This window comes from Shewanella sp. S23-S33 (assembly GCF_043359565.1).
Classification (GTDB): Bacteria; Pseudomonadota; Gammaproteobacteria; order Enterobacterales; family Shewanellaceae; genus Shewanella; species Shewanella oncorhynchi.
In genome coordinates, this window is record NZ_JBHFFD010000014.1 from 1 (window position 1) to 115,343 (window position 115,343).

A 115,343-nucleotide genomic window follows, 5' to 3' on the forward strand; every position below is an offset into this window, starting at 1 on the left:
AGAGCCGCCATGGATGGCTTCACGGCGTGTCACGGAAGCAACTGCACTCGATTTACAACAGGCAACGATTCAGATTCAAGCAATCACTCAAAGAAGTCTTAATCCCCACACATCAAAGGCATCACGACTCAGTTGTTCCCTAAAATCTGGGTGAGCGATGGCGATCAGCGCTTGTGCCCGTTCGCGCAGTGAACGGCCGCGTAGATTAGCTGCGCCGTATTCGGTCACAATGTAATGCACATGGGCCCGAGTGGTGACAACCCCTGCGCCAGGTGATAACACGCTTGCAATGCGAGAAAGCGTGCCGCCCGCAGCCGTGCTGGGCAGCGCAATAACAGAACGACCACCTTCAGATAACCCTGCTCCGCGGATGAAATCCATCTGGCCGCCAACACCGGAATAGATTTTAGTGCCAATGGAATCGGCACACACTTGGCCTGAAAGGTCGACCTGCAGCGCCGAGTTAATCGCCATCACATTAGGATTTTTACGGATAATGGCCGTGTCGTTAACTTGCTCTATGTCCATAAAGATGACCGCAGGATTATCATCAACATAGTCGTATAATTTCTGGCTACCCAAGGCGAAACCTGTGACGAGTTTTCCCGGATAAAAACGCTTCTTGCTGTTGTTAATCACACCTTTTTCAACCAGTTGCAATATACCGTCAGAAAATAGCTCTGTGTGGACGCCTAAGTCTTTATGTTCGGTTAAGCAAGACAGCACGGCATCGGGGATCGCACCTATACCCATTTGCAAACAATCGCCATTACGCACCAATTGGGCAACATTTTTACCGATCGCCAAACTCACCGCATCCCCCGTCGCGAAAGAATGAATGGGCAACGCCGCGCTCTGCTCATACACAGCGGCAAAACGGTCGATATGGATAAAGCTGTCGCCATGGGTGCGCGGCATTTGTGGATTAATATGAGCGATGATCTTACCCGCGACTTGGCAAGCTGCGAGCGTTGCTTCAACCGAAATGCCTAAGGAACACATGCCATGCTTATCGGGTAGCGACACTTGGATAATTGCGGTATCAATTTTTTGCTCACCGGAACGAAATAACTTAGGCACTTCAGACAGGAAAATCGGCACATAATCCGCGTCACCACTTTGCAGTAATGCCCGCGTTGGCAGCCCACCGAAAAAACATCGATGGCGTAAATGCCCCTGTAAACTGGGATGGCTTAAGGATTCGGCGCCTTCAGTATGTAACTGTAACAGGGTGAGATTTTCTTTGGTGAGTGCATGCTGCGCCAACGCATCTAATAAAATGCGCGGAGTGGCGCCCATGGAATGAGTCCACAGCGTCTCGCCGCTTTGAATTAAAGCAACCGCATCGAGCGCGCTATGACAAATGATTGGAGGCATAATGAATTCCCTTCGCTAAGCATGATGGCGGCAATCGCCCTAGCGGCAGTGTAAGGGATATCCTAATTAAGCAACATCGATTTCAATGGCTTAGCGCGACTGTTTACTGATAATTTGCGCTATATCAAAACTCGGCACTTTGCCCTTGATGATGAAACTCAGTACAGGGCTAATCCAAGCGCTTCGAAAATCTCATACTGGCAATCAATAACCCAATACAAGTAAAACCTATCATCCACAGGGCATCAAATTGCAGATCCATCACTTGGGCATCGCGCAGCACTATGGCCCGTGACATGCGCATAAAATGGGTTGCGGGTAAGGCTTCGGCAATCCACTGCGCCGCGATAGGCATGGCTTCGTAGGGGAACATAAATCCCGACAATAGAATCGATGGCAGGAGGATAAATACCGTCATCTGCATCGATTGCAACTGGGTTTTCGCTATGGTCGAAATCACTAATCCTAAGGTTAAACTGGCGCAAATGAACAACATAGCGGCAAGGGCGATGGAATCAAGCCCGCCGCGAATGGGCACATCGAACAACAGATGCCCTGCGCTCAGGATAATGGTCACTTGCACAAAGCCAACCATCACATAGGGCACGATTTTACCCAGCATCAACTCCAGTGGCCGCACAGGCGTAGTGATCAAAAACTCCATATTGCCCTGCTCGCGCTCACGCACTATGGCGGCGGAAGTAAACATCACCATGGTCATAGTCAAAATCACTCCCAACAGGCCGGGCACTATGTTGACCACAGAACGTTGTTCTGGGTTGAAATATTGCACCACTTCAAAACTCGGCATCGCCGTTTTTAGTGCTCTTCCTGCGACTTCATCCAGTGGCATTTGCCTTAGGCTACGAATAGTTGAAGCGACAACCGTATCCGAACCATCCACCAGCCATTGGCCAGCGGGTTGTGCGATATAGGACTGCGCTAAATATTGCTGACCCACAAAGCTTGGGTGACGCACTAAGCGCTCATCGAGATCGGCGGGCAAATACAGCACGGCTTTGACTTCGCCGCGAGTGATCGCCGCCTCAGCCTCGGCGGCACTTAAATATCGCTGCTTAAAATCTACGACCTGCGTTGCTTCCACCGCCTTAATCAGTGCGCGACTGTAGGCAGAATCACTCAAATTAACTAACCCAGCAGGCAGATGGCGAGCATCGGTATTGATCGCATAACCAAACAACATCAGTTGCACCAGCGGGATCATGACTATCATGCCAAAGGTCATGCGATCCCGCGACAACTGCCGCAGCTCTTTGACCACAATCGCAAAAATCCTACGCCACATGGTCAGTCTCTCCCTTGGAAACCCCAGCCAAGCGCTCGCCAGTACAAGTGACAAACACATCTTCTAGGCTAGCGCGCACTTCTTCCATCGTCCGACTAGCAACCCTTGGTTTAAGCCAAGCAAGCGGATCTTCAATATCGCTGCGCACTAACACCCGCAAACGACTGCCAATTTGCGCCGCCGACAATACCGCAGACTCGCTGATCAGTGATTGTTTTAAATTACGTAAGTCGTCCCCTGATATCTCAACCACCCGAGCCCCCATAGCCGCCATCAGTTGCTGGGGTGAACCGTCGGCGCGTTTTATCCCCCGCTCTAAAATCGCCAGACCATGGCAACGCTCGGCCTCATCCATATAGTGAGTCGAGACCAGTATCGTGGTGCCTTGGGCACAGAGATCGAATAAGCGCTCCCAAAACTCGCGTCGATTTTCAGGATCGACCGCCGATGTCGGCTCATCGAGAAACAGCAATTCAGGGTGATGTAAGGTCGCCGCCGCTAAGGCTAAACGCTGTTTCTGGCCGCCACTCATGGAGCCCGCCATTTGTTTCTCACGGCCGACTAAATCGTATAGCGTGACTAACTCGGCTATTCGCAGTTTTGATGCTCGGCGGTTAAGGCCATAAATTTGCGCGACAAACTCTAAGTTTTCCCGCACCGAAAGATTGTCGTACAGGGAGAATTTTTGCGTCATGTAGCCAATGCGGCGACGCAGTTTTTCCTCGGCACCGGGTAAGGTTTCACCCAAAACACGAATATTCCCCGATGTGGGACTCAGCAACCCAGTTAACATGCGAATTGAAGTCGATTTTCCGCAGCCATTGGGGCCGAGAAACCCATAAATAGTGCCCTTGGGAATGGCGAGGTCGAGGTTTTCCACTGCATTGACGCCGCCAAAGGCGCGGGTCATACCTTGGGTCTCGATAGCAAAATCGGCGTGGCTCATGGCTGTTTCACTTTTTGTTGCACTTTTGGCTGCACATCGAGTTGCAGCACATCGAGTTCAACTTCTAATACCATGCCAGTAGGTAGGTCCTGATCTGTGGCGGAAATAGTAATATCGGTCAAATACATCAGCCGCGCCCGATCACGTTCATTCAGCGCATAAAATGGCGTGTAAGCAGGTTGACTGCGAATATTGCGCACAGTGCCAGCAATCGGTATCTCGCGGCCATCCACAAGAATATTGACGCTATCGCCCACCTTCACTCTGTCTAACCAAGTCGCGGGCAGGTAAACCCGTACATAGGGATCCTCGCTCGCCAGTAAACCAATCAACTGAGTGCCTGCGGCAATGCGATCGCCGACTCGCCAAGGCAACGTATCGACAACGGCATCACGCGCCGCCACTAAGCTCAAGTCTGCTAAGGCTTTTTGTTCGATGGCTACACTGGCGCGAGCTGCAGCCACCGCCGCTTTGGCCTGCTCTAGCTGCTCACTACGGGTGCCATTTTCTAGCAATCGCAGGCTTTGCTGCGCCTCAGCTTGCTTGGCTAAACTGGTATCCCGCGCCGCACGGGCCGTATCTAAATCCGCTTGGCTCAGCACTTTCGTGGCATACAAACGGTTGGTACGCTCAAAGGCTCGCTGAGCTTCATTCACACTAGCATTCGCCCCGTCGAGCACGGCCTTGGCGCGTTCTATATCCTCTAAACGCGCACCTGTGACCGCCTCAGAAAGTTTAGCTTTAGCCTGTTCAAGCTCGGCTTGGCGCAGGGCGAGGCGCGCATTAGCAGAGGTTGTATCGAGCTGAATTAACACCTCACCCGCCTTAACCTGTTGACCTTCAAACACATTCACTTGAGTAATCAACTCACCTACGGGCGCGGTAAGCGTCAGCCTGTCCCGCTCGACAGTGCCAAGCACTCTGGGCGGCGCTTCGGTGCAGCCGACTAATAGCAAGATCACACAACCCACACTCACGTGCGTCAGAATTTTAAAATTCACACCCATTACGACTTCCTCGGTTCACGCAGTACACCTTGGGTAAAAACCTGCATATTGTGCAGCGCTAAACGCTGTAAACCATCAGCATCGGCACTAAAAAAACCGAACTGACGCATTAACACCGGCGGCGCAATAAGCGGAAAGACCATCAGACTCACGAAACTGAGGCGTACTAAATCGGGATCTAATCCCTCCTTCAATAGCCCCGCATTGACTAATGTGGATTCGAGCCATTGCCGCGAGAGGGATAAAATTTGCTCAAAAACAGACAACATAATGCGATAGGGTTCTGAGCCATCGCCTTCCTGTAACACCCGTATAATCAACCGTGGCAATCCCAGGTTAGGTGCCATAACACGATAATATGTCTGCATAAGTTCACCCAAGTTATTAGGGGCATCCGCAGCGGATATTTCGCGAAAACGCGCTAATACGGGCTCAAGGGTTTCCCGCACCATTTGTTCGAACAAGCCCGCTTTTGAACCAAAATAATAACGAATAAGCGCGGCATCAACCTCGGCTTCGCGGGCAATTTCACGGGTAGAAACGCTGGGATAACTGCGATGACTGAAGAGATTTAGGGCTGCGATAATTAAGCGTTGGCGGGCATCGGAATCCCCTTTCGGACGACCAGGAGTCTGCGGCTGTGATTCAGTTTGGGCGGTAAATGGCACAACCCCCTTTGGGCGACCGGGAATAAGCGACATAGCAAGCTCCAGCAAAATTCATCTATTGATGAATATACTGAAAAGCCGCGTAAAAAGGCAGCAGTTAAATTCCTCATTTTCATTGATATTGAGGAATTTAACCCTAGGACTGCATGGTTAAAATTTAGATACCGTTCAATCGAAAAATTAAGCGGCATTCTATTAAAGATTTATGCAGTAAAAGCTTATGCGCCTTTCACTATCGCACTCAAACGGGTAATGAATTGCTGTACGGCTTCAACCGTGTCAAAACTAAAGGCAAGGCCATAGTGGGTTTCGGTCAAACTCTTATGTAAACGTTTGGGGAAACGTGTCATCTCGGCATTGTGGAAATAGTCGTATTTGGCATGCACGCCTGCAATAGTGGCAAGTTCGCCGGAAAAGACTTCGAATGCGGGACGAATAATCAAGTTTGGTGATTTACCGTCGAGGTGTAAATAGAAAGCCTCTTTGGTTTCTGGGAGCATGTATTCAGTAATGTTTTTTATGGTGAAATTAGTGCGACATTGCAGTCCACTTAAGCAACTCACCATCTTATTATGTTCTATCGCCAAACTTATTCTCCCGTGTTTGTTGTCTATTTAGATTAAACCTGCCCATATCGCGCTACTTTTTCTACTCCCAGTCAATCCATGGCTCAGATGACTGATTCAGATGAGAAGAATATCATCTCGGCAATGTTGGTTCTTATCCCGTTTATCCCACTTTACCTCAGCTCAGCCTAATCGGTTTAGTCTTTAAATGCACTAAAGTGATACCCATATTCCAGAGTAAATGGGCGAGTTTGAATTATTTATCACAAAAAACCTTTATATACAGAACGATAAACCTATTAACTCAAACGCTAAGTGGGTGTCACAGAAAATTCTTTTGTGTAAGCAAATCGATATTTCAAACACGATAAAACACAACTTAGTTTATTAGGTATTGCTTATCATCAGGTTACCAACCTTTAGTTTGACATTAAAACGAACCGTTCAAAATGCGACCCTGCGATTGCATTTTATAATGATTGTTTTACTTGCCAGCTTAAAATGTTGCGTCTAGGTTAATAAGCTTGAGTTAAGTCCTGTTGATAATGGCGAAGTTACGGCAATCACATTTGATGCCAACGTAAACTAGCGCATTCACGTTATCCCGTCGTATTCAGGCCTTAAGTCATGTTTTACCCAAAATGAGTAACCCGCGCTTGAGCGCCTATAAACCGAGCCATGCCAGCCGATTTCAAGCTTATTTACGGCAAATCCTGCATTAACTGACTTGCCCTGAACTGTCACAACGGACTGGCGGCCACAATCAACAAGACCAACAACACGAGATATAGCCATGAAGATCAAAAAAGCCCTCATGCTCTTGGGTCTGTTCGCTGTCAGCCCAGTCACGTTAGCCGCAACCGGAGTCGCCTTTATCCATGGTACGGGTCACCAGACCAATGCCTTAGCCGATTACTGGACGCCCGAATTTGTTAACTCAGTGCGCCAAGGCATCCCAGTGCCAAACAATTACACAGTGATCAACTGCGACTTTGACCAATATATGTGGGAAGAAAGCGCCGCAGGTTGTCTGGCCACGCAGCTCAATAGCTTTATCCAAGCCAAAAATATCGACGACTTAATTCTGCTGACCCACTCCAATGGTGGCAACGTAGTGCGGTGGATTTTATCTAACCCTACGTGGGACAGCCGTTATCCTGCAGTGATCAACGCCACCTCAAAGGTTATCGCCATCGCGCCTTCCAGTGCTGGTACGCCGCTGGCCGATGCGGTGAACCAAGGTAATGTGTTCGAAACCAGCTTAGGCTGGCTCTTAGGCTATGGCAGCAATGCGGTGAAACAACAGCAAGTCGGTTGGATGGCAAACTATAACAACGCTTGGCTTAATGGCACAGCAGGTCGCCCATCGCTGGGTAAACCCTTCGAAGTCGTGGTGGGCTCAGATGTTGATTCCGCCATTTGGGACAGCGACAGTTACTGCGCGGGTTATCAATACCAAGTCGCGCTCGAAACCACCCAAAACTGGCTCGATAGCTGCTCCGACGGCTTCTTAAATTGCAGCTCACAAAAGGCGGCTGGCACTGTCTGGTTTACTGATAAACAAAAGACCCGTGGCCAAGAGCCCTTAAGCCATCAGCAGAGCCGCCGGGCGTGTTTCAATTTAGACACGCTGATCCGCAACCACATTTAAGGAGCACTAAGATGCACACACTCAGCAAACTTGCCAGTGTCTTGGCGCTAAGCGGACTGCTTGCAGCCTGCCAAGATGAAGCCACACCCATAGATCCCAAAACCAATGCCAGCCCAATGTACGCCAAAGGGTTAACCCTAGCTGCGCCGAGCGATACCGATTTAGTCGATAGCAATATTACCAGCCCAACACTCACGCCCATCAACACCAATACGGATTACATTAGCTTTATCACCCCGCTGTACGGTGAGTATCAAGCGAGTATGCTTAAGCTGGAGCAAGCCAGCCAAAGTGACGAGTATTGGGTCAATGTAACTGGCGCACAGCTTAATGCAGGCGTGGGCCTCACCATGAGCCAAGCGTCGAGCTTAGTGCGCATTGCACCTCGGGGCGATACCCGCTCTGGCGCCTTAATGCATGCAGAGGCTATTGCCCCTGAGCGCGTACAAATTCAGCGCGTTACCCCTAATCAGTCACCCCAAGGCAAAGCAGCCAACAGCAGTGGGATAAACACCAATGAGTCACTGGTTAAATCAATGGTCAACGCCGATGCTTTGGCTAGCGCAGGGTTAACCGATGATTCCAGTGCGCTGCAAATGTCGGCGAAGGCCACACCGGGCGAATATCGCCTGCAGGTCAGCCAGCCGTTAACACCGAGCGCCAGCTACTTAGTCAATGTGAAGGAAAAAGGCTCGCCCTATCAACTGAGCGTCAAAGCCCCCACTGCCATCGCGGCGGATGCACAAACCCTTGGACTTGAACTCGCACTCAGCCAAAGTGATAACACCTTTGTGCCACAGGCAAAACTCAAGCAAGCCGATGGCAATATACAACTGCTGGCGATGGTAAAACAAGGGGAGACATGGCAAGCGGTGATCCCCGCGGGCGTCGCACTTTCGAGCAGCAATGCAGGTTTCAGTGAAATTGAAATCACAGTGCAAACCCAAGTCGATGGCCGACCTGTGCAGCGCACGGTCAAATCTGTCTTTAAGTCCTATGTCAATTCGGCGAGCATCAAGCCCGAAGTGCTCACGGTTTGGGATAAAGGCTTGCCTAACCAAATCAACTTTGAGTTAACTGTCGCCGAGGCGGGACGTTTTGGCTTAAGTGGCACGTTAACGGGCACCAGTGCCGAAGGTCAAAAGGTGGCGATTCTACGCACCCAAGCGGCCAATTGGCTGACCCCAGAGTCGCCGAAGTTAAAGCTGATGTTAGATCCTAAGCTTATCCAAGCCTCGGGTTTACAGCCGCCCTTCGAACTCAATGAATTAGAACTGCAAGATCAAGGTCAAATGGCCAGATTAAGCTATCAAGCCAAGGCACTAACCTTAACGCGCTAATTCAAAGGGACCAATGTTAAGGGGCTAACGTTAAGATACTTAGCTTAACGTGCTGATAAGTCAGGCTTGTTAGCCTTAAGTTCATCTCTAATACCAAGTGCCCAATCACGGGCACTTTTTTATTGTTGATCTTTTGCAATCGACACCTAAAAGCCATCACCTTATTTAACATCTAGCGCAAAGCACAAACTGTTGACAGAAAAATGACAAGCTAAAGACTATTTACCACACCTCACCCTGATAAAATTTACATTGATTATCAAGGGTTATTCCTTTTAAATAACAATCATCAACGGCATAATGTCAACGTCTTGACATCAGACCTTTGAATGACAAGCATAGATCTTTATAACAATACGTATAACAATAAGAGTGACTCACGGCGCAAGTTTTTACCGTGCCATGGTCAATACTCAATAAATGGACATCGTTATGAGTGACAGCACATTTTTCTTTGGTGAATGGCAAATCAATCCCAGCGCCAATAGTCTGCTCCTTGGCAAACAAGTCAAACAACTTGAACCCAAGGCGATGGATGTGCTGCTATTTCTCTGTCAACGGGCGGGCGAAGTCGTCAGCAGTGATGAAATAGTCAGCCACTGCTGGCCAGGTGTAGATACCGGCGACAATCCACTACACAAGATTATCAATCAGTTACGTCGAGCATTAGGCGATAGCGCCACAGAACCCACCTATATAGAAACCATACGCAAACGCGGCTATCGCACCTTAGCCGAAGTGCGTTTTCCTATCGGACACCAAGCCACCGCCAGCCCACAGAGTTGGCAAGGCGGCTCGCCCTTTCCGGGACTGCAAGCCTATAGCGCTAATTATGCCGAGGTGTTTTTTGGCCGCAGTGAACAAATCAGCACTTTGCTTAACCGGATAAGCCAACAAATCCTGTTTGGCCGTGCCTTCTGCCTGATCTTAGGTCCAAGTGGCAGCGGTAAATCCTCCCTGATTAATGCGGGTGTTGTGCCCAATTTAATGAAGGGCGACGGCTATAACGGCATTGGTGTCGCGTCATTCAGCAGCTTAGATTTTGCCGATGTGAGTAAAGGGCAACTACTCACCGATCTTGCCAGTGCAATGCTCGACTGGGAAATCAACGACATCCCAGTATTCGAAGGCATGAGCGCTGAGACTCTGGCGATTCAACTCGTCGAAGATATCCAAAGCGTGATCAATCAGTGTACCCAAGCGCTCAAGGCTAAACCCTTTTCCAATCCGTTTTTTGCCTTGTTTATCGACCGATTAGAAGTGTTGCTCTCATCACCGCTATTTAGCGATACCGAACGAACTCAGTTCATAGAATTATTGGAACAACTCGCCACCTCAAAAGCCGTGATTATCATCAGTGCCTGTCGCAACGATTTTTATCCTTTATTGGTCAATTACCCAAGCTTAATGGCGGGTAAAGCCCGCGGTGCCCACTTTGACTTAGCGCCGCCAACACGCACTGAGCTATTACAAATGATCCGCCTGCCCGCGGTGGCTGCCAACTTAAGCTGGGAAGTTGACAGCGACACCGCGATGCCACTCGACGAAATGCTCTGCAGCGATGCCGCCAGTAACCCAGATGCGTTGCCCATGTTGCAATACACTCTGCAGGCCTTGTATTTACAGCGCAGCGCCGACAATAAGTTATTAGTCTCTGTTTATCATGCACTTGGCGGTATTGAAGGGGCGATTGGTAAAAATGCCGAGCAGGCGATTTCCCATTTAAGCGATGCTGAAAAAGCCAGCCTACCACGGATTTTATCCCTGCTAGTGACCCTGCGCGAAGATGAAAAGTCCATCACCAGCCGCACCGCTCGCTGGTCACAACTACAAAGCACGGCCGAAACCGCCCTAGTGCAAGCCATGGTCGATAGTCGCTTATTCGTGTCGCATCTGCAAAATGGTGAACCCTGTTTTAGCATCGCCCACGAAGCACTTTTGCGCCGTTGGCCGCGTGCAACCGCTTGGATTAGCGAGCATAACGACAGCTTAAGCATTAAGAGTCGCCTACAGCATTTATCTAAGCGTTGGCTCAGCGAAGCCAAACACAGCGCTTATCTGCTCGCCGAAGGCAAGCCGTTAAAAGAGGCCCAAAACCTCAGCCAAAATCCGTTATTCGATTTAGACGATCCCGAAACCGCCTTTATCGCAGCCTCCAGCAAACGCGCCAATATGCTGCGCTGGACGAGGCGCCTAACCGTCGCCCTGCTGTGCGTCCTCACCTTAACCTCCGTCATTATGAGCGTGCGTAGCATAGAAGCCGAAAAACTTGCCCTGCAAAAACGCCTCGCCGCCGAAGATTTGCTCGGCTTTATGGTGGGTGACTTCGCCGACAAGATGCGCGGCATCGGCCGTATGGACTTACTCGACGGGATCAGCAATAAAGCACTGGAATATTTCAGTGATTTTTCCAATAAAGAAGATGATACGCACTTAAGTTTTGATGCCCGTTTCCAACACGGCCAAACCTTAGAGGCCATGGGCGAAGTGGCCTATTCGCGCAATAAAATCGATGAAGCTCGCAGCGCATTACTCGCAGCGCAAGAAAAAATGCTGCCACTACTCGAATTGCAGCCGGAAAACTTAGCCCTACTGAAAACCCTAGGTGCCAATGCCTTTTGGTTAGGACAGCTTAAGTATGATGTGAGTGAATGGGTATCTGCACGTCCTTTTTGGGAGCAATATTTACAATACAGTCAAGCCATGTATGCCATTGCGCCAGAGGATAAAGATGCGCTGATGGAGCTTTCCTATGCCCATAACTCGCTGGGTTCTGTATCAATGAACCAGCAAGAGTTTGCTAAAGCAAAGCAAGATTTTGAGGAGTCATTAAGGCTTAAATTGCTGGCTTTGGCAAAAGCGCCTGAGGATAGTCAGTTGATTGCGGATGTGGCGGATACAAGATCTTGGTTAGCGAGCGCAGCGGTATCACAAGGGGATATAAATACCGCTATTCAAATCCATGAAGAAATTCAAGAAGCCTTGCTAACTAAAAATCTTGAAAAACAGCCTTATTTACTCGATAGACTCACTGGAAGTTATCAAAATATCGCCACACTGTTAAGTTATCAAGGTCGCCTAACAGAAGCTTTGAATAAAGCCTCTTTGGGACTTGCGACTATTGAGTCTGCATTTAAACAAGACCCTGAAAACGAACGCTGGAAAAGATTAAAATATTATTCTTATTCACAAATACTTGAGTTCACCACGAGTGAAAGCCAATATTTAGCATTTGAGAAATCAACAAACATAAACTTTGATGATAAATCTTCACCAATAAAACTCTCAACATACAAAGATATCTCTGCAAAACTCCTTTTATCCAAGGCAAAACTCATGCTAAACATTGGAAAATTAAAAGAGAGTTTGCAATACGCAAAATTAGCAACTGAATCATATCGAGAACTTGGAAATGACTTCAATCAAGAAATAACCTACATAGCAAACCTTGCAATAAGCGAATTATTACAAGCTAATATCTATAAAAAACTGGGCGAGTTATCTTACATTGAGTTATGTAACAATGTTAAAAAACAAGTAATGCCTTTTACTGAAAAAAACAAAGACCCAATATTTACGATTTCCTATGCAAAATCGCTCGATTGTTTAGGGGTACTTGATACACATAAAGAGCTTATTCTTTTTTTAGAAAAAACCGAAATTAGAAATATTCGATTCTAACCACAGAAGGAACATAAAGATGACAGCACCACAAGGCTCAGCACAATTTATTAAAGTTAATGTTACCCTTGAAAATGGTGAACCTGTATTTATTTATACGGATGCCAATGGTCAAGTTTGCCAAGGTGATGTCACCATCACTCAGGCAGGTACAATTACTTTTTTACTAAATGATCAAACCACTAAAGGGTTAAAATTTGTCGGGGTAGGCTTTGTAACCCCATTCGATAACATTGTCGATGCTGTTACCATCAGCAGCGATGGTAAGTTAGTGCAATTTGTTGACCTCGATAGAACTCCTGGTACTACTAAGTTCCAGTTTGTATTAAGTAACACCACAAATACCTTACTGGTGTTAAGTCCAGATCCACAAGTTATCAATCATCCTAAAAACTAGGGTCTGTGGATTGGATTTTTCTCATGATTTCTCTCAGGACAGCCATATCTTTTCGAAATAAACGCCTCCTGAAATGAGCTCAAAATGCTCTGCTGCTACGGCAGAGCGAAAAGCGGGGACAGCCATGTCTTTTTGTGCTTTATCCCCTCTTATACTAGCCTTTACATTATCTTGATTGCGTCTGTTTGGAGCGGATGATGACCTCGGCCAGAAGAATGCTTATCGAAAAACAAAAGCGGGGACCAAAAGCGGGGACAGCCATGTCTTTTTGTGCTTTGTTCCCTCTTATACTAGCCTTTACATTATCTTGATTGCGTCTGTTTGGAGCGGATGATGACCTCGGCCAGAAGAATGCTTATCGATGCTAATACAACTCCCTTCTATCATGTGATAAATCGCTGTGTCAGAAGGGCTTTTCTGTGCGGTGAGGATAAACTCACAGGCCGCAGTTATGAGCATAGACGTGGCTGGATTGTCGATAAAATCAAAGCATTATCCACCATCTTTTGTATCGATATCTGCGCCTATGCGGTGATGAGCAATCACTATCATTTAGTGCTTAAGATTGACGTGGAGAAGGCTAAATCGTTAACGCAAAGAGACATTATCAGTCGCTGGTGTCAAATCACCAAAGGCCATGCTATTGCCACTAAATATATGAATGGTGATGCATTAATCGACGGTGAACGCATGTTACTCGATGCCTTAATTGCCGAGTGGCAAGAGCGATTAAGCAGTATCTCTTGGTTTATGCGATGCCTAAATGAAGAGATTGCCCGTAACGCAAATCGAGAAGATGAGTGCAAAGGTGCCTTCTGGGAAGGCCGTTTTAAATCCCAAGCACTGTTAGATGAGCAAGCATTACTGGCGTGTATGATGTACGTTGATTTGAATCCTATTCGAGCTGGCATTGCCGATTCTTTGCAATCCTCTGATTTTACATCAATTCAAAAACGTCTAAATGCACTTTCCCCTAACAGCATCACACCACTGATAACCAAAACCCCAGTAGATAACTCTCAGCCAACACCAGATAAATCCCTCGCAAAATTTGATGGTGCAACGCACCTTCATCGACAAACGGGCATCCCCTTTCATTTTGCCGATTATCTGGAACTTATCGATTGGACGGGTCGCGCGATTCGCCATGATAAAAAAGGATTTATCGATAACCAGCGACCTAAACTGCTTAATGAGTTAGGGATTGCATCCGATGCATGGTTACTTTCAGCCAAAGAGTTTCGCCGACAGTTCAGTGGCATAAGCGGTCGATGGGATGCGATGTGTGCATTTAAACACAAACAAGGTGGCAAATGGTGTCGAGGGAAATCCCATAGCCAAGCACTACATCCGGAGCAAATTAATGGACTTACATTGCGTTAAATTGCCCTAACAACAAATATTCGACTCAGTCGTAATGCTTAAGACTTGTGGCTATTTAGCCCAAATTTTGTGAGATGTAAGCAAGCGCCCAACTAACTATCCTACCTAATCGCTGACAAAACGACTCAGAAGGCAAAATTTAAAACATTTAAAATCAACAAATTACACCAGAAGGTAAGCAGAAGGTATCTTTTCTTTGCGAAGAATAAAGTCATCATCAGAAAAGCGCTTAGCGCAGATGACATTAGGTTCACGGAGAATGATAACAATGACAAGCTCACCTAAACAGACTCGCTCACAACATCCATTATCACTTGTGGGTGAAGGCAATGGCTCACAGTGCACTGCGCAGCAAGGCTTGGTCGAACCCTCGTTGCCGTTAACCTTCTTCGAACATGCCTCGATTGAAACGATTCAACAGTTTATTCAGCATCTGACTGAACCGGTGATTATCGTCAATGCCCAAGGTTACATTTACTTTAGCAATAGCAAAGGTGCTGACTTACTGACATGCCCGCAGGCCAGTTTGAAGGGACAAGATTGGCGCAACTTTTTGACCGAACACCACCAAGCCCGCTACGACAATCTGCTGAGCAATGATATTAAATTAGGCAAAAATTGCGGTATTCCAGTGCAGCACTGCGCCGAAGAAATCACCCTCATTACTGCCTCAGGCAAAGCAAAAGATGTTGAGCTCTCCATTTCCTACATCCCCAGCCATGAACCTCTGTTTGTGATGATGATGCACGATTTGACGCAGCACAAAGCGGAAAATCAAAAACTACGTAAATTGGCCGCCACAGATTCACTGACTGGGCTGGCGAACCGCCGATATTTTGATGAAATGCTGCATCACTATTGGGAAGAATGCACAGGTAAGCTGCGCCCGATCAGCGTGGTGATTATCGATGTGGATTACTTCAAAGTGTTCAACGACCAATTCGGCCATATCCAAGGGGACGAATGTCTACGAAAGATTGCCAAAGTGATTGCTGACATAGTGCCGATAGAAGTTGGCCTGGCAGCGCGTTACGGCGGCGAAGAATTCGCGCTAATTCTACCAAGCCACAATGCCAAAATGGCACTAACGATTGCCCAAAAAGTGCAGCAAGGGATTAATGACCTGCGCTTTACCGAGCAAGGGCTGCGCGATTATGTCTCTGTGAGTGCGAGCCAAGGGATTGCGAGCGAAATCAATGGCCAGTTCCGTACCTCACTCGCCATGCTATGCGCCGCCGATACCGCATTGTATCGCGCCAAAGCCGATGGCCGCGACAGGATCAATACATCACTTTAATACCTATTAATTGGCGACTTGTTTGCCCGCAACTGATTTACCCAAAACTGATTGACCCAAAACATAGTTACCCGCGGCTTAGTTACCCGCAATTGATAAACAACGGGATGAATGACCTCAGTAGCGCTTTACCGCATTGAGGAAAACACGCAAAGCACACGAAAGGACTCATGAATATGGACAAGCTTGAGGCATCAAGAAATATACGGGCAGTGATTGAAAAAAGCTTACCCGTGAGCACGTCACCACTTGCCATATTCACTTACCAGTGTTGGTTGAAAACCAGCGCAGGTGGGCGTGTGTTCCATTATAAAACCGATCGAGAAGATACCTATTTCGCGGTGGATATTAATTCACTTGGGCATATTGAATGCGTGATTAATACTACCTTACTGCGAGTTGAAGCAATATCAACCTTAGGTGGACTCAACGATGGCCAGTGGCACTTATTGTCTATCTGCCATGAATACCATGAAATCAATTGTTATGTGGATGGTGAAATTACCCATACACAACTCAATAATCTGTCACTGGTTGCCGACAATGAATTTTTAGTTGAAAACGTGTCTTTACCGAATCATCGCGATACACATTTCGATGGTGAAATATTTGGCATCACCTTGCTCAATCGATTATTAACCCGAACTGAAATCGTTGACTATTACCGTAATCCAGCGCAACAAAAATCGATTAACGAAAATAACCTCTACATTTATCAGCATCAAGATGCACATAATATTCGTGGTGAAAACTTTATCCCACTTAAAAGACAAAAAGTGCTGCTGGTCATATTTAATGATACTGAACATCAATTCATAAAAACCACTACGGATAGCAACACTTATAATCAACAACTGCCTAAGATTATTCCACCCCACGAACGCCGAGCCTATATTATTGAATGTAACTATAACACTTGGCCTAATTTTAGTTATTTAGTGAATTACACGGCGAGTAATCAAGCGGATATTACACTCAATGTTGAAGTGTTTAAATCGCTGACAGCCTATCGCTCTAATATTAAAGTCACCGTTGCAAATGAACTCGAACGGGATTGTTTGATTATTCAATCGACCGAAGAAGAATTAAGTGCTGAAGTGCGTATTAGTGAAAACTTAGTGATCACTCAAGCCAAAAACTTTGTTAATTTCATCAATGAAGTTCGCGCACACATTCCGGCCGACAATATTATTACCGGTGGCCATTATTATAGTGAGCAGCAACTCTCGGTCAGCACAGGTAAGCAAATGATTGCCTACCAACAGGCTTGCCAACTGTTCAACCGCAGATTACAAAAAAAACCACTGGCGATCATCAAATGCACGTCTACTGAAGAAGTCAAAATCGCCTATAAGGCGGCCATCGATTATAACTTGCCGATCAGCGTGCGCTCGGGTGGGAATGATCACGAAGGTGAAAGCACTGAAACGAATACCGTAGTGTTAGATCTGTTGAAGATGGATAGCCTCACTTTAGATCCCATCACAGGTATTGCGGCCATTGGACCAGGTAATCGTTTTATCAATCTCACCACTGCCCTTGCCAAACAAGGCGTGATGATCCCCCATAGCACCTGTGGCAGTGTTGCCATAGCGGGATTTATTATGGGCGGCGGCTCAGGACCTTGGACCCGCAAACACGGCATGTGCTGCGAATCCCTATTACAGGCAGAAATTGTCCTCGGTATTGGTGAAACTCAAGTCGTCTCGGTTGCCAATAAACCTGAGTTACTCTGGGCGCTCAAGGGTGGCGGTGGGTTAAGTTACGGCATAGTGACCCGCTTTTTTGTGCAAACCTTTCCACTACCGCCTTGCCTTATCAAGTTTGAATTAGAATGGAATTGCTACGATAAACAAACCCATGAACTTATTGAGCACACCCCAACCAAAGACATTTTACAGCGCTGGGAAGCCATCATAAATGCCGACAGCACTGGCTGTTTGATTGGCACTAATCTCAAGATTAATGCCAAACATTTACCCATAGAACAACACAAAACACCCGACATAGACACTGAGTCAATTACACATAACTGCTTGATGTATGGTTTTTGGGAGGGCAATTCCGCCAGCCTAAACCACTTTATCCAGACACAATTTAATGAATTTGGCCTAGTCCCCAATGATATTCGCATTGAGGGTATGGGCGGACTCACCAAAGCCTACGGTGAAAACCTTATGCCCAGTTGGGAAAGGGAATCTTTTCATCATCTGCAAGCTGACTTACAAGGCATAAACCGCTCACCTAATCCAACCGATGTGGATGAACCCGCGCCCCATAAAGTCACCTCGCGCTTAGTGAATCAAACGGGGCTCAGGGACGGTTATAAGCCACTGCTTGAAAGCTTAACTTCTCGCTATGTGCTTGAAGGTAATCGTCAATTAGGGCTATTTACCTATGTTACCCTTGGCGCCATTGCGGGTGATTATTATCGCACTATGGGCGAAGAGCAAAAGAGCCGTAGCGCCTTCCCCTACAAGGACAGACAATACACAATTCAATATCAAACTTGGTGGAATAACGCCCTGCAAGAGAAGCAACAATTGCAGGATAGCCAAGTGTTTACCCGCATTAATCGTGCGCTCGATTGGATTGATGCCAGCCGAAACTATGACATCCCCAACACCTCGGGCGCTTTTATCAGTTTCAAAGATAAGGGCATCCCTACAGATGTGTACTTTGACCACAATTACGCCGCGTTAAAACGGATTAAGGCGGCCTACAGCCAAGATAGCTTTAACCATTTCCGCTCACGTAAAAGCATTATTTAGTTAATATATCGGCATAGCCTAGGGTGAGTTTTTAAGGCAAAATCGACGCCGTCCACAGGACGGTGTCGCCCCTTAACTCTCTGTTCACTCTGTTGTAGGTTATCTATGCCAAGCTCAGCTTTAGCTATCATTTTTGCCCTATTGGCGGCCATTCTTATGGGCACAATCGGTGTATTAGCGCGCTTTGCCGCCCTGCCCGCCGAGCACATTACCTTCTACCGCTTACTGCTCGGTGCCCTATTTCTATTGGCTTATATGCTGCTCACAGGTAAAGGCCATCAGATTCGCCATAGACCGAGTAAACGCAACTTATACCCAAACAACCTCAAAATGCAGGATTCAGCGGAAATTTAACGCACTTTAGGCAAGGCGGTTATTTGCGGACCTAGTGGACTAAGTTAAAAATAACCAACACAGCAAAAAGTGCGTTAAAAACCGCCGGGACGGAGCGCCTAGGGCACTCCACTTCCGTGTTGCATCAATTCAAAAGGTAGCCGACATTTTGTCATTGATGCGCCTTGAATTGAAGCACCCTAGGCGCTCTGAAACTCGTATCTTGAGGTAGCTTGGGTATATAAATGGCGCTATGCTCGCGGGCTTTATGGCGTTTTATATTGAAGCCATTCAGTACACCCAAATGGCCAATGTGATCATGATTATTTACTTAGCCCCTGTGGTGTCGGCTATTTTCGCCCATTATTTCTTTGCCGAGAAACTCACCCGCTTAAGCATGGCAAGCGTAGTGGTCGCGCTGATGGGCTTTATGTTAATGATCCCAACAGGGCCGCAGCAAGCGAGCGATCATACTGAATTATTAGGCTATTTTTATTCCCTACTCGCCTTATTAACCTACTGCGGTTTTATGTTAATCAACCGAAAACCTAGCCTGAGTTCGCCCTACCAGAGCACTTTAGTGCAGCTTAGTGTCGGCGCTTTGTGCCTACTGCCCTTAGTGATAAATACACCGCTGACGCCAAGTTTGCCGCAAATGGGTTGGTTAATTGCGATTGGATTCTTCCCCGGATTTTTAGCCATTTTGCTGGCGGTAAAAGCCCTACGCCAATTACCTGCGGTCACTTTTGGCACCCTCGCCTATGTGGAACCGGTTATCGTAGTGACGTTAGCATGGTGGATATTTGGTGAAAGCTTAAGCCCAATGCAATTAATCGGTGTCGGCTTAATTCTTCTCGCCGGCATTAGCCAAGGCTTTATCAGTCAGCGCAACGTATTGATTACGAGCGGCTAACCAACAACACTTTGCCAAGTAGCTGAAATAATGTGAAGAAATAGTGTAAGCTCGATAGAGGATTGATTGAACATTGCACTTAAGACGTGCGACTAAGACTTAAGATCAGGAGGTTAAATTGAGAAAGCTACTGTTATTCATTAGTATATTTTTGCTCAGCGGTTGCTTAGGCATGCCTAAACTGGTTCAACCCGTGAATGATTTTGAGCTGAATAAATTCTTAGGTAAATGGTACGAAATTGCACGATTAGATCATTCATTTGAAAGTGGCTTAAGCCAAGTTAGCGCAGAATACAGCCTGAAAGAGGATGGTGGTGTTAGGGTCATTAACCGTGGATTTTCCGCGGCTAAAAATGAATGGAAAGAAGCCGAAGGAAAGGCCTATTTTGTGAATGGGGATTCAGAAGGCTATTTAAAAGTCTCCTTCTTTGGGCCATTTTATGGATCGTATGTGGTCTTCGAATTAGATCATGAAAACTATCAATACGCTTTTATATCGGGACCCGACACGGGTTATTTGTGGCTATTGGCTAAAACCCCGACTGTGCCACCCGAGGTGTTGCAAAAGTTTGTTGAAATGTCTAAAGCCCGCGGCTTTAATACCGACAATTTGATTTATGTGCAGCAAGAGTCAGCGCCCTAACGAGTGCCACCAATGCACTAAAATCGAGTGGGCGAAAAGCTAATCGCTAGATAAAAAGACAGCCAATGGATACAAAAACGCCGCAATGCATTGCGGCGTTTTTATTTATGCTGTATTTAGCTGCACTGTATTTAAATGCATGTATTTACACATGCAGCTAAATAACAAATAGCGTTAGACTTCAATGCCTTTGCTGGCAAGGAACTCATCGTAAGTGCCTCTGAAATCATTCACGCCTGAGTGAGTGACTTCAAGGATACGGTTTGCCAGAGACGATACGAATGCACGGTCATGACTCACGAAAATCAAGGTCCCTTCGTACATTTCCAGCGCGTTGTTTAGTGATTCAATCGATTCCATATCCATGTGATTGGTCGGTTCGTCGAGCACTAAAATGTTGGCTTTTTGCATGATGAGCTTGCCGAATAACATACGACCTTTCTCACCACCAGACAGCACTTTGACTGACTTTTTAATGTCGTCAGAGCCAAATAACATACGGCCTAAGATGCCACGTACCGATTGGTCGTCATCTTCTGGCTTGCGCCATTGGCTCATCCACTCGAACAAGGTCATTTCGTTAGCGAAATCAGACTCATGATCCTGTGCATAATAACCAATGTTAGCGTTTTCAGACCATTGGATAGTACCTGCATCCTGCGGGATGTCATGGATCAGGGTACGTAACAGGGTTGTTTTACCGACGCCGTTTTCACCCAATACCGCAATGCGCTCGCCCACTTCAACAATTAAGTTTAAGTCTTTGAATAACGGAGTGTCGTAGCCTTTAGTTAGGTTTTCAATCACTAAGGCATTACGGAACAATTTCTTCTCTTGCTCAAAACGAATGAAGGGGTTCACACGGCTAGATGCTTTTACTTCATCTAACTTAATCTTGTCGATTTGACGGGCACGAGAGGTGGCTTGTTTCGCTTTAGAAGCGTTAGCCGAGAAGCGTGCTACGAAGGTTTGCAGTTCAGAGATCTGGGCTTTTTTCTTCGCATTATCAGACAATAAACGCTCACGAGCTTGAGTCGCTGCTTGCATGTATTCGTCGTAGTTACCAGGGTAAACACGCAGTTCGCCGTAGTCTAAGTCAGCCATGTGCGTACAGACTGAGTTTAAGAAATATCTATCATGGGAAATAATCACCATAGTACTGCTACGTTGGTTCAACATGTCTTGTAACCAACGGATAGTGTCGATGTCCAAGTTGTTGGTCGGTTCGTCGAGCAGCAGCACGTCTGGATCAGAGAACAGGGCTTGTGCTAACAATACACGCAGTTTTAAACCCGGTGCGATTTCAGACATCAAACCAAAATGGCTTTCAATTCCGATACCTACACCTAACAGTAATTCGCCTGCACGGGATTCGGCGGTATAACCGTCCATCTCAGCAAAATCCATCTCTAGGTTGGCGACGGTAATGCCATCTTCTTCACTCATTTCGGGTAAAGAATAAATACGATCACGTTCTTGCTTTACCTTCCACAGTTCGCGGTGGCCCATGATCACGGTATCGATCAGGTTGAATTCCTCATAACCGAACTGGTTCTGGCTTAATTTACCCAGACGCTCATTCACATCTAACGAGACGTTACCGCTGCTAGGGTCTAGATCACCACACAGGATCTTCATGAAGGTCGATTTACCACAGCCATTCGCGCCGATAAGACCGTAACGGTTACCACCGCCAAATTTAACTGAGATGTTTTCAAACAGTGGCTTAGCGCCGAACTGCATGGTGATATTTGCTGTTGTGATCAAAATGAACTTCCAAATCGAGTAATGTTGGCCGAGCCCGCTGGCGCCGCTTTAAATAAGCATAAACCAAATAACGCTATGCCGAAGGGGTAAAAATAAACGTGGCACTATAGCAGTTTGGGCTAAATTATCAACTAAAAAGGCGGCTAGAAAGCCAGAGGGAATGCCGAAATCGCCGCACTATGCCTGTATGAGAAGCGTAATTAATTTTACCCTATTGACTTAGCTTTCAATGTATTCGAGCAGAATGACAATCTGATGACCCTTAGCGTCGTAAAGCTTGCCGACGCTAAGGACTTATGTGGTAAGTGCTAATGTGGACATAGCCCTAAGCTAACTCAAGATACCCGTTTCAACATTTTAAGTTAGCTTAGGTATCGACAACTTATAACTTCTGTCGTCTTAAGCGGTTGGCGTTCGTGACGACAGTCAGTGAAGACAAAGCCATGGCTGCACCCGCAATCACAGGGCTTAATAACATGCCCGTAAGTGGATAAAGCACGCCCGCCGCAACCGGAATACCCAAACTGTTATACACAAAGGCGCCGAACAGATTCTGCTTAATATTGGTAATCGTCGCCCGCGACAATGCCAATAAGTTAGCAATCACTATCAATTGCTGCGACAGCAAGGTGATATCCGCACTTTCAATCGCCACCTCAGTGCCCGATCCCATCGCGATCCCAACATCGGCGCTCATCAGAGCTGGCGCATCATTAATGCCATCCCCAACCATAGCCACCACATGCCCTTGCTTTTGTAAATCCAGCACATGCTGTTGTTTTTGCTCGGGTAGTACACCAGCAATCACTTCGGTGATGCCCACTTGGTCGGCCACCGCCTGCGCCGTTTGTGGGTTATCCCCCGTTAACAGCACCACGCGAATGCCCCTTTGCAGCATGGCCGCGATGGCTTCTTTGGCATCGGGTTTAATCGGATCAGCCAGCGCAATAGTGGCCACTAACTTGCCCGCTTTAGCGATATAAATCGGGGTTTTACCTTGGTGCGCAAAACTTAATGTCGCGTTAGGATCTAAGGCACTGCCATCGGAATTGACAATCTCCAATGCAGTCATCAAGGCAAGATTACCAATCGCCAGCGATACGCCATCGACCTTGCCCTCAATCCCCTTTCCTTGATGGTTCGTAAATGCCTGTGTGTCGGGTAATTGTGGGAGTGATTCCTTGGCATAACTGACAATCGCCCCCGCTAACGGATGCTCAGAGTGCTGCTCAAGGCTTGCGATTTCGCCCAGCAAGGTTTCTTTATCGGCATCACTCAGTGTTTGTACTAATACAAAGTCAGTGACTTGCGGCTTACCTAAGGTGACCGTACCGGTTTTATCCAGCACCACACAATCAACTTTACTGGCGGTTTGCAGTGCCTCGCCATTTTTGACTAACACGCCCATTTGGGCTGCGCGGCCCACAGCCACCATGATAGACATAGGCGTAGCCAGCCCCAGCGCACAGGGACAAGCTATGATAAGCACACTCGTCAGCACCACTAACGCATGGCTTAAGGCGGGCGCTGGACCTGCAAAATACCAAATAGCCGCCGCCAGTAGTGCTATCACCACCACAGTCGGGACAAATACCGCGGAGATCTTATCGGCCAATCGACCTATGGGTAATTTTGACGTTTGTGCCTGTTGCACCAGTGCAATGATTTTGGCGAGCTTAGTATCTTGTTGCCCAGCCGTAACTCGGTAAACTAAGCTGCCATTGCCATTGACTGTGCCCGCGCTCAGACTATCTCCCCGATTTTTAAGCACGGGAATAGGCTCACCTGTGAGCATGGCTTCATCGAGCAAGGATTGCCCCGTTTCGACCTCACCATCGAGGGCAACTCGGTCACCGGGGCGCAAACGCAGCTTATCGCCCAGTTTCAACTGACTTATCTCAACCTTTTCATCACCCTTATCCGTAATACGAATCGCAGTAGTGGATTGCAACCCGAGCAGTCGCTGCACCGCTTCGCTGGTTTTGCCCCGCGCTTTGAGTTCGAGTCCATGACCTAAGTTAATCAAACCTAAGATCATCACACTCGCCTCAAAGTATACATGGCGAGTATCCATAGGGAATGCGCTCGGCATAATGACCACCAGCATGGAATAGGCCCACGCGGTACTGGTGCCCAGCACAATCAGCGTATCCATGTTGGTGGTTTTGGCTTTGAGCGCCCGCCACATACCTTGGTAGAAATGTCCACCTGTGGTGATGAGTAAAGCCAAAGTGACCAGTCCCATGATGCCCCAGCCTAACTGCAGATTTGGGCTGTTGATCATCATTTCACCGCCCAGTAATCCCCACAGCATCATGGGCACACCCACAACGAGCGCAGCGATAGCTTGGCGCATCCGCAATCGATACTCGGCGGCATCTTCAAGGCGTTTTTCTTCGGCGGCGACTTTAGCATCAATAACGACCTGCGCCGGATAACCCGCATTTGCCATCACAGCCAAGGCGGTATCAACGCTCATCTTGCCTTCTACCGTCACTTGCTTATCGGCGAGATTCACACGCGCTTCAACGCCCGCTTGGGCGGTAAACGCCTTTTCAATTTTTGCGACGCAGCCAGCGCAATTCATATTGGCGACATAGAGTCTGGTCATAGACATGGGAGATCCCTCACTTGATGTTTCACACTATAGGTCTAAGATAAAGTCTCCCATCACTGGAGAGTCAAGGATGAATTTGCTCAATGTGATCACATCGACAATTAATTGCAGGGCGAAATGGGTGATACCAATCAGTTGGAAAAATAGAGGTCAAAATGAAGATAGGTGAAGTGGCGAAACAAACGGGCTTAAGTGTTAAGAGTATCCGTTATTATCATGATATTGGCTTAGTGTGCGGCGAGCGCAATGAGGCGGGTTATCGAGTTTATCGCCATCAAGATATTGAAGCACTTAAGTTTGTGCATCAATGTCGCGACTTAGGTTTTAGCCTAGAGGATTGCAAATCCTTGCTTGGTCTTAAGGGCAATGAAAGCCGTAATGCCGAGGACGTTAAGCAGCTTACCCAAACTCACCTTGCCTATGTCGAGCAGCAAATCAATAAGCTACAGCAGCTTAGGGCGCAATTACAGCACATGGTGACCCAATGCCAAGGCGGCGATCAGCCCCACTGCGCCATTATCGACAGCCTAAGTCACGAGACTCATGGCAGCCATGAAAATCACAAGAGCCAGCAAAATGCTGGCTCTGAGTGTTGCAGTAAAAGCCAATCGCAATAGTGATGGCCAAGTTCAATAACGGTAAATACCGCGTTATTGACTTCTCACTATAGTTGGCTTTAGCGCCGCGGCGTTATCCAGTACCAGTGTTGCAAGCTTACCCGCAGGGGTAAAGTTAAACACTTGCCCATAAAATGCCAGCTCAGTTTCTAATCCTGCGGCCTTGTGCTCAGGTTTCCAACCGCCGTGGGGTTCATCCTGATAAGCGATATAAGCCGTGGGTACGCCTCTCACTTTCAATGCCTCATAAATCTGCCGCGACTGCTGTGGTGGTACGATTTGGTCACGTAATCCTTGAAAAATTAATAAAGGCTCATTCAATCCTTCAAGGTGATGCAGGGGCGACAGTTCCCTATAGCGGGCTTGATTTTCACCATAGGGGCCGATGAGCAGATCTAAGTAGCCAGTCTCGAATTTATGGGTACTCTTGGCGAGCTGTTCAAAGTCACTGATCCCCGCATAGCTCACCCCCGCTTGAAATACATCATAAAATGCCAAGGACGACATCACAGTTAACCCACCAGCGCTAACACCTCGAATCGCCAGCTTTTGTCCATCAACCCAACCTTTATCAACTAAATACCGGGCCGCATTGACCGCATCTTCCACATCAACTTGGCCCCATTTTCCGTAGATACTTTGACGGTAAGCACGGCCAAAACCACTGCTGCCACGGAAATTAACATCGAGAACCGCAAAGCCTCGGCTGGTCCAAAATTGAATGTCACTGCGATAAGCCAGACTCGCCCGCGCCGTTGGGCCGCCGTGCAACATTACAATCAAGGGCGGACGGGTATCATTAGGCGCAGTATAGTTGGGGTTAACCGGACCATAAAAATAACCGTAAGCTTGCTGGTTAGCACCTGTTTTAAAAGTAATATTTTTAGCACGGGAGATATAGTTGGGATTAAGTTTTGGTAAGTTAGGGGTATACACCAACTCAGTACCACGACCGATCACTTTATAAATGCCCTTCTCTGGCGTCGCCTTAGCGCCGACAAAATAAACAGCATCTTCCCCTCGGATCACTTGGGTGATTTCACCAAAGTCGACGGCCAAAGATTCGGTCAGACCTGAATCTAGATGCAATCGAATTAAAACGGCCTGACTACCAAGCATATAACTGGCAATAATTGTTTTTTCAGATTCAAAGGCATAGTTATGATTGCCTAAATACCAATCAGCCACCGCAAACTCGGCCTTTTTCTTTAGCACTGGGTCTAAGGTATTTTGTGCCGTGACTCTATAGATATTCCACCAGTTACTGATATCCGATACGACATACAATTGTCCATCAGGACTAAATAACGGCTGCGACACCGAAGAGTCTGCGGGCGTGTTTACCTTACGAATATTGTGTAATTGCCCTTTACGGTCCAGATCCCCAAGCCAGAGCACGCTATTATCCCATGGCATATAGGGATGTTCCCACGTGATCCACGCCAGTTGGCTGTTATCGGGCGAGATGGCTGGCGAAGAAATAAAGTCATGGCCCGAAACAAAGGTATCGCCTTCACCGGCAAAATTAAGATTAATGGTAACAAGACTCGCCTTAGGCTCACCCGCTTGACGATGATCTTCGCGCACACAGATAATCCTCGACCCTTTGGGGTAAGCAATACAATCTGCATGACGAGTACCATTTGGCGTTAAAGGCAAAGGGGGTTGATTAGGGGCAAAACGATAAAACAGTTGGTCCTGTGCCTTAGTGGCAAACAGACTCTGACCAATCCCCAAAAAGGCGGCACCACCGTATTCATGAACGGCGGATTTAACATTAAACGCAGGCGGCACTATGTCGGTAATTTTTCCCCGTTGATCGAGGCGTTTAATGCCGACTTGGCCTTGTTTTTCACCATCAGATTCAGAGAAATAAATAGCACCATCAACGCTTTGCAACTCAGCCACATTATCGGCCTGCTCAAAAACTTCAGTCGCCGATAGCGGAGACTGCCAACTACCATAGGGCGCAACTATGCGCGCGCCATTATCACTAAGATGCGGCGTCTCTTTGTTCGAGCGCTCGCAAGCACCTAAACAAAATAAGCCCCCCAGCATCCATAAATATCCATGTAGCTTCATTGTTTCTCCCCAATGTTTGCCAACTGCACAAACCGAAACAAAATATGAACTTGCAGAAATGAGTTATGTGTAAATTAGTTATTTTTTAAATTTTTTTAAGAACCAATTTACCACTTGCACTTGTTGTACTTGCGTTAAACCAAAATAAATACACACCCAAGGTGAGATAAGAAAAAACCATGGGATCACGGCCACAGAGCGGCCACTAAAGAGCAGAAAAAAGAAACCGCAATAAATCACAACCAACCCTAAGATACCCACGATCAACATCATGCGCTTAGTGATTTTCTCAAGCCAGTGGGCTTTTTCCTGCCAAGACATCCGGATTTCAAGCTCCATTACATGTGATCAACATGTTTGTAAAGTTATGTAAAAAAACGGGAGAGCGATTGTTGAAGGTTAACAACTAAATGTCAACTCCAACAGTGAAATCTAAATAAATCCGAAAGCTAGAGCAGAAGAACCATTATCTTTATTTACCCTATAAAAAAACCGAGCCTAAGCTCGGTTTTTATGCAAATCAATAAGATATCGCTCTAAAGACGGATACCACCATCGATTTCAAACACACGACCGTTAACATAATCGTTTTCAATAATAAAACGTACGGTAGAAGCTATCTCGTCGGCATGACCTAAGCGGCCAACAGGCACGAGTTTCTCTAAACGCTCCAACGCTTCTGGCTTCATTGCTGCCGTCATCTCGGTCGCAATCACACCTGGTGCTACGGCTGCACTACGGATATTGTAGCGCGCTAACTCCTTCGCCCAGCCAACAGACATAGCCGCAACACCCGCTTTTGAGGCCGCGTAATTTGATTGGCCCATATTACCCGCCTTAGCAAGGCTAGAGATGTTAACAATCACCCCCGCTTGACCCGATTCAATCATGGCCGCTGCGGCCTCACGGCCACAGAGGAAACTGCCGGTCAGGTTCACATTGATCACCGATTGAAATTGTTCGTAAGACATACGATCAGTGACTTTGCCGTCTTTGGCTTTGACTAACATGCCATCACGCAGAATACCGGCGTTGTTCACTAACACGTTCACTTGACCAAAATCTTCGAGAATATAGGCAAAACCCGCGACGACGTCTTCTTCGTCGGTAATGTCTAAGGCATAACCTTGAACTTCAGTGTCCGATCCAAGCTCAGCGCAGGCTCGCTCGAGTTTTTCTTGGTCCACATCGATAAGCGCTATCTTAGCACCCGCCTGCGCAAAATTTTGCGCCATTGCTAAGCCTAAGCCACCCGCGCCGCCAGTAATGACGACAACCTTATCTTTTAAATCCATCTGGTGATCCCTTGTTATCTGTGTCTATTTTTTAAGTGGTGCAAATTGTTCAAATATACTGGAAAAATCTCGGCGACCATTGCCTTGTCTTGCATGATTGACATACAAGCTGCGGGCTAAAGCGCCCATTGGCGTGCTAGAGTTGCTCAATAATGCCGCTTCTTGTGACAGACCGAGATCTTTGACCATCAAATCTACCATAAAGCCACCCTGATAGCCCTTAGAAGAAGGCACTGTTTCCATCACGCCTGGGCAGGGATTGTACTTCTCTAGCGTCCAGTTTCCGCCACTGCTGACCTTCATAATGTCGGATAGCACTTTGGGATCTAGGCCATGATCGACGCCCATTTGCAGGGCTTCGGAAGTACCGACCATCAACACAGATAACAGCATGTTATTGCAGATTTTTGCGACTTGCCCCGCACCTGGACCGCCTGCGTGGAAGATATTCACACCCATAGCCTTAAGTACGGGCTGCGCACGTTCAAAAGCGTTATCCGAGCCACCACAAATAAAAGTTAAAGTACCCGCTGCCGCGCCTGCCGTGCCGCCAGAAACTGGTGCATCCATAAATTCGATGCCGCTTTTAGCCGCTTCGGCTGCCACGAGTTGTGCGCTTTGCGCATCGATGGTTGAACAATCGATGAGCAAGGTATCACCCGCAACCACTTCAAGTAGGCCTTTGTCTGTTCCATTGCCTAAATATAAGTTTTTTACATGCTTGCCCGCAGGCAGCATAGTAATCACCACACTTGCGCCCGCTGCAGCGCCGCAGGCGGTACTTGATACTAAGGCGCCTTTTTCGGCCAATTGCTGCATAGCCTCAGGGACTAAATCAAAGACGCGAACCGTCATGCCTGCTTTTAATAAATTGGCCGCCATTGGGCCGCCCATATTACCTAAACCGATAAAGGCTACTGTACTCATGCCATCACTCCTGTGTTGTTCTTTTTAGTATTGTGATAATGCTAGCCCATTGATTATGTTATCATTATCACAGAGTAAAGCGAGCTTAGCTAAGCCGATAAACACAGCGCTTAGCCAACTCGGCCCTTAAACGCTTAACTCAGTTGGTTAAAGGGATGCGCCTCGCCCCATGGGGAAGCCAATATTTGCTCAAGTACCGCTGTGGGTACTGAGTTAACATCCTTAAAACGCCATTGAGGTTTCTTGTCTTTATCAATCAAGAGTGCACGAACGCCTTCGCAGAAATCACCGTGGGCGCACACGTTAACACTCGCGGTTAATTCCCATTTAAAACATTGAGCTAAGCTAAGCTTAGTCCCTAACTGCCCTTGGATATAAACCAAGTGCCAGCTGATAGGGCTACCCGCAAGGAAGGTGTCCCGCGCTTTCATTAACCACTTTTCTTCCGATACCAAAGTTGACATGCGTGCTGCAATATCCTGCAGACTGCCCGCCATAAGCCTGTCAATTATGTCTTGGCTTTCGGCTAATACACTGTCGCCCTTCGGAATATCCACTTGATTAGACAGCTCGTTGATCATGCTATCTAAACGTTGATGATTAAGTGCTGGCGTATCGCTCCAATCTAAGGTTGCCATGGCATCAAACATCAGCTCTTTGTCGTCACGGTTCAGGTAATGATCCGCAAGGCCCACATAACAGGCATCGGCGGCATTGAGTTGATAGGCGGTCAATCCCAAAAACAATCCCATCTTGCCCTGCATACGATTAAGGAAATAACTGCCGCCCACATCGGGATATAGGCCGATAGTCACCTCAGGCATGGCGATACGCGAGGTTTCGGTAACGACTCTGTGGCTTGCGCCCGCCATCAAACCGAGACCGCCGCCCATGACAATGCCATCGCCCCACACCAACACAGGTTTGCCAAAGGTATGCAGTAGATAATCGAGGCGATATTCCTCTTCGAAGAAAACCTTTGCTTCCTCAGTCACTTGCCCATTAGCGGCAATGGAAGCATGGTATAAAGCGCGCACATCACCCCCGGCACAAAATGCCTTCTCACCGCTGCCATCTAATACGATGCAAGCGATAAGGGGATCTTTCTTCCACAGATTAAGCTGCGCCGTCATAGCTCGCACCATGCCTAAATCTAAGGCATTGAGGGCTTTTTCCACATTGAGTGTGACCACACCAACCAATTTGCCAGAAGCAGTGGCTAAGGTTTGAAAAACCACATTTTGTGTGGTCGTGACCTGATTTGCGACATGCTCGACCACGTCATTATCTACTACATTCGTCATTAGCGGTTTCTCCACTCAGCTTTACGTTTCCCTAAAAACGCATTCACGCCTTCGGCCTGATCTTCAGTATCAAATAATCCGACAAATAACTCACGCTCAATCGGTAGCGCTTGGCTACGCGCCATAGTGCGCCCCGCTTGAATAAGCGTCTTACACGCAGTCACGCTGCTTGGGCTTTGATTCGCCACTTTGACGGCTAAGGCAATTGCAGCATTAAGCGCTTCGCCAGTATCGACCACTTCTTCCACTAAACGTAGATTCAATGCTTGAGTCGCATCGATACGCTCGCCGCATAAAATCATCCGTTTAGCCCACCCTTCACCGACTAATGCGGTCAGATTTTGAGTGCCACCCGCACAGGGTAATAAACCGACTGTTGCTTCGGGCAATGCCATCACAGCTTGAATTTCGGCGATACGAATATCGCAGGCCAACGCGACTTCTAAGCCGCCGCCCATGGCATAACCGTTAATCGCGGCAATCGACACACCGCGGAATTGGCTTAAGGTTTCAAAGGCTTCACCAAAATGCTTTGCCATCGTTGCCGCATTACCTTTGTCACCATCGCTAAACAGTTTTAAATCGGCGCCAGCGGAGAAGAACTTTTGCCCTTGGCCCGTTAACACTAAGGCGTAAATCTCTTTATTGGCGTTAAGCTCAAGCACTTTGGCTTTAAGCGCCTGCAAACTCTCGGCGGTCCAAGTGTTGGCTGGCGGATTGTTCATGGTCAGAATCGCCGTGTGGCCTTCGATACGTTCAACTAAATATTCCATCTTTATAGACTCCTTTTCAGTTATCGCCGACCTGTAAGTCACGCATATTGCGAGTTGAATTACAGAATTTGTCCTGCATTTTCATCGAGTAAACGACGGGCGATAATTAAGCGCATAATTTCGTTAGTGCCTTCTAAAATCTGATGCACACGCACATCACGGAAATGACGTTCCAGCGGGTACTCCCTTATATAACCATATCCACCATGAATTTGCAGCGCCGCATCGCAGACTTGAAAACCCACATCAGTGGCAAAGCGTTTCGCCATAGCGCAATAAGCCGTGGCTTCAGGATCGCCGCTGTCGAGTTTAAAGGCCGCAAGGCGCACCATTTGGCGGGCTGCGACTAATTCAGTCGCCATATCGGCAAGCTTAAATTGTAGCGCTTGGAACGCCGCTAACGGTTTACCAAATTGCTGACGCTCATTCATATATTGAGTTGCGCGCTCTAACGCCGACTGAGCCGTACCCACAGAACAGGTAGCGATATTGATGCGACCGCCGTCTAAGCCTTTCATCGCAAAAGCAAAACCTTGGCCTTCTTCACCGAGCAAGTTCGCTACTGGCACGCGCACATTTTCAAAGGTGATTTGACGGGTCGGCTGGGCATTCCAGCCCATTTTATCTTCGGCTTTACCGTAGATAACACCAGCGGCATCCGCCGGAATCGCAATGGCCGAGATCCCCTTAGGGCCAGCTTGACCTGTGCGGCACATCACGACTAAAAGCTCAGTGGCGCCCGCACCTGAGATAAACATTTTCGAACCTGAAATCACATATTCATCGCCGTCGCGCACCGCTTTGGTTTGCAAAGATGCAGCGTCCGAACCCGCTCCCGGCTCAGTTAAGCAATATGACGCTAACATCTGCCCTGTGGTTAACGGCTCAGACCAAGTCTGACGCAGTGTTTCAGTGCCCCAAGTCGTCACCATCCAAGTGGCCATATTGTGAATGGTCAGCATGGCAGTGGTCGCGGTGCAGCCCTTGGCGAGTTCTTCAAAAATAATCGAGGCATCGAGGCGCGATAAACCCATGCCACCTTCGGATTCTGGCGAATACAGAGAGCAAAAACCCAGCTCACCGGCTTTTTGGATCACCTCTTTGGGGAAATGATGTTCTTCATCCCACTTGGCGGCGAACGGGGTTAATTCTTCCGCGGCAAACTGGCGCGCCAGATCGGCAAACTGGCGTTGGTCATCGTTGAAATTAAAATCCATTGGGCTCTCCTATGACTCTATGGTCACTTTTTTATTGAATAAATTGGGCGCCGTAAAGACGCCGTGGTTTATCGATTAATCACCGAGCTTAGCGTAGGTTAATGCTCATATTTGGCGTTGAAGCTACGGCGATATCGGACTCGAACCAGCGAGAAGTGATGGTCTTGGTCTCGGTATAGAAACGCACCGCTTGCTTGCCATAAGCATGTTGATCGCCGTAGAAACTGCCCTTCCAACCGGTAAATGAGAAGAAAGGTAATGGCACAGGAATAGGCACGTTAATCCCCACTTGGCCGACTTCGATTTCGTGTTGATATTTACGGGCCGCCGCGCCGCTAGCGGTAAAGATAGACGTGCCGTTGCCATAAGGGCTGGCATTGACGAGTTCGATGGCGGCTTCTAAGGAGTCTGATTCCATGCAGCACAATACTGGGCCGAAGATTTCTTCCTTGTAAATGCTCATCTCAGTGGTGACTTTATCGAACATGGTTGGGCCAATCCAATTACCGGATTCATAACCTTCTACGGTAAAATCGCTGCCATCGAGTAAACACTCGGCGCCTTCGGCTTTACCTTGGGCGATAAGTTTAAGCACTCGCGCCTTAGCGGCTGGGCTGATAACCGGACCATAACCCGCTTCTTTATCGTCCCATAAACCTGGGCGAACTTTGGCTAAGGCTTCTTTTAATTCTGGGATCCACTCTTTAGCGGCGCCAACAAACACAGCAACCGAAATCGCCATACAACGCTGACCCGCCGCGCCCACAGAAGCGCCGACTAAGTTGTTGATCACTTGCTGTTTGTTTGCATCTGGCATGATAACGCAGTGGTTTTTCGCGCCCGCAAAGGCTTGCACGCGTTTTAAATTATCGGTACCCGTTTTATAAATATATTGACCCACAGCCACAGAACCGACAAAGGAAATGGCTTTAATCGCAGGGTCTGCCAGCAGGATATCTACGGCTGTTTTATCGCCATGCACTAATTGCAATACGCCCTTAGGTGCGCCCGCCTCAACAAACAGCTCAACCAGACGCTGCGGCGTCATAGGATCTTGTTCTGAAGGCTTTAAAATGAAAGTGTTACCGCAGGCAATCGCCAATGGGAACATCCATAACGGGATCATCGCAGGGAAGTTAAATGGCGTAATACCGGCACACACACCGAGCGGTTGAGTGTAGCTGTAAGTGTCAATTGAACGCGCGACGTTCTCGACGGTTTCACCCATCAATAATGACGCCACGTTACAGGCGTGTTCAGCGACTTCGATACCGCGCCACACATCGCCCTTGGCATCTTCAAAGGTTTTACCGGTTTCCTTTGCGAGAATGGTCGCCAATTCGTCGTGATGTTCTTTTAGCAGATGTTGATAACGCAACATGACGCGCGCGCGTTCAGACACTGGCACTTCTTTCCAGGTTTTAAAGGCCGCTTTGGCGCTAGCAATCGCAGCGTGAACTTCTTCGCTAGTGGCAGCATTAATCACAGCAATCGGCGAGTTATTCGCGGGATTGGTGACAATAATCTGTGATGTGCCCGTACCTTGGATAAACTCGCCGTCAATGTAATGCTTTACTTGTGTGGTCATGTTGCAATCCTTTCCTTGTAGAGTGATGGGCTGGCGGTGCGATATTATGATTATCCTCAAGGGAAGTGATTGCCCTTGCCAGCCCCGTCTTGTTGATTTAACTAAAACCTGATTTGACAAAAACCTTTGCGATTAGACCTCAATGGCCATCGCTGTTGCTTCACCACCGCCGATACACAGCGAGGCGACACCGCGTTTAAGGCCGCGGGCTTTTAAAGCATGGATTAAGGTCACTAGTAAACGTGAACCCGAGCAACCAATAGGATGACCTAAGGCGCAGGCGCCGCCATTGACGTTAACTTTAGCCACATCTAAACCCAGTTCAGACACGGCAAGCATAGTCACCATGGCGAAGGCTTCATTGATTTCGAATAAATCGACGTCATCCGTTGACCAACCCACATTAGCCAGCAATTTCGCCATAGCGCCGACAGGTGCAGTGGTAAAGAGTGAAGGCTCTTGGGCGTGGGTCGTGTGGCCTTTAATGGTGGCTAATACCGCTAAGCCTAAACGCTCAGCTTCGCCGCGAGAGGTCAGCATCAATGCCGCTGCGCCATCGGAAATAGAGCTAGAGTTAGCCGCTGTGATAGTGCCATCTTTGGTAAAAGCTGGGCGCAGCGTAGGAATTTTTTCTGGGCGGGCATTACCAGGTTGCTCGTCGGTATCGATAGTCACATCACCACGACGATCGCTGACAGTAACTGGGGTAATTTCGGCTTTAAAGGCACCCGAGTTAATCGCGGCATTGGCTTTTTCGAGCGAACTTAGCGCAAAGGCGTCCATCTGCTCACGAGTGATCCCAAATTCATCGGCGGTTTTCTGGGCAAATGTTCCCATGGCGCCGCCAGTATAAGCATCCTCAAGACCATCTAAAAACATATGATCGAGCACTTTGCCGTGGCCCATGCGCATGCCGCCGCGAGCTTTATCCAAAAGATACGGCGCTTGGCTCATACTTTCCATACCGCCAGCGATCACGACTTTTGCACTGCCCGCTTTAATCAAATCATGGGCTAACATGACCGTCTTCATGCCTGAGCCACAGACTTTGTTCACTGTGGTCGCACCAACGGATAAGGGTAATCCCGCACCTAAAGTGGCTTGACGTGCAGGCGCTTGACCTAAACCAGCGGGTAATACGCAGCCCATCAAGACTTCATCAACATGCTCACCCGCTAATTGAGTCTCCGCCAACAAGCCCTTAATGGCTGTCGCGGCTAAAGCCGGTGATGCAACGGATGACAAACTGCCTTGAAACCCGCCCATAGGGGTGCGTTTAGCGGCAACAATAACAATATCTTGATTTAACGCTTCAGTACTCATGCAGGCTCCAACCTAAATTGACCACGAGGCCTAGTGCTAGCCTCGGGACGTTTAATAAAATCGACAATAAAACCACTCTGACGTTTACGCGAACGTAAAGCAAGTATTCCTTGGTCTAATGTGTCGATTTTATCGGGTGAAAATTGTCAGTAAGGATTTACAGCGAGGCAGGGATTAAGCGCAGTCAAGCGTGGACAACAGAATCTAAGGGAGAGATAAATTAAGAGCTTTTGGGTATCAGCTTAGGTCACATCCATGTGACCACATCACTATAAAAGGCTAAAAAAAACCTTAGCGCGATTCCCACGGCGTCATCGCCGTCATATCACTTAAGTCATAAGGCGTTAACTGGTAAACGTAATAATTGAGCCAATTACTGACCAACAAACTACCGTGGCTGTGCCAGCGGGCAATGGCTTCGGCTTCTGGATTATTATTTCGATAATAGTTTTGTGGCACATTTGGCGTTAAGCCTTGGGCTAAATCCCTATGGTATTCATCGTTTAAAGTCGATTTTTGATATTCAGGGTGCCCCATTACAAACAAGTTACGGTTATTGCGACTTAATACCAAATAGGCCCCGGCTTCATCGGACTGCGCTAACACTTGCAGCTGCGGGTGTTGCCTAATTTCTTCCACATCCATCTCAGCAAAACGCGAATGGGGTGCAAAGAACTCATCATCAAAACCACGTAACAGTGGGAAATGCTGACAAGTGCGCCTATGTACAAATACGCCAGAACGCTTCTGTTGCAATATTTTTCGATTTAAACCATAGAGATGATACAAGCCCGCATGGGCTGCCCAGCATAAAAACAACACTGAGGTGACATGCTCTTGGGACCAGTCGATGATTTCACGGATATGATCCCAATAAACCACATCTTCGAAATCGATTTGCCCAAGCGGCGCGCCCGTGATGATAAGACCGTCGTAATTTTTATGGCGCACGGCTTCAAAATCACGGTAAAAAGTATTCATGTGGTCGATGGAAGTATGCTTGGACTCTTTGTCGTGAATGCGCAGTAAATCCACATCGACTTGTAAAGGCGTGTTGCCCAGTAAGCGCAATAACTGGGTTTCAGTCTCGATTTTGTTCGGCATCAAGTTCAAAATCAGCACCTTCATCGGCCTGATATCTTGATTCGCCGCCCGCGTCTCGGACATAACGAAAATATTTTCTGACTCTAACACCCCTGCTGCGGGCAGATGATCTGGAATTCTAACCGGCATACCGCGCCTCTTCTGTTCGTAAATACTAACGGATTCGGCGCGTATGTCAGCTCACTTCTGAGCGAGCTAACTAGCCACCGACTTTCTCTAGCAGTATCGTCATTGGCTCAGTGGAATTGAGATCAATATGATAGGCTTGAGTATTAATAAACAATAACTTATCACCCAACATAATCCGTGCACCTATGGCATAAGTGTGACCGGGTTGGAACTGATCGCTACCAATCGCAAAACTGAATGGCGCGGGTGTCGCAGCACCTTGTTGTACGCGCTCCGCCATCACTATGGCTGGCACATCCATTTTTGAGACATCAAGCAGTTGCACTATGACCTTAGCATCGGCAGGTAAGGCTATCCGTTCGCGATATAAGGTCTCGCCTTTTATCTCAACGATAGCATTCGGTGTTGCACAACCCGATAACACCCCCATGATGGCCATTAATGCTAAGGCTGTTAATCTCAATGCGCTTAAACGCAACCATTTGTTCATTTTGTTTCTCCTAATCATACATAAAGACTTCTAGATGTCCATACGCCCAAGCTATAAATCTTGTCTTGATGAACATAACTTTCTATCATAAGCCACCATTTCGTTGCCGAAAAATCTATGACCCAAGCAACTGCAATCATTGTGGGAGCTAGCTCACAATTAAGTCGTGAACTTGCAAAGCAATTGGCAGATCAGCAGGTTGAATTAGTCTTATTCGCCCAAGATCCAGAATCACTGCGCGATTTTGCCTTATCCTTGCCAACAAAAGTACAAGTTTTTGCACTTCAAATTGAACAACCTCAAGCCATCATCAATCAACTTGAATCAGTCTGGCAAACTCTTGGCGGCGCGCACTTAGTCTTAGTCAATACTGGCCTCAATAGCTATGACCCCGAGTTGCCTTGGCTACCGGAGCAAGACATTATCGATGTCAATGTGCGAGGTTTTGCTGCCATCTGCAATACGGCATTTAGACTATTTCGCGAGCAAGGTTATGGACAACTGGCGGCAATCAACTCGATTGCGGGCCTGCGCGGCGGGCCGAGTGTGGCCTATCACGCCTCAAAAGCCTTTGGGCAGAATTACCTTGAGGGCTTAAGTATGCATGCTCAGCGCCTTAAGCTACCGATTACGATTACCGATATCCAACTTGGTTTGCTCGATAAAGCCGCTATGCAGCAAAGTGCGATGTGGCTTGCACCATTGCCACAAGTCGCAGCACAAATCATCAAGGCAATGAAACAAGGCAAACGCCGCGTCTATGTGACCAAACGCTGGCGCCTCGTCGCTTGGCTTACTGTGTTATTACCCGAATTTATCTATAACACTCGCCACTGGAAAGCAAAAAAGCCAAAGCGCTAAATCGGCTTAGCCTAAGTGGAACAGAACATGGCGCGATAAAAAGTGCAGAAATGAAAAAGGAGCCTAAGGCTCCTTTTTTACGCTTATCTAATCAGTGGATTAGAAAGTGTAACCCACGCTGACCATATAAACCCATGGATCAATATCGGTTTCGATGGTAACTGGGGTACCTTGGTATTTAAATTTAACGTCACTATCAATTTTGGCGTACCACACGGAAGCGTTCACTAACCAGTTTTTGTTAACTTGATAATCAACACCCGCTTGTGCCGCTAAGCCCCAAGAAGTGCTCATGCTTAAATCCGTTAACGCACCACCTAAATCATTAGTAAACTCATTGTCGAAGAAATTAGTATAGTTCACACCAACACCCACGTATGGGCGTAATTTAGACTGTGCATCACCAAAGTAGTACTGCGCCACTAAAGTGGGTGGTAAATGCTTAGTTTCAGCAATCTTACCTACGCCAGCCAAAGAGACATCGTGGCTAAAAGGCGTTGCTGCTAATAACTCAACCCCGAAGTTATCAGTCAACATATAACCGAAGTTCAAACCCACTTGAGTATTATTACTCACTTGGAATTCACCAAGATTGCCTACACCAGGTATAACTACATCTTGGCTTGATTCATTTGGCGCAACAACCACAGCACCCGCACGAACGATAATGTCACCCGCTTGGTGAGCCGATACAGAGGCAGAAAAACCAGCGGCTAAAAGGGTGGCAGCGACCAGTGTAGAAACAGTGTTTTTATTCATCATCATACTCCATATGTACAACATAGGTTTTTGTTTTGTATTACATCCTTAACAATTGACGCCTACACTGCCAGAGATATGCGGCTGATTTATTGATCCAAATCAAAGTGAGTGAGTAATACTCACTTATAGGTACCACGCATGGGAGCTGAATCACGAAATTCAAACATTTATTGATAATACCCCTTTGTTTTCTGTGAGCTAAGTGTTGTATTAGCCATCACTAATAACTTCCGCAAGAGGTAGTGACCAACAACACCATAAACATTTTAGTAACAATAAAAAGCACTTAACTAAGAGGTTATTTGAACATTAATTTCAAATTATAGAGACGGGTTAAATGATACCAATCACATTAAATATCTAATCAGTTCAGAGCCTCACAGGCATCTCAATCCAAGGCGCATTGACGCAAAAATGGTTATTCCCTTTTAAGTCAATGCAACACCGGAGTGGGATGCCTGTGTGGCTCCCGAAGGGCGGCTGATGTTCACTACATGGGCAACGCGCTTTATACTGCGTTTAAGGCTTTCGACAGAGTACCACTATGCCTTCAAGCCTTAGCCTTGTCTAAAGCGCGTTGAACTCCCGCTGAATGAACAGATATTTAATACGATTGGTATTAGGATAAAAACAGAAAATGGATAAATAAAAACGGCTTGAGGATGATACCTATCATGTTAGATAACTAGATTGCATGGAATGATAGTGTGAGGCGGTTAAGTCTGTTTTAGACTAAACGAATAAGAAAGTGAGAAGATTAGCTTGAGTAACAACACGTAAGCAAAGGATAGCGAGTTAGCCAGCCCTTAGTCGCGACTCTGTGATGAAACACGGGTAATGATCGCTTTGGATTGGCGCTCAATTTGAGGGCAAACAGGGAGTTCAGCCCAAAGGGAACCACCAGCTCAATACCGTAATGCGTGCAATGATGATCAGTCTCTTCATCTACCTGAGTATCTGTCTCAACATGAGATTTTAAACACACCCCAACCGCAGTTTCTAACTCTGGCCAATGGGCCATAGCATCAATACAAGATGTGTAAGCCATGTCTTGATTGCGACTATGCATGCGCGCCTGATTCTTAACCGACCAAGGTAACTCAGGGGCAAGCTGATGAAGATAGGCTTCAATCGCCAGATCCCGCTCAGGGCTAATATCTAAAGGGCAAAAATAGATCAGATCGATATCGTTCAGTGGACTCAACTCAAATTCGTGCAAGCGATCCCAGACTAAATTACGGACAAATCCCGCCGCCAGACACCACTTCGGCATTGAGTGTATTTTGGCACATTGAAGCGCGAGTTCAAGCGCCCTCACCCGCTCGCAGTCTTGAGTTATCCATTCGAGTAATTGATGCTCTAGCGCTGCTTCACTCATTGCATCATTCATAACATTACCCGTAGCACCACTCATAACAGTATCGCCCGCTTCAATATCAGATAAAAACACGGGAAAGACATTAGGCTTACTCCACTTCGCCATCGATTTCTGGGCACTTTACGACCTCATGACAGAGTAGTGAAACGAAACTATAAATAGGTGCCATCACCGCAACACAAATCCAAAAACCATGTACATCTTTGTCTAGCAGATTAACGCTAACAATATAGATAGGCACGAACAGTAGCATCCATTTTATTATATTGAATTTGTACAGTATCGGCTTATCACAGTGGCAGCAGCGTCCTTCCTTAATCGGCACATCCTTAGCGCCGAGTTTACCTTTGCAATACGGACATTTTTTACTGAAAAGCATTTAAACTCCATCGCTGAGATAAGACTCGCAAAGCAAGCCTCATCATCCATTCTTTCTATTCGTAAAAACCGTATCCACGCAATTCGTTACACCGCATCCGCTTGGCGCTCTGGCGCAGCATTGGCAAAGGCTTCAAGCTGATTACACTCAGCCCACACGCGCATGATATTGGGATAAGGCGTTAAATCCACATTAAAACGCTGGGCGTTATACACCTGCGGTACTAAACACAAATCAGCTAATGTCACTGCATTTCCAAAGCAATAACGACCGCTATGCCGTGTTAACAAGGTTTCTAAGGCCGTAAAACCACTTGCGACCCAATGGTGATACCAAGTATTTTTGGCGGTGTCATCAGCACCTAAGGTTTGCGTTAAATACTGCAATACCCGCAAGTTGTTTAATGGGTGAATTTCACAGGCGACCGTAAGTGCCATAGCGCGCACGTGGGCACGTTCAAGAGCCGATGCAGGCAATAATGGCGACTGTGGATGTATCTCATCAAGATATTCGATAATCGCTAAAGATTGCGACAAGGCATCCACATCCAGCTCATCATCCACCACTAAGGTTGGCACTAACTCTAAAGGATTAAGCGCAATGTAGGCCGCTTTATGTTGCTCGCCGCCATCACGTACGAGATGCACTGAAAACTGTTCGGCTGAAATCCCCTTGAGATTAAGGGCAATTCGAACCCGATAGGCTGCACTGGAACGCCAATAACCGTAAAGTTTCATATTTTCATGTCCTTATAAAAGTCAGTATAAAAACGGGGCAATTAAGCCCCGTTAGTTTGAGTCGGTGTCGCCCTTTAAGGGAAAGCCTTAGGCTTTGTATTCAACCACTTTTTGATCGATAGAACCAAAAATGGTTACATCATTATCATCGAGCATTTCGATACGCACTGTGTCACCAAAACGCATAAATGGCGTAGTGGCTTTGCCTTCGGCAATCACTTCTAACATACGTTTTTCCGCTAAACAGCTCGAACCTGCGCTACGGTCATAGTTAGAAATAGTACCAGAGCCTATAATCGCGCCTGCGCCCAATGGACGGGTTTTTGCAACATGCGAAACTAACTGACTGAAATTGAAGGTCATATCAACGCCTGCATTCGGACGACCAAATAATTCACCATTTAAATAGGTGATCAGCGGTAAATGCACTTTCGAATCTTCCCAACGGACACCCAATTCATCCGGTGTCACAGCCACAGGCGAAAAACTGCTCGATGGTTTAGATTGGAAAAAACCAAAGCCTTTCGCCAACTCACCAGGGATCAAGTTACGCAATGACACATCGTTAACTAGCATCAACAATTTAATGTGCTTAGCTGCATTGTCAGTGCTCACGCCCATAGGCACATCATCGGTAATAACCGCAATTTCAGATTCGAAATCGATACCCCAGTCTTCACTCGCCAATGGGATATCCGCTTTAGGGGCAATAAAGCTATCTGAGCCACCTTGATAAAACAACGGATCTGTCCAAAAGGTTTCTGGCATTTCTGCACCACGGGCTTTACGGACTAACTCAACGTGATTCACATAAGCGCTACCATCGGCCCATTGGTAAGCACGCGGTAATGGCGACAAGCACTTAGCTTCGTCGAACGCTTGCGCGTTATCTAACATGCCTTCATTTAACGCATCGTACAATTCTTGCAATTGCGGTCTCAGTAAATCCCAACCATCGAGTAATTGCTGCATAGTGTGGGCAATGGCAGGAACGGCAACCGTTTTAGTGAGATCGCGGCTGACTAACATCAACTGACCATCACGACGACCATTGTTATAACTTGCAAGTTTCATATTGGCTCCAGTGCTCTTCGGCTAGGTGTACAATTTTATTGTGCTGGAAAACGCGCGACGTCACCCAGCTTATATTCGGCGATTTAAATCGGACTTTTTGACTCATTAAGGGCATACACGTTACGCATTCCGCGCCAACGAGGCATGCTTTTTTACTTGTTTTAACGTATTTGTTGCGCGTAGAAATACCCGATGCAGCTCAAGATTCCTATAGCGTGACCAAAATCACATTTAGGTCAATTATTTCACATTTTGTAAACTAATCATTACGTTTATAACCTAGTTCCCGCTTATCAATATCTCGGTAAGCAATATGCCTGAAAAGTCGGCCACTAAGTGGAACGATACTGTTACATTGACTGTGTCAACCCAACGAGACTCTGGCTAACGGCGCTTGGCTATCTTGTATTCACGCAGTTTATTAGCAATAGCTGTGTGTGATACACCTAGCTTTTTCGCCAACTGGCGAGTGCTCGGGTAGGCCGGATATAATCGACGCAACAGACTCGCTTCAAACTGCTTCATTGCATCGTCGAGATTGCCTTCAAACTCATTATCAAAGTAACCAAAACCTTCGGCGTATGACGGCAATTTCAGCTGTTCTACCGTCAACTCGGCCGAGCCGTCCCACATAGACACGGCTCTAAATACCGCGTTCTTTAATTGGCGTACGTTACCTGGCCAAGCGTAGGTGAGCAAATGATCGCGGCACTGGGCCGAAATCCGCCGAACAGGGCTAGACAACTGTTGACTGTAATGTTCAAGGAACATTTCCGTCAGTGGAATAATATCGACTTTACGCTCGCGTAAGGACGGGATGTGATAACTCAGCACATGGATGCGATAATACAAATCTTCCCTAAACTCGCCGGTTTGGCATAGTTCAGCTAAATTTTTCTGGGTCGAGCAAATAATTCGTACATCAGCACGCACTTCTTCATCGCCCCCTATGCGTCTAAAAGTGCCATCTTGCAATAGCCGTAGCAGCTTAACTTGAGCCGCCCTAGACATTTCCGCCACTTCATCGAGAAATACTGTGCCACCCTTAGCTTCTTCAAAAAAGCCTCGTTTGACGACTTTGCCCTGACTAACGTAACCGAATAATTCCTCTTCGGCAGCGCTGTCGGGCAGAGCGGCGCAGTTGATAGCGATAAAGGGTTTTTCACGGCGCATCCCCGCATCATGGCTAGCTCTGGCCATTAATTCTTTGCCAGTACCCGTTTCACCCGTGATCAACAAAGGTGCATCGAGCTGGGCCATACGCCGCGCTTGCTTAAGCACTTCCTTCATCTTGTCACTGCTGGCTAATACATTTTCAAAGCCAGTGGTTTGGTTCTGCAGCGCGTTAAACTGTTTTCCAACGCGCGCAGGGGATTTCAGCGACACCACAGCACCAACCAAGATGGTTTTTTCATCCTCATCGGGTAGGTAAATCGGCAGCATTTCCGCTAAATATTCGTTTGGGCCGATTTGAACTCGCGCCGCTTGTGGCAATACTTGTGCTTCACTCAACCAACGGCTGAAGTTAAAACCTTGCACCCAATGATTAAGCGACTCTTCAAGCACTTCGTGCTCACCCATGCCAATATTGAGCAATGCGGACTCATTAACGATACGGATACGAGCCTTGGCATCAATAGAAAAAACGGAGTCGGGTAAGGTTTTGAGCAGGGTTTTAAGGGCGTAATGTTCTTGCTCTGAGGGCATAAATGACACCGTACGCACATCGTGGACACTTTCCACTTTGCGGATCTGCGGCATCAAGGCACTCAAGGTTTCAAAACTGATTTCGGCAAATTGTAAGTACAGGAATCCTTGGTTACTGGCATCAATGGCAATTAAATTAATACCATAACGCTCTAACACGACTAAGATATCTTTGGCTAAACCAACACGATCCTGACAGCTGACTTCCAAGCGCATAATGACTGATATTCCCTTTTTTGATTTGAATTTTGGGGATAAACCGTGCAGAGCTATTTTTCGCCTTAGGCTTTACAACAAAAATAACGCTTGCTAGGCAAATCGTTACCCTTGACGAAAACGTCAGCGATGAGGGGAAATAGCAGAGCCCGTATACGTTAGAAGGTTAAACTGAAAGTGGCAAGCCTAGTTTACAGTTGAATTGTAACAGGAAGAAAAAATCAGCATCATAAAACACATTAAGATGCTGATTAAATTGATTAAATAATTAACCTAGTAACTGGTCTGTCTTGGCGGCCATGATGAAGTCATTCTTATGTAGCCCCTTAATGGAGTGCGACCACCAAGTGACAGTCACTTTACCCCATTCAGTGAAAATGCCGGGATGATGGAATTCTTCTTCCGCTAAATCCGCCAGCTTATTCGTGAATGCCATCGCCAGTTTAAAGTTTTTAAACTTGTAGACGCGCTCAAGCTGCATTACGCCGTCACGCACTTGCACGCCCCAGTCAGGGATCATACGAATAAGTTCTGCCAACTCTTCATCGGTCACTTTTGGTGCATCGGCTTGGCACGCTTCACATTTCATATTCGATAACGCAGTCATACATACTCCTGTTGGCAACATTAATAGGGATATTCAGTTGCACTTTACTCATTACTTATTAATTACTTAAATCACATGACTAAATTAGATGGCGACTCAAATAAAACATCAAACCATCCATCGAATCGAGACTAGCTCGCCTTGGCTTTGGGAGGATATTTAGGAGCAAATAAACCTAACTGACGTGCCTTAGTGACATAACTCATAATGTCCATTTTGGCAATTTCATCAAGCATATCAATGTGCTCAATCACATAATAAATCGGCTGCATAATGTCGATGCGATATGGGGTTCGTAGCACATTCAATAAATCAAAGGGTTGACGTTCTGGCACGTCACTTTCCATTGCATATAAAGTTTCACCAGGTGAGCTTAAAATACCGCCACCATAGATACACAAGGGGCCATCTTTAGGCTGTAGCAAGCCAAACTCAACCGTAAACCAGTATAAACGCGCTAAAAACACCCTTTCTTCTTTGCTGGCATTTAAACCTAATTGGCCATACATATGTGAAAAATTAGCAAATGAAGGGTTGGTGAGCAAAGGGCAATGACCAAAGATTTCATGAAAAATATCAGGCTCTTGCAGGTAATCAAACTCTTCCTTACGGCGAATGAATGTCGCCACAGGAAACTCTTTATTGGCCAGTAGTTCAAAGAAACGGCCGAAGGAAATAAGCGCAGGTACGGCTGCCGTTTTCCAGCCGGTGGTCGCTTGCAATACAGTATCAATTTCAGTAAGTTGCGGAATACGATCCTTTGGCATAGCCAAGGCATCTAGCCCTTGCAAATACTCCTTGCAGGCACGGCCAGGCAGGTTTATCGCTTGACGGGCATAAAGCTGGCTCCAAATCTCATGTTCTTCTTGCGGGTAGTTGATAAACCCTGTGTCATCAGCTCTGTGAGCGATGTACTCTGTTCCTTTCGTCATAGTCTTCACTTAGTGGCTAGCGCTCATGGAACCATAGTGATCTAAGCCTTTAAATTTGTTAACTCCCTCACACTTTATTCTTGCACCACTACTGTGACGTAAACGTAAAGCAAATATTACAAGGGTATTAAAAATGCCATGCAAGTGCACATCACCCATGCTGGATTAGATGCTCTGTGCTACCTTTGCTAAAACTTACGTCGACTTCGCTGTAAAAATACTTAAATATCCTAAGTTTTCAGCGTTTCTAAATAGCTTTTCTGTGCAGGTCATTTACAATATTGGCCATTAACCGCATCTCCTTGACCTAAAAGGTTCGCAATGAAACAACATCAAATTCGTAAAGCCGTTATTCCTGTCGCAGGCCTAGGCACTCGTATGCTTCCAGCGACCAAAGCAATTCCAAAGGAAATGTTACCAGTTGTTGATAAGCCATTGATTCAATATGTAGTCAGTGAAGCTATCGCGGCTGGGATCAAAGAAATTGTACTCGTGACCCACGCCAGTAAAAACTCTATCGAAAACCATTTCGATACCAGTTTCGAATTAGAAGCCCAATTAGAACGCCGCGTTAAACGTCAGTTACTTGAAGCCGTACAATCTATTTGTCCTAAAGATGTAACAGTGATCAGCGTGCGCCAATCTCAAGCTAAAGGCTTAGGTCATGCGATTTTGTGTGCTAAATCTGTCGTCGGCGATGCACCATTTGCCGTATTGCTACCGGATGTGATCATAGATGAAGCCAGCTGTGACCTTCGTAGCGATAACTTAGCCGCTATGGTTGCCCTGTTTGATGAAACCCAAGTCGGTCAAATCATGGTGGAAGGCGTGCCACATAACGTCGTCAACCAATACGGTATTGCCGATGTGAATGGTCATGATTTACAACCGGGTGAATCTGAGCCATTAGTCGAACTGGTTGAGAAGCCAGCCGTGGATGAAGCGCCGTCCAACTTAGCCGTTGTAGGCCGTTATGTGTTACCTGCCAGCATTTGGCCACTACTGGCTAAAACCCCTGCGGGCGCAGGCGATGAAATTCAATTAACGGATGCGATTGCGATGTTAATGAAGCAAGAAACCGTAAATGCTTACTACATGGAAGGTAAGAGCCACGACTGTGGTAACAAGCAAGGTTATATGCGTGCTAACGTTGAATATGCTCTGCGCCACAGCGAAATCGGTGAAGATTTTGCGCACTATTTAAAAACCGTTGTAAAAGGAATTAAGTAATGACGATTTTAGTGACCGGTGGTGCTGGCTATATTGGCACCCACACAGTAGTAGAACTGCTCAATGCTGGTAATGATGTGATTGTATTGGACAACTTGTCTAATTCAAGCATAGAAGCCTTAAACCGAGTCGAGCGGATCACTGGTAAATCGGTTACTTTCTATCAAGGCGATATTCTCAATAAAGCGTTATTGCAGAAAGTGTTTAACGATCATGCTATTGATTCAGTTATCCACTTTGCAGGATTAAAAGCGGTGGGAGAATCCGTCGCAAAACCCCTTAAGTATTATGAGAATAATGTTACGGGTACGCTTATCCTTTGCCAAGTCATGGCAGAGTTTAAGGTAAAAAATCTCGTATTCAGCTCATCGGCAACTGTGTATGGCGATCCCGCAAGTTTACCGATTACCGAAGACTTTCCCACAGGGGCAACAAACCCTTATGGTCAGTCTAAGTTGATGGTTGAACATATACTGGCAGATGTACACAATGCCGATCCGAGCTGGAATATCGCCCGTCTGCGCTATTTTAATCCGGTTGGCGCCCATGCCAGTGGCTTAATCGGCGAAGATCCTAACGATATCCCTAACAACTTAATGCCCTTTATTGCGCAGGTTGCCGTGGGTAAACGCACCGCCTTAAGCGTGTTTGGTAATGATTATCCGACACACGACGGTACTGGCGTGCGTGACTATATCCATGTCGTGGATTTAGCCAATGGCCATTTAAAAGCGCTCGCAAAATTGGCCACTAAGCCTGGTCTAGTGACCTATAACTTAGGCACAGGCCAAGGATATAGTGTATTAGACATGGTTAAGGCCTTTGAAAAAGCCTGTGGTAACACCATTGCCTACCAAATTGCGCCACGTCGCCCAGGGGATATTGCCGCCTGCTACGCCGATCCAACCCACGCAAGGGAAGATCTTGGCTGGCAAGCGACTCATACCCTAGAAGATATGGCCAACAGTAGCTGGCATTGGCAATCAACCAATCCCAATGGTTATAACGGCTAATAACTTGAATGGCTTGTGGAAATCTCCCAAGCCATTTTTCTTTATCCCTCTAAATACCGTCGCTTTACATCATTAACCACCCGAGGAGCAACATGACTCAAAGTATTAATCACAGCCGTCGCAGCCTCTTTCGCCGGCGTAAAGATAATGCGATAAGGCCGCCTTGGGTACGTGATGATATCGAGTTCACCGATGTGTGTACCCGTTGTTCCGCCTGTCTTGAGGTTTGTGAAACTCACATTATCATCAAAGGTGATGGCGGATTTCCTGAAGTCTCCTTTAAGGACAATGAGTGCACATTTTGTACCCTGTGTGCTAAGGCTTGCCCTGAAAATATTTTCGATTTGACTCAAGCACCTTGGCAATACCAAGCCCATGTTCAAGAAAGCTGCTTAACCTTTCAAGGGATCTGGTGCCAAAGTTGTAAGGATGCCTGCGAACCAAGAGCCATCAGCTTTGTGCTCAGTATTGGTCAGGCTCCGAGCCCCAAAATAGACCTTGATCTTTGTACTGGATGCGGTGCCTGCGTAGCTCCTTGCCCTAGCAAAGCCATTGAGATAAAACGACCAACTTGATAGAAACACTGTAATTGCATTAACACATGCCGAGCTGTGCTTCTCCTGGATTTTAAGCTAGTATCGCGCCTCTGTTGAACTCAGTTAATCCCTTCTCGAATTAAGTTAATTTATGATGATGTTTGTAAAAAAACTGTTTTTCCCGCCTAAAAAAAGTACCTCTTTTAGCTTTATTGCTCGAGGCACTAAACTCACGGGAAATATCGAATTAACAGGCGACGTGCTTGTTGGCGGTGATATCCAAGGTCAGCTGCTTTCTGAGGCCAATATCACCATAGAACAAGGCGGTATAATTCAAGGTGAAGTAAAGTGCCATGAATTTATCGTCGATGGGCACTTCAAAGGCAGACTCATTTGTGAGCGTTTAGTGATCCAACGTAATGGTGTTGTCGACGGCGAAGTGGCAAGTACCTCAATGCAAATCCTTGAGGGTGGCCAATTTATCGGGATGCGGATTAAAGAAGATGCACCAACCATTTATTCCCATACAATAGGCCATACACCAACAGCAGATCCACTCAACTTACCGTCCGTGCAAAACGACGTCATAGAATCTCGCTAATCCTAAATGCATCACTATCGTTTGCTCGCCGCCTTAGGTGAGCAGACTTTGACTCACTCTTTTAGCTCAATCATTCCTTTCCGCCTGATGTTAAACATAGCGCCTACTCATCTAACTCTCCCCAACTCTCCCCTTTACAATGGTTAAATAATTGTTATTTTGCCGAGAGGGATCACAGTTAATCCGCATGCTGAATGTTAATCTTGGCAGTTAGTATCCATGATATTTGATCGCGGTGGTTCGGGTAATCGCAAGGACACAGAACTCCCCTAATAGCGCCGCAAAAACATTTAAGACTCATACAGGGCAAAATACAAAATGAGCAACTTATTACTAAAACAGATCTGTGAACTCGATGTTTTTACCTTGCTTGTATTTAAAAGTATTTTCGACACTGGACACGCAAATAGCGCGGCCAAAGCGCTAGATGTTTCTGCACCCAAAATAAGCCGCTGCCTCAATGCATTACGCCTAACCTTTAACGATGAACTATTTTATCGTCGTCAACAGGGGCTTAAACCGACACCTTTAGCAGAAAGTCTCTACGTTGCTATTTGCCAGTTTACTGAATCGGTTTATCACCTCGAACAATCTGCAATCCAGATACAAAATGCGGCCATCAATGCCGACTTACCGCTGCATATCGCTGCTTGTAATGGCCTGCTAAGCTTTTTAGCGCCTCAGTTAAGTACTCCTGAACTTGCCCAAAAGCTAGGACAAATACGCTTACATAAATGGCAGGAAAATAGCGCTGAGTTGATCCACGCAGGTGCGCTTGATTTTGGGATTACGTTTGAAAGTGCTGAAAATAAAGAATTAAGTTACACCAAACTTGGCTCAATCAATGGCATTTATATCGTTGCAGCCAAGCAACACCCACTTTGGGACGTTGAGACGAATATTACCTTAGAGCAAATTTGTCGCCATCCGTTTCTATTTCAAGAACTCAAGGGCTTTAACAGTAAAATCGATCCCTTAGAATTATTTTGCCAGCGCCAAGGTATCTTACTGCCTACAGTAGAGAAAGTGATAGACAGGGAGGAATGGTATGCCCATCTATTAACCATGAAGAGTGTGGCTTTCTGTTCCAGCATTGATATGCACACAGTTAAACATATGCCCGGATTACATCTCGAGCGCCTTAGCGACACAGAGCTTAATAGACTCCACGAAACTATGATGGCGCCACATTATTATCTGATTGAGAAACCTGCAGTTCATCGGCGTTACAGCCAAAGCCAGTGTGATCTCGTCGTGCGCTCCTTACTTGCCGCACTCGAACCAGCACACTAATACAAAAATAGATTACACACTAAGTTCATCAACCTAGCTTACGTCATGGATGTTAAGTGGGTTAAGTGGGTTTACTGGGCTATGGCTTCTATTTATCCAAGGCACAATTAAATCACTTTAAAATGCCATATCTTCCCCCAATCCTCGCCCTCTTATCCCATTGCTTTTGCGCTCAAAACCTTAAGATAACGACTTAAGATTTAGGCTCTCTTAACATCGTTCATTTTGCTTAACCGAAAATGAATTCATCATTTCGGCCTAAGTTTAAAGATTGAAATTGTGATGCACATCATAGGCTAGCAGCTTAATTTCACTATTTAAAATATCAAAATGCAAAGTTTAGAATTACCATTCGCAGGTGTTAAATCATCGTTCACATATCAGATACAAATTTGCAAATACCACTTTATAAGTAGATGAATCCTCCTATATTAGAGGCACTGCACACGCAGTCTTATAGATAGAAAAAGGGACGCGATGATGAAAAACTACAATAAATCTCTACTGGCACTGGCTCTCGTCAGTACCTTAAGTCTTACCGCCTGCGGGGACGGAAGCGATGGTCAAGATGGGGCACCTGGCACACCAGGTACACCCGGAACACCAGGCACTCCCGGAACACCAGGTACACCCGGAGCCCCTGCGGGTTCCTTCGCAACGACAGCTCAATCCATTACAGATCTGGCATTCACGTTAAGTCCTGCTGACATTAAAGTGACCAGCAGTGAAGGCTTCAGTGTTAAATTTACTGTTACGGGTAAAAATGCAGGCAAAGTAGTCCCATTCAAAGGACTGGATAAAATTGCAATTTATTCTTTAACAGCAAATGAAAACACCTCAGGTACTGGCGCGCCGATTGAGTGGCAAAATAATGCCACGGCAAATGCCGCTGGCACTTCGTTAACTTGTACTCTAAACGGCCTGAACGGAACTAAAAACGCTTGTACTTTAACCGAAGATACAGCGACGCCAGGCACTTACACAGCAACTTGGACTTATGGTGGCGCAGCGCCAATCATTAATCCAAATGATAATCCAAACGCAGTACACAGAGTCTTTTTACGTGCTTACAACATCGCCGATAGTACTGGTGTTGTCCTATCTGACAAGATTTTGTCTGTACCCGTTGATTTTATCCCTGCAACAGATGAATTAGGTGTATCGGGTAAAGACACAGTATCTAGTGCGGCATGTAAAAACTGTCACGGTGAAGTAGACGGCCATATCGCGAAGATTGAAGCCCACCATAACTACCAAGATGTTAAAAACTGCGTAACTTGCCATAACCCTGATCTCGTTCCAAGTGACGCACAACTGGCCGAAGGTTGGGTATTTGATTTTGCTCCCATGATCCACAGGATCCACGCAGGTCATCACATCAGTGACAGCTTAAGTGGCGAAGCAAAAGAATATTTTGGTGAAGTTGGTTTCCCATCTGATTTGAAAGAATGTAAATCTTGTCATGATGGTGCACCAAGTTATAACACCAATATTTATGCACAAGCTTGTGTGGGTTGTCATATCAATGTGAACTTCACCACTGGCGAAAACCATTCAGAATTTGGTTTAGCCCAAGCTGATGATACTCAATGTAAATCTTGCCATGGCAGCGGTAGCTTAACACCTGAAGCTGTACACAGTGTCGGTAAACGCGCTGAGTATGCAAGCCTATTCAAAGTTGACTTTACCAGTGCTGCAGTAGCGACTTCAGCAACACCTGGAATGAAAACATTGACATTAAAAGCCAATGTGACCATGAATGGCGCTGCAATTCCTAACGGAACCGATTTAAAAGTGTATAACGCGACAACTAACCCTACTGGTATGTTTGTGGCTAACGGCTTATTACTGGGTAACGTAACTACTGATGGTACTGTTTATGCTTGGAGAGATGTCAAACCAACAGCAATCGCTCTTAAGCTTGAAAATGGTACGCTGGCAGATGGTGTATTAACCTTCGTAAAAGATATTCCCGATGCCCAAGCTGTAGGTACTATCTACGCCAGTTCAGAAGCCAACGTCTGTATCAAAGCAGGTAAAGTAAGTAGCTGTAATGCCACAGGACTTGAATTTGGCCCAACAAATCCAATTGGTAACACTGCTCCTGTTAAATTCTATAGTTTAGATACTACTGCAGTAGTTAAAGCTCGAATGACAGATCCTGCCCGTATTACCGTAGAAGAAGCAAAATGTAACGACTGTCACGGCACCTTAGATTATATCAAGGGCACCAGACACGGAACTTACACCTTTGACCAATGTATGCACTGTCACAACGATACAACGGGTGCATCAGGCCATAAAACAGTGGTTTATAAAGGTGAAGACGGTAGCAAAGTCATTAATCCAGAAGTCACTTTCAATAACAAAGACTTATTCACCGTCGCCCACCGTTTCCACAGTGGTAACTTTGATGTTATCGCAGGGATCTTCCGCGATGCTAATGGTGAATTAGTCGGTTATCCATCACCAGAAACTGCATGTTCTGCATGTCACAAAGATGATGCAAAACTGTTTGCGACTGACGGTGGTTTAGCTTCTGAGAAACGTTCAATCAAAGTGGGTAGCAACTACATTAGCCCAGTAGCTGAATCATGCCGTAGCTGTCACGCTCACTCTGATGCAGCGGCTGTCGCTCACTTTAGAAGCAACGGTGCTGTGGTTGAAGCTGACGCAATGACAGATCCTAACTTACCAGTAGAATCTTGCGCAACTTGTCATGCTGAAGGTAAAACCTACGGTGTAGATAAGGTACACGCAGAGGTAGCACACTAGTACCTTTGGGTTGCCCCTGCACAACCCAAACTTTAATCTCTGCAACTCATTGGGGACCCTAGGGTCCCCTTTTTTATTGCTGATGATCTTCAATTGAGATTGTAGATTTAACCAGCTGAGCGGCTACATTGTGCAATACGTTGTCTAAGTAACTTAATAAAGTCCTTAGGTTCCCTATCTAAACTGTCATGGGGAATATACAAGTGATACCCTAAACGCGTATCTAACATCACGCAGCGATGCCCAAACATAGCTAATACGCCACGATAACGATCCCCTTCAATCACTAAAGGGCCAAACTCAGCGCCGAGATAAGTTTCTAAAGTCGCTAAGTCTGCATCTTGAGAGGCAGCAGTCACCAGCAAAGGTCGCTGTTCAGTTAATAATCCTGTTGCTAGACGCAGGGAAATATTATCGAGAATGGGATTTAAATGTTTCAGTTTAATGCCTAAATAAGATAACTCTATAGTATCTAAACCATTAGTCACCCGCGGAATATCGACCCGCTGAATATTATCCCAATCGATAGCCACTTTGCCGCGGCGATGAAAATAGGTCAGCCCCTTGTCATCTAATGCTAGAGTCGTTTCCGGTTCATATACCTTGGCTAAACCGAGAATGAGTGAAATAGCGCCTAAACTAAAAAACATCAAACCGACAGCAAACAAAGCTGGCCACGTCAGAAACAGTCCCAAACACAGCACCAAACTTATGCCTCCCAGCCAAGTTAAGGTTAACCCATTTCGTTTCGATAAAGGACGCACAGATACTATTTCTGACTCAATTGTCATTGTTCATCTTCCTGTTAACACTCACTATCTTTAGACTGAACTTGGCAAACCACACCTTTAACTTACGGCCTTTATCCATAACCACAAACGGCCAATGTATTCGTGAATCGCCCGTTGAGAAGCCACTAAATTATCGGCAGTTAACCGCCACCAAAAATCATCTCGGCCAATAAAATCCGTTGGGGCAGCATCGGGGTGTAAGCCTTTAGTGGCGAAAATAGCCATCGCCCTTGGCATATGAGTGGCCGATGTGACTAAGCGAAAGGGCTCCTCCCCTAACTCCCACTTTAAGTATTGCGCTTCTTCTATCGTATCGCGCGCCAGTGGAAATTGAATAATTCGGCTTTTATCAACACCTAGCTCTACCGCGGCTTTAGCCATCATTTCAGCATGGGAAAATTGAGTGAGTTCACCACCCCAGCCGCTGACGATCAACATACACTCTTGACCCAACTTAAGTTGCCGAATTCCTTCAGTTAACCTTGTAAGGGCTACATCCGATAAGGATTGCACCGCCGTAGCTCCCGCTATATCAGCATGCCCTGAACCTAATACCATCACAAAACAAGCGCCTGTGATGGGCGTGGAATTAATCGGGTAAGCTGATTCTAACGGCCGCACTAAGGTATTTACACTCAGTTGACTGCTTAAAAACAGTAAGAGAAAAAAAGCGCAGGATACTAAGTATTTCGCCATACTGCGACGGCGCCATACTAGAAAAGAAATTAGTAATAACAATAGGATAAAGGGAATCGGCATCATCCCCTGTGAAACAACTTTCTTAACCCAAAACATGATGTCCATGCCAAGCAATCCAAAGGAGCGCAATCATAGCATCAAAATACAGGGGGAACACATCGCACATAAAGCTAGCCCAGCGTTTTACTGGGCTATTGTTTACAAGACTCTGATATCACTAGACGTTGATTTCATAGCGTAATGAGTTCACTGGTTGAGTTTATATCTTCAATAATGGATCACTTTTCCCACAACCAAGCGGCACCGCGCACACCCGATGAACAACCGTATAGATTCTGCACCACAGGCGTATGACACTCACGCCCCACCACATAATGGACCAGCAATGCCGGTAATCTTGGGTAAATCGCCGCGACATTCGACATTCCGCCGCCCAACACTATGGCATCGGGATCGAGCATATTGATCACATGTGCGAGTGAACGAGCGAGTCTATCCATATAACGATCAAATGCAGCAACCGCAATGGCGTCACCTTCATCGACTAACAACATAATATCGGCACCTGATTTGGCAGCAGCGCGCACTGTACCCGCAGCCGTCAAAGCCGCATTATAATCACGCACAAAGCCAGTACCTGAAATAAAGGTCTCGATACAATCGGGATTGCCACAGAAACATCGGGTGGTATTGAACTCTTCCTTAGTCATCCAAGGCAAAGGATTATGACCCCATTCACCGCCGATACCATTACCACCACCGTGAACTTTGCCGTTAATTGCCACACCCGCGCCACAACCAGTACCAATAATCACGCCAAACACCACAGAAGCGCCAGCGGCTGCCCCATCGACCGCCTCTGATACCGCAAAACAGTTTGCATCATTGGCAACCCGCACTTCACGCTGCAACAATTCCCCTAAATGTACATCGAGGGGCTGACCATTGATCCACGTCGAGTTAGCATTTTTGACTAAACCTGAATAGGGCGATACCACACCAGGAATACCCACGCCGACAGTGCCTTTCTCGCCAAGAGTCGCTTCCGCTTCCTTAACTAAATCAACCACCGCAGTAAGCGTGCCCTGATAGTCACGTGGCGTCGTCACACGTTTGCGAAATAGCTCATTGCCCTCATCACTCAGTGCGACTAATTCTATTTTTGTTCCACCTAAATCGACGCCCATGCGCATCATGAATTACCACTCCAGTGTTTAGCTTGCCCTTTCATCAAGTGAGATTGATGCAAGGCAATCGTTATTTTACCCAGCCAGGAGCTGTGGCAATAAAGTAAGGGTTTAAAATGTCAGGTTTTTGATTATAAGTTAATGGTTCACCTGAGTCATAACAGACAACTGTACCGCCTGCACTTTCGAGTACAGCTTGCGCCGCCGCAGTATCCCATTCGCTGGTTGGGCCAAGTCTGGGGTACAGATCGGCACTGCCTTCAGCCAACATACAAAACTTAAGCGAGCTACCCACGCTTAAGATGTCATGCTCACCAAACTGTTGTAAATATTGCGCTAAGCCTGGGCTCAAGTGCGAGCGACTGCCGACAATCATCGGCATTTCGCGTGGCGTGTTGGCCCCCAATAAGGGACTCTCTTGACCCGTTCGTTGGCGCCACGCACCTAAATGTTTAGCACCGTAATAATACGTATCGAGCACAGGCGCATATACTACACCTGCGATAGCAACCCCTTGATGGATAAGCGCAATATTGACGGTAAACTCGCCATTGCGTTTAATAAATTCCTTAGTGCCATCTAAAGGATCAATCAACCAATAGGTTTGCCATTGACGACGCACGTCCCACGCGATATCCGCCGCTTCCTCAGACATAATAGGAATACCGACAAACTGCTTTGCCAATGCTGCCACTATCACGTGGTGCGCGGCTAAATCGGCCGCCGTCACAGGGCTATCGTCCCCCTTATGGCTCACCGAAAAGTCATCTTGACCATAAACCGTCATAATGGCATCGCCTGCGGCTTTGGCAATCGCGACCACTTGCAGTAGATCTTGTTTGGTCAATGTCTGCGCTATTGTCGTCTTGTCTGTCACTGAAACTTCCTTAATGCATTAAATATCTTGGCATTATGCCATTGTCATCCAAGGGGAATTTAGAACAAATTCATCATACATCAAGCAAAATAGACTAAGACTCGCAGCTTAAACCGCGGTGCACAAAACCACAGATAAACAAAGTGATTACGATACTAAGGTAAGCCATTGGCGCTGAGAAGAGGCTTAAGTCCAGTTGCATTCGTATTCACAGCTCATGTTTTCATATTGATAGTCTAAAGCCGTCGCTTAAATCTGATTATTGGCGAGCTTATTGTTTTCGAAAGTGTTAATCACTGCGATGACGTAAACGCTTAACGCCTGATTAAAACTGCCTAAACCCAAATGTGAGTCATGTTAATTGTCGTCATGATAGCGTCGCAACATGCAATTCAGTTGCTGACGCCAATCTTGCCATACGACGTTATCAGGCATAGGCAGTGCGGTATTGACAGCCAAAGTGGACTGCACTTTGGCACTATTCAACACGCTATAACTCGGTCTTTTTGCCAAACTCACGCCGCGATTTAATGCTTGTTTAGCATAGTGAGCGCTGGTAATCGGCTGGATAACTACTGGCAGACTTAACAGATTTAGCGCTAGGGCTTGTCGCTGGATTTCACAGGCAAATTCATACCAACTGCATTGGCCTTGAGCGCTGTAATGAAATACGCCCGAGCACTGTTGCATGACTAATTGCCAAATCACCTTAGCGAGTGCATCACTCCACGTCGGACAGCCGATTTGATCGACTATCACCTGCAATCTTGGTTGAGTGCGCATCAAGTTCAGCATGGTTTGGACAAAATTATGCCCATCTTGACCGTAGAGCCATGAGGTACGCACAATCGTTGCATCCTCGCCCAGAACCGCCAATACCTTCTGCTCGCCGAGCAACTTACTCGTACCGTAAGCAGACAACGGCTCGGGAGCATCAAGTTCAACAAATGGCCTTGGTAAATGATTTGGAGCTGAGTCTGGATTTTGATACGGCTCAGCGCCAGTTTCTCTAACATCACAAACAGCATGACCACCAAACACATAATCGCTCGACACATGCAGTAGGCGCGCCCCCGACAGCCAACATTGCTGCGCCAATAACTCAGGGCCGAGTGCATTCACGCCATTCGCTTCAATTGCATCATGCTCAGCATGCATCCACTGCATTATAGGCCGCACAATTGATCACCCAGCTTGGTCGATATTGAGTAAACACGGCAGCAATATTGGCGGCATCGGTAATGTCTAACTGACTACGACTTAGCGCATAAAGCTTAAGTGGTGCGACTGAGTTTGCACTTGTACTTGTACTTGTGCAGGTATTTGGGGCTAGCTCACCAATATCGGCAGCGACTCTCAGCAAGGCTTGAGCGAGCTGACTCTTCGCACCAGTGATTAACACCACTTGAGGAGTGTTAGCGTCTGTGGCACTCGCCGCCCCGCATTGAAGTGGCGTCACTTTAGTTGCCACTATTTTCATCACTAATCAACAGCATGGCTCATCGTCACTGAATAAGGGGATCAAATCAGCAACGGTTTCATGGCCACGGGCAGCTAAAAAGGCCAAGAGTGCTGAAGGACTACGATTAAGTAATCGTGATGGCGGATAAGCCACTTCATCGATAATCGCTTGCGCCCGCGCAAAACCGCCTAAGCTAAAAGCCACGTGGGAATCAGAGCCCATAACTAAAATCGTGCCAAATTCCTTGGCCGCTTTGGCAATCGCAGTGCAATTGGCTTCGCTGCCCTTACGGGAAACTTCAAAGGAGGAATTGTTAATTTCGAGCGCCACACCGTATTCGGCTGCGGCGCGGGTAACGGCTTCAATATCAATCGGATAGGCTGGATTACCTGGATGAGTAATGATATCAACCTTGCCGCTCTTAATCGCATTAATCATGGCCTCTGTGTGAGTCGCTTTATCTGACGGAGGATAGACGGGCTCATGAAATCCTGCGAGCACAATATCGAGCTGCTTTAAATAATCACCAAAGAAATCAATCTCGCCGTCGATATTTTTGATGTTTGCTTCGATACCCCGCAAAATCCCGACGCCATCAACCATACGTGGCAAAACTCTTAAATTCACAAAGTGCCAAAAATGCGGCGCATCGGCCATCGCAGGCCCATGATCTGTGGTGGCAAATAGGCGAATCCCCTTCTGCTTTGCCACCGCTAAGTAGTCATGAATCGTACTATAAGCATGGCTCGAAGCCACAGTATGGGTATGAGTGTCGACTTGGTACTGCATGGTTCACCTCAGTCAAATGATTCAATCAATTTAGAAAAACTGGCCACGATTTAGCTAAAGAGCGATAACAGTTCATCGGCGCTTCCTTGCCATGTGCCCTTGCCTTTACCTTCGAGAATACTGTCCGCCAGACTTTGCTTATGCTGCTGCATTTCTTGGATTTTTTCTTCGACTGTACCTTCTGCAATCAGCTTATAGACAAACACGGGCTTATCTTGGCCGATACGATGGGCTCTATCCGTAGCCTGTTTTTCCGCCGCCGGATTCCACCAGGGATCATAGTGGATCACAGTATCCGCCGCGGTGAGATTGAGCCCAGTGCCGCCCGCTTTTAAGCTGATTAAGAACACAGGCGTATCGCCCTCTTGGAACTTATCTATCTGCGCTTGGCGCAGGCGAGTTTGTCCTGTGAGTTTACTGTAATCGAGCCCCAGGTCCACCAGCTCAGCTTCAATCAAGCTGAGCATGCTAGTGAACTGGCTGAAGATCAATATCTTACGTCCCTCTTGCACCATCTCGGGCAAGTTCTGCTTCAGCCAGTCTAACTTAGCATTATTCTTCACTTTCTGCGCTTGCTCTAACTTCACCAAGCGCGGATCGCAGCAGGCTTGGCGCAACTTAAGTAAGGCATCGAGAAACTCGATATGACTGCTACCAACGCCTTGAGTGGCAAATAAATCCCGCAGTTTTTTCTCCATCACCAGTCGAATACTCTCGTAGAGATTTCGCTGATCTTTTTCTAACTCTAAGCTCTGGGAGATTTCGGTTTTAGGGGGTAATTCACCGACCACTTCATCTTTGGTTCGGCGCAGCACAAAAGGCGCAATCCGTTGACTCAAGATTTGCGCTTGTTCCATATCGCCATAACGTTCAATTTTGTGCCTAAAGGATTTGTTAAAGAAGGCATTCGTGCCGAGTAGTCCGGGCAAACAAAAATCCATTAAAGACTTAAGTTCGCCCAAATGATTTTCAAGCGGCGTACCCGACAGGCACAATCTAAACGGCGCTTTAAGATCTTTAATCACTTGAGTCACTTTCGCCTGCGCATTTTTTATCTGCTGCGCTTCATCCAGCACGATATGTTCAAACACCTGCCGTTGATAATAGTCACTGTCGCGCACGATCAGCGGATAGGTCGTCACCACAATATCAAACTCATTTAAGCGTTCGAGCAAAGGCTTGCGTAAAGCACCATGAATAACGACTAGCTTTAACGAAGGCGCAAATTTCGCGGCTTCTTTCGCCCAATTACCCACCAAGCTCGTTGGGCAAATAATTAAACTCGGTGAACAACTTGCCACCGTGGATTTTAGTTCTTGCTGCTTGAGTAAAAAAGCCAAGGTTTGAATGGTTTTACCCAGCCCCATATCATCGGCCAAAATACCGCCAAGCTGATATTCCTTTAAGAAACAGAGCCAATTCAACCCTTGCTGTTGATACTGACGTAATTCAGCATGTAAGTTGTCTGGGACTGCGACCTCTAACACACCGTTAAAATTTTCGAGCTTAGTCGCTAAACTGCGCACTCGTTCACCATTAAGCAGACGAATATCACTGTCGGCAAAATCATTTAATAGGTGGGCACGGTATTTAGGCAAAGACACGCTATTGCCTTTGTGGCTATCGAATAGTTCTAAAATAATGCTGATCAGCGGCTTAATCACGCTGGCTTTGACTTTTAACCAATCACCATTTGGGCTGGGTAACAGCAGTTCTGCATCATCGGCGGGCTCACCGTACTGCTTAAGCCAAGTGGCAATTAAGGGCAGCATAGGCACTATTTGACCATCGATGTCAGCATTCAGTGACAGAGAAAACCAACCCTCTTGCGTATCATCCAGCTCAATCGCCAGCGGAGTATCAATGACATTTAAGCTGAAATTGTCGGCAAAATGCACTTGGTAACCTAAAGCCTCTAGCGCCGGGATTTCCTGTTGAATAAAGTGCAACCAAGCATCAATCGTTTCAGGCAGTGAACCTAACCCCCAAATACTGACATAGCTGCCACTGTTAGGGATAAAAGAAGGCGCCAGCTCCACCAGTTCCAATGCCATCAGACGATTAATCGCATCCATTTCCGCATCGAGTTGACGCGCGACTTGATAGGTTTTGCCTTGATGGGTGACTAAGGACAAGGGCTCGTCGGGATACTGACCGCCGAGCACCACATCTTGATAGATAAACTCCAGCAGCACTAATGGCTGCACCATAGCAAACTCAGGTAACTCCTGCGAGGTTAAGGTCAACCTAACTTGAAGCGGCACTTGCAGCTCGACAAAATCAATCAAAGCAGGCGTAGGTACCGTTTTCACCGAAAAATGCTTAATCAGTTTGTGGCTCACCAGTTCAATCTGCGAGCTAGGCACTGGCGGCATCTGACTGAGTAATAACAGCTTTTCAACACTGATCTCTGTGTCCAATGCGCCCACTTTAAAATAATCTAAATCGATATAAGTCGGTGGCTCACAGGGGATCAGCTCCCAATTGTCCTTATTGGGCAGCATTAACTGCATTTGTTTATGCTCGGCATCCTTATCTAGCCAAATGAATTCAGGCTTGCTCGCTTCACCTCGGGTGAGCGGTAAACGGCTCTCCTCCCAAAAACACCGCCCAGTGACGAGCATTTTTTCCAGTGCCATGGCACCTAACTGAGCTTTAAGATACAGACGCGAGGCACCATGGCGACGGGTTGACATGATGAGATTGATGATGAGCACGTCTTCTGCGCCAATCCAAGCGGGCATATAATATTGCACGTCAGACAAAGCGATTTTCGAGCCTTTGTTATAGCCACCATTCTTCGCTAACTTGCCTTTTCTTAGCTCAAGAAACACACCGTTATCATCTTTAGATAACACGTACAGCACGCGATCGTCGTAGAGTAAATCAACATTTGAAACCGTGAGATCATCACTTTCGTCTAGCAGATGTAACCACTGAGCAATACGTTGATCTTCAACGGTTCTATCACTCAGTAAACTGTAAAGTACGGCAGCAATATGTTTGCAATGCCCAGTGGCGGGACATGAACAGAAGCCATTCATGATCAACTTATGGTTCATGCTGACAAGGCGAATATCCTGCCGATAGGGCTGGGATTCCGTCCCCATGACACGACCTTCAATATGACGAAAATCGGCGTTCGCTTTGGCGCTCAACACCCGTCCTTTCATCACATAATCACGGGCGCGCATTAAGGTTGGCGGCGTGAATAATGACTCAATAGTGGTTCGAGTCAATTGGATAGGATCTTGGGGGGACAAGCGATTCATGTAAAAACCTTGAAACTAAAAATATCAACTCCGAGCAATAGCAAGCCATTGCCGCGCGACATTTATCAATAAGTTGTGTGGGATTGTATTGAAAGCCTTGGCCGAAAGCCAGAATGATAGCCACGATAGACTACCCCACCATGCCCGCAGGATAAAAATAACAAACTTATCCGCAGACATGGAACTGGCCTTACTTAGATGTAAGCAATTGATACATAATGCTTTACTATTAATATCCAAGCATTAACTGTTACCGCCAAACGCTAAATTTTCGCTTTAGCGTCAGTGGCTTTAGCCCCAGCACTTTTTTTATCAGCAATGTAGCGGTCGACCAGTGTTTCTAAGATATCCAAAGGAACTGCACCATTCTTCAGAACTACATCGTGGAAATCCCTGAGATCGAACTTATCACCTAAGGCCAACTTGGCTTTTTCGCGCAGTTCGAGAATTTTCATCATGCCAACTTTATAAGCCGTCGCTTGACCTGGCATAACGATATAACGCTCAATCTCAGCCGTGACATCGCGATCGGACATGCCAGTATTTTTCTTCATATAGTCAATCGCTTGCTCGCGAGTCCAACGACTATGATGAATACCCGTATCCACCACTAGACGCACAGCGCGGAACAACTCAGCCTGCAGACGACCGATATTATCAAAGGGATCCTTTTGAAAACCGAGCTCCCAAGCCAAACGTTCGCTATATAAAGCCCAACCTTCAATGTACGCCGTAAAAGGCGCCATCTTACGAATAAGTGGCATACCTTCTAACTCCATCGCCACCGCAATTTGGAAATGATGCCCAGGGATCCCCTCGTGGTAGGCTAAAGTGCGCATACCGTATTTAGGCGTGGCCTTGATGTCATATAAATTGGCATAGAAACGCCCTGGACGACTACCGTCAATCGCGGGCTGCTGATAATAGGCACCCGGTGCCGTTTTCTCTTTAAACTCAGGAATACGCACCACTTCCATGCCCGCTTCGGGTCGAATACGAAAGGCATCACCGAGTCCCGCATTCACTTCATCAAGAATCGCTTGATAATCGACGAGGATTTGCGCCCTACCCGCATCGCTATCCTCGTAGTAAAACTTAGGATCGGCGGCTAATGCTTCAATCGCGACCGAGAAACCTTGGCCCACATCGTAACCTTCAGCGGCTAATATAGTCATGATTTCATTTTGAATGCGATCTACCTCAGCGAGCCCTTTGGCATGGATTTCGTCCGCAGTGTAATTAGTGGTCGTAAAGAACTTCAGCAATTGCTCATAGGCAAGGTTACCATTTGGCAGCGCCCAATAACCATCATCCGTCCCAGCTTTGGCTTGTAGCTGGGTAAGGTAGTCGATAAATAATTGATACGCTGGATGCACGTAACCTTTAATGTCCGCTTCCACCGCTGCCAATAACCGTGCTTGCTCATCGGCACTGATATCCGTGTCAGCCAATTTAGTTTTGAAGGAACTGTAGAGAATATTGTCTTGAATCGGCGTCGCGACAAAATCATTCATCTCGGTGAGCACCCGCTCAATCACGAACTTAGGCGGAATAATCCCTTTAGCCTCACGAATTTTTAAACCTTCGAGAGTTTGCGCAAACTTAAGTTTCACCTTTTGTAAACGCGACAGATAGTTTTCTGCATCGCCCACAGAATGCACTTGGTGCTGCGCCTGCATAAAGCTTGGATACCCGTTTTGCACGCCAAATAACTGATTCAGCGGATAGTTATGGTAACGATACGGCTCAGAGACCAATGCGAAATCGGCAAGATATAGGGCAATATCCTTGGAGATACGTTGATTTTCATCTAAATCCGCATCGGAATAGCTCAATAGGGTTTCACGCAGATCTCGCACTTGCGCGAAAGTCTTATCCATCGCCTCTGGACTATCGTCATCCAACTCGGCGTTATGGCCTGTAATCCCTACCGATTCTAAGAAACCCAATGAGGTTAAGGTCTCAGGGCTTTCGAAAGCCATCTTGACCACACTGCGGTCTAGAAATGCGCGAAAGAAAAACGGCTTTTTCGCAAACCATTCATGGGCGGCCAGCGCCACTAATAACAGCACTAAGACTAAGCTGCCGAGTCCAATCCGTTTTAGTACTGTTTTCAACGTCATTCTCCATTCTTATTATATTCAATCTAAAGTTATCGCCCTGAATCCATAGCTCAAGCACGTTTTTATTGGATGACGAGAATACCATTAACCACAAATAAGCAACAATTCAATAACGTAACGAATCATGACAGAATCCTTACCTAAGCATACAAGCCGCATTTAAGCCTAATGGAACGGATTAAAAGGTTAATCGCAAGTCAGTCGTGGCAAACATAAAAAATATTTTCACACTAGACAACAATCAAAAATACAATATAAACGATTGAATATTAATAGTTATATCTAATTCCGCACTCAATAAGTCGCAAAAAAGCAGTTTCAATATGAGAGGTATTTAAAAATAAAACTATACAAACCCCTAGAGTATGTTAATCTGCACTCCGGCCTGTGATTCAGACCTATTTATAAGCAATATTATGTATTTGAAAACCTTCGCTACGCCTGTAATATTTTTTTTGCTGTCATGAAGCTTTCCACTCATAACTTATCATCAATGTAAATAATTCTATTTCTGGCTAACATACCGCATAATTGCGAATTATTTGTTTGAAAATTTTGGAGACATTCATGTCTAAAACTACTGGTGTAGTTAAATGGTTTAACGAAGATAAAGGTTTTGGTTTTATTTCTCCTGACAATGGTGGCGCTGACGCATTCGTTCATTTCCGCGCAATCGTTTCAGAAGGCTTTAAAACTCTTGCTGAAGGTCAAAAGGTTTCTTTTGACATCGAACAAGGCCAAAAAGGTCCTCAAGCTGCGAACGTAGTTATTCTGTAATTAGACTTTGTCTAATTTAAGTTAACAAGTTCCAGACAAAAATGCCGACACTATGTCGGCATTTTTATATCTGCATTTTCATCCATATCAAAAGAGTGAACCTCAGGCCTTTAGCCATGTAGGAGCTTAGCCTCTGCTTTCTCAAGTCGTCGTGGTTTACCCACTATCAGTAAGATATCCCCTGCACGAAAAACCCAGTCCTGCTCAGGATGTTCCACTTCGGCGCCATTGCGACGAATCGCCCTTAACTCTACTTTCAATGTTTCCCACAAGATATCGGCAACGGTTTTACCAATCGCGTCAGCCCCACGCGGTAATGCCACCGCATGCAATGACTCTAAAGTAAAATCAGTTTCTGTGCCGGAAAAGAAGCCGTGTAAAAATTGATAATGATTGCGCCGCTCAGATTCTAGCCGTTTTAGGATCCGTGCCAATGGCACACCACATTGGTGTAGTACCTGCGATACTAACATCAAGCTCCCCTCTAAAGACTCAGGGATCACTTGATGGGCTCCCGCCTTTTTAAGCAAGTCTAGATCGCTGTCGTCTTTGGTTCTAACTAAAATTTTAGCCTCTGGTGCCAATAACTTACATAAAGGTAAGACTTCTTCTAAACTACGTGACTCACAAAAAGTGATAACGATCATCTTGGCCTGTTTAACGCCCATTTGTTTTAAAATTGCCCGTTTACACACATCACCGAAATAAATAGGTTCGCCCGCACGACGCGCTTCAGTGACGCGCGTTGGATCGAGATCCAATACCAGATAAGGTACAGCTTCAGTTTTTAAAAAACGGGCAATGGTTTGTCCTACTCGGCCGTAACCAAAAATCATCACCAGCTCATGATCATCCATCATCAATGGCACAGCTTCATCCACATGCTTTGCCTGACGGATCCCCAGCGCCCACTTAGCAATATCCACACTATGACGAACTAACCAAGGAGCTATTGCCATGGAAAGCACGGCGACCATGACTAATATGGTACTGATCTCATTATTTAAAAGTTGATAGTTGACCGCTAAAGCCAATACCACAAAACTGAACTCCCCCACTTGAGCTAAGCTCATAGCCGTACTCATCGCAATTCGAAAGGGCTCGCCTACTAATCTTAAAATGCCATGAATGATCAGCGCCTTACCTAGCACAACCGCCACTAAGATCAGCAGTATCTGCCACCAGAAACGCATCACTAAGGTAAAGTCCAGCATCATGCCAATGGAGATGAAAAACAGTCCCATCAATAGATCGCGAAACGGTCGTATATCCGCCTCAAGTTGGCGGCGGTACTGGCTTTCTCCCAGCAGCATACCCGCCATAAATGCCCCCAGCGCCATAGATAATCCTAGCCACTGAGTAAAAGCCCCTGTGACAAGCGCAACGACTAAGGTCGATAATACAAACAGCTCATTGGAGCGAGAACGCGCAACCTCATCAAATATCCGCGGCAACGCCCACTTACCAAACGCCATTAAGAGGAAAAAAGCCAATATGCCTTTAAGCAAGGCAAAGGCGATGTCCGCGACCATCAAAGGTTCGCCGCCATTGGCCAGTAATGGCAATAGGATCAACAGCGGCACAACCGCTAAATCTTGGAACAAAAGCACGCTGACGGAGAGTTCGCCGTGCCGGCGCCTCAGCCATCCCTGTTCATTGAGTAATTTGAGGACAATAGCAGTAGATGACAACGCGATGGCAGCACCGATAACCAAGGCTTCAACCCAATTCAGGCCGCACAATAGGGCCACGCCCATGGTCAACAGGGTCGTTATTACCATCTGTGCACTGCCTAAGCCAAATACGGTACGGCGCATGGCCCACAGCCGCGGCACAGAGAACTCTAAGCCTAAGGTAAACATCAGCAGCACAACGCCAAGCTCGGCAACAGATTGCATTTGATGCTGGGTAAACCAATGAAAACCACTTGGGCCACTCACTACCCCTGTGAGTAAATAAGCCAGAATTGCGGGTAGGTCCAAACGCCGCAACACAGCAATGGCCACAATGGCAATCACGAGCATAAGTAATACTTGGATTAAAAAGCTATGTTCCATTGGGGCTATGACTCCTGTCAAAATGCTGACGTGTCAAAAAATCTAACGCTGAGTTTTAAGCTTAACTGAATGACTAACAAAGACAAATTTTATTAACAAATATTGCGGCACGGTATTTGCTTAGACTAGGTTAGAGATGTATCGCACTAACATTTGCTGGAGTGATGATTATGGACTTTGGCCTAGCGACCGAGCTGTATCCCGACGAATATCGCTATCAAACAGAACATTATAGTCCCAATGATAATCCATTGGACTTGATACAAGTGATCCAACAACTGCATGCCAGTTTAGATCCTAGGACAGTCTTTGCCTGCTATGGCAAAGTGCTGGGACAACACTTGCCGATCCAAGGCGTGCGCTTAACCTATGGCGAGCACAAATTCAGCTGGGGCAAACGTTATGGTATCAGCGTCAAACGACAGCTCATGTGTGCAGGAATGCCATTAACGATTCAGTACCAACTGGTGACGCCATTTACGCCATCACAAACCTCAAACTTACAGGATATTGAACCGCTGTTATTGCAACCTTTATTAAATGCGTTGCAATATCAAGAAATGTCGATGCAAGCTATGTTTGACTCACTCACTGGCTTAGGCAATCGCCATTATTACAGTCAGAGTCTCAGCAATGCGACCGCAAGAGCCCATCGAAAACAAGGAGCAGTCGCTCTCATAGTGCTCGATCTTGATAACTTTAAACAACTTAATGATAAATTCGGCCATAAATGTGGTGACTATATTCTGAAGGAATTTGGTGACATCATTCGTGCAACCATACGCAATACAGATCAAGCCTTCCGGATTGGTGGTGATGAATTCGTCATTATTGTCCAAGGCAATATTCATGCGGCTGGCTTGTTATGTGAACGGATTGTCTCGGTAATCAATCAGCACAGTAGTTTCAATCAATTTGGGGTGAGCTGTAGTTTAGGGGCGGCAGAATCACACGATACCATTGAAGCCGAACAACTTTATGAACTTGCCGATAAAGCGCTTTATCAAGCCAAAGCCGCCGGACGTAACTGCTATAAACTCAGCCAAAATCAATTAGTTTAACACGCGCAGGGATGCCAAATGAAATGCGATAACTCACTCGCAGCGCGTACCCCATAAAGGTCTAAATCAAACTGACGCGCTGCGTTCCACTCTCCTCTCGCTTTCCTAGAACACACCAATATTCCAAGATTGACTCTCGACTAGAATTCCTTTGCTTCCTCAACAGACACCTGTAAACCAAGTTCATTCGACTCAACAATAAAGCCCTTTTCAACCCACAGTCCAATTGCTATCACCAGTTGCTCGCCATAAAACACAAACCCCACCTTTTCGCGTACCCAAGGCGGAATGGCAAACTCTTGCCACAGTTTCTTTAATTCTCGCCCCTTACCCCGAGAATGCGGGTGGCAGCGAAATTGTCCCGCTAGTTGATAACGCACACTGACTACTTCATCAGGCCAAGGTAAACGGACTCTGGGACCTTGTTTTGTCACTATCAACCTAATCTGCTCACCATTCGCTAAGCCCGCAGGCGACACGACTAATTCGGTACTATCTCCCTGTAATAAAGAAATAAAGTCATGCTGTGGCAAGGTCCAACTCACAGGCTGAGTGTGACGTTTGTGAGTTTGATACTTGAATAAATAGACTTGATTAGCAAAGCGGCGGATTTCACACTCACCCACTCGAATATGCACTTTAGCATCGTCTTTCGCGTTAAGAAGCTGAGTGATGATTTGCTTAAGCTGCACCTTTGAGGGCAAAGCAAAACCTTGGGATTCAATAAAGCCACGTAAGAGTAACGCTTGCCAGTCGGCTGACTGTTCGGCAAAACCATCGAGCTTGAATACACTTTGAGTATGGTAAGGGGCTTGGGTTAACCATAAAGGCAAACGTTCACTCACCTGTAAATCCAGCGTCGCCTGTTGTTCGGCGCACAATGCCGCACTGCGACTCGCAGTTGTCGCAATACTCGGCCAACGCGCTTTTAAGCGGGGAATGATTTCTAAGCGTAAAAAATTTCGATCGTACTTATCGTCTTGATTACTTTCATCTTCGATATGCACTAAGCCTTGCTGTTTTGCGTAGGCTTCAATTTGCTCACGGCTGATATCCAATAACGGCCGCAGTTGTTTGCCTTGTGCTAATGCTTGAACTTGTCCCATGGCCGCCAGCCCTTTCGGCCCCTGACCACGTTTCAGCGCCAGCAGAATAGTTTCGAGCTGATCGTCTTCATGGTGAGCTGTCAGCAACACATCATTGGCACTTAAATGCCGCTCAATCGCCTGATAACGCACTTTTCGCGCTTCAGCTTCAAGGCTCAATCTTGGCCCACGATTAACCACGACTCGCTCAACCGTCACGGGCAGATCGTAATACAGGCCCCGCTCAAGGCAATGCTGTGCCCAAGCCTCAGCGTTATCGCTTAGGCCATGGTGTACATACACTAGTTGATAATTAAACTCCGGATGTTTCCGTGCAAACTGGCTTAAACCAAAGGCCAAGACTTCGGAATCAACCCCACCACTGTAAGCCAGTACTAACTTGCTGTCAGGCGCTAAGGATTGCGCTGCCAAAAAATCACAGATATGCGCGCTGAGATCGCCAGCAGTCAATGCTTCGTCACGCTTAGCCGACATAAGTTAACTTCATCTGTTTACACCTAAGACATTCGCCAACATTAGAATAAAATTCTCACCTTGTTTGGCCCGAGGAGCGATTCGAGCGAGAGCATCAAGTCATCGGTCGGATTCACTCGCCAAGCATCGGCTAACCTAAACTGACCTTTGGCTTGAGCTTGAGTGTAATTGATCACCACAGGCACAGCACCGTTACGCCACGGGCTTAGCGCTTGCTCGAAAGTGTCTAACGCCGATGGCGTTAACTCGCTGCCATCCATATCAATTTCCAGCGCCTTGGCAAAGTGGCTGCGCGCCTCACTGATATCTATGATGTTACGCGCCGTCATGCGGTTACCGCCGGCAAAATCATCATAACTCACCTCACCTTCACAAATGAGGATGCGGTCTTTCTCTAGCAGATGATTAAATTTTTCAAAGGCTTCGGTAAACAACATGATTTCGAGACGCGCGCTCTTATCGTCGAGCGTCAACAGGCCCATTTTCGAGCCGCGTTTGGTCAGCATCACTCGCGTTGCCACCACTAACCCCGCTGCCTTAGCGGTTTTACCGCGTTCGGTGGGATGCACATCTTTCAAACGACCGGACGTGTAATGCTTAAGCTCTTTTAAATATTGATTGATCGGATGACCGGTCAAATACAAGCCTAGGGTTTCGCGCTCGCCTTCGAGCCAAATTTTATCTGGCCATGGAGTACATTCGACAAACTGCTGCTTACTGTCTTCGGGTTCACTGTTGAGCAAACCAAACATATCGTGTTGGCCAATCGCCTCGGCTTTGGCATGTTGATCGGCGGCGCGAATCGCTTCGGGCAAGGTTGCCATCATAGACGCACGATGCGGCCCAAGAGTATCGAGTGCGCCCGCGCAGATCAGCTTTTCAATCACGCGCTTGTTGAGCTTTTTCAAATCGATACGGGCACAGAAATCGAATAAATCCACGAAAGGGCCATCTTTTCGTGCCTCTAAAATCGATTCAACTGGACCTTCACCCACGCCTTTAATGGCGCCAATGCCATAAACAATGCGCAAATCATCATCGACGGTAAATTTGAACAAGCCTTTGTTCACATCCGGAGGAATGAGCGGTAATCCCATACGCTCGCATTCATCGACCAAGGTCACAATTTTATCTGTGTTATCCATATCGGCCGACATTACCGCCGCCATAAACTGCGAAGGATAATGGGTTTTTAGCCATAAGGTCTGATAAGACACAAGCGCATAGGCGGCTGAGTGAGATTTGTTAAAACCGTAGCCGGCGAACTTTTCCACTAAGTCGAAGATCTTCATCGACAAGTCGCCGTCGACGCCGTTATTGATTGCGCCCTCTTTAAAGATACTGCGCTGCTTGGCCATCTCTTCGGGCTTTTTCTTACCCATAGCACGGCGCAACATGTCGGCGCCGCCAAGGGTGTAACCCGATAACACCTGTGCAATCTGCATCACTTGCTCTTGATACAGAATAATGCCGTAGGTCGGCGATAGCAGTTCTTTTAGGGATTCATGCTGGTACTGAGAATCGGGATACGATACTTCTTCGCGCCCATGCTTACGTTCGATGAAGTTATCTACCATGCCCGATTGCAAAGGCCCAGGACGGAACAATGCCACCAGTGCGATCATGTCTTCGAAACAGTCAGGCTGCAGACGTTTAATCAAATCCTTCATACCACGGGATTCCAACTGGAATACCGCCGTGGTTTCATATTTTTGCAACAAGCGGAAAGATGCCGCATCCGTTAACGGAATCGCTTCGATGCGCACCGGTGGGCGACCGTTTTTGACCTCGACCTTGTTCACCATCTCCAGTGCCCAGTCGATAATGGTCAAAGTACGTAAACCCAAAAAGTCGAATTTAACTAAACCTGCGGTTTCGACGTCGTTTTTATCGAATTGCGTTACTGGGTTTTTGCCTTCAGCATCGCAATAGAGCGGCGCAAAATCGGTAATTTTTGTCGGTGCAATCACCACACCACCCGCGTGTTTACCCGCGTTACGCGTCACACCTTCGAGCTTGCGACACATGTCGATCAGATCTTTTACGTCTTCATCGGCATCATAGGATTCTTGCAGGGCTGGCTCGACCTCAAACGCTTTCGCCAGCGTCATCCCAGGTTCTGGTGGAATGAGTTTAGAAATTCGGTCAACGAAGCCATAGGGATGACCCAGCACACGACCCACGTCACGAATAACCGCTTTTGCCGCCATAGTTCCGAAGGTGATGATTTGCGATACCGCTTCGCGGCCGTACAATTCGGCCACATGGTCGATCACTTCATCACGTCTATCCATGCAAAAGTCGACGTCAAAGTCGGGCATAGAAACCCGCTCAGGGTTGAGGAATCGCTCGAACAGTAAGTCAAATTCCAATGGGTCTAAGTCGGTAATCTTAAGCGCATAGGCCACGAGTGAACCCGCGCCCGAGCCACGACCAGGCCCTACTGGAATACCGTTATCTTTACCCCATTGGATGAACTCCATCACGATCAAGAAGTAACCTGGGAACCCCATCTGGTTGATCACTTTAAGTTCAATGTCGAGGCGCTCATCGTATTCGCCGCGTTTCTCGGCGCGCACCTCAGGATCAGGGAACAAAAACTCGAGCCGCTCTTCAAGGCCCTTCTTCGAACAATCGACCAGAAAGTCTTCGATGGACATATCGCCCGTCGGGAAGTTGGGCAGGAAATATTCGTACAAACGGATCGTTACATTACAGCGTTTAGCGATTTCGACACTGTTCGCCAACGCCGCAGGAATGTCGGCGAATAGTTCACACATTTCCTCTTCGCTACGCAAATACTGCTGTTCACTGTATTTTTTAGGTCGGCGAGGATCGGCAAGGGTAAAGCCATCGTGAATTGCCACCCGAATTTCGTGGGCATCAAAATCTTCGGGTTTAAGAAACACCACCTGATTAGTAGCCACCACAGGGATGCCCTTCTCCTGCGCTAAGGCCACCGCCATATGCAGATAACGCTCTTCATCGGGGCGACCTGTGCGGATAAGTTCGAGGAAATAACGGTCAGTGAAATGAGTCTGATAAAAGTCGCATAAAGATTCGACTTGTGTGCCATTGCCCTTGAGCAGTGCCTTACCCAGATCGCCTTCTTTGGCGCCCGATAACAGCAAAATGCCTTCGTTATAAGTGAGTAACCACTCTTGGTCTATCACTACACGGCCGGCCACTTGGCCACGCAAATAGGCTTGACTGATAATTTGGGTCAGATTCTGATAACCGACATTGTTCATCGCAATAATGGTTAAGGCGCACAATTCGCCTTCAAATCCGAGCACTTGCATCCAAAAATCGGCACCAATAATCGGCTTGATCCCCGCACCATGGCAACCACTGTAAAACTTCACCAAACCACAAAAGTTATTTTGGTCAGTCAAGGCGACCGCGGCCATTCCCTGCGCTTCCACCTGCGCCAAAATAGGCTTGACCTTGGCCACGCCATCGGTCATAGAGAAGTCACTGTGGACACGAAGATGCACAAAACGAGGATCGGACATAATTAGGATTATCTTTGAATGGCAGGTTAACAATAACTAGAAAGCAGACTAACAAAGTCACGCAGCCAGAGCCAGTGACTTTGCTGGATAACGGGAACTTATACCCAAACAACCTGAAACTCGTATCTTCAGGTGGCTTGGGAGCACAACTTACAGTCCCAGTAATGCCTTGACGGGTTTGAAACTTTTACGATATTGGTCAAATACCCCATGTTCGGCGATGGCCTCAAAATGCGCCTTAGTCGGATAGCCCTTATGCTTAGCAAAACCGTATTGCGGATAAGCAGCATCGAGCACATCCATCTCTCGATCCCGCGTCACTTTGGCGATAATCGATGCGGCACTAATACTGGCAATTAAACCATCACCTTTAATGATGCTGTGACTGGTAAGCGAGACGCCATTATGGGCAACAAATGCCGGACTGCGATTGCCATCGACTAACACCAACGCAGGCGCAATCTTAAGCCCAGCAACCGCGCGCTGCATTGCCAACATAGTGGCATGCAAGATATTAAGCGTATCGATTTCAGCAGGACTTGCGCGGCCCACGTGATAACACAGGGCTTTTTCACAAATCTCATCAAACAAAGCTTCGCGACGCTTCTCACTGAGTTTCTTGGAATCATTCAGACCACTGATGGGCTTGTTTGGATCTAAAATCACAGCCGCAGTCACTACATCGCCGACTAAAGGCCCACGGCCGACTTCATCCACACCAGCAATTAATCCCGTCGAAAAGGCCAGCAAATCGGCGTCGGTTAAACTTTTAAAAGTTGCCACTAATTAGCCTCCAGCGATTTAGCATGACTTGGTTTAGGCTCAACCAGTGCCATTACCGCTTCTGCGGCTTTTAAGCTCGCATCACGGCGTAACACTTGGTGCAGGGCATCAAACTCAGCTTTGAGCGGCGTAAAATCTCGATTTAACTCGACTGTGACCGCCGCAGCTATTTTCTCTGGCGTGCAATCTTCTTGAATGAGCTCAGGGACGAGATCTTTTCCAGCCAGTAGATTCGGTAACGAGAAACGCTCGACCTGCATCATGCGCTTAGCAATCCAATAGGTCATAGGGCTAACACGATAAGCCACCACCATTGGACGCTTGACCAACATGGCTTCTAACGTCGCGGTGCCAGATGCTAATAAAATGCCATCGGCAGCCGCCATGACTTCGCGCGACTGACCTTCGACCATATGAATTTCGAGATCGGGTGCAAAATCCTTCAGCGCTTGCTCAAATTGCTCACGGCGTTTTTGATTTACCAGTGGCGTCACAAAACGTATATCAGGGAAGTTCTGTTTAATCAGTAAAGCCGCCTTCACGAAAGGCTCAGCCAGTTGCTTTAACTCGCCACCACGGGATCCCGGTAGAATCGCTAAATATTCTGCATCGGCATCGAGTTCAAGTAACTGACGCGCCGCCGCTTTATCGCTTCGCAACGGAATATCATCCGCTAAGGTATGACCCACAAAGGTGCAAGGTACTTGATGCTTGTCATAAAAAGCTTTCTCAAATGGCAATAACGACAACACCATATGGGTCGCCTTCGCGATTTTGAATATACGTTTTGGGCGCCATGCCCACACGGATGGGCTCACATAATGGACGGTTTTAATACCGCGCGCTTTGAGTTTAAGCTCGAGGCCTATATTAAAATCCGGTGCATCTATGCCAATAAAACAATCGGGCTTAAGCGCGGTGATCTCTTTAATCAAGGATGACCGCACTTTTAATAAGCGAGGTAGACGGGATAACACTTCAACGATTCCCATCACTGCGAGTTCTTCCATCGCAAACAGGGATTTGAAGCCGAGGGCTTCCATGCGGGGTCCACCGATACCGACAAAGCGCGCATCGGGATGGGTCTTTTGCAGCGCAGCCATTAAACCTGCACCTAAAATATCGCCTGAGAGTTCTCCGGCAACCATGGCAAACACTAATGGAGTTTTATTGCTCATAAACCAATCACGTCTCATGAATTAATGGCATTGGATGAAGAGGTAAACCGCACCTAAAATGCATCGTTCCAAGCCTACACTTATGTTAAGTTAATGATTCAATTAATGACTAAGCTCATTTATGGTCGAATGCATTGATGAATAAACGCATTTTTAACGACTACGTCTACCACAAAAAAGGCTTAAACCAATAATACAAAAGGGCATAAAAATGCCCTTTTGTTGTCATGTGGTCATCAAGTTAGCGAATAATGCCGCGACTCGATGACTTTACAAACTCAAGCAGTAATTTGACTTGCTCATCGCTCTGCGCATCTTCAGCTAATGCTTCAATCGCTTCTTCTACCGTTAAACTACTTCGGTATAACGTTTTATAAGCACGACGCACGGCTAACTGGCTTTCTTTAGAAAAACCGCGACGCTTCATACCCTCGCTGTTTAAGCCGCGAGGCACCGTCGGTTGACCCGCTGCCATCACAAAGGGAGGCACATCCTGCAAAACTAAAGAACAACCAGCAGTAAACGCATGGGCACCAATATGCACAAACTGATGCACGCCTGTCATACCGCCTAAAATCGCCCAGTCACCGACGTGCACGTGACCTGCAATAGATGCGTTATTCGCCATGATGACATTATCGCCGACCACACAGTCATGGGCGATATGCACATAGTTCATAAACAGGTTATTCGACCCAATACGGGTTTCACTGTTATCTTGAACTGTACCGCGGTGAATGGTCACGTTTTCACGGATGACGTTATTGTCACCAATGATCAGTCGTGTCGGCTCGCCAGCGTACTTTTTGTCTTGGCATTCTTCACCAACGGAGGCGAATTGAAAAATACGATTCCCTTTGCCGATAATCGTTGGACCTTTGACCACCACATGGGAACTCAACCAACAATCATCACCAATTTCGACGCCCGCACCGATATAGGTCCAAGGGCCAATAGTGACGTTATTGCCAATTTTTGCATCGGGATGCACAAACGCTAATGTATCTATCACTGACTAATCTCTCTGCGGGCACACATGATTTCAGCGGAACAAACCACTTCACCATCCACTTTGGCCTCACCGTAGAAAACGCCAATCCCGCGGCGCTCTTTAATCATTTTGACATCAAAATGAATTTGATCTCCTGGCTCAACCACACGTCTAAAACGCGCATTATCGATACCAGCAAAGTAATACAACACACCTGGTGGTGGTACATCACTACTCATCGTTTTAAAGGCTAACAGGCCAGTTGCCTGTGCCATCGCTTCTAAAATAAGCACACCTGGCATCACAGGTTGTATCGGGAAATGTCCCTGAAAAAATGGCTCATTTATTGAAACGTTTTTGATCGCCTGCAGACTAACACCAGGAGTGTAATCAAGCACACGATCGATCAATAGGAATGGATATCTATGGGGTAGATATTTAAGTATTTCTTTAATATCCATAGTGTTCATTTGATTAGACACGAACCGAGTTCCTCAAATTGCCTTGGGGCAATTAATCTGGTGTTTTTAAATTTTTTTCCAACGTTTTAACACGCTGGAACAGTTCATCTAACTGACGGAAACGAACTGTATTTTTACGCCAAAGTTTATTGTCCATTGCCACGGTGGCTGAAGAGTATAAACCAGGCTCACGCATATTAGTGGTGATATTGGTAGCACCAGACACATGCACACCATCGGCAATGCTCAAATGACCTGCGATGGCACAGCTACCGCCAATAATACAATATTTACCAATAGTGACACTGCCAGCAACAGTAGTACTGCCTGCAATAGCAGTATTTTCGCCGATTATATCGTTATGGGCAATTTGTACTTGGTTATCAATAATCACACCGTCGTGGATCTCTGTATGGCCTAATGCCCCACGATCTACCGTTGAATTAGCACCAATCTCAACCCGATCGCCAATACGCACGCCACCTGTCTGCGGAATTTTAATCCACTGACCACGTTCGTTAGCATAACCAAAACCATCTGAGCCTAATACGGCACCCGAATGGATAATACAATCCTGTCCTAAATGCACATCGTGATAGACGGTGACATTAGCCCACAAACGTGTTTTTGAGCCAATAACCACATCTTGTCCCAGCACAACACCGGCACCAATCTGCACATTTTCACCTAAAATGACGTTCGCACCAATCACAGCATTCGCGCCAATAGCGACACCTTCCCCTAAATGAGCTGAAGGATCAATTTGTGCCGAAGGATGGATACCCACCGCCGCTTTGGGTGTAGTGTCCAAATACTGAGCAACACGAGCAAAACCGACATATGGATCTTTTACAATTAACGCAGTACCTTGATAATCCTGCGCATCTTTAGCTGACAATAACACCGCACTCGCTTGAGTTGCCTCAAGCTGAGAGCGGTATTTACTGTTGGCTAAAAAAGAGATCTGACCCGCCTTGGCATTTTCTAAGGTCGCCACACTATTAATAATTAGCGTTTCGTCGCCTTGGATATCACCGTCTAATAACAGGCATAGCTCTTTTAAAGTCACACTATTCATCTATTACTTGCCTTTGCTTAAGGCTTCAACCACTTTGCCACTGATGTCAGCGTTAGGCTTAACATAAATGACAGCACCACGTTGTAATACCAAATCATATTGGTCTTTTTCAGCGATAGTGTTGATGGCTTTTTGCACTTTAACTAACAGTTTATTTTGCTCTTCACCTTGGCGACGACGTAGGTCTTCATCCAATGCTTTGCCTTTTAACTGATATTCAGATTTTAGCGATTCCATTTTACGAACCAGCTCAGTTTTTTGTGCATCGTTCATTAATGCACCATCACGTTGCTGCTTCTCCATCAGAGAACGCATTTCTTCTTGCATTTTTTGGACATCAGCTACGCGATCACCAAACTCTTTCTTCAGAGATTGGGAGATCTGTTCACGTTGTGGGAGCTGTTCAAACACAGCGCCCATATCCACTACGGCAATTTTCTCAGCATGTGCCACTAACGGCGCGCCTAACAAAACTAACGTCATCAGCGCGCAATTTACCATCTTGTTCAAAATAAACTCCTTGTTACCTTGTTATTGTCAGCAAAACTTGCCGAGTGTATGCCTTTTAAAAAGTTTTGCCAATATTGAAAGAGAAGATCTCCGTTTGGTCACCTTCATATTCTTTAAGCGGCCACGCCAAGCTGAACACCATAGGTCCCATAGGTGATAACCATTGCACACTCAGGCCCCAAGAGGCGCGCAGGCGTGCTGGATCACTAAAGTCCTGTAACTTAGCAAACTCTTCCGCAGGCAAACTATTTCGATAAAAATCATAATCAAACTCAGTATCCCAGACGTTACCCGCATCGACGAAGAAGCTAGTACGAACTGAGTTAGTGTAAGCCTCATCCAAGAATGGGGTTGGTACAATCAACTCCATACTTGCCGTTGCAAGGGCATTACCACCGATAGAGCGGCCAGAACTGACTTGAATGCTATCTGGATCCGGTTGAGGGAAGTTACAACCATCACCCGATGGATCCAAGCAAGGTTCGCTACCACTATACATATAGAAGGAGCGAGGACCGACCGAGTTTGACTTAAAGCCACGTAGCGAGCTACTACCACCTGAGTAATAGTTTTCCCAGAAAGGTAAAATTTGGTCATTATCATTAAATTGACCATAACCGTTACCATAACCTAATCGACCACGGGCCAAGAGCACAACGCTCTGACTGCGGTTAACAGGAAAATAGAAGTTAGTGTCAAAGTCTGTCTTAAAATACTGTAAATCAGACCCTGGCGAAGTCATTTTGCCATTCAGACGCTGGGACGAGCCATCTGTTGGGAAAGTGCCACGGTTCAAGGTACTACGATACCAGCCTAGGCTGAGTTCGAAGTTATCAAAACTTAAGTCGGCATTCGGATCATCATCACGATAGATGTTATAGAAACGACGTGCCTGCTCATAGGCAGAAATTTCAGAAATCGTGTTGTGTCGATAGCCAATACCACCATTGATACGGTTGTATTCGTTAATCGGGAAACCCGAGTTAAGCGCCACACCATACGAACTGTTTTTATAGCGTTCTAAGTTAGCTTCATTGGCGTCAAACTCACTCCAATAAACGCTCCCGCCTAAACTCACACCGTCTTTTGTCCAGTACGGATCGGTATAGGATAAGTTAACGTTTTTAGAGTACTTGTTTGTACTCAAGCTAATACCCGCTTGATTACCTGTACCTAAGAAGTTGTTTTGCTGTACGCCAAACTGCAAGCTCAGACCTGATTCAGTACCATAACCGACACCCGCGTTAAATGAGCCCGATGGCTGCTCTTTCACTTTAACCGCAACATCAACTAAGTCATCGGTACCTGGCACTTGTACAGTTTCAGTGTCAACGGTTTCGAAGAAGCCCAAACGGTTCAGACGCGCTTTAGACTGCTCAACTTGCGCAGAGTTTAACCAAGCCCCTTCCATCTGACGCAGCTCACGGCGCATCACTTCATCTTTAGTCACTGTATTACCAGTGAAGTTAATTGCCCGTACGTAAACACGTTTACCCGGTTTGATATTGATGTTTAAGGTGACTTCTTTAGTCTTATCATCAATTTCAGGGTAGGTTTTCACTTCAGGGTAAGCATAACCGAAGCGGCCTAAATATTTGCTGTACATTTCTTCGGTGAAAGTTACATCACCGCCGTTGTACATATCACCTGCTTTGATCGGCAGAATTGATTTCATCAACTCTTCACGGCCCATCAAATCGCCCGTCAAATTCACGTCTTTAACTTTATATTTCTCACCTTCTTCAACGTTAATGGTGATATATAAACCTTTACGGTCAGGCGTCATGGCCACTTGAGTTGAAGTCACTTCGAAGCGGATATAACCTTTATTGTGATAGTAAGTTTTGATGGTCTCGAGATCAGCCTGCAGTTTTTGCTTCTGATAACGACGCTCACCAAACAGATCCCACCAAGCCACATAATCTTTAAGTTCCAACATGCCGATCAGTTCAGCATCGGTGAACTCTTTGTTACCGACCACGTTAATTTGGCGGATTTCGGCCGCTAAACCTTCGGTAAACTTAAATTTCAGCTCAACCCGATTACGGGGTAAGTTAATCACTTGGGCTTCCACTTTCGCGCCGTATTTACCCACGCCGTAGTAGAAATCCTGCAGACCCTTTTCAATACCGGTCAACATAGTGCGATCGAGGGACTCACCGACTTTAACGCCAGAACCGTCCAGACTTTCCTGTAACTGTTCGTCTTTAATGTCTTTGTTGCCATCGAATGTCACGGCACTAATAGTTGGACGTTCAGTGACTTTCACCACTAATACGCCGCCATCTCGGCTCACGGAGACATTTTCAAAGTTAGTCGATGCATACAAGCTTTTAATCGCTTGCTGGATTCTTAACTGATCAACAGTGTCACCTACTTTTACTGGTAAGCTTAACAAGGCAGCACCGAGTGCAACTCGTTGCAAACCTTCAACTTGGATGTCGGTCACTTCAAACGGTTGGAAAGTATCAGCCAACACAGTCCCTGAAAACGACGCACCGACGAATAACATCGAGGCAAAAAGTTTATTCAATCTCATAGAGCACTTCTAATTATTAGTCTGTCCTTGCTCAGAGTCGGGCAAAATCATTGAAAAGCGCAACGCTCATCAACATCAGCAGTATTGCTGCCCCAAATCTGAATCCTATTTCCTGCACCTTTTCAGGTACAGGTTTACCAGTTATTACTTCAATAAAGTAATACAGCAGGTGTCCCCCATCGAGCACAGGTAAAGGCAGCAAGTTAATGATGCCTAAATTGACGCTGATGAGCGCGAGGAACCCGAGAAAATAGACCAAGCCATAGTTTGCACTACTGCCCGCACCCTGTGCGATCGAAATGGGTCCACTCAGGTTTTTCACCGACACATCGCCGGTAAATAATTTGCCAATCATCTTAAAGCTCACAGCAACAAGTTGCCATGTTTTATCCGCTGCTATGCCGAAAGAATCGATTGGTCCATATTCAAGTTGTAAACGCATATTGTCTGGCCATTGTGCTTGGGTCGGGCTCAGCCCGAGCATACCTATCTCTTGGCCATCGGCATTTTTACTGCTTAAGGGTGTCACTGCCACATTAAACTGTTCGCCATTGCGACGCACAGTTAAACTCACAGGCACATTGGCAGAATGTTGAATAATGTCAACAAAAGCCTGCCAATCGGTATAATTTTTACCATTTATTGCGACTAAGGTGTCACCGACTTTTAGCTCACTATTCGCAGCGGCACTGTCAGGACTAATCGCAGCAATGGTGGGGACGATTTCGGGACGATAAATCCCTAACCCTAATGCCGTAATCGGGGATTCTTTTTCAGGATCAAAACGCCAATTACGCGTATCTAAGGTATAAGACCGCGCACTAGAGTCTAAACCTTGCAAACCATTCAATGGCGTTAGCGATACACTCAGACTTTCATCACCTATGTGGCCGACTAAAGCTAAATTCACTTCTTCCCAGTTACGCACTGCCTGACCGGAAATGGCCGTTATTTGCATTGGCTCTGTGATTTGAATTTGCGCAGCAGCAGTTCCGGGTGTCGTCGAGGTGATCACAGGCTTAAGTGCTGGCACACCAATCAGATACATAAAATACAGAGCAACGATGGCAAAAATAAAGTTAGCAATTGGACCTGCGGCCACAATCGCAATACGTTGCCATACGGTTTTACGATTGAACGCTTGATCTTTTAATTCATCGGGAACGTCTTCAACACGCTCATCGAGCATTTTGACATAGCCACCAAGGGGGATCATGGCTAACACATATTCAGTGCCGTCTTTACCAACACGGCGCCAAATAGCTTTACCAAAACCAATGGAGAAACGTTCGACTTTCACGCCACAACGTCGTGCGATATAGAAATGGCCGTATTCGTGGGCAGTAATTAACAGACCCAGTGCAACGATGAAAGAACCTAAGTTCCATAAAAAATCTAACATCCCACTCCTTACGTTATAAATTTAATCACTCAGCTATTGCTAAGCGATGCTTGCTAATGTCTCACACGCATAGACGCGGGTTTGCGCATCTAAGGCTAAAATATCTTCTATGCTGCCCATAGGACGTTTAGGCACAGTGACTAAACAAGCCTCATTCACTTTTGCAATTTGCGTAAAACCAATTTGCCCCTGCAAGAATGCTTCAACAGCGACCTCATTGGCAGCATTTAATACGGTTGTTGCCTCTTGGCCTTGGGCACACGCCTCCATAGCCAAAGCCAAACAGGGGAAACGTTCAAAATCAGGTTCATAAAAGCTTAACTGTCCGACTTTGAAAAAATCTAAAGGTTCAACGCCCGAATGAATTCTTTGCGGATAAGCCATGCAATGGGCAATCGGTGTGCGCATATCAGGGTTACCCATTTGGGCGATAACCGAACCATCACGGTACTGCACCATAGAGTGGATCACGCTTTGCGGATGAATAACCACTTTAAGTTGCTCAGCCTGAGTATTAAACAACCACCGCGCCTCAATGAACTCTAAACCCTTATTCATCATAGTGGCGGAGTCAACAGAGATTTTAGGTCCCATGGACCAATTAGGGTGTTTACAGGCTTGGGCAGGCGTCATGCCCGCAAGTGTCGCAAGATCCGACCGCAGGAAAGGTCCGCCAGAACCAGTTAACAAAATATGGGATATACCCGACGCAGCTAAATCGCAACGGCCGAGGTTAGCCTGCACTTCTAGGGGTAAACATTGAAAGATAGCATTATGCTCACTGTCCACGGGCAATAGCACAGCACCAGAGCGCTTAGTCGCCTCAATAAACAACTCACCCGACATGACTAAAGCTTCTTTATTGGCCAGTAATACTCGCTTTCCCGCCTTCACGGCTTCAAGGGTTGGTACTAGCCCTGCCGCCCCGACAATCGCTGCCATTACGGTATCCACTTCGGCAGCCGTCACTAAACCGAGTAAATCGTTTATGCCAGTAGTCACTTGGATATTGAGCGCAGCGGGTAAAACGGCGCGTAACTGTTTCGCAGCCGCTTCATCCACCATGTGCGCGACTTTCGGTTTATGGGCTACACACAAAGCCAGCATCTTATCAACGCTCGCATTGGCCACCAATCCATAGATGCTATAAGCCAATGGATTAGCCGAAATCACGCTTAAGGTACTAGCACCAATTGAACCGGTAGCACCCAAAATCACCATATTTTGCATAGCGTTACATCCAGAATGCAATGTAGATCAGGGTAAACACCGGCAAGGCTGCAGTCAGGCTGTCGATGCGGTCGAGCACGCCACCGTGACCGGGCAAAATAGTGCCAGAATCTTTAATACAGGCCGCACGCTTAAACATACTCTCAGATAAATCGCCCAGCGCTGACACTAAAGCAACAAATAAGGTCACGGCCACAACTAAACCCAGTTCTTGCTCTGGCGAATAATACATAACACCTGCAACCACGAGCATAGTCGTCACTAAACCACCGAGTAGGCCTTCCAAGGTTTTAGCAGGGCTCACTGCAGGCATCAGTTTCGTTTTACCTATCGCTTTACCGACGAAGTAAGCCCCAGAATCAGCGGCCCACACAATCAACATCACTAACAGTACTAACACTGGGCCGTAATAAGGAGAAGTTTGTGAGCTAATGGATTTGAGCGCGATAAGAGCAACAAAGCAAGGCACTAAGGTTAACTGTCCAAACATGGACTTAAACATAGGATTCTTTTGCCAGAACTTAGCGCTTTTAGGATAAGTTATCACTAATAATAGTGATGCTAACCACCAGAATGCACCAATATAGAGAATGGCCAAATAGATAGGATGTAACTGATGGCTTAACCAAACTGCATCAATTGGCACAATCAGATTAATTGCCACCAATAGGATGCCGACTGTGAAGGTAAAGCTCCACTGAGTGACATCACACTGATTATCGATAATTCTTCCCCATTCCTTTGCTGCAATAAGGAAGACGGCAACTAAGGCCCAGGCGAAGTAGCTGGCAGGGAGCAAAAATATCGCCCCTAAAACTAATGGAACTAACCAAGTTGCTGTTATTATTCGTTGTTTTAGCAAAAAAAATCCCTCATGAGGTTTTACAATGCACGCATCTCATCAATCTGACTTCCAGTCAGACCAAAACGGCGCTGGCGACTTGCAAAAATGGCTATCGCTTCATGAAAAGCCTGTTCATCGAAATCAGGCCAAAGGGTGTCGGTAAACACCAATTCTGCATAGGCCGCCTGCCACAGCACAAAATTGCTGATGCGACAGTCCCCGCCCGTGCGGATCATTAAATCAACTTCACTCTGATTTTGCATGCACAAATGTGCACTTAAGGCTTCTTCGGTGAACTGACTGCTGGTCATTTCGCCAGTTTCGACCTTTTCCGCTAATTTTTGTGCTGCTTGAAGTATGTCCCAACGGCCACCATAGTTAGCCGCAACATTCAGAACCAAGCCAGTATTGCGAGATGTCTTCTCTTGAGCAGCAGCAATTTGCTTCTGTAATCGCGCCGAAAAGCGGCTGATATCGCCAATAATGTTGAGCTTAACCTGATTCTTATCCAGCAATTTAATTTCGCGCTGTAATACAGTAAAAAACAACTCCATCAGCAAGCTGACTTCTTTATCGGGTCTACGCCAATTCTCGCTAGAAAATGCGAATAAGGTTAGCGATTCAATCCCTAATTGGCTTGCCGTGCTTACGGCTCTTCTAACGGCCTTAACACCAGCCTTATGTCCCATCACTCGTGGTTTACCTTGGGTTTGTGCCCAACGCCCATTGCCATCCATGATAATAGCAACATGCTTAGGTAACGACTGTTTCACGAGTTCGGGTAATTGTCCCGGCAAGGTCGTTTGAGTGTATAAATCACTCTCACTCGTCCTAGGGTGCGGATCAAGTTCCACTGTGGATGACATCTAATACAGCCCTTTAAAATAGACAAACGCCGTGTAGTATACCCCTACACGGCGCATCAACTCTAGCTTATCGAACTGAGATTAGACTTCCATCAACTCAATTTCTTTGGCCGCTAAAATCTCATCGACCTTTTTAATGTGAGCATCGGTGAACTTTTGCACTTCTTCTTCACTGCGACGCACATCATCTTCAGTACAAGCTTTAGCTTTTTCAAGCTTTTTCACTTCAGAAATCGCATCACGACGCACGTTACGGATAGCAATACGACCGTTTTCAGCTTCGTTACGCACCACTTTGATGAAGTCTTTACGACGTTCTTCAGTCAACGCGGGTAATGGAATACGTAATGTCGCGCCAGCTGACATAGGGTTCAGACCTAAATCAGAGCTCATAATAGCCTTTTCAACGGCTTGGATAGCACTACGGTCAAACACAGTCACAGACAGAGTGCGTGAATCTTCAACGCCCACGTTAGCCACTTGGTTTAGTGGCGTCATAGTGCCGTAGTAAGAGACTTGAATGGAATCCAGCAGGCTTGGGTGGGCACGACCGGTACGCACTTTTGCCATTTGGTTTTTAGTCGCGTCAACGCATTTACCCATACGCTCTTGCGCATCTTTCTTAATGTTCTCAATCACGTTAAATGTCCTTCTTGGTCATTAAATAACTTTTTTCGCTCTGATCAGCGTGCCTTCTTCTTCACCCATGATAACGCGGCGTAGAGCGCCGGGCTTGTTCATGTTGAAGACTAAAATAGGCATGTCGTGATCACGCGCCATAGTAAAGGCGGCTAAGTCCATTACTTTTAATTCTTTTTCCAGAATTTCCGCATAAGTCACTTCATCATACTTAACGGCATCAGGGTTCTTCATTGGGTCTTCGGAGTATACACCATCGACTTTAGTGCCTTTCAATACGACTTCAGCTTCGATTTCAATGCCGCGTAAACAGGCCGCAGAATCGGTCGTGCAGAAAGGATTACCTGTACCGGCAGCAAAAATAACCACTCGGCCAGATTTTAGCAAGCTGATAGCTTCAGCCCAATTGTAATCATCACACACACCCTTTAACGGGATAGCTGACATCAGACGAGCATTAACATAGGCACGGTGCAGGGCGTCTCGCATTGCCAAGCCGTTCATAACCGTTGCCAGCATACCCATGTGATCGCCCACCACACGGTTCATGCCTGCTTTTGCTAGGCCTTCACCGCGAAACAGATTACCACCACCAATAACCACACCCACCTGAATACCCAGCTCAACCAGCTCTTTCACTTCCTGAGCCATGCGATCTAATACTTTAGGGTCGATGCCGAAGCCTTCGTCGCCCATCAGTGCTTCGCCACTTAATTTAAGAAGAATGCGTCTAAATGCGGGTTTTGGATTGGTGCTCATAATTTTTATCCTGGTCATAACAAGACCGCAGCTATTGCCGCGGTCTTGGGGGTATTTAGCGTTGGCGATTAAGCCTTTTTAGAAGCAGCGATTTGAGCAGCAACTTCAGCCGCGAAATCTTCTTCTTTCTTCTCAATACCTTCACCCACTTCTAAACGAATGAAGTTAGTGACTTTAGCGCCTTTCTCTTTCAGAATTTCGCCAACAGTTTTCTTTGGTTCCATGATGTAAGCTTGACCAGTCAGAGAGATCTCACCGGTGAACTTCTTCATACGACCAAGAACCATCTTCTCAGCGATCTCTGCCGATTTGCCTTCGTTCATTGACATTTCGATTTGCAGAGCTTGTTCTCTTGCAACGATTTCTGCAGGAACATCTTCTGGGTTCACGTATTCAGGCTTAGAAGCAGCAACGTGCATTGCGATGTGCTTTAAGGTTTCTTCGTCAGCTTCACCGGCAACAACAACGCCAATGCGCTCACCGTGACGGTATGAAGATAGGTTTGCACCATCGATGTACTCAACACGACGAATGTTGATGTTTTCACCGATTTTAGTTACCAATGCAACGCGTGCATCTTCGAACTGTGCTTTTAAATCTTCAAGAGTCACTTTAGATGCAGCAGCGGCATCTAATACTGCGTTCGCGAATGCTAAGAAGTTTGAATCTTTAGCAACGAAGTCAGTTTGACAGTTAACTTCTAATAGCGCAGCGAAACCTTCGCCATTCTTGATCAGAATTGTACCGTCAGCAGCGATGTTACCCGCTTTTTTAGCCGCTTTAGCAGCGCCAGACTTACGCATGTTGTCAATTGCTAACTCCATGTCGCCGTTAGCTTCTGTCAGAGCGTTTTTACAATCCATCATGCCTGCGCCAGTACGGTCGCGCAGTTCTTTAACTTGGGCAGCAGTAATTGCCATTGTTAAATCCTCTATAAAAAATCGACTAATTTGCAGATATAAAACAGGGGCCGAATGGCCCCTGTTAACCAATCAAAAATCTTGGTTAATAAGGGTGATGATAATCATCCCGCCTTATTATTATTCGGCTTCTACGAAACCGTCTTGCTCAGCTTGAACAGCCAAATCTTGACCACGGCCAGCTTTTGCAGCAGCAGCAACAGAAGAAGTGTACAGGCGGATAGCACGCATAGCGTCGTCGTTACCAGGAACGATGTAGTTAACACCATCTGGCGCAGAGTTAGTATCAACAACTGCAACAACAGGGATACCCAGGTTGTTAGCTTCTTTAATAGCGATATGCTCATGGTCAGCACCAATGACGAATAATACGTCTGGCAGGCCGCCCATGTTTTTAATACCACCTAAAGATTTTTCCAGCTTTTCAAGCTCACGAGTACGCATCAGCGCTTCTTTCTTGGTCAGCTTGTCGAAAGTACCGTCTACTGATTGGCTTTCCAGTTCTTTCAGACGTTTGATTGACTGACGAACGGTTTTCCAGTTAGTCAGCATACCGCCTAACCAGCGGTGATCAACATAGTACTGGTCACAAGACAGAGCAGCTTCTTTGATCGCTTCGCCAGCAGCACGTTTAGTACCAACGAATAATACTTTACCTTTCTTTGAAGCTACGTTGCTGATGAAAGCTAGCGCTTCATTGAACATTGGCACAGTATGCTCAAGGTTAATGATGTGAACACCGTTGCGAGCACCGAAAATGAATGGCTTCATTTTTGGGTTCCAGTAACGGGTTTGGTGACCGAAGTGGACACCGGCCTGAAGCATATCGCGCATTGAAACTGTAGTCATTTCTATTACCTTAAAATTTAGGGGGTTAGACCTCCACGTATCCCATGTCTTCGACCCCTTATATAACAACTGAGGGCACCCCGAAGAATGTGTCGACACGTGTGTGATTTAGTATTTAGACAAATAGCCATGTATAATGGCCGCCATCTTTAGTCTTGCAAGTATCAAAGCAGCGCAAAAGCTGGCTTGGGCAATTCATCAAGACTTAAACATAACGGCGCGCTTTATACCATAAATAGCCCTAAAGCACAAATTTTTGCATTAGGTTGCGTGGCCAACAGACATTAAAGACACAAGAGAAAACGCAATGAGTATAGTCATCAAGACCGCTGAAGAAATTGAAAAAATGCGTGCTGCGGGCAAACTAGCCGCACAGGTATTAGAAATGATCGCGCCGCATGTTAAACCGGGCGTGACCACCAATGAGCTCAATGACCTCTGCGCCAAATATACCGAAGAGCAAGGTGCAATTTCGGCGCCGCTTAACTACCATGGTTTTCCCAAATCCATTTGTACTTCTGTAAACCATGTGATTTGCCACGGCATTCCAAACGACAACCCACCATTGAAAGAAGGCGATATCCTCAATATCGACATCACAGTGATTAAAGACGGTTATCACGGCGATACCTCGATGATGTTTTTAATCGGTGAAGTGAGTGCGAAGGACAAACGTCTGTGCCGCATCGCGCAAGAAAGCCTGTATTTAGCTATTCGTAAGGTTCGTCCAGGTTTAAAACTGGGTGAAATCGGCAATACTATCGAAAAATTCATCAAAGCAAGTAAAACAGGCCTTGAGAAATATTCCATCGTGCAAGATTATTGTGGCCACGGTATTGGCTCGGGTTTCCATGAGGAACCTCAGGTTATGCATTACCGTAACGGCGATAACACAGTATTACGCCCAGGCATGTGTTTCACCATTGAACCTATGATCAATGCTGGTCGCCACACGACCATACTCGATCGCGATGATAAGTGGACGGTAACGACCTCCGATGGTAAAAATTCAGCCCAGTGGGAACATACCTTACTGGTGACTGAAAAAGGGGTTGAAGTACTTACCCTGCGTGAGGATGAGGATTTCCCACGTATTATCAATCACGAGCGATAGGCCACACTAACAAACATAAAAACAAGGGACTCGATGAATATAGCTCTGCTCGCTAAACAATCATTAATCGAACAGAATCAGATTCTTTTGGCCAGTTTTAAGGCTAAAACCCCGATTGAAGAGCTCGTCACGCAGCGCTGTCAATTTGTCGATGCCCTTGTCAAGCAAGCTTGGGAACAGCACGGTCTAAGGGAATATGATATTGCCTTGATTGCCGTGGGCGGCTATGGCCGTGGGGAGCTGCATCCCCACTCAGATGTCGACTTGCTGTTCCTGTTTAATGATATTTTGTCACCCGCCGCCGAAGCGGCACTCAGTCAGTTTATTGCCTTTCTGTGGGATGCCAATCTGGAAATCGGCCACAGTGTCCGTACGTTAAACGACACGATTATCCTCGGCCGTGAAGACATCACCATAGCCACCAATCTGTTAGAGGCACGGTTGCTCGAAGGGCCCGAATTTTTATTCGATCAACTTTATGATGCGATTCGTCAGAGTGACTTTTGGACTTCAAGCGATTTTTTTATCGCAAAACGGGATGAGCAAAATGCCCGCCATGCCAGAGCCAGTGCCTTCGATTTAGAACCCAATATCAAGAGTTGTCCCGGTGGTCTTAGGGATATTCAAACCATTGCTTGGGTGGCCATGCGCCATTTTGGCGCCGCTCGCCTCGAAGAATTAGTCCAATACGACTTTTTAGAGCCTGGTGAACTAGAAGAGCTGCTCGAATGTCAGCACTTTTTGTGGAAATTACGCTTTGCCCTGCACATGGTGGTCGGTCGCGATGAAAATCGCTTACTCTTTGATGTACAGCGCCAAGTTGCCGAGCTTATGGGCTATGAAGACGCCACCCAGCTTGCTGTTGAGCAAATGATGAAACGTTACTATCGCACGGTACGCCGAGTGATGGAGCTAAACGAAATGTTGCTGCAGCTGTTTAAACGGGCAACACTGGGCCACACAAAAGCTTTAGAAATTCAATCGATAGATAAACACTACCAGCGCCGCGGCACCTTTATTGAAGCGCTAAGCGATGATCAGTTCGATAGCGGCGAAGAAATTGTCCGGCTGTTTTTGTTGGTCGCTAAAAACTCCAACATCAAAGGTATTTACGCACCAACGCTGCGTTCGCTGCGCCGAGCAAGACGCGCACAATCTCAAGCCTTACAAGAAAACCCGCTTTGTCGCCAAGCCTTTATGGAAATTCTGCGCCACCCTCGCGGCATTGTTGCTTTGTCTTTAATGCATAAACACGGTGTGTTGTCAGCCTATTTACCCGCATGGCGAAATATTGAAGGCCAGATGCAGTTCGACCTGTTTCACGCCTATACGGTCGATGAACACACCCACAGATTACTGCTTAATATCGAGCGTTTTTCCCAAGCCGAACAAAAAGAAGAATTTCCCTTAGGCTCGATTCTGATCAACCAACTGCCTAAAAAAGGTTTACTCGTATTAGGCGCTATCTTCCACGATATCGCCAAAGGCCGCGGTGGCGATCACAGTAAACTGGGCTCAAGCGATGCCCTCGCCTTTTGTAAGCTGCACGGGTTAAACGATCACGATGGCCGTCTAGTCGCTTGGCTGGTTGAAAATCATCTGGTGATGTCTGTCACCGCCCAGCGCCGCGATATTTCCGATCCCGATGTGGTGGCCGACTTTGCCAATAAAGTCCGCGATGCCGTGCATTTAAGTTATCTGTACTGCTTAACCGTCGCCGATATCTGTGCCACCAACGAAAAAACCTGGAACAACTGGAAAGGCTCACTGCTGCGCGATTTGTACTTTTCGACCCAAAGAGTGCTCGCCCGCGGTAAAGAAAAACCCGTCGATATTCGTGCCAGAGTGCGTGAATACCAAGCAAAGGCGAAAAAAGAACTGCTGCGCCGCGGATTGAAAGAGAAAGATCTCGATGCCCTGTGGCAACGTTTTAAGGCAGATTACTTTTTACGCCACCAGCCAAATCAAGTCGCGTGGCACGCCGAAGCGATTTTAAAGCACAAACAACAGGATGAGCCCTTAGTCTTAGTGTCCAAACACACCACCCGTGGTGGTACTGAGCTATTTGTCTATTGCCAAGACAGACCTAAATTGTTCGCAACTGTGATGGCGGTACTCGACAATAAAAATATCAACGTCCATGATGCCAACATCATGACGTCAAAAGATAATTATGCTCTCGATACCTTTGTGATCTTAGAGCAGGATGGTGAGCCCGTTAGCCAGCTTTCACGCATTCAAAGTATCCGTAAAGCGCTTGAGAAAGCCCTGTCGAGCGACAGTCCAAAACTGCCGCGCTTTAGAAAACTATCGCGCAAGATGAAACCTTTTAATGTGCCGACACAAGTGAGTTTCCTCGAAAGCAGTCGTCATGGTACAAGTATGATGGAGCTTATCGCCTTAGATTCGCCAGGATTACTGGCAAAAGTTGGGGATATCTTTTACCGTTGCAACACAACATTACTCGCGGCCAAAATCACCACCATTGGTGAGCGAGCCGAAGACTTTTTTATGCTGCAGACCAATGACGGCTTGCAACTTAACGAAAACCAAGAGAATACCCTCAGGGACGCTTTAATCAGTGCCCTGAGTGCAAAGAATATCGAATCAGTTAATTAACGAGACCAGTGGGAGAAGTAAATGGAGGCTTTACGCCAACGTATTGAGGCGGCTTTTGAAGCACGCGCCGACATCACACCAAGCACAGTTGACGCAGGTGTGCGCAGCGATGTGCAAAATGTCATCAATATGCTCGATAAAGGTGAAGTCCGTGTCGCCGAGAAAATCGACGGACAATGGCACGTACACCAGTGGCTGAAAAAGGCGGTATTACTGTCCTTCCGTATTTTCGATAACGTGGTTATCGATGGCGCCGAAACCAAATACTTCGATAAAGTGCCGTTAAAATTTGCCGAATATGATGAAGCTCGCTTTAAAGCGGAAGCCATTCGCGTGGTGCCTTCGGCTACAGTGCGTAAAGGCTCATTCATAGGTAAAAATACCGTGTTGATGCCATCTTATGTGAACTTAGGTGCTTATGTTGATGAAGGCACTATGGTTGATACTTGGGCGACCGTTGGCTCATGTGCACAAATCGGTAAAAATGTGCATTTATCTGGCGGCGTAGGTATTGGTGGCGTACTTGAGCCATTGCAAGCGGGCCCAACCATCATCGAAGATAACTGCTTTATCGGTGCGCGTTCTGAGATTGTTGAAGGCGTTGTGGTTGAAGAAGGCTCAGTGATTTCCATGGGCGTGTATATCGGCCAAAGCACTCGAATTTATGATCGCGAAACCGGCGAAGTGCATTACGGTCGTGTACCAGCAGGCTCTGTTGTCGTTTCTGGCAACCTGCCATCAGCCTGTGGCAAGTACAGCCTCTATGCCGCTATTATCGTTAAGAAAGTCGATGCAAAAACCCGTAGTAAAGTGGGTATCAACGAATTACTGCGTATTGTTGATTAACAGTCACAGCATTCGTTCGATAACATGAGTTCCATAAAAAAGATGCCTAAGGGCATCTTTTTTATTATCAGAACTATTTAACCTACGATTAAGCGATCACTGCCCAGCTTTATAATAACTGTCTAATAAAGCAATTAAATCAAACGCTCTACCTCACGGAATGCATTTCTCGTCATGGCAATGGCCCGCCAGCCGATAATCCCCAATGGCTGCTGCGCTTTGTTCACCACCACAAGATATTCTGAGTCTAGTAAATTCAACTGCAGTAATGCATCTTCCGATGTGGCCACCTCACTGATAATAGGCACTGAATGCTCCATGATCTGATGGGCTTTTTTATGCAGTGATGCCCTATCCAGTTCACGCTCAGCTGCAGCGCCAAGTAATGGGCTAAACCAATGTTCCAGTAAGCGACTCGTGATCACCCCAAGTATCTTATGTTGCTCATCCAATACCACGGCCACCTTAGCATGGGCAGTCGTAAGTAAACGCTTAATATCAACTAACTCATGGTCGAGTGAAATCGTGACTAAAGGTTCAAGCGGCGCAGCGCCGATATGATCGCTAATACTCAACTCTCGATTAATCAAAATCGCTAAACAGGTTTCGACTATCTCAGTGTCAAAAAGTGTCCCTTTACCCGCACGCAATACTTCAGTCATTTTCTCCAGCCCTAACGATGGGCGATAAGGCCTATGGGACAATATCGAATCGGCAACATCGGCGACGGCAATAATTTTCGCCTCATATAAAATCGCCTTATCCTTTAAGCCCGCGGGATAACCTGAGCCATCGAGTCGCTCATGATGCTGTAAAATCATCTCTTTAATGGGCCAAGGAAACTCCACATCCTCAATAATTTCAGCACCATGGAGTGGATGAGTCTGTATTAATGCGTATTCTTCTTTTGAAAGTTTTGACGGTTTTGTCAAGATCTGCGATGGAATCGCTAACTTGCCGATATCATGAACTAAGGCACCAATCTTCAGCCCTTCTAAACGCAGCGGGTCTAAACCTAATTTCTCACCAATCAAATAACTTAATTGCGCCACCGACTTTTGATGCCCTGCGGTATAGGCATCTTTCAGTTCTAATGCCTCAGAAATAGCACTAATAAGCTGGGTTAACGATTGAGATAATTGCTCTTTTTGCGCTTTAATGATTTTGGACTGGCGGGATACCGCGCGCAATGTGCGTGGTAGTTCAATGCTGTGCCATAAAATGCTGGCAAAAGTCAGTAATGATCTCGCATCATTACGACTATAAGGCTCGTTACGGTCGACCACGCACAGCATGCCCACTAAGCGACTGCGAAATAAAATCGGCACCGCCAAGTAACGCCCTCCAAGTAGCAGTTTATCTAAGGGCAAATCCCCTAAGCGCCTTTGGGAGTCGGTTTGATTTTGGATGATCGGCTTATAATCTCGCACACATTCGAGCCATACGCGGCTTTCAAGTTCTGACACTTGGGTATTATCTTCAACAAAATCGGCTTGATTAGCCTCTGCATGGGGATACTCAGAACGCGCAGCAAGTGTGAGTGTTTTTAACTTTTCGTTATGCAACAGAATAAAGCCATATCGACTGCCAGTGAGCGACATAGCCTTAGAAACTGCGACTTTAAATACTTCTTCTTGGGAGGATTTAATCACATCTTCAATGTGTTGCAGCCAAGCATCGCTGGCTTGAATCGCTCGACGATAATCCGAGTGCAACTCCTTCATCTGCGGATCTTCAAAATTGATGTCGGATAGAATCAAGTACCATCCCATTTCAGGCAAAGAATGCAGCGCGAGATGCACACGTATGCCGCGATGATCTTGTAATTGAAAACCTATTTCTTGGCCGCGTCGCCTCACTATATCGGCGCATAGTTCAGCATTAAAAGCACTAAACAATTGGCTAATGGGTTGATTAATGATTTGCGCCGCAGAGCGTTTGCAACGGCTGTAAAAGGCTTGGCTCATCCGTAGCACACAAAACTGCTCATCTAGCTGTGCCCAAGATAAATTCAAACTATCGGGCAAGTCTTTCATTCCAACGATAAGGCTTTGACGAGTTGACATCCAGCACTCCGACCTGTAATTCGAGCATGGGCAATACACTATACCGCTATGTTCACCCCAATGTGAGCACTATAAAATCTCCAATAAACATAATGATAGCTGATTTCATGACAAACGCGGGTTAAAATAAACGCCGCTGAATGTCATGCCATTGCCACGACTCACCTACATCTTAGAAAACGATCGTTTTATTGCCGTACACGACCACTTGTTCGTTGAGCACTAATTGCAGCGCTTTACTCAATACACTCTTTTCAACATCGCGCCCAGCACGTGCCATTTCTAAGGCGCTATAACTGTGGTCGACGGGAATGACGTCTTGTTTAATGATCGGCCCTTCATCGAGGCAATTATTCACAAAATGCGCCGTCGCACCGATAATTTTCACCCCGCGCTCCCAGGCTTGGCGATAGGGTGCTGCACCGATAAAAGCAGGTAAAAAAGAATGATGGATGTTGATGATGCGATTAGGATATTGCGCCACAAAATCAGGCGTTAATACCCGCATATACTTAGCCAAGACTAAATAATCGGGTTCGTATTGAGATACCGCAGCCAACAGTGCTTGCTCGTGTTGAATTCGGTCTAAGCCTTCGTGACTCACCAGATGAAAAGGGATGTTAAACTTCTCTGCCAATTCACGTAGTGCATCATGGTTACCCACCACAGCGGCAATCTCGACACTTAAACCACCGTAATAGGCTTTCATTAACAAATCGCCTAAACAGTGTGCTTCCTTTGTGACTAACACCACAATGCGTTTTTTACCCGCGCTAACTAACGTCATATGATTTTGCGTAGGCAGTACGTCACGCAGATCCTGCAATAACTGTTCGCTGTTAAAAATGCCCTCTAACTCAGTTCGCATAAAGAAACGCCCTTGGGCATTATCCACAAACTCACTGTTTTTAATGATATTCAATTTATGGGTAAAACAAACACTGGTGATTTTAGCGATGAGGCCTTGGGCATCAGCGCAATCCGTCAGTAAGATTTTACGCTCTATGGATGGCGAAGTATTACCGCGAGTTTCAGTCATTTGTTGCAAAGTTGGCTCTCCTATATTGTCCCTACATCGAGTTTGCCATAGCAAATCATGCTGAACAGTATGAAAACCCTATAATGCGAAAATAAAAATGATATTTCAGAGGCTTGAATCAATAAAATGTAAAAATTAAGCAGTTAATTTTGTAAAAACACAATCCTAGCGGCGAGTATCTAAGTAACGCTGCAATACTTTACGTAAGGTTTCGGCCTTAGTGCCGTAAACCACCTGCACACCTTTGCCCATAACGATCACGCCCTTAGCGCCCAACTGACTCAAACGCACCTTATTGACTAACTCGGGCTTGTGTACGCTCAAGCGTAAACGTGTCAAACAAGCATTAAGTTCAACGATATTTTCACGCCCGCCGAGCGCCGCAATAATCGCCCGTAAACTTTCTTTGGGTCCTTTACTGTCGTTATGCTCAAGCCTACCGGGAGTTTTCAAATTAAAGGCTAAAATACTCAGTCTAAACAACAGGTAATATATTATGGCGGTTAAAGGCCCAAGGAAAATAAACCAGCTGGCATTACGGGACAATGGAAATAGCAGCGTAAAGTCCACCAGCCCTTGGGAAAATACTATGCTGTGGTGAATATCCAGCATAATACAGACAAAATAAGCGAGCCCAGTGAGTAAGGCGTGAATAATAAATAGAATCGGCGCCACAAACATAAAAGCAAATTCGATAGGTTCAGTCACCCCAGTTAACCAACTTGCCGCCCCCGCCGAGAGCATAATGCCCGCCACGCGATTCCGCTCAGAGGGATCTGCACAGCGCCACATTGCCAGTGCAGCCGCCGGTAATCCCCACATTTTAATCAGATAACCACCGGCAAGGTTTCCCGCCTGCGGATCGCCCGCTAAATAGCGCGCCACCTCACCACGAACGACTTCATGCCCCAATAACTGATATTGACCCACCTCTAAGTAAAAAGGCGCATTCCAAATATGATGTAAGCCAAGGGGAATAAGTAACCGCTCTAATGCGCCATAAACGCCAAAGGCGATGGCCGGTTTTTGATAAACCGCCCAGTCGGATACGCGCTCAATCAATAAAGCTAATGGTGGCCACACATGGGCGAGTACATAACCTAGGCTCATCGCTAGGGGAATAATAAGTAAAGATGCACTGCGACGGCCCTCGAAGAAAGAGAAAATCGCAGGCAAGCGAATATATTGACTCCAACGGACTGCGAGGCAAGTGATACCACCGAGCATCATGCCACCTGCAATCCCAGTATCTAAGGTATCCATTCCTAATAAAGGTTGGGTTGGAAGTCGATACAAATCGGCCAGTGCGGCTAACGTCGCCGTCATCACCCCATAACCAAACACTGCCGAAAAGGCGGCAATGCCTTGATCGCGACAAAAACCAATAGCGACAGCCACGGCAAATAACATCGGCATAATGGCGAAAATGAGTTTGCCCACCGCCAGCATCAGCACTGTCAGCTCTTCGGGCATAAAAGGAATTGGACTAACGGTTAAGCCGAGCATAACCCCAGCGGCGGGTAAAATGGCAATAGGAATAAGCAGCGCTTGGCTTAAGCGCTGGGCAAATTTAAACCACTGTAGATTGACGAAACTACCTAAGCGACGAGCTCGGTTTTGACGACTTGATTCCAGCGTTTTAGCCATTTTATCGCTTCAACCTCAGGTTCCATGGTTTCACAGGCATCAATTTCAAGTAATTCCACCAACGGCTTAGCGCCAAGTTCACTCAAGAGTGCATTTACAGACTTACCTGCACCGCAGAAAGTCTCATAACTTGAATCACCTAGAGCTATCACACTGTATCTAAGCTCAGGTAAGTAGGGTGCTAGATGTTTAAGATTATGATACCAAGACTGAATATCATCGGGTAAGTCCCCTTGCCCGGTCGTCGAAGTCACCACCACTAACAATTCATCCTGAGGAGGAATAAAGCTTACTACCTCATTAGGTTGCCACAATGTGACATCATAACCTAAAACTTGCATTTCTTTCTCTAGGGTTTCAGCGGCAAATTGTGCACTACCATATACAGTGCCAAACACCAGATTCACCTTTTTCATGATACACTCCACATCGCGTTGCAAACCTTATTAGGCTGACCTTACTTTATTGTTCAGCGTATGAGCAAGCTAAGGCGCAAATTTTTTATAAATCAAGCCATTGAGCGTGAGAAAATATCTAATGCGACAGTCCACCCGCCAAAAACACCTCAAGCAGCACCACAAAACAACCCATATTCGGCGTAAAAACTACTTCCACTCCGCCCAGCAAAATCTCATATCGCCACTTGCACTCACGTCTGGATTCTCAACCTTAGCCGTCATGATGCAAGAGCTGCGGCCACAAACAGCACAAACGCCACAACTCCACGATTAAGCAATCCACCTCGTTTTAAATTCGATGACTTTAGTTTCAATAACAAAGCAAAGTAAATGCACTTAATTTTATTCACGCGGCTAAGTTGATATCACCATATCAAGCATTGGCCGCTTGCTGTTCACGCCTCTTGGGCGATGAATAACTCAGCTTGCTGACTCAAGGTCGCCTCGTCCCAACCTAGCTCGGCAAACACGGTTTCCCACTCAGACTCGAGCTCGGTTTCTATGCTGAGCCGAGTTTGAGTTATTGGGTGTGTAAAGGTGAGTTTTTTTGCGATAAGCCACAGGCGATTAATACCGAAATGCTCACGAAAAAACGCATTTTGCTTACCGTCGCCATGGGTGGTATCACCGACAATAGGGTGACGTAGATGCGCCATATGTCTTCTGAGCTGATGCTTACGCCCCGTTTTAGGGCTCAAACGTACCAGTGCGAAACGGCTAGTGGAATATCGACCTGACGGATACGGAATTTCAGTATTGAGTAATGGCTCATAAGCCGTCACAGCCTCCTGCGCGGCTTTGTTAGGATCGGCATTCTTATCGCCTAATTCATCCAACTCAACCTTAAGCGCATAATCTAAAACACCGCTCTCATGCATATTACCGCGCACTAAAGCCAGATATTGTTTTTCAACCGTATGGGAGGCAAATTGCTCACACAGAGCATTGGCCACTTCACTACTCTTGGCAAACAAGAGCACGCCGGATGTCGGCCTGTCGAGACGATGTACAGGAAACACATGACAGCCCACTAAGTCACGGGTCAGCTGCATGGCAAAAAATCGCTCCCGACGCGCTAAATAACTGCGGTGGACCAATAAGCCTGCGGGTTTATGAATTGCCACTAAGTGCTCATCTTCATAAAGAATTTCAATCTCAGGCGCCTGCTCTTCTGAATCATCCTCTTGGGATACATTCACTGCATTTTCAGGCGTTTCAAGCCAGGTATCATCTTGATTCATTTAACAACATATCCAATTCATTCAATAGGCTAATTAAAGTTTGGCGCGGGGGCATATCCAGCCAAACATGTTCAGCCATAGGGGCAATCGCAATTTGAGTCGGCAATGGCGCCCCCGTTTCGATTAAAGTCTGCATTCTAGGCAGCAAAATAAACTGCAGCCACTGCTCAAGGGGCATAAGATCACAGGCAAAAGGTGCTGTGCTTGCCATTGCAGCGGCAGAAGGCGCTTGCTCAGACCACAACTCGGCCGCTTGCAGCGCGTGGGTAATCTGAGCCAATTTAGCTTGGGTTTGACTGTATAACATAGCTTTCAGATCCATTCTCATATTAGCCCTGTGTGATTCGAAAACTTCCCACAATTCACTGGCCGAATAGGTCGATTAAAGTGCCGCAATCATACCATCCAGACGCACTTCCCCCTATAATGGCGCCAATTTATTGAGCCTCTTTGATTGATATGGCAGCCAAATGACTGAAATTACAACTTTAAGCCAGTTTTTAACCACAGCCAAAACCCAGTTCCAAGTGTATGATCTTGGCCGTAGGGTGCAACATATTGATATGCTCGCATTTCACCAAATCGAATCTCTGTCAGCCCCTTATCCTTATCCCATTCAAGGGCATGCACAATTTGCTATTGTCTTTTGGGATGCGAGCCAACAACACTTTATTTGGTTTCTAAAACTGGCGTTAGATGAGCAAGGATTACTGTCGCCTGCACCGCGCTCACAATTTATCGAAATGATATTAGCGGCATTAGGGCAAGATCCCACTCAGCCACTCAGTGATGAGCAGCAAGAACGACTCGCGAATAATCCGTTTAATTTCAAGCCAAGCCAGGAAAAACTTGCCGTATTTAACGCACTCGTTCGTAAACAACTTGGCCAGCGCGCTTCATCACAATACGAGTTTGCCGTGCAATATCTGTCAGGCCAAATTGCCCCATCACAATGGCAACATATTGGAATGCAAGGCATAGCCGATGTGTGTGTACGCACAAAAGAATTTGATCATGAGCAGCACTTGGTATCGAGTTTTGATACAGCCTCCATCGAAGTGCAAATCGCCCTATGCCAATGTCTTGAACACTTACAGATTAGCGACACACTCGCCGATAAAATTCTCGCGAAACTTCAAGACGCAGCGCCAGAACACCAAGCCTATTTCCTTCGCGCTCTGGCTTCTAGCGCTAAACACAGCCAAAAAGCGTTTGAGCATCTACACGACCAAGCCTCTTTAGATACCAATGCCCTCATCAGCATTGCCGGACGTAACTGGTCGGTATTAAAACAAGATTCAAGTCGCAGTCTTTACTTAGAAGCTTTAGCACTGCAGCCCCAAGCCTTTTTTAATCAGGTCTTTGCTGATATTGTGGCTATTCCTAGTTTGCGCAATCAACTACTAGGCGAATTAAGAAATCCCAATCGAAGTGTTCAACTATCACAAGCCATAGGTGGTTTGTTTAAGGCAGCTAGCAAATGATGTCAGATTTACTGTTAATTATTGGCCTCGTCGTGATTGCCGCATTCTTTTGGCAACTACGCCAAATGGCAGAGTTGAGCCGTATTTTTGCCGAAAAAGAATGTTGGCGACAAAAAGTTCAACTGTTAGCCATTGCCATGGAAACTGCCCGCCCAAGTATTGGCGGCACCACGGGGATTTGTTGGAAAGCGAAATATTTATTTGAATTCAGCACCGACGGCATTAACCAATACCGTGGCCATATTTGGATGCAAGGTAAGAAAATTCAAAAAATAGAATGGCCTATCTTCCCTGAGCCTGAATGGCATGAAGCCCCAACGTCACAGGGTAAGTTTGGCGGGTGTGGTACGCAAAGTGGTTGCAACTCAGGCAAATGCCATTAAGCTTTTATCGACAATGTTGGCTCAAATAAAATGTGAGCCAACATAGAGAGCAAGACATCATTCTTTTTTATCGTAAATACGGCTAAAAAATAACTCACTGTAAAAGTTAAAAAAGAAAGGGCGCGGCCCTAAAGCCACGCCCTCCTATTCTCTGTTAAGCTATCCCGCTATTTTTGTGCTCCCTGCACCATCCATGCGTCAATCTGCGTCCTGCTTCATCCCTGCTCAATCCTTGAGGTCCTTGTACTCATGTACTTCCCTATCTCTTGGTCATCCAGTCCCAAGCTTGCTCTTTCCTGAGCGGTTCCATCATCATCCATGAAACGGGTATTGCATCCATTCAATTTCAATTGCACTCCCTGTGCCATTGCCATCCTATGCAATAAGTCTATCAATCCTTGATAGTCTCCCTTCCTTGGTATTGGCTCTCTTTCATCCTGAAAAGCCTATATCCCTATCTTTCCTTAAGTCACATTCCTTAGTCACTGTTCGATCATCCTGATCGCCAACATCCTGTTGCCCGTAACTCCTTCTACAAGATGAATTCTACGCCAACCAACAAAAGTACTCATTGCGGATTATTTAAAATGTTAACGAAGATGGTGAGTTCAATTGACAGAAAATAGACTAACCTACTGATATAAATATAAATAATAACTAGCCACAAGACATAACCACCCTTTTGGCTTACAAATTACTTACATACTTGTGAGAGATCTCTTACACGGAGGATGGCAATTCAAATCAAAAGTAAGCAAAGCGCTAGATATTCTCCCCTGAAGGACTTATGCATAAACCGCTATCGCTCAATATTCGACAAGCATTCGGCGAATGACCAGAACACAGAGAGTAAATCATTGGGCAATAAGAGAAGTAAGACTGGTAAACATGTTTTACGGCAAGATGTCTTTAAGCAGCGTTAAGATAAAGTCTGTGTGAATAGCGTTATAGCGTGAATAGCGTTATAGCTTGGCAAAGCCAGATTAATGCTGAAAATGAACCAAAGAAAAGGGCGCAACTAAAGTGCGCCCCATTTATCCTTTGTAAGCCGTCCTGCTCGATTTGTGCTCCCTGCACCATCCATGCGTCTGCTTGCGTCCTGCATCGTCCCTGTAATCCCTTTTTGTCCCTGTGTATCAAACTTACGTGAGATAACACTCAGTCCCTTGACCTGTAAATCCTTTTTACAGAGCCTGTCACTTCCTATGACGTATTCCTATTGCATCCTGCAAAATTTATTTTCCATAGATTAGTACAAGCTGTTCACCCTTATACTTTATCCTTATCTCGACACATCCTGTTTCGAGTTCATGCTTAATCCTTAAGCGTGTCCTGTATTCTTCCTGAAATTCATCATCCTGACGATACAACTCACTGTCCCTAATCATCCTTGAAAAGCAATCCTGCTTTTCCTTAGCCTATCCGAGGCGAATGACAGTTTTCCTACCGTCAGCGATTTCAACCTTGAAATCTTAATTCGTTGCTTCTTGCGTCCCTTTGGCCTGTTTTGCTTTCCTTGCTATCCATTTGCTTTGGCCATGAGTGAATTCTACGTTAACCCTAACGTTTTTGTTCGGCTCAAAGAACGGACTACAAGATTAATTACGGACCAACCAAAGAAAAATAAATACAACCCAATGATTCTATTTAAAATTAAACATTGCAGGACAAAAAACAATCAAAAAGAAAACATTATGTCCTACAACGTTTGTAAGCGATCTCTCACACTGGCATGGGCATCTCACTCGGGCAATTTTTTTAACGTTTAAAAAAGCGGCAGATCATCTGCGCAAACATCACCCAATCAGCCATCAAACTGTAAAAAGGATACTGAAATGTCGCGGGTCGATTCTTCTCAAATACGAAGTGTCCCACCCATGCAAAACCATAACCAACAATAGGAATAAACCAACATAGCCACCAGGCTTGTGAAACCAAGGAAATGCCAATAAGCATCAGAACTAAACAACTGCCAACAAAGTGTAATTTCCGACAAGTCGGGTGCTGGTGTTGGGATAAATAGAAAGGATAAAAATCGGCGAAACGTTTATAAGAGTTAGTCATCTTGTTGAACCGAATAGAATAAAAGCTGGCCATGGACACTGCCGATACTCAGCTCGCCTATGGATACAAAGTCATGCTGAGTAAACAGTTGCAAGTGGTTCTCCTGAGCGATAAACACACCAATGCCATCCAAATCAGGCTGCTCATCACACCAACTCACCACAGCTTGCACTAACTTATGTCCAAGTCCTTTGTGCTGTTCATTTGGTGCAAGAGCAATAAACTGCAAAATACCGCAGTGCTTACTGGGTAAAAGTTCAATAATACTGGACTCTTTGTTCATTAGTGCTTGAGTCGATTGCCAACCTGTACCTAACAACATCTTTAAGCGCCAATGCCAATAACGCCCTTCCCCTAAAGGCACTTCTTGAGTAACTACACAGGCTAACCCAAAGAGTCTTTCATGGTCGAATAAACCAATGAGGGCTTGTTTTTGTTGCCATAACGTATTGAGTTCTTCCCTGATTGCGGCGCGCAATTTTTGCTCATAAGCGGCTTTGTCTGAGGTAAAGAGTGAATCGACAAAAAAAGGATCATCATGGTAAGCGTTATAGAGAATAGAAGCGGCAATGCGTAAGTCTTCCGCGGTCAAATAGACTGCGCGGCAGTCCTCCAGAATTTCATTGTCCATCGTTAGCATTCCTTGACTTAGCTCACACTTTTTTATGCGTAACTGTTAATCTACCAAGGAAACTAAAAAGTGCAAATTTTAATCATAGATTGCATTTTTCAATCAGGCGCTTACTCTAAACGAAGGCACTATACTGAAAAGGAAATAATGATGGATACAACTCCAGTAGACTTAAGCCACTTGTTTGAGCAACTCGGTTTAGACAGTAGCGACGAGGCCATAGCGCAGTTTATTGCAACCCATGATATCGACCATCACATCCATTTAAGCCAAGCGCCCTTTTGGACCCCAGCCCAAAAGAGCTTTATCATTGAAGGTTTAGAAGCCGATGCCCTCTGGACTGAGCCCATTGAGCAATTAGACACTCAGCTACGTAAACGATAAGACTCGTTGGTTCAGATTTTACCGTAAGCCGTTTCACCCCAACCCACTAAGGCATTGTTGCTCAGCACGATAGGCGTGCATTCATCCTTAGTGGTTTTTCCATCGCCATTATTACGCTGGGTACGATAAAACAACACTAAGACTTCTTTATTGGCTTCACCTTGTTGAGCACTTTGTTGAATATAGGCTTCACTAAAATCAGCGGTGCCCATTAAGATCATCACTTGGTCTTTAGGCATGCCTAAGCTCAGTTTGGTTAAGTTAGTGCGATTTTTATCCTGCACTTTCTCCCAAGATTCGCTGCTATCCCAGCCCGATTCTCCATCACCGACATTGACCACGCAGCCGCTAAGACCTAAGCTTGCGAGCCCTAAAAAAGTGATGGCGATAAGTTTGTTATTCAATTTATGGTTCATCATGTGACATCCTGTGTAATTATTATTGAAGCTTAAAAAATGGTATTTCGGCTGGACAATAAGCAAAATAAATGCCACAAGACAACACACTGTTTTTAAATGAAAAAATTAATTATTATTTTAAAATTGGTTTAAACAATTCAACAAATTAAGGAATTTTGCTAATTATGAGTCCCCTTGACCAAGTATTAGCGGCCGCACGTTCGCTCGAAGCCTGCGGTAAAGTACCGAGCCTTGCCTTAATTAAAACCCGTTTAGGTAGTAGCCTACCTTTACCTATATTGATCCAAGGCTTACAGCAATTTAAATCTATGCCTAAGGCAGATCGCGAGCGTTTAGCTGAGTTGCAAACTATCAGCCCTACAACTGACGTTCCCGCAACTAACGATACCTTAACCCTTGCTGTGCTCGCCGAGCGCATGCAGATGCAACAGGCGTATTTTGAACGTCATGCTGAGCAGCAAAAAACAGAAATAATGCAATTAAAAAACGAACTGCTTGAACTTAAACAACGCATCAACTTATTAGAAATCCAAGGAAAAACAGCTTAATGTTTGTCACTGAACTGCGCTTCGAATGCTTCGCCGACACCACGATATCTGCCGCCGAGAAGGCCATTAATCAGCTCCTTGAAGCCTATCGAGCTAATGGCCAAATCTTAGGACGAGAATTTGCGGTCGCCTTTAATGACGGTGAGTTTAGAGTGCGTTTATTGATGCCAGAGAAAAGCAGTTTAGCGCACAAATATCACAGCCCTTGGGTCAAAAAAGCCTTAGTAGAATTAACCGACGCTAAACTACTCGCGCCGCGGGAAAAGTTTATTGGTCAGGATATCAATTCTGAAGTAAGTAATACCGAAACACCCAGCTGGCAACTGCTATACACCAGTTTTGTGCATATGTGCTCGCCCCTACGCTGCGGCGACAATTTATTGCCCATTCCCCTGTACCGTATACCCGCAACCTTTAATGGCGATCATAAACGTATTATCCGTTGGCAGAGCGAATGGCAAGCCTGCGACGAGCTGCAAATGGCGGCGGCCACTAAGGCAGAATTTGCCGCGCTAGAGGAATTATCGAGTCCTGACAGTGATTTATTTCGCAGAGGTTGGGATTTGCGCGGTCGTATCGAATATCTCACTCAGATCCCGACCTATTACTACTTATATCGCGTTGGCGGCCAAGATTTAGCCACAGAAAAAACGCGACCTTGCCCACGTTGTGGCAGTCATGATTGGAAACTCGATGAACCTTTATTGGATATGTTCCATTTTCGCTGCGAGCCTTGCCGCATAGTGTCGAATCTGTCTTGGGATCATCAATAACATCTGTTTATCCCCTTGCAGAACTCAACCTAAGATAAGCCACGCTTAGGTTGAGTTAATACTTAGGTTGATAATAAAAATGTCGCTCACAGAAGTTAACGTTTACCGAAAAGGTTTTGCCACATACGTTTAAAACTGGCGAAAATACCAGGATGTTCTAATGCGGGCATAGGTAATTCTTCATGTTTAACGGGTGGTGCTATCCGTGGCGATAATGCTTCGATAAACGCAGTCAAACTCGAGGACAATTGCTCAGATTGCACTTCACCAGGAATTTCAATCCATACGCTACCATCACTGTTATTGATGGTGAGCATTTTATCTCCCTCATCTAACAGACCGATAAACCAAGTCGGTGACTGCTTCAGTTTTTTCTTCATCATCAGATGACCAATCAAGTTTTGTTGCAGGCAGTTAAAATCGTCATCATTCCAGACTTGCAGTAACTCCCCCGTGCCCCACTTAGAGTCAAATAATACTGGTGCGGAGAAATAATGACCGTAAAAATCATTGATCTCTGGCCATAAAGTTAACTCCAGTGCATGCTCTACATTGGCGAAACTGCCTTCAACTTTGCGTTTCACTGGCTGCCAAGAAACAGCCTGTTCAAGATCGGGTTGAAATTCGCCTTGAATACACACAGAAGGCTCACCCTGTGGGTAATAACGCGGTAGTTCACCTAAACTCGTTAAGTAAGCTTGATGATAGTTTTGCAAAAATTTATCGAGTGCGGGCAGACAAGACACTTAAGCACAATCCAATTTCAGGTATAATGTGCGCCTATTTTGACATGGAAACAGTATTGATGACACAGAATCACGATCCCTATAGTGATGCGCAAGCGCTTGTTGGCCTGACTTTAGGTAAAGCCACCGACTACCAAGCCGAGTATGATGCGTCGCTGCTGCAAGGGGTTCCACGCTCACTAAACCGTAATGCTATTGCACTCACTGGGACGTTACCGTTTCATGGTGCCGATATCTGGACGGGTTATGAGCTGTCTTGGTTAAATGCCAAAGGTAAGCCTATGGTGGCCATAGCTGAATTTCATTTAAGCTATGAAAGCCTGAATCTGATTGAGTCGAAATCGTTCAAACTGTATCTCAATAGCTTTAATCAAACCAAGTTTGATAGCCTAGATTCACTGCAAAAAACCTTAGTGCAAGACTTAAGTCAGTGTGCTCAAGGTGATGTTAGCGTTAAGATTATCGAGCCAAAAAGCTTTGGTATTCAGCGTATTATTGAGTTACCAGGCACTTGTATTGACGATCTCGATATTGAAGTCAGCGATTATAGTTTTAATCCTGATTACTTAGTTAACAGTACAGACGATAAGCAAACGGTCGCGGAAACGCTTAATTCAAACCTGCTGAAATCCAACTGTTTGATCACTTCGCAACCCGATTGGGGCAGCGTGATGATCCGTTATCAAGGCCCTAAAATCGATCGCGAGAAACTGCTGCGCTATTTGATTTCTTTCCGCCAACATAACGAATTCCACGAGCAATGTGTCGAGCGAATTTTCGTCGATTTAAAACGTTTTTGCCATTGCACTAAATTGACAGTTTACGCCCGCTACACGCGTCGCGGTGGTTTAGATATCAACCCTTATCGCAGTGACTTCGAGCAACCTGGTGAAAGCCACAGACTCGCAAGACAGTAATGACCTTCTTAGGCGATTAGATTAACAATCTGAGATAGAAAATAAGGTTTAAAAACTGCAACAAAGCTCTGAATCGCTAGCACTAGCTGCTCGCTAGATTCAGAGCTTTTTTATTCACAGTGTTTGCACTCGCATTAAGCAATAAACGCCGTAGCCATTGGTGGCTCGGGTTTTGGGTATATTTACTGCTCCACACCATATACAAATCAATTGGCCTTGTTTTCAGGGGCATAGGTAAAATCTGTAAGCCGAACATCTCAGCGTACTGACTGGCGTACCGCAAAGGCGCTATGCCTATCGCCTCACTTTTGCCGACAGTTGCAAACATACTCAATAAAGATGATTGCTCACTGTACATTTTGCGCCTTGGTAACACGCCTTCGGTAAACAAATCCCCTGCAGTCAAATTAAAACGCCGCATATTTAAAAAGACGTGTTTCTCCTCAAAATACTGCCCATGGGTGATAGCACCTTGAATACGAGGATGCTGCAAACTGACGATACAAACGAGGGTTTCGGTGAAGAGTAATTTGCTCGAGAGCAAACTTTGCTGCGCGGGCTTAATGTCTATGGCAACGGCGACCCGCTCAAGCAAAATATCGCGATATAGCTCATCCTCCTGCGGCGGCGACTCGCGGAAAATGACTTCAATATCCGCATTCTGTAATAAAGCCTGCACGCCTGATTGCAGCGCTTCGATAACCGACTCATTAGCATATACATAAAAGCGCCGCTGGCTCGAGTTGGGATCAAAATGCTCAAACCCCAGTAATACGGTTTCAATATCCGCCATGGGCTGCTCAAATTTACGGTACATCTCCCGTGCCACCGATGTAGGCTCAATTCCCCGTCCAACTCGATTAAACAGCGACTCCCCGACCCAAGCCCTGAACCGGCTTATCGCATTGCTCACGGAAGACTGAGTTAAATCTAACTCCTGCGCCGCTTGGGTGAATGAACGAGTACGGTAAACCACCATAAACACGCGTAATAAATTTAAATCTAATGGCTTTCGTGTCGGCATAAGGGAGCGCACTCATTCACTATATGAATATTACAACCCAAGCTAACTCGAGTTATCTAAATACACAAGCTGGCTATACTCAAACCATCAACGACACTATCCCACTTTTTAGTAGGTAAAATAATGCAAAAATCTTTGATGACAATGAGTATTATCGCCAGCTTCTCTTTAAGCGCCGTGGCCGCGGAACACGAGCATGAACATATTAGCCTGCACTATCAGGGAAAGCCTGCCACCGAGCAAACCATTGCGGTAAACAAAGCCACGGCAGCAAGCCTTAATTTTGCCGATAAAAAAGCCTTTGAAGAGTTTTCTAAAAATCTTATTGCTGAACTAGATGAACCAACAGCAGCCATTTTACGTGCCGATTTCAGCTTTATTGGCGACAAAACCCCAGACACAGTAAACCCTTCACTTTATCGCCAAGCCCAATTGAATATGGTGTCTAACGGCTTATACAAGGTCACAGATGGCATTTATCAAGTGCGTGGCACCGACTTATCGAACTTAACCCTTATCCGCGGTAAAACAGGCTGGATCCTTTATGACGTACTGCTGACCAAAGAGTCAGCAAAGCAATCCCTTGAGTTTGCGCTTAAACACTTGCCCGAGGGCAATGACTTACCCGTAGTCGCAATGATTTATTCCCACAGTCATGGAGATCATTTTGGCGGATCCCGCGCCATCAAAGACATGTTCCCAAACGTCAAAGTCTATGGTTCCAATAACATCACCAAAGAAATTGTCGACGAAAACGTCCTCGCTGGTAATGCCATGAGCCGCCGCGCCGCCTATCAATACGGCGCAACATTAGAGCGAAACGATCAAGGCATTGTCGATGCCGCACTTGCTAAGGGATTATCCAAAGGCGAAGTGACCTACGTTAAACCCGATGTCACCTTAAATGCCAAAGACAAGTGGGAAACACTCACCATTGATGGTATCGACATGGTGTTTATGGATGCCTCAGGCACAGAAGCCGCCTCGGAAATGGCCACCTATATTCCCTCAATGAAAGCATTGTGGACCGCAGAGCTCACCTACCACGGCATGCACAACATTTATACCTTACGCGGGGCAAAAGTCCGAGATGCGATAAAATGGTCTAAGGATATCAACGAATTACTGATTCATTTTGGTAATGATGCACAGGTTATATTCACTGCCCACTCAGCCCCCGTATTTGGCAATACTGATATAAACCAATACTTAAGAATGCAAAGGGATAACTATGGCCTAGTGCATAATCAAACCCTGCGTTTAGCCAATAATGGCGTGGGTATTCAAGATATTGGCGATGCGATTCAAACCACTATCCCTAAGGCTGTGCGCGATACTTGGTACACCAATGGTTACCATGGCACCTACAGCCATAATGCCAAAGCCGTGTACAACATGTACCTTGGCTATTTCGATATGAATCCCGCCAACTTAAACCCACTACCGACAAAAGATGAAGCGGCAAAATTTGTGGAGTATATGGGCGGAGCTAAAGCCGTAGTGAAACACGCCAAAGCCGACTATGCCCAAGGCGAATACCGTTTTGTGGCCACCGCACTCAATAAGGTCGTGATGGCAGAACCTAATAATAAAGAGGCAAGACAATTACTTGCCGATACCTATGAGCAACTTGGTTATCAAGCCGAAGGGGCTGGCTGGCGCAACATTTACCTCACTGGCGCCCAAGAGTTACGCGTAGGCATTCAACCCGGCGCGCCTAAATCGGCCTCAGCAGATATTTTAGGAGAAATGGAAATATCGACCCTATTTGACTTCCTCGCCGTAAAAGTCGATAGCCTCAAAGCTGCTGAACTTGGGCTAATCAGGCTTAATGTGATTAACCCCGACACCCAAGAAACGCTCTATGTTGAACTAAGCAACGGTAATTTAAGCAATATTAAGGTTGATAAACCGATGGAGGCCGATGCCAATCTTTATATTGATAAACGCTATATTACGGGAATTTTACTCGGAAAAGTCACACTTAAAGAGTTACTGGCTAAGGGTACTGCCAAGTTAGAGGGTGATAAAGATGCCTTCGGTAAGATAGCGTCGACCTTAGTAAAGTTCGATGAAAGCTTTGAAATCGTCCCACTACCAAGCGCGAAATAACCAAATCAACGCCCTGAACCTTCAGGGCTTTTTTATGGAAAAAAACACTAGCACTAACCATTCTGACACTTGGTGAGTCGCGTTCTGTAAGCAAAAGAGTGAAGTACGGATAGCCATTTGCACGACATGTTCTCTCGTGCAATCTTTAAAGGCTAGATTAAAGTAAGAGAATTAATTCGCAGACTCTGGCGTTGGGACTGAAGTTTTGCACTCAAGCAATAACTGCTGAAAATGCGCACCTAAGTCTTGTTGGGCAAATTGCTCGCTCGCAGTCGCCATTTGCTTAAGGCTTTGTAAGGCTTGATCTAAACCTTGTTGCTCGATAAGGCTTTTAGCATAGGCCGCCGCATCGGCGCCTTTTTGCAGCAAGCTCGCGACCTGATCAAAACTGATGTCTTGTTCCATTACTTTCTGTAAGTCACCCAGCAATTCTGCCACCTTGGCCGACTCCACCAGCGAACCTTCAACATTGACTAACTTACCCAACGGATCTTGGCTGAGTTTTCCAGCCACACAGGCCGAAACTGTGCCTGCTGCCGCGCTTTGAGCCACAACATCTAAGCCATTGGCACGAATTTGCTCAACCACTTGCTGCAACTGTGGATCTTGGGCTAACCAAGCCTGCTCCAATTGCTGCTTTTCATCGCCACCAAAATAACCACAACCAGATAGCAACACCATCATAGTGGCAGGTATTAGGCACTTAATCCGTTTCATTGTTAAACCTCATTTATTTCATTCAAATTCAAAATATTATGGGCGTGACTATACCCAGCAATGTTTAACCGAAGATGAATAAGACCAGTTAACCATAATCGGCAAGTAAGGCTTCTATGCCGCTCAGTTGCGCCGTTAGCATTATGGAAATCTCGGTGTTACCAGCATGCCCTAAGCTCACGGCAAAACGGTATTCCTCGGTCAAACGCCCAAAATAGGTTTGCCAATACAATGAACTTGCATCAATGGTTTGCAGCGGGATATTAGGATAGACACTCAGCAAAGGCGCCACACCATAGAACGGCATCAACGCAGCATCTTGGTATCTAAGCTCAACCGATCCGGCCACCAATTGCTCGAATGGCTTAAGATCAAAGCCGAAGGATTTAAGCGACTGCGCTAAACCTAGGCCAGTCGCCTTAATATAGGATTCCTTTAACGCCCATAAATCGAAAAAGCGCTGCCGCTGACTCACTTCATCGGCGAGAGCTAATAAAGCCGCAGTTTCTTGGGCGGAAAAATAGTGATTTAGGATTGGATAGATATCCGTCTTCGGCCGCGATCTTTCAATATCGACCCCAAATAAACCAGACTCAACACCATGAAACTGAGTCACACCAATCAATAACCAATCGCCACTATGGCTTAAGTTAAACTCAAGCCCCGTTTGCTGTTGCAATTTTGCCGTTAAACTCGGCTTACCCTTAGCGCCATATTCAAAACACCACTCGTGTGGCGATAAATCCGCATAGAGAGATAACACGGCCCGCAACGCTGCCCTGACCTGTAATCCCTTCATTTGCGCCTTGGGATCGCGATAACGCGCGACCTTAGCGAGTTCATCATCACTTAACCAAGACTGAGCGAGTGATGTTTGCGGCAATGAAATATCGCTCAGTGGAATAAAAAATAGATCCACATTCACGCCGTTTTTGCTAAATGTTCTGGAGTCGGTCATTTGAGAGCCTTGCAGGACAAAGCCTTGCGGCTGATGGTTATCATTGTCTGGCTTTTTGGAGAGCACTTAGCAACATTCTTATCTGGGTTCATCGTTATCTGAGTTCATTATGCATCTTAAATAGTTTCAACTAAGCCCGAGTTCAATTCTTAGCCACACTCTAATAAGAGCAATTCTTAGCTGCACTCTAATTAGAGCAATTCTTAGAACGACTCTGAACGCCATCCTAAGCGCAAATTTTTGCTGCAATTGCGCCAAGGTTTTGCGCCCAAATTAACAGGTTTAGCCGCACAGTCTGATTCCTTGCAGAGGAGGCTTAAGCCAATATTGGGCTATTTTACCCCGCGAACTCAAAAAAGCGGCCTTTATCGCCCCTAAAAATTTAATTCTTCCACTATCAAAGTATTAAAAAGCCCAAGCGGTCAGCGAAAACCCAACATAACGCACAGAAAATACCATTACTCAACGAAAGCCAATAAATTCCAGTCCCAGATGATTGTATCGACCCGAAACCTCAGGTAATCTGCATCCCCATTAAGTGACACAGATGATAAGCACAGGTTTTACGATGAGTGTCACTATGTTCTTCAAGAGTGCCACAGCTGACTCAGCCAAAATGGCTTCTCAGTCCCAATAGATTATGTCGGATGATAATTATTATTAATGGCAGCTCGCGACTCTCAATCTAAAGCGCCGTCTTACGCCCCCAAGAGCACGACTCAAGCGGCGAAAAAAGACAGCGCACCTCGGCATCGCAACGCCACCACCACGCCTGAAATGCGACTCTTTATCCAGCAATCGGATCTGAGCGTCAGCCAGCTGGCAAAAATTTTAAATATTACTGAGGCAACAGTCCGCAAATGGCGGAAGCGTGAGTCCATTAGCAACAGTTCGAACACGCCTCACCACCTCAATACCACGCTCACGCCGATGGAAGAATATGTGGTGGTGGGATTACGCTATCAACTCAAACTCACCTTAGATAGATTACTTCAGGTTACCCAAACCTTTATTAATCCCAATGTGTCGCGCTCCGGCCTTGCCCGTTGCTTAAAGCGATATGGCATATCGCGGCTCGATGAATTTGAAGCACCGCAAGTCCCCGAACGCTATTTTAATCAATTGCCTGTGACTCAAGGCAGCGATATCCAAACCTATACGGTCAATCCAGAAACCTTGGCCAAAGCCCTCGCATTGCCGAGTACCGACGGCAATACTGTGGTGCAAGTGGTGTCACTCACCATACCGCCGCAACTCACTGAGCAAGCACCAAGCTCAGTACTATTAGGCGTAGACACTGCAAGTGATTGGATTTACCTCGATATTTATCAAGACAGTAATACCCAAGCGACCAATAGATATATCGCCTATGTCCTCAGACATGGGCCGTTTCATTTACGAAAGTTGCTCGTTCGCAACTATCACACCTTCTTAGCCCGTTTTCCCGGTGCCCATGGCACGCCAAAGACAAACGCGGCTGGATCCCAAAACAAGGTCACCGTATCCAGGTCGACCCGTGGAGACTCTTTATGAGCCATACCCCTTCTGTACCTAATTCTGCGACTGAGTCAAAAAAAGATAAACGACTCAACAAACGTTTAAAAGATATGCCCGTTGCCATCGTAGGCATGGCCAGCATCTTCGCTAACTCGCGTTATTTAAATAAATTTTGGGATTTGATCAGCGAAAAAATCGATGCCATTACTGACATCCCAGACACCCATTGGCGCGCCGAAGATTACTACGATGCCGACAAAAGCAAAGCCGATAAAAGCTACTGTAAACGCGGTGGTTTTTTACCAGAAGTCGACTTCAATCCAATGGAATTCGGTCTGCCGCCCAATATTCTTGAGCTGACAGATACCTCGCAACTGCTGTCGCTGATTGTCGCCAAAGAAGTGCTTGCCGACGCCAATCTGCCCACCGATTACGATCGTGATCGTATCGGCATTACCCTAGGGGTTGGCGGTGGTCAAAAAATCAGTCAGAGCTTGAACTCGCGCCTGCAATATCCAGTGCTTAAAAAAGTATTCAAAAGCAGCGGCCTGAGCGATGAAGACAGCGAAATGCTGATCAAAAAGTTCCAAGACCAATATATCCACTGGGAAGAGAACTCTTTCCCTGGGTCCTTAGGCAACGTGATTGCAGGCCGTATCGCCAACCGTTTTGATTTTGGCGGCATGAACTGTGTGGTCGATGCTGCCTGTGCGGGCTCGCTCGCTGCTATGCGTATGGCGTTGACGGAACTGACCGAAGGTCGCAGCGACATGATGTTAACCGGCGGTGTCTGTACCGACAACT

At 46.3% G+C, this 115,343-nt stretch carries 97 protein-coding genes and 2 pseudogenes (1 of these 99 running past the window's edge); 33 read left to right on the forward strand and 66 right to left on the reverse strand.

All coding sequences use genetic code 11. From position 1 onward, the window contains the following. Positions 1-87: 87 nt before the first annotated feature. The 6 genes from ACHA99_RS03345 to ACHA99_RS03370 form a co-directional block, all read right to left on the reverse strand. Positions 88-1,377, reverse strand: a complete 1,290-nt coding sequence (locus ACHA99_RS03345; RefSeq protein WP_393941047.1) for an acetyl-CoA hydrolase/transferase family protein — start codon at positions 1,375-1,377, stop codon at positions 88-90. A gap of 169 nt (positions 1,378-1,546) precedes the next feature. Beyond that, positions 1,547-2,683, reverse strand: coding sequence for an ABC transporter permease (locus ACHA99_RS03350; protein ID WP_393941049.1), 1,137 nt, complete (start codon positions 2,681-2,683; stop codon positions 1,547-1,549). Further along, positions 2,673-3,629, reverse strand: coding sequence for an ABC transporter ATP-binding protein (locus tag ACHA99_RS03355; RefSeq protein WP_173497126.1), 957 nt, complete (start codon positions 3,627-3,629; stop codon positions 2,673-2,675). Before ACHA99_RS03355 ends, ACHA99_RS03350 begins: the two co-directional genes overlap by 11 nt. After that, entirely contained in the window at positions 3,626-4,636 is a 1,011-nt protein-coding gene (locus tag ACHA99_RS03360) for an HlyD family secretion protein (protein WP_393941052.1), read from the reverse strand. The genes ACHA99_RS03355 and ACHA99_RS03360 overlap by 4 nt, the downstream gene beginning before the upstream one ends. Beyond that, entirely contained in the window at positions 4,636-5,337 is a 702-nt protein-coding gene (locus ACHA99_RS03365) for a TetR/AcrR family transcriptional regulator (protein ID WP_198573577.1), read from the reverse strand. The genes ACHA99_RS03360 and ACHA99_RS03365 overlap by 1 nt, the downstream gene beginning before the upstream one ends. Before the next feature lie 185 nt (positions 5,338-5,522). After that, positions 5,523-5,870 (reverse strand): hypothetical protein, encoded by a 348-nt coding sequence (locus ACHA99_RS03370; RefSeq protein ID WP_113938914.1) that lies wholly within the window; start codon positions 5,868-5,870, stop codon positions 5,523-5,525. Between the two features lie 793 nt (positions 5,871-6,663). On the opposite strand from ACHA99_RS03370, the gene ACHA99_RS03375 reads away from it, so the two are divergent. The 10 genes and pseudogenes from ACHA99_RS03375 to ACHA99_RS03420 all read left to right on the forward strand — a co-directional run bounded on the left by ACHA99_RS03375 (position 6,664) and on the right by ACHA99_RS03420 (position 20,279). Continuing rightward, positions 6,664-7,521 carry a hypothetical protein gene (locus ACHA99_RS03375; protein ID WP_113938915.1) on the forward strand — a complete coding sequence of 286 codons (858 nt, stop codon included), beginning with the start codon at positions 6,664-6,666 and terminating at the stop codon, positions 7,519-7,521. 11 nt (positions 7,522-7,532) lie between these two features. Further along, positions 7,533-8,861: a DUF4785 domain-containing protein gene (locus ACHA99_RS03380; RefSeq protein ID WP_393941055.1), complete on the forward strand. Its 1,329-nt coding sequence runs from the start codon at positions 7,533-7,535 to the stop codon at positions 8,859-8,861. 432 nt (positions 8,862-9,293) lie between these two features. Next, positions 9,294-12,542, forward strand: a complete 3,249-nt coding sequence (locus ACHA99_RS03385; protein ID WP_393941057.1) for a winged helix-turn-helix domain-containing protein — start codon at positions 9,294-9,296, stop codon at positions 12,540-12,542. Between the two features lie 19 nt (positions 12,543-12,561). After that, on the forward strand, positions 12,562-12,939 hold the full coding sequence (locus ACHA99_RS03390) for a DP-EP family protein (protein ID WP_028760551.1): 378 nt from the start codon (positions 12,562-12,564) through the stop codon (positions 12,937-12,939). Positions 12,940-13,272: 333 nt separating this feature from the next. Then, a complete protein-coding gene (locus ACHA99_RS03395) occupies positions 13,273-14,322 on the forward strand; it encodes a transposase (protein WP_113938919.1) in 1,050 nt (349 codons plus the stop codon). Positions 14,323-14,590: 268 nt separating this feature from the next. After that, positions 14,591-15,619 carry a diguanylate cyclase gene (locus ACHA99_RS03400; RefSeq protein WP_393941060.1) on the forward strand — a complete coding sequence of 343 codons (1,029 nt, stop codon included), beginning with the start codon at positions 14,591-14,593 and terminating at the stop codon, positions 15,617-15,619. 176 nt (positions 15,620-15,795) lie between these two features. Then, the gene (locus ACHA99_RS03405) at positions 15,796-18,390 is read left to right on the forward strand and encodes an FAD-binding protein (RefSeq protein ID WP_393941063.1); all 2,595 of its coding nucleotides are present in this window, start codon (positions 15,796-15,798) and stop codon (positions 18,388-18,390) included. A gap of 105 nt (positions 18,391-18,495) precedes the next feature. Then, entirely contained in the window at positions 18,496-18,744 is a 249-nt protein-coding gene (locus ACHA99_RS03410; protein ID WP_011846392.1) for an EamA family transporter, read from the forward strand. A gap of 220 nt (positions 18,745-18,964) precedes the next feature. Beyond that, positions 18,965-19,636 (forward strand): annotated as a pseudogene (locus ACHA99_RS03415) (DMT family transporter); the annotation flags it as partial. 118 nt (positions 19,637-19,754) lie between these two features. Continuing rightward, complete coding sequence (locus ACHA99_RS03420) at positions 19,755-20,279, forward strand: lipocalin family protein (RefSeq protein ID WP_393941065.1); 525 nt, start codon at positions 19,755-19,757, stop codon at positions 20,277-20,279. 174 nt (positions 20,280-20,453) lie between these two features. Here the strand turns inward: ACHA99_RS03420 and ACHA99_RS03425 are convergent, their stop codons facing one another. Further along, on the reverse strand, positions 20,454-22,046 hold the full coding sequence (locus ACHA99_RS03425) for an ABC-F family ATPase (protein WP_081729050.1): 1,593 nt from the start codon (positions 22,044-22,046) through the stop codon (positions 20,454-20,456). A 382-nt stretch (positions 22,047-22,428) separates the two neighbouring features. After that, positions 22,429-24,663, reverse strand: coding sequence for a heavy metal translocating P-type ATPase (locus tag ACHA99_RS03430; RefSeq protein ID WP_393941068.1), 2,235 nt, complete (start codon positions 24,661-24,663; stop codon positions 22,429-22,431). A gap of 155 nt (positions 24,664-24,818) precedes the next feature. Between ACHA99_RS03430 and ACHA99_RS03435 the strand changes: the two genes are divergently transcribed. Next, entirely contained in the window at positions 24,819-25,280 is a 462-nt protein-coding gene (locus tag ACHA99_RS03435; RefSeq protein ID WP_393941070.1) for a Cu(I)-responsive transcriptional regulator, read from the forward strand. Between the two features lie 33 nt (positions 25,281-25,313). Here ACHA99_RS03435 and ACHA99_RS03440 read toward each other — a convergent pair whose 3' ends face one another. From ACHA99_RS03440 to ACHA99_RS03490, 11 genes are all read right to left on the reverse strand, one after another. After that, positions 25,314-27,362 (reverse strand): S9 family peptidase, encoded by a 2,049-nt coding sequence (locus ACHA99_RS03440; RefSeq protein WP_028760559.1) that lies wholly within the window; start codon positions 27,360-27,362, stop codon positions 25,314-25,316. A gap of 78 nt (positions 27,363-27,440) precedes the next feature. After that, positions 27,441-27,683: a hypothetical protein gene (locus ACHA99_RS03445; protein ID WP_028760560.1), complete on the reverse strand. Its 243-nt coding sequence runs from the start codon at positions 27,681-27,683 to the stop codon at positions 27,441-27,443. A gap of 215 nt (positions 27,684-27,898) precedes the next feature. After that, on the reverse strand, positions 27,899-28,657 hold the full coding sequence (locus ACHA99_RS03450; RefSeq protein ID WP_011846385.1) for an SDR family oxidoreductase: 759 nt from the start codon (positions 28,655-28,657) through the stop codon (positions 27,899-27,901). Between the two features lie 24 nt (positions 28,658-28,681). Then, positions 28,682-29,584 carry a 3-hydroxyisobutyrate dehydrogenase gene (mmsB, locus tag ACHA99_RS03455; protein ID WP_263180985.1) on the reverse strand — a complete coding sequence of 301 codons (903 nt, stop codon included), beginning with the start codon at positions 29,582-29,584 and terminating at the stop codon, positions 28,682-28,684. Positions 29,585-29,718: 134 nt separating this feature from the next. Continuing rightward, complete coding sequence (locus tag ACHA99_RS03460) at positions 29,719-30,888, reverse strand: enoyl-CoA hydratase/isomerase family protein (RefSeq protein WP_028760562.1); 1,170 nt, start codon at positions 30,886-30,888, stop codon at positions 29,719-29,721. After that, positions 30,888-31,661: an enoyl-CoA hydratase gene (locus ACHA99_RS03465; RefSeq protein WP_011789976.1), complete on the reverse strand. Its 774-nt coding sequence runs from the start codon at positions 31,659-31,661 to the stop codon at positions 30,888-30,890. The genes ACHA99_RS03460 and ACHA99_RS03465 overlap by 1 nt, the downstream gene beginning before the upstream one ends. A 59-nt stretch (positions 31,662-31,720) precedes the next feature. Next, positions 31,721-32,878 carry an acyl-CoA dehydrogenase family protein gene (locus ACHA99_RS03470; RefSeq protein ID WP_393941075.1) on the reverse strand — a complete coding sequence of 386 codons (1,158 nt, stop codon included), beginning with the start codon at positions 32,876-32,878 and terminating at the stop codon, positions 31,721-31,723. Between the two features lie 88 nt (positions 32,879-32,966). After that, positions 32,967-34,466, reverse strand: a complete 1,500-nt coding sequence (locus tag ACHA99_RS03475; RefSeq protein ID WP_011919010.1) for a CoA-acylating methylmalonate-semialdehyde dehydrogenase — start codon at positions 34,464-34,466, stop codon at positions 32,967-32,969. Positions 34,467-34,598: 132 nt separating this feature from the next. Further along, positions 34,599-35,789 (reverse strand): acetyl-CoA C-acyltransferase, encoded by a 1,191-nt coding sequence (locus ACHA99_RS03480; RefSeq protein ID WP_173245781.1) that lies wholly within the window; start codon positions 35,787-35,789, stop codon positions 34,599-34,601. A gap of 291 nt (positions 35,790-36,080) precedes the next feature. After that, positions 36,081-37,022 (reverse strand): homoserine O-succinyltransferase, encoded by a 942-nt coding sequence (gene metA / locus ACHA99_RS03485; RefSeq protein WP_028760567.1) that lies wholly within the window; start codon positions 37,020-37,022, stop codon positions 36,081-36,083. A 70-nt stretch (positions 37,023-37,092) separates the two neighbouring features. Next, a complete protein-coding gene (locus ACHA99_RS03490) occupies positions 37,093-37,512 on the reverse strand; it encodes a YbaY family lipoprotein (protein ID WP_113938934.1) in 420 nt (139 codons plus the stop codon). A 117-nt stretch (positions 37,513-37,629) separates the two neighbouring features. On the opposite strand from ACHA99_RS03490, the gene ACHA99_RS03495 reads away from it, so the two are divergent. Then, the gene (locus ACHA99_RS03495) at positions 37,630-38,373 is read left to right on the forward strand and encodes an SDR family oxidoreductase (RefSeq protein ID WP_028760569.1); all 744 of its coding nucleotides are present in this window, start codon (positions 37,630-37,632) and stop codon (positions 38,371-38,373) included. Positions 38,374-38,472: 99 nt separating this feature from the next. Here the strand turns inward: ACHA99_RS03495 and ompW are convergent, their stop codons facing one another. From ompW to phhA, 8 genes are all read right to left on the reverse strand, one after another. After that, positions 38,473-39,135, reverse strand: a complete 663-nt coding sequence (gene ompW / locus ACHA99_RS03500) for an outer membrane protein OmpW (RefSeq protein WP_168823143.1) — start codon at positions 39,133-39,135, stop codon at positions 38,473-38,475. 757 nt (positions 39,136-39,892) lie between these two features. Next, positions 39,893-40,549: a nucleotidyltransferase family protein gene (locus ACHA99_RS03505; RefSeq protein ID WP_393941290.1), complete on the reverse strand. Its 657-nt coding sequence runs from the start codon at positions 40,547-40,549 to the stop codon at positions 39,893-39,895. A 52-nt stretch (positions 40,550-40,601) separates the two neighbouring features. After that, a complete protein-coding gene (locus tag ACHA99_RS03510; RefSeq protein WP_393941079.1) occupies positions 40,602-40,892 on the reverse strand; it encodes a hypothetical protein in 291 nt (96 codons plus the stop codon). A gap of 86 nt (positions 40,893-40,978) precedes the next feature. Next, a complete protein-coding gene (gene maiA / locus ACHA99_RS03515) occupies positions 40,979-41,629 on the reverse strand; it encodes a maleylacetoacetate isomerase (protein WP_212600044.1) in 651 nt (216 codons plus the stop codon). Positions 41,630-41,716: 87 nt separating this feature from the next. After that, positions 41,717-42,703, reverse strand: coding sequence for a fumarylacetoacetate hydrolase family protein (locus tag ACHA99_RS03520; protein WP_028760574.1), 987 nt, complete (start codon positions 42,701-42,703; stop codon positions 41,717-41,719). A 384-nt stretch (positions 42,704-43,087) separates the two neighbouring features. Further along, positions 43,088-44,626 (reverse strand): transcriptional regulator TyrR, encoded by a 1,539-nt coding sequence (gene tyrR / locus ACHA99_RS03525; protein ID WP_113938940.1) that lies wholly within the window; start codon positions 44,624-44,626, stop codon positions 43,088-43,090. Positions 44,627-44,894: 268 nt separating this feature from the next. Further along, positions 44,895-45,233, reverse strand: coding sequence for a 4a-hydroxytetrahydrobiopterin dehydratase (locus ACHA99_RS03530; protein WP_106650051.1), 339 nt, complete (start codon positions 45,231-45,233; stop codon positions 44,895-44,897). 131 nt (positions 45,234-45,364) lie between these two features. After that, positions 45,365-46,165 carry a phenylalanine 4-monooxygenase gene (gene phhA / locus ACHA99_RS03535; RefSeq protein ID WP_219250194.1) on the reverse strand — a complete coding sequence of 267 codons (801 nt, stop codon included), beginning with the start codon at positions 46,163-46,165 and terminating at the stop codon, positions 45,365-45,367. A gap of 321 nt (positions 46,166-46,486) precedes the next feature. On the opposite strand from phhA, the gene galU reads away from it, so the two are divergent. The 6 genes from galU (at position 46,487) to ACHA99_RS03565 (ending at position 53,613) form a co-directional block, all read left to right on the forward strand. Beyond that, the gene (gene galU, locus ACHA99_RS03540; RefSeq protein ID WP_028760578.1) at positions 46,487-47,395 is read left to right on the forward strand and encodes a UTP--glucose-1-phosphate uridylyltransferase GalU; all 909 of its coding nucleotides are present in this window, start codon (positions 46,487-46,489) and stop codon (positions 47,393-47,395) included. Continuing rightward, a complete protein-coding gene (gene galE, locus ACHA99_RS03545; RefSeq protein ID WP_028760579.1) occupies positions 47,395-48,408 on the forward strand; it encodes a UDP-glucose 4-epimerase GalE in 1,014 nt (337 codons plus the stop codon). The genes galU and galE overlap by 1 nt, the downstream gene beginning before the upstream one ends. A 92-nt stretch (positions 48,409-48,500) precedes the next feature. Continuing rightward, entirely contained in the window at positions 48,501-48,983 is a 483-nt protein-coding gene (gene napF, locus ACHA99_RS03550; RefSeq protein WP_263138116.1) for a ferredoxin-type protein NapF, read from the forward strand. A 112-nt stretch (positions 48,984-49,095) separates the two neighbouring features. Next, on the forward strand, positions 49,096-49,545 hold the full coding sequence (locus ACHA99_RS03555) for a polymer-forming cytoskeletal protein (protein ID WP_263206302.1): 450 nt from the start codon (positions 49,096-49,098) through the stop codon (positions 49,543-49,545). Between the two features lie 318 nt (positions 49,546-49,863). Then, complete coding sequence (locus tag ACHA99_RS03560; protein WP_263202061.1) at positions 49,864-50,838, forward strand: LysR family transcriptional regulator; 975 nt, start codon at positions 49,864-49,866, stop codon at positions 50,836-50,838. A gap of 477 nt (positions 50,839-51,315) precedes the next feature. Beyond that, positions 51,316-53,613, forward strand: a complete 2,298-nt coding sequence (locus ACHA99_RS03565) for an OmcA/MtrC family decaheme c-type cytochrome (protein WP_393941085.1) — start codon at positions 51,316-51,318, stop codon at positions 53,611-53,613. Positions 53,614-53,720: 107 nt separating this feature from the next. Here ACHA99_RS03565 and ACHA99_RS03570 read toward each other — a convergent pair whose 3' ends face one another. The 8 genes and pseudogenes from ACHA99_RS03570 to ACHA99_RS03605 form a co-directional block, all read right to left on the reverse strand. After that, positions 53,721-54,404, reverse strand: coding sequence for a DUF2982 domain-containing protein (locus ACHA99_RS03570; RefSeq protein ID WP_393941086.1), 684 nt, complete (start codon positions 54,402-54,404; stop codon positions 53,721-53,723). A gap of 57 nt (positions 54,405-54,461) precedes the next feature. Next, the gene (locus ACHA99_RS03575) at positions 54,462-55,163 is read right to left on the reverse strand and encodes a YdcF family protein (RefSeq protein WP_393941292.1); all 702 of its coding nucleotides are present in this window, start codon (positions 55,161-55,163) and stop codon (positions 54,462-54,464) included. Positions 55,164-55,381: 218 nt separating this feature from the next. Beyond that, entirely contained in the window at positions 55,382-56,299 is a 918-nt protein-coding gene (mak, locus tag ACHA99_RS03580) for a fructokinase (RefSeq protein ID WP_393941088.1), read from the reverse strand. 61 nt (positions 56,300-56,360) lie between these two features. Next, entirely contained in the window at positions 56,361-57,167 is an 807-nt protein-coding gene (gene cysQ, locus ACHA99_RS03585; protein WP_219250189.1) for a 3'(2'),5'-bisphosphate nucleotidase CysQ, read from the reverse strand. Positions 57,168-57,524: 357 nt separating this feature from the next. Further along, positions 57,525-58,647: pseudogene (gene rfbD, locus ACHA99_RS03590) on the reverse strand (dTDP-4-dehydrorhamnose reductase). A 6-nt stretch (positions 58,648-58,653) separates the two neighbouring features. After that, positions 58,654-59,418 carry a phosphatase gene (locus ACHA99_RS03595; protein ID WP_393941090.1) on the reverse strand — a complete coding sequence of 255 codons (765 nt, stop codon included), beginning with the start codon at positions 59,416-59,418 and terminating at the stop codon, positions 58,654-58,656. Positions 59,419-59,468: 50 nt separating this feature from the next. Then, positions 59,469-62,690, reverse strand: coding sequence for an SNF2-related protein (locus tag ACHA99_RS03600; protein WP_393941092.1), 3,222 nt, complete (start codon positions 62,688-62,690; stop codon positions 59,469-59,471). Between the two features lie 263 nt (positions 62,691-62,953). Continuing rightward, on the reverse strand, positions 62,954-64,813 hold the full coding sequence (locus ACHA99_RS03605; RefSeq protein WP_263138110.1) for a DUF885 family protein: 1,860 nt from the start codon (positions 64,811-64,813) through the stop codon (positions 62,954-62,956). A gap of 567 nt (positions 64,814-65,380) precedes the next feature. On the opposite strand from ACHA99_RS03605, the gene ACHA99_RS03610 reads away from it, so the two are divergent. After that, positions 65,381-65,590 (forward strand): cold-shock protein, encoded by a 210-nt coding sequence (locus ACHA99_RS03610; RefSeq protein WP_006080998.1) that lies wholly within the window; start codon positions 65,381-65,383, stop codon positions 65,588-65,590. A gap of 110 nt (positions 65,591-65,700) precedes the next feature. Here ACHA99_RS03610 and ACHA99_RS03615 read toward each other — a convergent pair whose 3' ends face one another. Next, the gene (locus ACHA99_RS03615; RefSeq protein WP_393941095.1) at positions 65,701-67,647 is read right to left on the reverse strand and encodes a monovalent cation:proton antiporter-2 (CPA2) family protein; all 1,947 of its coding nucleotides are present in this window, start codon (positions 67,645-67,647) and stop codon (positions 65,701-65,703) included. A gap of 170 nt (positions 67,648-67,817) precedes the next feature. Here ACHA99_RS03615 and ACHA99_RS03620 point away from each other — a divergent pair, with 170 nt between their 5' ends. Continuing rightward, entirely contained in the window at positions 67,818-68,708 is an 891-nt protein-coding gene (locus ACHA99_RS03620; protein WP_105249714.1) for a GGDEF domain-containing protein, read from the forward strand. Between the two features lie 140 nt (positions 68,709-68,848). On the opposite strand, the gene tilS is transcribed toward ACHA99_RS03620, so the two are convergent. The 17 genes from tilS to rpsB all read right to left on the reverse strand — a co-directional run bounded on the left by tilS (position 68,849) and on the right by rpsB (position 88,852). Continuing rightward, on the reverse strand, positions 68,849-70,288 hold the full coding sequence (tilS, locus tag ACHA99_RS03625; RefSeq protein ID WP_393941097.1) for a tRNA lysidine(34) synthetase TilS: 1,440 nt from the start codon (positions 70,286-70,288) through the stop codon (positions 68,849-68,851). 41 nt (positions 70,289-70,329) lie between these two features. Beyond that, a complete protein-coding gene (gene dnaE, locus ACHA99_RS03630) occupies positions 70,330-73,803 on the reverse strand; it encodes a DNA polymerase III subunit alpha (protein ID WP_393941099.1) in 3,474 nt (1,157 codons plus the stop codon). A 150-nt stretch (positions 73,804-73,953) separates the two neighbouring features. Next, complete coding sequence (rnhB, locus tag ACHA99_RS03635; RefSeq protein ID WP_168823176.1) at positions 73,954-74,586, reverse strand: ribonuclease HII; 633 nt, start codon at positions 74,584-74,586, stop codon at positions 73,954-73,956. Then, the gene (gene lpxB, locus ACHA99_RS03640) at positions 74,586-75,764 is read right to left on the reverse strand and encodes a lipid-A-disaccharide synthase (protein ID WP_113938987.1); all 1,179 of its coding nucleotides are present in this window, start codon (positions 75,762-75,764) and stop codon (positions 74,586-74,588) included. Before lpxB ends, rnhB begins: the two co-directional genes overlap by 1 nt. A gap of 241 nt (positions 75,765-76,005) precedes the next feature. After that, entirely contained in the window at positions 76,006-76,776 is a 771-nt protein-coding gene (lpxA, locus tag ACHA99_RS03645) for an acyl-ACP--UDP-N-acetylglucosamine O-acyltransferase (RefSeq protein WP_393941102.1), read from the reverse strand. Continuing rightward, complete coding sequence (gene fabZ, locus ACHA99_RS03650; protein ID WP_006080990.1) at positions 76,773-77,237, reverse strand: 3-hydroxyacyl-ACP dehydratase FabZ; 465 nt, start codon at positions 77,235-77,237, stop codon at positions 76,773-76,775. Before fabZ ends, lpxA begins: the two co-directional genes overlap by 4 nt. Before the next feature lie 31 nt (positions 77,238-77,268). Further along, on the reverse strand, positions 77,269-78,294 hold the full coding sequence (gene lpxD, locus ACHA99_RS03655) for a UDP-3-O-(3-hydroxymyristoyl)glucosamine N-acyltransferase (protein ID WP_105249717.1): 1,026 nt from the start codon (positions 78,292-78,294) through the stop codon (positions 77,269-77,271). A 3-nt stretch (positions 78,295-78,297) separates the two neighbouring features. Next, on the reverse strand, positions 78,298-78,795 hold the full coding sequence (locus ACHA99_RS03660) for an OmpH family outer membrane protein (protein ID WP_028760600.1): 498 nt from the start codon (positions 78,793-78,795) through the stop codon (positions 78,298-78,300). Between the two features lie 64 nt (positions 78,796-78,859). Beyond that, positions 78,860-81,343: an outer membrane protein assembly factor BamA gene (gene bamA / locus ACHA99_RS03665; protein ID WP_393941104.1), complete on the reverse strand. Its 2,484-nt coding sequence runs from the start codon at positions 81,341-81,343 to the stop codon at positions 78,860-78,862. A gap of 31 nt (positions 81,344-81,374) precedes the next feature. Beyond that, the gene (rseP, locus tag ACHA99_RS03670; RefSeq protein WP_393941106.1) at positions 81,375-82,745 is read right to left on the reverse strand and encodes a sigma E protease regulator RseP; all 1,371 of its coding nucleotides are present in this window, start codon (positions 82,743-82,745) and stop codon (positions 81,375-81,377) included. A 39-nt stretch (positions 82,746-82,784) separates the two neighbouring features. After that, positions 82,785-83,975, reverse strand: coding sequence for a 1-deoxy-D-xylulose-5-phosphate reductoisomerase (gene ispC, locus ACHA99_RS03675; protein ID WP_393941108.1), 1,191 nt, complete (start codon positions 83,973-83,975; stop codon positions 82,785-82,787). Positions 83,976-83,979: 4 nt separating this feature from the next. Further along, positions 83,980-84,837 (reverse strand): phosphatidate cytidylyltransferase, encoded by an 858-nt coding sequence (locus ACHA99_RS03680; RefSeq protein ID WP_263160666.1) that lies wholly within the window; start codon positions 84,835-84,837, stop codon positions 83,980-83,982. A gap of 20 nt (positions 84,838-84,857) precedes the next feature. Continuing rightward, a complete protein-coding gene (locus ACHA99_RS03685) occupies positions 84,858-85,685 on the reverse strand; it encodes an isoprenyl transferase (protein WP_028760605.1) in 828 nt (275 codons plus the stop codon). An 81-nt stretch (positions 85,686-85,766) separates the two neighbouring features. Then, the gene (gene frr, locus ACHA99_RS03690) at positions 85,767-86,324 is read right to left on the reverse strand and encodes a ribosome recycling factor (protein WP_012088724.1); all 558 of its coding nucleotides are present in this window, start codon (positions 86,322-86,324) and stop codon (positions 85,767-85,769) included. Positions 86,325-86,345: 21 nt separating this feature from the next. Continuing rightward, complete coding sequence (gene pyrH, locus ACHA99_RS03695) at positions 86,346-87,083, reverse strand: UMP kinase (protein ID WP_006080981.1); 738 nt, start codon at positions 87,081-87,083, stop codon at positions 86,346-86,348. 68 nt (positions 87,084-87,151) lie between these two features. Next, positions 87,152-88,003, reverse strand: a complete 852-nt coding sequence (tsf, locus tag ACHA99_RS03700) for a translation elongation factor Ts (protein WP_028760606.1) — start codon at positions 88,001-88,003, stop codon at positions 87,152-87,154. A gap of 120 nt (positions 88,004-88,123) precedes the next feature. After that, entirely contained in the window at positions 88,124-88,852 is a 729-nt protein-coding gene (gene rpsB, locus ACHA99_RS03705; protein WP_028760607.1) for a 30S ribosomal protein S2, read from the reverse strand. Between the two features lie 283 nt (positions 88,853-89,135). Between rpsB and map the strand changes: the two genes are divergently transcribed. Genes map through dapD form a run of 3 tightly spaced genes read left to right on the forward strand, consistent with a single transcriptional unit; the run spans position 89,136 to position 93,431 of the window. Then, on the forward strand, positions 89,136-89,966 hold the full coding sequence (gene map, locus ACHA99_RS03710) for a type I methionyl aminopeptidase (RefSeq protein WP_226058787.1): 831 nt from the start codon (positions 89,136-89,138) through the stop codon (positions 89,964-89,966). Positions 89,967-89,999: 33 nt separating this feature from the next. Then, positions 90,000-92,585 (forward strand): bifunctional uridylyltransferase/uridylyl-removing protein GlnD, encoded by a 2,586-nt coding sequence (gene glnD / locus ACHA99_RS03715; protein WP_393941112.1) that lies wholly within the window; start codon positions 90,000-90,002, stop codon positions 92,583-92,585. Positions 92,586-92,606: 21 nt separating this feature from the next. After that, positions 92,607-93,431: a 2,3,4,5-tetrahydropyridine-2,6-dicarboxylate N-succinyltransferase gene (dapD, locus tag ACHA99_RS03720; RefSeq protein ID WP_028760609.1), complete on the forward strand. Its 825-nt coding sequence runs from the start codon at positions 92,607-92,609 to the stop codon at positions 93,429-93,431. A gap of 134 nt (positions 93,432-93,565) precedes the next feature. Here the strand turns inward: dapD and ACHA99_RS03725 are convergent, their stop codons facing one another. The 4 genes from ACHA99_RS03725 to ACHA99_RS03740 all read right to left on the reverse strand — a co-directional run bounded on the left by ACHA99_RS03725 (position 93,566) and on the right by ACHA99_RS03740 (position 98,599). Continuing rightward, the gene (locus ACHA99_RS03725) at positions 93,566-95,497 is read right to left on the reverse strand and encodes an HD domain-containing phosphohydrolase (protein WP_393941115.1); all 1,932 of its coding nucleotides are present in this window, start codon (positions 95,495-95,497) and stop codon (positions 93,566-93,568) included. A gap of 172 nt (positions 95,498-95,669) precedes the next feature. Then, positions 95,670-96,536 (reverse strand): formyltetrahydrofolate deformylase, encoded by an 867-nt coding sequence (gene purU / locus ACHA99_RS03730; protein WP_105252965.1) that lies wholly within the window; start codon positions 96,534-96,536, stop codon positions 95,670-95,672. A 165-nt stretch (positions 96,537-96,701) separates the two neighbouring features. Next, positions 96,702-98,183 carry a PTS transporter subunit EIIC gene (locus ACHA99_RS03735; RefSeq protein ID WP_173245852.1) on the reverse strand — a complete coding sequence of 494 codons (1,482 nt, stop codon included), beginning with the start codon at positions 98,181-98,183 and terminating at the stop codon, positions 96,702-96,704. Continuing rightward, on the reverse strand, positions 98,135-98,599 hold the full coding sequence (locus tag ACHA99_RS03740) for a flavodoxin (protein WP_028760613.1): 465 nt from the start codon (positions 98,597-98,599) through the stop codon (positions 98,135-98,137). The genes ACHA99_RS03735 and ACHA99_RS03740 overlap by 49 nt, the downstream gene beginning before the upstream one ends. Before the next feature lie 121 nt (positions 98,600-98,720). On the opposite strand from ACHA99_RS03740, the gene ACHA99_RS03745 reads away from it, so the two are divergent. Further along, complete coding sequence (locus tag ACHA99_RS03745) at positions 98,721-98,915, forward strand: hypothetical protein (protein ID WP_263266388.1); 195 nt, start codon at positions 98,721-98,723, stop codon at positions 98,913-98,915. A 121-nt stretch (positions 98,916-99,036) separates the two neighbouring features. On the opposite strand, the gene truC is transcribed toward ACHA99_RS03745, so the two are convergent. After that, positions 99,037-99,882, reverse strand: a complete 846-nt coding sequence (gene truC / locus ACHA99_RS03750) for a tRNA pseudouridine(65) synthase TruC (RefSeq protein ID WP_393941118.1) — start codon at positions 99,880-99,882, stop codon at positions 99,037-99,039. Further along, on the reverse strand, positions 99,869-100,189 hold the full coding sequence (locus tag ACHA99_RS03755; protein WP_028760615.1) for a YqcC family protein: 321 nt from the start codon (positions 100,187-100,189) through the stop codon (positions 99,869-99,871). The genes truC and ACHA99_RS03755 overlap by 14 nt, the downstream gene beginning before the upstream one ends. 163 nt (positions 100,190-100,352) lie before the next feature. On the opposite strand from ACHA99_RS03755, the gene ACHA99_RS03760 reads away from it, so the two are divergent. Both ACHA99_RS03760 and ACHA99_RS03765 read left to right on the forward strand, forming a co-directional pair. Continuing rightward, entirely contained in the window at positions 100,353-101,366 is a 1,014-nt protein-coding gene (locus tag ACHA99_RS03760) for a DUF3549 family protein (protein WP_219250176.1), read from the forward strand. Further along, positions 101,363-101,749 carry a DUF3301 domain-containing protein gene (locus ACHA99_RS03765; RefSeq protein ID WP_105249728.1) on the forward strand — a complete coding sequence of 129 codons (387 nt, stop codon included), beginning with the start codon at positions 101,363-101,365 and terminating at the stop codon, positions 101,747-101,749. The genes ACHA99_RS03760 and ACHA99_RS03765 overlap by 4 nt, the downstream gene beginning before the upstream one ends. Positions 101,750-103,507: 1,758 nt before the next feature. Here the strand turns inward: ACHA99_RS03765 and ACHA99_RS03770 are convergent. Both ACHA99_RS03770 and ACHA99_RS03775 read right to left on the reverse strand, forming a co-directional pair. Continuing rightward, the gene (locus ACHA99_RS03770; protein WP_393941121.1) at positions 103,508-103,813 is read right to left on the reverse strand and encodes an Mpo1-like protein; all 306 of its coding nucleotides are present in this window, start codon (positions 103,811-103,813) and stop codon (positions 103,508-103,510) included. Further along, the gene (locus ACHA99_RS03775) at positions 103,806-104,444 is read right to left on the reverse strand and encodes a GNAT family N-acetyltransferase (RefSeq protein ID WP_028760619.1); all 639 of its coding nucleotides are present in this window, start codon (positions 104,442-104,444) and stop codon (positions 103,806-103,808) included. The genes ACHA99_RS03770 and ACHA99_RS03775 overlap by 8 nt, the downstream gene beginning before the upstream one ends. A gap of 150 nt (positions 104,445-104,594) precedes the next feature. Between ACHA99_RS03775 and ACHA99_RS03780 the strand changes: the two genes are divergently transcribed. Continuing rightward, the gene (locus ACHA99_RS03780) at positions 104,595-104,828 is read left to right on the forward strand and encodes a DUF2789 domain-containing protein (RefSeq protein ID WP_028760620.1); all 234 of its coding nucleotides are present in this window, start codon (positions 104,595-104,597) and stop codon (positions 104,826-104,828) included. Between the two features lie 11 nt (positions 104,829-104,839). Here the strand turns inward: ACHA99_RS03780 and ACHA99_RS03785 are convergent, their stop codons facing one another. Next, positions 104,840-105,247: a DUF3192 domain-containing protein gene (locus tag ACHA99_RS03785; protein WP_028760621.1), complete on the reverse strand. Its 408-nt coding sequence runs from the start codon at positions 105,245-105,247 to the stop codon at positions 104,840-104,842. A 164-nt stretch (positions 105,248-105,411) separates the two neighbouring features. Here ACHA99_RS03785 and ACHA99_RS03790 point away from each other — a divergent pair, with 164 nt between their 5' ends. Together ACHA99_RS03790 and ACHA99_RS03795 are read left to right on the forward strand one after the other, a co-directional pair. After that, positions 105,412-105,795, forward strand: coding sequence for a hypothetical protein (locus tag ACHA99_RS03790; protein ID WP_113938966.1), 384 nt, complete (start codon positions 105,412-105,414; stop codon positions 105,793-105,795). Further along, entirely contained in the window at positions 105,795-106,568 is a 774-nt protein-coding gene (locus ACHA99_RS03795) for a Zn-ribbon-containing protein (RefSeq protein ID WP_393941124.1), read from the forward strand. Before ACHA99_RS03790 ends, ACHA99_RS03795 begins: the two co-directional genes overlap by 1 nt. A 95-nt stretch (positions 106,569-106,663) precedes the next feature. Here ACHA99_RS03795 and syd read toward each other — a convergent pair whose 3' ends face one another. Next, positions 106,664-107,314 (reverse strand): SecY-interacting protein, encoded by a 651-nt coding sequence (syd, locus tag ACHA99_RS03800; RefSeq protein WP_028760624.1) that lies wholly within the window; start codon positions 107,312-107,314, stop codon positions 106,664-106,666. Between the two features lie 59 nt (positions 107,315-107,373). On the opposite strand from syd, the gene queF reads away from it, so the two are divergent. Beyond that, a complete protein-coding gene (gene queF / locus ACHA99_RS03805) occupies positions 107,374-108,231 on the forward strand; it encodes an NADPH-dependent 7-cyano-7-deazaguanine reductase QueF (protein ID WP_105249734.1) in 858 nt (285 codons plus the stop codon). A gap of 82 nt (positions 108,232-108,313) precedes the next feature. Here the strand turns inward: queF and ACHA99_RS03810 are convergent, their stop codons facing one another. After that, positions 108,314-109,255, reverse strand: coding sequence for a LysR family transcriptional regulator (locus ACHA99_RS03810; RefSeq protein WP_105249735.1), 942 nt, complete (start codon positions 109,253-109,255; stop codon positions 108,314-108,316). Positions 109,256-109,378: 123 nt separating this feature from the next. Between ACHA99_RS03810 and ACHA99_RS03815 the strand changes: the two genes are divergently transcribed. Beyond that, positions 109,379-111,367 carry an alkyl/aryl-sulfatase gene (locus tag ACHA99_RS03815; protein WP_393941127.1) on the forward strand — a complete coding sequence of 663 codons (1,989 nt, stop codon included), beginning with the start codon at positions 109,379-109,381 and terminating at the stop codon, positions 111,365-111,367. 171 nt (positions 111,368-111,538) lie between these two features. On the opposite strand, the gene ACHA99_RS03820 is transcribed toward ACHA99_RS03815, so the two are convergent. Then, the gene (locus ACHA99_RS03820; RefSeq protein ID WP_338253599.1) at positions 111,539-112,084 is read right to left on the reverse strand and encodes a hypothetical protein; all 546 of its coding nucleotides are present in this window, start codon (positions 112,082-112,084) and stop codon (positions 111,539-111,541) included. Between the two features lie 88 nt (positions 112,085-112,172). Then, the gene (locus tag ACHA99_RS03825; protein WP_393941129.1) at positions 112,173-113,042 is read right to left on the reverse strand and encodes a 4'-phosphopantetheinyl transferase family protein; all 870 of its coding nucleotides are present in this window, start codon (positions 113,040-113,042) and stop codon (positions 112,173-112,175) included. Positions 113,043-113,705: 663 nt separating this feature from the next. Between ACHA99_RS03825 and ACHA99_RS03830 the strand changes: the two genes are divergently transcribed. Further along, positions 113,706-114,575 (forward strand): transcriptional regulator, encoded by an 870-nt coding sequence (locus ACHA99_RS03830; protein WP_393941131.1) that lies wholly within the window; start codon positions 113,706-113,708, stop codon positions 114,573-114,575. Continuing rightward, on the forward strand, positions 114,572-115,343 hold the beginning of the coding sequence (locus ACHA99_RS03835; protein WP_393941133.1) for a beta-ketoacyl synthase N-terminal-like domain-containing protein. Its footprint extends 7,343 nt past the window's final position; 772 of the gene's 8,115 nt are visible here — the first part of the coding sequence; it begins with the start codon at positions 114,572-114,574; the stop codon falls past the right edge of the window. Before ACHA99_RS03830 ends, ACHA99_RS03835 begins: the two co-directional genes overlap by 4 nt.

What these genes read in the sequence shown, in the direction of transcription:
- ACHA99_RS03345 (WP_393941047.1), bottom strand. Translation starts at nt 1,377, where the DNA reads ATGCCTCCAATCATTTGTCATAGCGCGCTCGATGCGGTTGCTTTAATT.
- ACHA99_RS03350 (WP_393941049.1), bottom strand. Translation starts at nt 2,683, where the DNA reads ATGTGGCGTAGGATTTTTGCGATTGTGGTCAAAGAGCTGCGGCAGTTG.
- ACHA99_RS03355 (WP_173497126.1), bottom strand. Translation starts at nt 3,629, where the DNA reads ATGAGCCACGCCGATTTTGCTATCGAGACCCAAGGTATGACCCGCGCC.
- ACHA99_RS03360 (WP_393941052.1), bottom strand. Translation starts at nt 4,636, where the DNA reads ATGGGTGTGAATTTTAAAATTCTGACGCACGTGAGTGTGGGTTGTGTG.
- ACHA99_RS03365 (WP_198573577.1), bottom strand. Translation starts at nt 5,337, where the DNA reads ATGTCGCTTATTCCCGGTCGCCCAAAGGGGGTTGTGCCATTTACCGCC.
- ACHA99_RS03370 (WP_113938914.1), bottom strand. Translation starts at nt 5,870, where the DNA reads ATGGTGAGTTGCTTAAGTGGACTGCAATGTCGCACTAATTTCACCATA.
- ACHA99_RS03375 (WP_113938915.1), top strand. Translation starts at nt 6,664, where the DNA reads ATGAAGATCAAAAAAGCCCTCATGCTCTTGGGTCTGTTCGCTGTCAGC.
- ACHA99_RS03380 (WP_393941055.1), top strand. Translation starts at nt 7,533, where the DNA reads ATGCACACACTCAGCAAACTTGCCAGTGTCTTGGCGCTAAGCGGACTG.
- ACHA99_RS03385 (WP_393941057.1), top strand. Translation starts at nt 9,294, where the DNA reads ATGAGTGACAGCACATTTTTCTTTGGTGAATGGCAAATCAATCCCAGC.
- ACHA99_RS03390 (WP_028760551.1), top strand. Translation starts at nt 12,562, where the DNA reads ATGACAGCACCACAAGGCTCAGCACAATTTATTAAAGTTAATGTTACC.
- ACHA99_RS03395 (WP_113938919.1), top strand. Translation starts at nt 13,273, where the DNA reads ATGACCTCGGCCAGAAGAATGCTTATCGATGCTAATACAACTCCCTTC.
- ACHA99_RS03400 (WP_393941060.1), top strand. Translation starts at nt 14,591, where the DNA reads ATGACAAGCTCACCTAAACAGACTCGCTCACAACATCCATTATCACTT.
- ACHA99_RS03405 (WP_393941063.1), top strand. Translation starts at nt 15,796, where the DNA reads ATGGACAAGCTTGAGGCATCAAGAAATATACGGGCAGTGATTGAAAAA.
- ACHA99_RS03410 (WP_011846392.1), top strand. Translation starts at nt 18,496, where the DNA reads ATGCCAAGCTCAGCTTTAGCTATCATTTTTGCCCTATTGGCGGCCATT.
- ACHA99_RS03430 (WP_393941068.1), bottom strand. Translation starts at nt 24,663, where the DNA reads ATGTCTATGACCAGACTCTATGTCGCCAATATGAATTGCGCTGGCTGC.
- ACHA99_RS03435 (WP_393941070.1), top strand. Translation starts at nt 24,819, where the DNA reads ATGAAGATAGGTGAAGTGGCGAAACAAACGGGCTTAAGTGTTAAGAGT.
- ACHA99_RS03440 (WP_028760559.1), bottom strand. Translation starts at nt 27,362, where the DNA reads ATGAAGCTACATGGATATTTATGGATGCTGGGGGGCTTATTTTGTTTA.
- ACHA99_RS03445 (WP_028760560.1), bottom strand. Translation starts at nt 27,683, where the DNA reads ATGTCTTGGCAGGAAAAAGCCCACTGGCTTGAGAAAATCACTAAGCGC.
- ACHA99_RS03450 (WP_011846385.1), bottom strand. Translation starts at nt 28,657, where the DNA reads ATGGATTTAAAAGATAAGGTTGTCGTCATTACTGGCGGCGCGGGTGGC.
- mmsB (WP_263180985.1), bottom strand. Translation starts at nt 29,584, where the DNA reads ATGAGTACAGTAGCCTTTATCGGTTTAGGTAATATGGGCGGCCCAATG.
- ACHA99_RS03460 (WP_028760562.1), bottom strand. Translation starts at nt 30,888, where the DNA reads ATGACGAATGTAGTAGATAATGACGTGGTCGAGCATGTCGCAAATCAG.
- ACHA99_RS03465 (WP_011789976.1), bottom strand. Translation starts at nt 31,661, where the DNA reads ATGGAATATTTAGTTGAACGTATCGAAGGCCACACGGCGATTCTGACC.
- ACHA99_RS03470 (WP_393941075.1), bottom strand. Translation starts at nt 32,878, where the DNA reads ATGGATTTTAATTTCAACGATGACCAACGCCAGTTTGCCGATCTGGCG.
- ACHA99_RS03475 (WP_011919010.1), bottom strand. Translation starts at nt 34,466, where the DNA reads ATGACCACACAAGTAAAGCATTACATTGACGGCGAGTTTATCCAAGGT.
- ACHA99_RS03480 (WP_173245781.1), bottom strand. Translation starts at nt 35,789, where the DNA reads ATGAGTACTGAAGCGTTAAATCAAGATATTGTTATTGTTGCCGCTAAA.
- metA (WP_028760567.1), bottom strand. Translation starts at nt 37,022, where the DNA reads ATGCCGGTTAGAATTCCAGATCATCTGCCCGCAGCAGGGGTGTTAGAG.
- ACHA99_RS03490 (WP_113938934.1), bottom strand. Translation starts at nt 37,512, where the DNA reads ATGAACAAATGGTTGCGTTTAAGCGCATTGAGATTAACAGCCTTAGCA.
- ACHA99_RS03495 (WP_028760569.1), top strand. Translation starts at nt 37,630, where the DNA reads ATGACCCAAGCAACTGCAATCATTGTGGGAGCTAGCTCACAATTAAGT.
- ompW (WP_168823143.1), bottom strand. Translation starts at nt 39,135, where the DNA reads ATGATGAATAAAAACACTGTTTCTACACTGGTCGCTGCCACCCTTTTA.
- ACHA99_RS03505 (WP_393941290.1), bottom strand. Translation starts at nt 40,549, where the DNA reads ATGAGTGGTGCTACGGGTAATGTTATGAATGATGCAATGAGTGAAGCA.
- ACHA99_RS03510 (WP_393941079.1), bottom strand. Translation starts at nt 40,892, where the DNA reads ATGCTTTTCAGTAAAAAATGTCCGTATTGCAAAGGTAAACTCGGCGCT.
- maiA (WP_212600044.1), bottom strand. Translation starts at nt 41,629, where the DNA reads ATGAAACTTTACGGTTATTGGCGTTCCAGTGCAGCCTATCGGGTTCGA.
- ACHA99_RS03520 (WP_028760574.1), bottom strand. Translation starts at nt 42,703, where the DNA reads ATGAAACTTGCAAGTTATAACAATGGTCGTCGTGATGGTCAGTTGATG.
- tyrR (WP_113938940.1), bottom strand. Translation starts at nt 44,626, where the DNA reads ATGCGCTTGGAAGTCAGCTGTCAGGATCGTGTTGGTTTAGCCAAAGAT.
- ACHA99_RS03530 (WP_106650051.1), bottom strand. Translation starts at nt 45,233, where the DNA reads ATGACTGCGTTATCGAATATGAAATGTGAAGCGTGCCAAGCCGATGCA.
- phhA (WP_219250194.1), bottom strand. Translation starts at nt 46,165, where the DNA reads ATGACGAAAGGAACAGAGTACATCGCTCACAGAGCTGATGACACAGGG.
- galU (WP_028760578.1), top strand. Translation starts at nt 46,487, where the DNA reads ATGAAACAACATCAAATTCGTAAAGCCGTTATTCCTGTCGCAGGCCTA.
- galE (WP_028760579.1), top strand. Translation starts at nt 47,395, where the DNA reads ATGACGATTTTAGTGACCGGTGGTGCTGGCTATATTGGCACCCACACA.
- napF (WP_263138116.1), top strand. Translation starts at nt 48,501, where the DNA reads ATGACTCAAAGTATTAATCACAGCCGTCGCAGCCTCTTTCGCCGGCGT.
- ACHA99_RS03555 (WP_263206302.1), top strand. Translation starts at nt 49,096, where the DNA reads ATGATGATGTTTGTAAAAAAACTGTTTTTCCCGCCTAAAAAAAGTACC.
- ACHA99_RS03560 (WP_263202061.1), top strand. Translation starts at nt 49,864, where the DNA reads ATGAGCAACTTATTACTAAAACAGATCTGTGAACTCGATGTTTTTACC.
- ACHA99_RS03565 (WP_393941085.1), top strand. Translation starts at nt 51,316, where the DNA reads ATGATGAAAAACTACAATAAATCTCTACTGGCACTGGCTCTCGTCAGT.
- ACHA99_RS03570 (WP_393941086.1), bottom strand. Translation starts at nt 54,404, where the DNA reads ATGACAATTGAGTCAGAAATAGTATCTGTGCGTCCTTTATCGAAACGA.
- ACHA99_RS03575 (WP_393941292.1), bottom strand. Translation starts at nt 55,163, where the DNA reads ATGCCGATTCCCTTTATCCTATTGTTATTACTAATTTCTTTTCTAGTA.
- mak (WP_393941088.1), bottom strand. Translation starts at nt 56,299, where the DNA reads ATGATGCGCATGGGCGTCGATTTAGGTGGAACAAAAATAGAATTAGTC.
- ACHA99_RS03595 (WP_393941090.1), bottom strand. Translation starts at nt 59,418, where the DNA reads ATGCAGTACCAAGTCGACACTCATACCCATACTGTGGCTTCGAGCCAT.
- ACHA99_RS03600 (WP_393941092.1), bottom strand. Translation starts at nt 62,690, where the DNA reads ATGAATCGCTTGTCCCCCCAAGATCCTATCCAATTGACTCGAACCACT.
- ACHA99_RS03605 (WP_263138110.1), bottom strand. Translation starts at nt 64,813, where the DNA reads ATGACGTTGAAAACAGTACTAAAACGGATTGGACTCGGCAGCTTAGTC.
- ACHA99_RS03610 (WP_006080998.1), top strand. Translation starts at nt 65,381, where the DNA reads ATGTCTAAAACTACTGGTGTAGTTAAATGGTTTAACGAAGATAAAGGT.
- ACHA99_RS03615 (WP_393941095.1), bottom strand. Translation starts at nt 67,647, where the DNA reads ATGGAACATAGCTTTTTAATCCAAGTATTACTTATGCTCGTGATTGCC.
- ACHA99_RS03620 (WP_105249714.1), top strand. Translation starts at nt 67,818, where the DNA reads ATGGACTTTGGCCTAGCGACCGAGCTGTATCCCGACGAATATCGCTAT.
- tilS (WP_393941097.1), bottom strand. Translation starts at nt 70,288, where the DNA reads ATGTCGGCTAAGCGTGACGAAGCATTGACTGCTGGCGATCTCAGCGCG.
- dnaE (WP_393941099.1), bottom strand. Translation starts at nt 73,803, where the DNA reads ATGTCCGATCCTCGTTTTGTGCATCTTCGTGTCCACAGTGACTTCTCT.
- lpxB (WP_113938987.1), bottom strand. Translation starts at nt 75,764, where the DNA reads ATGAGCAATAAAACTCCATTAGTGTTTGCCATGGTTGCCGGAGAACTC.
- lpxD (WP_105249717.1), bottom strand. Translation starts at nt 78,294, where the DNA reads ATGAATAGTGTGACTTTAAAAGAGCTATGCCTGTTATTAGACGGTGAT.
- ACHA99_RS03660 (WP_028760600.1), bottom strand. Translation starts at nt 78,795, where the DNA reads ATGGTAAATTGCGCGCTGATGACGTTAGTTTTGTTAGGCGCGCCGTTA.
- bamA (WP_393941104.1), bottom strand. Translation starts at nt 81,343, where the DNA reads ATGAGATTGAATAAACTTTTTGCCTCGATGTTATTCGTCGGTGCGTCG.
- rseP (WP_393941106.1), bottom strand. Translation starts at nt 82,745, where the DNA reads ATGTTAGATTTTTTATGGAACTTAGGTTCTTTCATCGTTGCACTGGGT.
- ispC (WP_393941108.1), bottom strand. Translation starts at nt 83,975, where the DNA reads ATGCAAAATATGGTGATTTTGGGTGCTACCGGTTCAATTGGTGCTAGT.
- ACHA99_RS03685 (WP_028760605.1), bottom strand. Translation starts at nt 85,685, where the DNA reads ATGTCATCCACAGTGGAACTTGATCCGCACCCTAGGACGAGTGAGAGT.
- pyrH (WP_006080981.1), bottom strand. Translation starts at nt 87,083, where the DNA reads ATGAGCACCAATCCAAAACCCGCATTTAGACGCATTCTTCTTAAATTA.
- tsf (WP_028760606.1), bottom strand. Translation starts at nt 88,003, where the DNA reads ATGGCAATTACTGCTGCCCAAGTTAAAGAACTGCGCGACCGTACTGGC.
- rpsB (WP_028760607.1), bottom strand. Translation starts at nt 88,852, where the DNA reads ATGACTACAGTTTCAATGCGCGATATGCTTCAGGCCGGTGTCCACTTC.
- glnD (WP_393941112.1), top strand. Translation starts at nt 90,000, where the DNA reads ATGAATATAGCTCTGCTCGCTAAACAATCATTAATCGAACAGAATCAG.
- dapD (WP_028760609.1), top strand. Translation starts at nt 92,607, where the DNA reads ATGGAGGCTTTACGCCAACGTATTGAGGCGGCTTTTGAAGCACGCGCC.
- ACHA99_RS03725 (WP_393941115.1), bottom strand. Translation starts at nt 95,497, where the DNA reads ATGTCAACTCGTCAAAGCCTTATCGTTGGAATGAAAGACTTGCCCGAT.
- purU (WP_105252965.1), bottom strand. Translation starts at nt 96,536, where the DNA reads ATGACTGAAACTCGCGGTAATACTTCGCCATCCATAGAGCGTAAAATC.
- ACHA99_RS03735 (WP_173245852.1), bottom strand. Translation starts at nt 98,183, where the DNA reads ATGGCTAAAACGCTGGAATCAAGTCGTCAAAACCGAGCTCGTCGCTTA.
- ACHA99_RS03740 (WP_028760613.1), bottom strand. Translation starts at nt 98,599, where the DNA reads ATGAAAAAGGTGAATCTGGTGTTTGGCACTGTATATGGTAGTGCACAA.
- ACHA99_RS03745 (WP_263266388.1), top strand. Translation starts at nt 98,721, where the DNA reads ATGCGACAGTCCACCCGCCAAAAACACCTCAAGCAGCACCACAAAACA.
- truC (WP_393941118.1), bottom strand. Translation starts at nt 99,882, where the DNA reads ATGAATCAAGATGATACCTGGCTTGAAACGCCTGAAAATGCAGTGAAT.
- ACHA99_RS03755 (WP_028760615.1), bottom strand. Translation starts at nt 100,189, where the DNA reads ATGTTATACAGTCAAACCCAAGCTAAATTGGCTCAGATTACCCACGCG.
- ACHA99_RS03760 (WP_219250176.1), top strand. Translation starts at nt 100,353, where the DNA reads ATGACTGAAATTACAACTTTAAGCCAGTTTTTAACCACAGCCAAAACC.
- ACHA99_RS03765 (WP_105249728.1), top strand. Translation starts at nt 101,363, where the DNA reads ATGATGTCAGATTTACTGTTAATTATTGGCCTCGTCGTGATTGCCGCA.
- ACHA99_RS03770 (WP_393941121.1), bottom strand. Translation starts at nt 103,813, where the DNA reads ATGACTAACTCTTATAAACGTTTCGCCGATTTTTATCCTTTCTATTTA.
- ACHA99_RS03775 (WP_028760619.1), bottom strand. Translation starts at nt 104,444, where the DNA reads ATGGACAATGAAATTCTGGAGGACTGCCGCGCAGTCTATTTGACCGCG.
- ACHA99_RS03780 (WP_028760620.1), top strand. Translation starts at nt 104,595, where the DNA reads ATGGATACAACTCCAGTAGACTTAAGCCACTTGTTTGAGCAACTCGGT.
- ACHA99_RS03785 (WP_028760621.1), bottom strand. Translation starts at nt 105,247, where the DNA reads ATGATGAACCATAAATTGAATAACAAACTTATCGCCATCACTTTTTTA.
- ACHA99_RS03790 (WP_113938966.1), top strand. Translation starts at nt 105,412, where the DNA reads ATGAGTCCCCTTGACCAAGTATTAGCGGCCGCACGTTCGCTCGAAGCC.
- ACHA99_RS03795 (WP_393941124.1), top strand. Translation starts at nt 105,795, where the DNA reads ATGTTTGTCACTGAACTGCGCTTCGAATGCTTCGCCGACACCACGATA.
- queF (WP_105249734.1), top strand. Translation starts at nt 107,374, where the DNA reads ATGACACAGAATCACGATCCCTATAGTGATGCGCAAGCGCTTGTTGGC.
- ACHA99_RS03810 (WP_105249735.1), bottom strand. Translation starts at nt 109,255, where the DNA reads ATGCCGACACGAAAGCCATTAGATTTAAATTTATTACGCGTGTTTATG.
- ACHA99_RS03815 (WP_393941127.1), top strand. Translation starts at nt 109,379, where the DNA reads ATGCAAAAATCTTTGATGACAATGAGTATTATCGCCAGCTTCTCTTTA.
- ACHA99_RS03820 (WP_338253599.1), bottom strand. Translation starts at nt 112,084, where the DNA reads ATGAAACGGATTAAGTGCCTAATACCTGCCACTATGATGGTGTTGCTA.
- ACHA99_RS03825 (WP_393941129.1), bottom strand. Translation starts at nt 113,042, where the DNA reads ATGACCGACTCCAGAACATTTAGCAAAAACGGCGTGAATGTGGATCTA.
- ACHA99_RS03830 (WP_393941131.1), top strand. Translation starts at nt 113,706, where the DNA reads ATGGCAGCTCGCGACTCTCAATCTAAAGCGCCGTCTTACGCCCCCAAG.